This window comes from Paenibacillus taichungensis, from assembly GCF_003287275.1.
GTDB classification, from domain to species: domain Bacteria; phylum Bacillota; class Bacilli; order Paenibacillales; family Paenibacillaceae; genus Paenibacillus; species Paenibacillus taichungensis_A.
Genome location: NZ_QEVW01000025.1, coordinates 230685 through 318434, shown reverse-complemented (window position 1 = coordinate 318434; position 87750 = coordinate 230685). Strand labels below are relative to the sequence as shown.

Here is an 87750-nt window from a genome sequence, read left to right as displayed (position 1 = left end):
TTTCAGAGAATGATCTCTGAAGCATTATTCCCTGATAGCTCAGTTGGTAGAGCACTCGACTGTTAATCGAGTTGTCACAGGTTCGAGCCCTGTTCGGGGAGCCATATGGAGAGGTGTCCGAGTTGGCCGAAGGAGCACGATTGGAAATCGTGTAGGCGCCACAAGCGTCTCGAGGGTTCGAATCCCTCTCTCTCCGCCATAGCAAGGCCCGTTGGTCAAGGGGTTAAGACACCTCCCTTTCACGGAGGTAACAGGGGTTCGAATCCCCTACGGGTCATATCTAACTTCAAAAAAAGAAGTTGATTTACACAGCAGTTTTATGATAAGATCATAAATGTGTTGTTCGGAGGCTTAGCTCAGCTGGGAGAGCATCTGCCTTACAAGCAGAGGGTCGGGGGTTCGATCCCCTCAGCCTCCACCATATAACTTTTAAATTACGACGCGGGGTGGAGCAGCCCGGTAGCTCGTCGGGCTCATAACCCGAAGGCCGCAGGTTCAAATCCTGCCCCCGCAATTATACTTTCTATGAAGAAAGTGATCTGGAACCGTGGTGTAGTTGGCCTAACATGCCTGCCTGTCACGCAGGAGATCGCGGGTTCGAATCCCGTCGGTTCCGCCATTTTAATCTTTACATGAGGAAGCTGTTCACTAAATCTGCTATATGGCACCGAACGCCCTAGATAAAGTGCAACGTTTCAGAATTAACTTTATTGTGGCTCGGTAGCTCAGTCGGTAGAGCAGAGGACTGAAAATCCTCGTGTCGGCGGTTCGATTCCGTCCCGAGCCACCATTTATCACAACTTAAAACGCCGGTGTAGCTCAACTGGTAGAGCAACTGACTTGTAATCAGTAGGTTGGGGGTTCAAGTCCTCTCGCCGGCACCACTTATGGAGGATTAGCGAAGTGGCCAAACGCATCAGACTGTAAATCTGCTCCCGTACGGGTTCGGTGGTTCGAATCCATCATCCTCCACCAGTTTTTAGGGGCATAGTTTAAAGGTAGAACAACGGTCTCCAAAACCGTTGGTGTGGGTTCAATTCCTGCTGCCCCTGCCAATTAACTTTCAAGAACATATTGTATTATGGCGATCGTGGCGAAGTGGTTAACGCACCGGTTTGTGGATCCGGCATTCGGGGGTTCAATTCCCCTCGATCGCCCCTTTGTTTTTTTGGGGATTAGCCAAGCGGTAAGGCAACGGACTTTGACTCCGTCATGCATAGGTTCAAATCCTATATCCCCAGCCATTATGCGGAAGTGGCTCAGCGGTAGAGCATCGCCTTGCCAAGGCGAGGGTCGCGGGTTCGATTCCCGTCTTCCGCTCCAATATTTGGCGCCATAGCCAAGTGGTAAGGCACAGCTCTGCAAAAGCTTTATCCCCAGTTCGAATCTGGGTGGCGCCTCCAGTATATTTTTATAAAAACATCATATGCCGGCGTGGCGGAATGGCAGACGCGCTCGACTCAAAATCGAGTGGGAAACCGTGGAGGTTCGAGTCCTCTCGCCGGTATTCAAGCAAGTAAGAAAAAGCTCATTAGATGCAAAATCTAGTGAGCTTTTTTTATTTGGCGAATTGAAAGATGACGTGCGGCAATTAAGCAAAGAAGGGCTCCTGAATGGATTCTTGTAGGTCATAACAACACCATTTTTACAGGGGAATCCAGCATATGCTAGGGCAAATACACGATATTCTGGTATCTCTATATTATAAGAACGGCATTAGTTGTAAATTGGTGATCTATCCATTGCTGTATAATTATTTTTGTTTATGTATTGACGCATGACTTTAATAAGTATATTGTAGATGTGTAAAGTCTCTGATAATATTTTAGTTTAATTAAGGATATTAAAGCTCTTTTAAATTTATATAAAAGGTGTTTATTGAAACAAGATAATATCCTTTTTGCGAGTGAATTTTTATTTCATAAAAGAAATGGAGTGAAGCAACGTGTCTGGAGAAAAAAATGTATCCAAGCATTCTGAAATTTTATTTGATCGATCTGTGTGGGAAGAAGCGTGGAAGAATCAGTCCACAGTTTCAAAATACAATATGAAGAGCACGGCGTTTGACGCGACATCTGCATTTGAACGATGGGCTAGAGAATATCATCAACAATCGTTTACTGAAGAGGGGAAGAAGCGATCCGAACGCATCATAGGTTGGATTGAAAATCAGGGAGTGAGTTTTGACGGTTTATCGATATTAGATATTGGAGCAGCATCGGGCATCTTTACGATTCCTTTTGCAACTAAAGGAGCGAGCGTTACAGCTGTAGAGCCATCTGAACTGTTAGTTTCCTTAATGAAGGAGACAATTCCTGCTTCCCTTACATCCAGTATTGATATCGTTTCAGAGCGGTTCGAGGACATATCGATTCAGGAAAAGGGCTGGGAGAAGAAATATGATTTTGCATTTGCATCTATGTGCCCGGCGATGTCGAATTGGGAAACGATTGAACAGGCGATCAACACTGCCCGAAAGTATGTTTATATTAGCACGATGGCTGGATCGAGAGAGCACACACTAATAGATGAGCTTAAAGAGGTATTAGGAGCCTATCCATCATACAACGCTGGAGATATGGGATATATACAACAGCTGCTGTACCTGAAAGATTATTCGTACACCACCTTAATCACTAAAGAAACAAGTTATATTGAGATGCCTGTTGAGGAAGTCGTTGATAAGCTTAAGGAATGGCTTAGCACGCACGAACTGCCAACGGATGAAGGTTCTCTTGCCCTGGCTGAACAATATATCAGAGACACTTACAAAGATGGTGTGGTTACATTCTCACGCGGAGGGAAGTTTGGTAAAATTCTGATTCAATTGGAGCAACCGAATATGAAAGTGGTACGTACCAAGGAAAAGTAGACCTATTCCAGCAGTAATCATTTTAGATGAAGTTTTAAGGGAGCAGTTATAACTGCTCCCTTTTTTTGATGTTCGGATATAACACAATTTATTCTTCGCCTGAATAACAAACGTTCTTCTTCTATAAATAGAAATATTTATAACTCTCGTACTTCATCCCCGAAAGAGCCGTTTACTGCTTTATGGATAGATCAGGCTTCTGCTTACGTTCCCTATATTGTCCGGGCGTGATTCCTTCCCATTTTCGAAAAGAACGGATAAAGTTCTGTGGATTGTTATAACGAAGCCGTGCGGCGATATCCTTGACTGTTAGCTCGCTTTCGTCGAGCCACTTTTTAGCTATACTGAAGCGGTACTTCGTCAGATACTCACTGAATGCACAGCCTGTCTCTTTGCGGAACACACTACTCAGGTAGTTGGAATTGTAATGGAGTCTGGATGCGCATTCCTCCAACGTCAGATCCTTATCGTATTCTTGCTGGATGATGGCAATCATTTTCTCGGATATATGCTGATATTGGGCGTACTGTCTTTCTTTCAAAATGAGAATGATTGGTATGATGATATGATTGTTAAACCATTGCTCAACCTCAGCTGCATACTGGAGAGCATGAAGTTCATTGAAAATGGACCCATGGCCTTTGGAGATCTGTCCCAGTCGTATACCGGATTCCTGCATCATCTGCAAAATATGTGTTAACAACCGGGCGAGTGCTACCTGATATTCTTCCGGTGTGCATTCCATGCCAAAGAGTACTTCAAGCAACTGATGGAGATGAGAGGATGCTAGGGCTTCATCGGCATTTTGGATAGCCTGTATCAGCGTATACTCCAGTGATTCGGGATATCGCAGTGCCCAATGGGAGGTACGATTATCGATCGCCTCAAATTGAAAGATGATTCCTGCTCCCAGTTTCATTCGATGCTTGAGCGCTTCAAGGGCCTCCGTATAAGCCTGTGGTATCTGAAAGAGGGAGGCATGGGGCTGACTGAAGCCAATGCTTACCTGAAGATTAAGGATCTCACTGATCTGATGTTGGAGTTGCTCGGTTAACGTATACAGATGTTGTGAAAAACGAACACGATCTTGCTCAGAGGTGCCAATAATGGTAACGACAGCCTGTTCATATACCACGGGAAGTAACTGTTGTTCTGGATAAATACTCTCCTCCAGTATGTTCTGAACGGCAAACAGCAACAGATCACGATCCTTGGCATGATATTTGGTGTGATTCATAAGATCAGCTTGGACTGCAATGACGGCTATTTGTTGCCACTCTTGAAGCTGTGAACCATAACCATTCTCTCTGAGTGTGTCATGAAGAGTGGACGGTGCATTTTTACCCAGAAGCAGGTTGTTTAGAAAATGACTGCGTATCTGCAACTTATATTGATTTAGTTTGCTTTCAAGCTGGGATTGAGAAGCAGATAGCTGTGTAACGCCAGCTCTGATTTGTTCGAATTCGTCTATATGAAGTGTAGACTTGGTTTCAAGGCGATCTTTGGGTAAGCGTTTATCACCAAGTTGTGCAAGAAGCTTACGTATGGGAATATGCATTCGTCTCGAACCTATCCATGAGAGCAACAGTGAGAGTAGAAGCATAGCAACACTGATATACATGGTGTGCAGCCCAATCTGAACATACTCGTGAGTAAGAATATTTGTAGGCGAAATGAGAATATATATCCACCCTTTTAGAGAAGAATGCGTATAGGACAGCGAGTAACGTGTATCTGCAATCCGTACCTCACGTTGGCCTGAAGAGGCAGCGAAACCACGCTTAGATAACAATTCACTAAAGCTGGCCTTCGAATCGCTGTCCCTTATTCCTGCTGCAGCCAATGGCTGACCAATATATTCGGAATTGGGGTGGACCATGATACGCTGTTCACGATTCAAAATGATTAGTCCGGCTGTAGAGCTTTCAGGAGATTCCTCTTCCAGTGGTTTTTGCAGTGAACATGCCGGAATTCCCGCAATCAGGGCAGCTTCAGAAGAAACATTTACATCGGGTATCGATCTGGCAAGAGCAATATGGTAGATGCAGCCTGAATTCACCGGGCGCTCATTATTGTTAAACACGGATGATGGAGTAAGTTGCCAACCGGATGTGAGTGTGTTCGATAACAAGTCTTTCATGGGCAGAGCCATTGGAAAATCAGTATTCAGGTACAGGCCAGCATGATCGATAAGCCAATCCTGGGTCTGATTTACGAGCGTAATATCCATTAGAGGCTCCCACGATCTCATATTCTTAAATTCGGTCTGTAACTTCTCAGCATACAAAGGGCCGGTGCCCTGACTCGATGAGGATGACGTTAGAGAATGGAGCGTGTCGGGTGACCGAACGGCCTGATCGAGCATATAACTTACGGTTGCAAGTTTGTGCTCCACATTGGTTTGCATTTGGATTAACAGTTGTTTATTGGCTTGGGCACGATGCAGTTCTGATTGTTTCGAAGAATAGATAAAAGCGGCGATTCCCGTCAACAGAATGGGCAGGGTACTTAACAAGATTCCGAAGACTATCATCTTATGTAGATAGCTGAATGATCGCACAGGTCCACTCCTGACTTTTGAATTAGTAACACTTTCTATTTTAGTAAACGCTTACATATAGAACAATCTAAATTTTGTTTATTTGGATAAAAAAGTAATAAAAATCCAATTGGAAAAGAATATCATGTAATCGCTCAGATTAATAGTCGTTAGCTTTCCTAGAACATGTAATGGGAAACGTCAATCGGAGAGGAACGTAGATAAAAGGTATGGACGTCATATTCACACGGGGGATCGGCGTTGAAGAAGGGTAATAAGGGATATCTAAGGCTGTTATTCGGTACAGTGGTCAATGGTCTGATCCAGGGACAGTCAAAGGTCCAACCCCATCCCCGACCTGAGTCTAGGATGAAAAACCGTCCACGGTCTGTTTTGAAAAGTCGCAGTTTCCCCTAGAATAAGGACATAAGGTTAAACAAGAAACAAACGAACAAACAAACACACAAATCAAATTAATGAACCGAAAGGGCGGTGAACAATAATTATGAGATGGAATAAAGGAAATGGCTGGGCGATTGTACTGATTGCATTGGGTGCACTTCTCCTCTTCGGAAAGTTAACTCCCCTACTGGGACATTTAATGGGTTATCTGATTCCGATCCTGATGATTGCACTTGGATACTACGGAGTTAAACGAGGAAATGTACTGCTTGGATGGATTGTTCTCTTCATCGGTATCCTCTCACTGCTGGGTAAACTGGCCTGGCTGATCGGACCGATCATCGCGATTGGGTTAATTATCTTCGGATTCTCCATGTTGAGTAATAATCGCAGTCGTCGTGGCCGTTACTAAGCTTTCACGATTATGATAAGGAGGACAGACAAAATGAGTGTATTTCGTCGAATGCGGGATATTACCGTAGCTAATTTAAACGAACATCTGGAGCAAAGTCAGGATCCAGTTAAACTGATTGATCAGTTTCTGGTCTCGACCCGCCAAGACATCGGTGAAGCCGAGAAGCTTCGTCACCAATATGCAAGCCATACCAGACAAATGAAACAACAAGCGGATCAGGCAGCAGGTATGGTACACAAACGGGAAGAACAAGCTTCCATGGCTCTGAAAGCAGGCGAGGAGCATTTGGCTAAACTTGCTTTGCAGGAGAAAATCCTCCACGAGGAAAAAATGGAGCAATACAATGAATTGTACGCACAAAGCAATGCGGCTTTACAGGAACTGGATGAACAGATCGACCAACTGAAAGTGGAGTATCAGAATGTATACAGCAAACGTCAATATTACTATGCTCGTATGCAGACGATTCAATTGCAGCAGCGAATGAATCAGAGAGGTCACTACAACGGTCAGAATGTACCCCGTATGTTCAACCGGTTGGACGATCAGGTATCTGATCTTGAATATGAGGCACAAAGTCTCCGGGATTTGCGGCGGATGAGTCAGGATGGGGCAGGTACATCCGGCACCATGTCATCCTCTACGCTGGACAAAGAACTGGAACGGCTGAAACAAAAGCTAAACAATGACAGAAAGGAGTAGACACATGAATAAACTTTACCGCTCATCGCGTAATCGTATGATGACAGGTTTGATCGGCGGCATCTCTGAAAATCTTGGATTTAGTTCCACGCTGCTGCGTATCATTTTCTTCATCAGTATTTTCGCTACGGGGGGTACATCATTGCTGATCTACTTCATCGCTGCATTGGTAGTGCCAAAAGAACCCTATCACGCTGATCCATACACCTATGGTGCTGATCACGGAAGAGGATACAAGTAAACGAAAGGAGTAAGCATATGAGCAAATTATATCGCTCAACGCGTGACCGGATGCTGACAGGATTGTGTGGTGGTATATCCGAGTCGATCGGCATGGATTCAACCCTGCTGCGTATCATCTTTGTCATCAGTATCTTCGTAACTGGCGGCACGTCGTTGTTAATCTACTTCATCGCAGCACTGGTGGTGCCAAAAGAGCCATATCCACCTTATGATCCATACGGCTATGGTCCGGGCCCAGGTCCTGGCGCTGGTAGAGGATACAACAACTTTGATCACGAGCCACCAAGAGGTCCTTTCCAAAACAACCGTAATCAAGGTCCCGGAAACTTCGGTCCTGGCCCAGGATATAACAGCAGACCTCAGTCTGGTCCACGTTCTTACGACAATAACGCTTACGGAGCAGGGTCACAGCAAGAAAGTGAACTTGATTCCATGATGAAAGATATTGAGAAAAAAGCATTGAAAAAAGAAGTTGAAGAGCTTCGCCAAAAATTATCTCGTTACGAGAAGGGAGAAAAGTAAAATGGGAGTATTTAAACGGATTAAGGATATGACTAAAGCGTCGGTAAATGATATGTTGGATAAAGTGGAAGACCCGATTGTAATGTTGAACCAGTACTTGCGTGACATGGAGGCTGAAATTCATGAGGCAGAGGTAACCGTTGCCAAACAAATGGCGAATGAACGCCGCATGAAACAGCGTCTGGACGAAGCAGAACGTACATCGGTGCAACGTGAGTCTCAGGCAGAGGCTGCACTGGCTAATGGTCAGGAAGAAGTAGCCCGTAAATTGCTGGAAGAGAAAATCTACTTCGATCAAAAAATTACGGAATACAGAGAACTTCATGCTCAATCCGAAGCTCAAGCCAAAGATTTGCTGCAACAGCTGCATGACATGAAAGACGAGTTCTACAAAATGCGTAACAAACGTAATGAACTCGTATCCCGTGCACAAATGGCGAAAGCCAAAAAACAAATGTCCCAAATCAACAGCTTGCACTCCATCGAGAGTGGTGGCGCATCCCTTGGATTCCACCGCATGGAAGAGAAAATTATGCAAATGGAAGCAGAAGCCGATGTGATCCGCGCACCTTATCGTAATACACAATCTACGTACACTAATCCTGTAGATACTGAGAAGCAATTCAAAGTGGATCAACAACTGCAAGCTCTGAAAAACAAAATCGGCAATGGTGCCAAGAATGAAACGGGCGGTACTTCAAAAGAATAACTGTTCGCTCAGCAGACAATATGATATTCTATAAATCGTGAATAAAGAACGGTTTCTAGAACAAAGGTTAAGCCATACAGGTGTTCAAAGCCTGATATGGCTTTTCCGTCGAATTGGGAAGATCAACTTACAGAGGAGGTGCGGCAGAGATGAATAAGAAGGGTCAATGGCTTGCTGTTGTAATTATTGTCATCGGCATGCTGATGTTACTGAACCGAAGTATTAACCTGCTGACCGTCGCCGCACTGATTCTGTTAACGATAGGTATGGTTCAAGTTCGTAAGGGTGACACACACAAAGGCTATCGATACCTCGGTATCGGTGCTGCTCTGTTGTTGCTTGATAATCTAATGATTGTATTTTTAATTGTACTGGCTTCGCTCGCTTACTTTTATTCCAAAAACAAAAAGATTCATCTAGATGGACATGTCATGCGCAAGCAAAATTTCATGGCTCGTTACTATTGGGATCAGGCACCATGGACATTGCGCAGCATGAGCCTATGGCATGCCTTGGGTGAGGTTAACGCAGATCTGTCCCTCTCCATTCCGGAGGATAAACAAACAATTGTACTTCTGCAAGGCGTTATGGGAAATGTTCGTCTGACGCTGCCTGAAGATTATGGTGTTGAGATTGAGGCGACGGTACTCTTTGGACGGATAAGTGTTAATGGGGAACAGGACAGTGGCATGATGAACAAATTAGTATGGAGAACTCCTGGATATGAGTCCAGTGAACATAAAGCAAAATTTGTCATTTCTTATATTGTTGGCGACCTAAACATCAGTAATCCGTAATAAGTTAAATAGGTGAAGAAGGAGGAGACCCGGATGAAGACAAAACGACATACCGACATGGTAACCCGAAGTATGGGTGAAGGGATCCTCCTTGTTTTCATTGTGCTCATTGTAATCTTGTATGTATTGTATACATATGGTTATCTTGCTCCGTTTGCAGGGTGGAGGCATCTGATTCAATCGGGTCTGGCATTACTGCTGCTCTTGATCGGTATGGGTGCGGCCTTCGGCTTCTATCAGAGCTATCGGGTCAAACGAAGGCTTGAACTGTTGCGAGAGACATTGCTGCAATGGGAAAAGGGATCACTCTCACGTACAGTGCCAGACCTTGGTATTGATGATGTCGGGCGATTAAGCGAGCAGCTTGGACGTATCGGCAAAAAGTGGGAAGATCAGGTATCCTCACTGCAGAGGCTGTCTACGAATAACGCTCAACTGGCTGAACAGGCCAGAATAACGGCCATTGTGGAAGAGAGACAGCGCCTGGCACGAGAATTGCATGACGCGGTATCGCAGCAGCTATTCGCCATTTCCATGACCGCAACAGCGGTTGGACGAAGAATGGAAAAGGATTTTGCGCGTGCCCAGCGGCAGGTGGCCCTGATTGAAGAGATGGCGTCGGTAGCTCAGTCCGAGATGCGGGCGTTACTATTGCATTTGCGACCTGTCTATCTGGAGGGTAAACATCTCGAGCAAGGTTTGCGCGATCTTGTGATGGAGTTGAAAACAAAAGTACCCATGGACATCGTGCTCGAAATGGATGAAGATATTCATTTGATCAAAGGCATCGAGAATCATCTGTTCCGTATTATTCAGGAAGCGATGTCCAATACATTACGTCATGCGAAGGCAGAAAAGATGGAAATTCGGCTTCAGCGCCGGATGGATGCCATTCGGGTACTGATTCGTGATGATGGGCAGGGTTTTGATCTTGACGATCAGAAACAGGCCTCGTACGGTCTGGCCAATATGCGTGAACGTGTGACTGAAATTGGAGGAGCTATTCAATTTGTAACGGCGCCGGGCAAAGGAACACGAATTGAGATTACAATACCTTTGATGAACGATGAAAGCGAGGAAGAACATGTCAATGGAGACGGGAATAGAAACGGAGACGGAAGCGGAAACGTCGATCAAAGTATTGCTCGTGGATGATCATGAGATGGTACGCATTGGCCTCGCTGCGGTGCTGGATACTGAAGATGGCATTGAAGTGGTGGGGGAAGCAGGCAGCGGCGAGGAAGGCATTCGGTTGGCACAGGAGTATAAACCTGATGTTGTCCTGATGGATCTCGTCATGGAAGGAATGGACGGGATTGAAGCCACCCGGCAGCTGCTTAAAATGTATCCGGAATGTAAGGTCATTGTACTGACCAGTTATCTGGATGACGAAAAAATGTATCCGGTTATCGAGGCAGGAGCCTTCAGTTATCTGCTGAAAACATCCAGAGCCAATGAGGTGGCAGATGCAATCCGTGCTGCTGCTCGGGGGCAATCTGTTCTGGAGTCACAAGTGGCGTCCAAAATGATGAATCGTTTCCGACAGCCGCAGGCAGTGGCACCAGCTCATGATGAATTGACTGATCGTGAGATGGATGTACTTCGGTTAGTAGCTAAAGGCAAATCGAACCAGGACATCGCAGATGATCTCATTATCGGAATCAAGACGGTCAAATTCCATGTCACGAACATACTAGCAAAATTGGGCGTGGATGACCGTACACAGGCAGCCATCTATGCCTATAAAAATGGACTTGCGGAATAGAAAATGAAGCAGTGTGAGCGTTGAGGCACGAACTATTGGTTTGTTGAGTGCTCAAGTGAATTGAACTAATCAGGGGAGCACGATTCGAAAGTTTGTTCTGCCCATAAGATGATATAAGGTCCGATCAGCCATGAAGATGGTGGGTGGGGCTTTTTTTGTGTGCCAAAAAGAAGTTTAGCAAATGAGTAATGGGGGCATGCTGTTGATAGATTCATAGAATGTAAGAAAGAGCGGAGGATTGAAATGTTAAATCGATGGATGACAGTAGGCACACTCGCATTAGCAATCATTATACTTGTAGGCATGACTCATGTGTACGCTGAGAAGACGGAATCTGAAGCAGACAAGCTGGAACAATTGATAAAGACCGCAGATACAGCAATCGATCATGTGGAGCGTCTAGTCATCAAATGGCAAGGGGAAGGCCGTGGAGATGCAAAAGAGCAGGCAGAGCTGCTCGCTCATCGGCTGGGATTGCAACAGCCTGAACACGGTGTTCAGACGGGGCATGATGTGTATCGTAGTGAGATGGCTGCTGATGCTCAGCATGCAGGCATTCTGGTCAATGTTGTCGTGACGGGGGAAAAGGAATACTATGCGATCGTCCAGTTATCTGGCAATGAACATACGGACCAACGTTTATTGACCACATTACATGAACAAGTATCCAAGTTGCTCAACGATTCGGGTATGAAGCCAGCATGGAATTTCGCTGTGCAGGGCACCAGTGCAATGGAAAGTGGCGCGAGCAGTCAATTGCAGCAAATCGAGGAACAGCTGTCTGGAGATATACAAATGCAAGCGATAGAACGTTATACAGATAACAGCACTGCCAGCGTGTCATATGAGGCATCGGATCTGCCCATAGCGATTAAGAGCGGTAAGCATCACTTGAACATGCAGCTTGCTGTCCATCAGGATGACGAAAAGGGGACTAATCGAGTTACAGTAGGTTTCCCGGTGATCACGATCGAATATTAATGCAATATTCAAGCAGATTTATAAGTCCGATTATGAAATTTTATAGATGAATTTTCCATGAATTGTGGAAAAATATTGATAACATTTCTCAGGAAAATTAGTGCAACCCATGGGGCTTTATGCTAAAATGGCATCACATCCAAGAAGGAAATTTGCTGGTAATTGACGGTTGTATGTTGCGTATATAACACCATTACATAGCTCGGGGAGAGTGTGGAGATATCTTCCCGGAAAGAAAGAGGAGCCCATGGTCGAAAAACAAATGCAAGATGAAGTGCAGACACCAGGTGCAGTATTTTTCATTTTTGGAGCAACGGGTGATTTGGCCCGCCGGAAGCTGTTTCCGGCGATCTACAGTCTCTACCGCGAAGGCAAGTTAGCCGAAGACTTTGCGGTTATTGGTGTAGCGCGTCGTCCGAGGTCACCAGAAGAATTCCGGGAAGACATCTATGAATCCATTAAGGAGTTCTGCCGCTATCCGGCGGGGGAACCCGATGAGTGGAACGCTTTTGTCGAACATTTTGAGTATAAATCACTAGATATCAATAACGTGGACGGTTTCAAAGAATTACGTGAGCAGACAGAGAGTTTGGAAGCGAAGTTTAACATACCGGGTAACCGTCTGTTCTATCTGGCGCTGGCACCTGAGCTCTTCGGCAGCGTCTCATATAGTTTGCGTGATGGTGGAATGTTGGAGAGCCGCGGGTGGAATCGACTTGTGATTGAGAAACCATTCGGATATGATCTGCAATCTGCGGAGCATCTGAATGAGCAGATCCGTGAAGTGTTCCGTGAGGAAGAGATTTATCGGATTGACCATTATCTGGGCAAGGAAATGGTGCAGAATATCGAAGTGATTCGCTTTGGTAATGCCTTTTTCGAGCCGCTTTGGAACAATAAACATATTGCCAACGTTCAGATTACCCTTGGAGAGACGGTTGGTGTGGAAGAACGTGGCGGATACTACGATCATTCGGGAGCTTTGCGCGATATGGGCCAGAACCATATGCTGCAGATGCTAACGATGATTGCCATGGAGCCGCCAAGTCGTTTATTCCCGGAGGACATCCGCGATGAGAAGGTTAAGGTATTGCGTTCTCTGCGTGCGTTTACCTCTAATGAAGAAGTAAGCACTAACGTTGTGCGCGGGCAGTATGCCGAAGGGGAGTATCGTGGTAAGCAGCTTCCTGGTTATCGTCAGGAGGACAAGGTTGATCCGGAATCCAGTACGGAGACTTATTTTGCCGCACGTGTATTTGTGGATAATTTCCGCTGGGCGGGTGTGCCGTTCTATATTCGGACAGGCAAGCGCCTTCCGGTGAAAACGACCGAGATTGTAGTTGAATTCAAATCCATGCCGAGTAACGTCTATCTGGGGAAAAAGTATAAACTGGAGCCGAATTTACTCGTTATTCGGGTGAATCCGATGGAAGGCATTTATATTAAAATCAATGCCAAGAAACCGGGTTCAGACTCAGAGATTCAGCCGCTGGCGATGGATTTCTGTCAGAGCTGCATGATTGGAATCAACTCGCCGGAGGCGTATGAACGATTGCTGCATGATGCAGCAGAAGGAGACTCCACTTACTTTACCCGTTGGGATGAAGTGGCTACAGCATGGTCCTTCGTTGACCGGATTGCGGCGGCTTGGGCGGAAAATCACGGAGAGCTGCACACGTATCCAGCAGGTACGTGGGGGCCCGAAGCAACAGGCAAACTGCTGGAGCAGGATGGGTTCCACTGGTGGCCGGTTAATGGTCAGGACGAAGACAGTGTCATCTGGCAAGTAAATAATTAATCGCGGGAGTATCACTCATGAGTGGCAGGAGTTTTGATTAGAGCGAAGTCATTTTATTGGTGATAAGACTAACACTTTTAAAAATAGACTTGGGAAGAACGCAGAAATGCGATCTTTTCAGGTCTTTTTTGCGATAGAGAAGTGGGGGATGTAAAAATGTGCATATAATAAAATAAGTTATTGACAAAAAGTAAGTATATAACTTATACTCAACTCTAGAGATAAAGAGATTAAGCAAAGACGTACGAAAAACCGATGACGAATCGGAAACGTACATCATTCATGAGATAAAATGTGAACCAGGTGAAGGGGTTACGAAATACATTCATGAAGAAAAAAATTTAGCATAATATCTTTAATCTAAGAATACTATTTTGTATATATTGAATGGAGGAAAAGAAAATGTTGGATGTAGGATTGTTGTTGATTCGTTTGGTGATTGGATTGTCATTCATGGCGCACGGGGCTCAGAAACTGTTTGGATGGTTTGGAGGATACGGGATAAAGGGAACCGGCGGCTGGTTTGAGTCCATGGGGATGAAGCCGGGCGCTCTGGTTGCACTGCTCGCGGGATTGGCGGAATTCGGCGGGGGGTTGCTGCTGGCTCTGGGTCTGCTCACACCAGTAGGAGGCATTCTGATTGCTCTGACTATGGTTATTGCCATCGTGAAGGTTCATGGTGCGAACGGATACTGGTCCACGCAAAACGGATTTGAATATAACCTGGCCATCCTGGTCCTTGGTGTAGCGCTAGCTTTGACAGGTGGAGGACAATACGCTCTGGACACATTAATTTTCTAAGAGCGGTAAGCGAAATGAATTATGAGTACCTGGAAGCCATAATGATGGCGGAAGGGTGCTCTTTTTTTGCAATCGGAAAAGAGTAGAATCTGCTGTACGTAATCGGTTATTTTCGGTAAAGATTATGGTACAATAGGAAAGTTGGATATTAAATCAGGTCTACGGCATGAATGAAAACACAATGCTTAGGGAGGATGAACTCCGTTGTAAATGTGTAAAATTAACATAGGATGCTTAATTGCCTCATGTGCGAAATGCGAATGTACAATCAACCGGCATAGCCGGATTGCATAAAGATTGAATGGTAGACCGGCCTCGCCGGATTAACGTGAATGAACGGACGAAAGGGATAGAATCTATGAGCAAAGCTGCAGATAACATTCTTCAACAGGAAGTGGACAAACGCCGGACGTTTGCCATTATCTCTCACCCGGATGCGGGTAAAACAACATTAACCGAGAAACTGTTGCTGTTCGGGGGCGCGATTCGTCTTGCCGGTACAGTAAAAGCTCGGAAAGCAAGCAAACATGCAACAAGTGACTGGATGGAGATTGAAAAGCAGCGGGGGATCTCGGTAACTTCTTCCGTAATGCAGTTTGATTACCTGGGTCATCGCATCAATATCCTGGATACACCGGGTCACCAAGACTTCAGTGAAGATACGTATCGTACATTGACAGCTGCCGATAGCGCAGTAATGTTGATTGACGTGGCCAAAGGTGTCGAGGCACAGACCATTAAATTGTTCCAGGTTTGTGCGAAGCGTGGTATTCCGATCTTTACGTTCATCAATAAGCTGGACCGTGAAGGACAAAGCCCGTTTGATCTGATGGAAGAACTCGAAAACGTACTGGGGATTCGCTCCGTACCGATGAACTGGCCGATTGGTACAGGTCGTGAACTTTGTGGCGTGTACGATCGGATGAAAAATCAGGTGGAATTGTTCCAAGGGGACGATCACTCAACGATTAAAGTACAAAAAGTGGATGGATACGAAGATCCGATCATTCGTGAGATGGCAGGAGATTATCTGCATGATCAGCTGTGTCAGGACTTAGAGCTTCTGGATGTTGCAGGAGACCAGTTCGACATGGAGAAGGTACAACGTGGTGAACTGACACCTGTATTCTTCGGTAGTGCCATCAATAACTTCGGTGTGCAGACGTTCCTCGAGAACTTCTTGCAGCTCGCACCGAAGCCGGAACCACGTCGCAGTACAGCGGGTGAGATTGAACCAACGAATGAGAAGTTCAGCGGTTATGTCTTCAAAATCCAGGCGAACATGAACCCGGCACACCGGGATCGTATCGCATTCCTGCGGATTGTATCCGGTAAGTTCCAACGCGGTATGAGTGTGAAGCATAATCGTGTGGGCAAAGAAATCAAACTGTCGCAGCCTCAGCAATTCCTTGCACAGGATCGGGATATTGTAGAAGAGGCTTACGCAGGCGATATTATTGGTCTGTTCGATCCGGGTATCTTCCGGATTGGCGATTCATTGAGCCAAGGTAGCGAGGTTATTTTTGACGAACTGCCAACGTTCTCACCAGAGATTTTTGCCAAAGTAACAGTTAAAAATGCATTGAAACATAAACAGTACCAAAAAGGGATTGACCAGTTGACCGAGGAAGGTACGATCCAGGTGTTCAACACCGTTAGCTTCGACGAGACATTGCTCGGCGTAGTGGGTCAGCTGCAATTCGAGGTATTTGAATACCGGATGAAGGGCGAGTACGGGGTAGACGTGCAGCTACAGCGTATGCCTTATCAATTTGCTCGCTGGATCGTGGACGAGAATCTGGACCCAAGTAAATTCCGGATCAACTCTGCTCTGGTGAAAGATAAAAAAGGCAATCATGTAGTCCTGTTCGAAAATGAATACGCGATGAGAACCGCAATGGATAAAAATCCAACGGCGAAATTCCTGGAGACAGCTCCATAAGCCGTTTTTTTCAAAGTCAGTAAAGACATAAGACTGTAACGACATAAAGAAGCAAATGACCTGATACCCCTCTGATGAGAGAGGGGGTTAGGTCATTTTTGTCGTTCCGTGAACTCTCAGGAGACATAACATTCAGTCATCGTTCAGTCTGCTCTCAGGATAAATTCAGGTTGGCCGCCGATGAAATTGGAGTGTACGGTATGGCTACTCATTGATGTACACAGAGAGAGGAGATCTATTTTGTCATTATCCATTAACAGGCATTCAATCACGACGTCTTATGATCATTCAGTAAAGGCAAACGAAAACAAGTTAAATAGCCAGAACTACGAAACTGCACAAAGAAAGGCCGCTGATTCACTTGAATTAAGTAAAGAATTTGCGGAATATGCCGGAGGAGTACAGGCTTCACTTCCAACTGAAAACTACAGCAGAACGTACAATCGAAGCGAGGATGCGTTTATGCTGACTACGGATCAACAGAAATCGCTGTTATCTGATCTGCAAAGTTATCTGGCTTCTTCGGATGCTTCAGCAGTAACAGATGAGTTTGCTGGTAGCACGGTGAGCCCTTTGGCTTCATTATCTGAATTGTTAGCGGGTCAGGACCTTCCAGCAGCCTCGGACGAGGATATCTCCGATTTATTTGATCAGGTAGCTGAAATCATTCAAAGCCAACGCCCTGAACCTCCACCTGCAAACGATGTATCCCGTTCGGAGCGTAATGGAACACCTCCAATGATGCAAGCCATGGGTGGGATTATGCCGCCATTTGCATGGAATATTCAAGAAAACTCTAACGAACAGAACCAAGACAACACAATGAACAATGAGATTACTGTTGATGAAAAGAAATCTTTGCTAAGTGAGCTGCAAAATCTCATTTCCAGCTCGGGCTCTGGGGCAGCCTCTTCGGTTGAGGATGAAGAGAATGATTTGCTGGCTGCACTTCAGAATGCGTGGGGGAATACAGACGCATCCACTGCTGGAGATGAAGAAATATCGGCTTTGTTTGAAAAAATCGCCAAATTATTTAATTGATTATCTTCTCTTATACTTCAAACACATAAGTGGTAGTGGTCTGACGTTGTTATATGGTTGAATGAATCAGCTCAGTCGCTAAGTTGAATGCTCATTCGTGTTTTAGCAGTGACTGATTTGGTGAGTTTTTCAATATACACAAACAAGGTACAGTTATCTGAGTTTTTACTCAGCGACTGTACCCTGTTCTGTAGGGGAGCCTAATTAGTCTACAGGGATATAACTGCCTTGCTCTTGGAGCAAGCCATTATCCAGACCAATAAGCCAAAATCTTTTTTTGCAGACTGAACAACGTGATGATGGTTACCTTTCCCTCCAAGGCTTCAGTTATCTGATGGGTTGAACGGGAATGGTGTGCAGATGCTCCTGCGCGATTTGGATTAATTCTTCCTGCTTGGCAGGTTCCGTGTTCTTCCAGATCATTTCGAAAATGGCACCAAGTCCGGGTAATGCTGCTTCCGGTCCATCTACAGAACCTTCGATCATCTCCCGAAGCTGATCATCACTTTTATCATGAACCTTATGAACAATCGCTTCACGCAGGCTTAATGTAATTGGCATCGCAAGTCCCTCCTCGTATATTCGGCTGCTCTAATACTGTTCCCTGGGAAGCGTGAGCGCATTCAAGTTTATTGAGCTTTGTGGTATACTACGAAGGATATTTACATGTACCCTTTAATTGAAAAATGGACTACCAATAGATGCGTAATGCTGAAGTGCAGCGGGAGGTTAGACCCTAATGGCAAAAAAACAATATGCCGTCATTGGCATGGGACGGTTCGGATCAAGTGTAGCCAATGCGCTGAGCGGCATGGGATTCGACGTACTGGCCATTGATGCGGACGAGCAGCGGACCCAGGAAATGTCCAATGTGGTGACTCATGCCGTATCGGCAGATTCGACGGACGAAGAAGCGCTGCGTGCGCTGGGTATTCGGAATTTTGATGTCGTCGTTGTGGCGATTGGTGAAGACATTCAGTCGAGTATACTCACAACCCTTATTCTGAAGGATATGGGTGTACCTGTTTTGATTGTAAAAGCACAAAATGAGCTTCATGGTAAAGTATTGCAGAAGATCGGAGCAGACAAGGTCATTTATCCTGAGCGGGATATGGGACTGCGTGTAGCCCATCATCTGACATCTCCAAACATTCTCGATTACATCGAGTTATCTGAGGATTACAGTATTTTGGAAATGAGAGCGTCTGAGCAAATGATCGGTAAAAATCTGCTGGAGCTAAATATTCGTGCACGTTTCGGGTGTAACGTGATGGCGATTCGCAGTGGAAATTCGATGAACATCTCTCCGTATGCGGAGGATCGGATTGCGGACGGGGATGTGCTGATCATCGTTGGTCACAAGGACCATTTGACGAAAATGGAGCTTGCGTATCCAAAGTGACAAGTACGTTGATGGGATGATGGATGGAACAATCTTTGGTCGGATAATTTCAATTCGTCATGTAACATGTTGATAAAAAATCCCGCAGACGGGAAGGATGGAAAGATGGATATTGTATCACCGCAAAATACACGTGTGAAGGAATGGGCACAGCTGCTGGAGAAAAAGCACCGTACCCGTCAACATAAATATATTATTGAAGGCATTCATCTCGTACAGGAAGCGCTGCGCGCCGGGGCACATCTGGAATGCATCGTTTACGATGGGGAGCAGGGTGTACCCAAGGAACTGGCTGGACTGGAGGCTCCACTTCAGCATGTGGAATGGATCAGTGTATCCCCTGCGGTTATTGCCAAGTGTACGGATACAATGACACCCCAACCTGTTTTTGCCGTTGTACATAAAGGTCGTGAGCCGCTGCAAAGCTTGTTGTCTTCCTCCAAGGGACTGGTCGTTGTATTGGACAATGTTCAGGATCCCGGTAATGTGGGGACGATTATTCGCAGTGCGGATGCAGCGGGTGCGGCAGGTGTTGTGCTCGGTGCTGGTTGTGCTGATGTCTACAATCCGAAAACGATCCGTTCGACGATGGGGTCATTGTTTCATTTGCCAATTGTAGAAGGGCAATTGGAATCGTTGCTACCTGAAGCGAAGGCTGCGGGTGTGAAGTTGGTGAGTACGTCTTTGCAGGCGGAATATTCGTGTTACAGTTATGATTTTACCCAATCGGTATGGCTTGTGATCGGTAATGAGGGTAAGGGCATATCGGAGTCTACTGCACAACTGGTGGACGATGCGATTACGATTCCGATGCAGGGACAGGCAGAGTCACTTAATGCCGCGATGGCGGCAACGATCTTGTTGTTCGAGGCGATGAGGCAGCGTATGGTGTAACCCATAAATAATATACTTCATGTTTATATTAGGTAAGAAATATAAGCTTATTCCAACTCAAACGATGAGTGAGGAATGAGCTTTTTTTGCATGGTGGGTGAAATGTGAAATAAATAAATCGAACGATATGGAGCTGATATGCCAATATATAGCGTAAGGAGGAAGGAGATGGATGATGAGTGAGGCGGAAAAGTACATAAAACTTGTGGAATTAATCCGGGCTGGCGATTACGAAGCTTACGGAGAGTTATATGAGCTAACTGTGATGGATGTGTATCGTACTGTTCGTTTTCTGATTCGTGACTCATCCGACGCGGAAGATCTGGTACAGGAAATTTATATTCAGGCATACAGGTCATTAGAGCGTTACGATTCGGAGAGAGCGTTTCGTCCATGGTTAATGGGTGTGACGATGCGACAGGTCCGAAGTTACCGGCGGAGACGATTGACGCAATTTCGTTTTAGCAAACGGATGGAAAAGTCTGATACGGGGCTTGAGTATGATTTTTCCGGAGACTTAATCAACAAACTGGCAAATCGCCCTCTGCTTGAACAGGTGCACAGATTGCCGTACAAGCTGCAGCAGGCGATCACTCTTCACTATTTGAACGAGTACACGCAAGAGGAGATTTCTTGCATATTGGACATTCCGCTAGGAACGGTGAAATCTCGTATTCATGCGGCACTAACCAAGTTGAGGCAGAATCAGAAGTTGAACCTAGGTATTCGGGGAAAGGTGGAGGATTTACATGAATATCGATGAACAGCTGCGAACAGCCTACCAGGAAGAGACGGAAGACTGGATCATTGCTGAGAGAACCAAACATAAAATCATGAATGCTATACGAAGTGAATCACATCTCAAAAGACATCGAAAAAAATGGCTGGTTACGGTGCTGCTGGTCGCTGTGCTCATCATTCCTACTGGGGCTTATGCGGGATATACTTATTTGGCTAACGAAATGTATGGTTCACAGGAAAATATATCAGCGGTGGGTGGAACATCGGAGGATTACATGAGACTGGAAGAGAAGCTTCAGTCAGCCAAAGCACATTTAAGTGAAGAGGAATTTATTCAATTTATGGGTCTGATGAAGCAAATGGGACAAATGGCTTTGAAGTATGCGGATCAACAGGGAGAGATGCATCCCGAGCAATGGAGTGTCACAGAACAGACGGAGTTTAATCGTCTTACTGCAGAACTGGAACCATTTTTTAAAAAGCTGGAAGCAGCAAGTGTAGACTCTCCAAAAGAACCTATGGACCAGGAGCAATTTTGGAAGGAACAGCTAGCAATGGCAGAGATGAAGTTTTCTGAGGAGCAGTTTACCGAGTTCAAATCGTTGTATGAACAGATGAAGCAGTATGAAGCCATGGTGATGGATCAGGATGGGAACATGCATGAAGAACGATTGTCTGCGGAGCAGAAGGAAGAACTGAAGCAGGTACGTGAGCAGATTTTTCCCTTCTTGGAGAAGTTGGGACTGGATGTACGCAAACCGAGTGAGTAGCTTAGGTAGTGTTCAGGGGCTGAGGAGCGAAAGGATTTCATACCTTTGCTCCTTTTTATTTTGTAGAAATGATCTTGTAGATGATCTTCTTATCTGCCCTGCACTTTCATCCGATACTGATGCGGCGTAGTGCCTGTTGCTTTACGGAAAACTTTGCAAAAATAAGATGGGCTGGACATGCCTACACGGTGGCCTATTTCCGGAACTGTGTGTGTGGTACTCGTGAGTAACACACAAGCATGACGAATACGTGTAGCCTGGGCGTAAGCAACAATGGTCGTGCCGGTAGCTTTTTTAAATATATGGGACAAATGATATGGCGAGATATGCAGTGTATCTGCGATATCCTCCAGACGAAACGGTTCATTGTAGTGCTCTTCAATCCACTGCATGACAGCCTCAGCGTGAGGATGGAGGGCGGGAAGACTCGTTGGAAGCGTAGCAGAGCTGGGATACTCCCTATCCTTCCAAAGGTAGCGAAGCTGTGCGAGCAGTCCAAGTAAAAAGAGTCGTGTATCCTCTTCTGCTTCATGTGGAAGCAACGTAGGCAGAATATCGGCAAATTGCTCAATCATCTGGACCAGTGGGGATGAAGCAGAAAGACGGATCGGTTGAAGCGGAGATGTTTGCCCGAGAAGGTCCATTGTAAAACGATTGGATACGGCAAATAGCCGAGAGTGCGAGTTCAGCAGGTGCTGGTCATACATCAGGACACTGCGAATAAAGGGATTTGCTTTCGTGACTTGAATCTGGATCTGATGCAGCTGAAAAGGGCGGAATATCAACAGTGTACCTGGTTCAAGGGAGAATGCCTGACCCTCGGTTATTAGCTGTCCATATCCATCATGAATGTATGTTATCTCCATCTGTGAATGAGCGTGAAAAACCTCTCGGAACACAGTGGTGGAGGTTCGACGGCATGCCAGATTAAATTGATCCTCAGTGATGATGGGCATTAGGAATGCCTCCCCTTCAAGAGCGCAATATAGTTTCATTTTATCACAAGATGAACGCATAAAAGCGCTTTATTATTGTGTATTGTGAAGAGAATAAGGGAGGTATACATTCATGTTAAAAGTAGCCATTATTGGAGCAGGCGCGATCAGTGCAGCGCATATTACAGCGTATTTGGCATTTCCTGAACGATGCCAGATCGTAGCCGTGGTGGATATGTACACGGAAAAAGCACAGAAACGAATTAACGAATACGGATTGAAAGGAGCGCAAGCTGTCACCGATTACCATGAATTGCTGGATCAAAACATTGATTTGGTTTCCGTCTGTACCCCTCCATATACCCACGCACCGATCACATGTGATTTTCTGTATGCTGGTACACATGTGTTGGTCGAAAAACCAATGGCTTCTTCTTTGCAAGAGGCGGATATGATGCTGGAAGCGGCCCAAGTGAGTGGTAAGCTGCTATCAGTTGTGGCACAGAATCGTTTTACGACACCGATGATGAAACTGAAAGAAGTGCTGGATAGCAAACTGATGGGGCCCATTGTCCACGTTCAGGTCGATTCGTTCTGGTGGCGGGGCCATAATTATTATGATCTGTGGTGGCGTGGCACATGGGAAAAAGAAGGCGGAGGCTGTACTCTTAATCATGCGGTCCATCATATTGATGCCATGCTTTGGATGATGGGGCCTCCGGTGGAATTGCAAGCCATGATGGCGAATACGGCGCATGATAATGCTGAAGTAGAGGATATTTCCATGGCGATGCTTCGTTTCCAAGAAGGAGCACTTGGCATGATCACCAGCTCCGTGGTACATCACGGAGAAGAGCAGCAGTTGATTTTTCAGGGTAAAGAGGCCAGGGTATCTGCGCCTTGGAAAGTTGTTGCTTCTACGGCACGAACGAATGGATTCCCAGAACCCAATCTAGATCTGGAACAACAGATTCAGAAACTTGCTGACGAATTACCGGATGTTATTCATGTGGGGCATGCCGGGCAAGTGGAAAATGTACTAAATGCCATTGAGACAGGATCACCACTTCTCGTGGATGGAAAGAGTGGACGAGATACACTGGAACTCATTGTAGGTATCTATAAATCGTCCAGTACAGGGGAGAAGGTTACTTTTCCACTAGAGGCGGAGGATGCTTTCTATACAAGGGAAGGGATTATGCAACATGCGGTGCATTTTTATGAAAAAAAGACAGCAGTGGAGAATTTCGAGGATGTGGATATTACGCTTGGGAGTAAGTTGGAGTCTTAGTTATATAACAAAAAAAGAGGCCAGTCCCACTGATATTGTGGGATCTAGCTTCTTTTTATTGAGAGTCTATTTATAAATCAAAATCAATACACCCGATGTTTCCATCCATTCAACTTCGAGATAGCTTCCAGATAAAAATAATCTCCATAAATCAGGGAGACATCGATGAAGGAATTGCCGCTGCCTGTGGCGTGCAGCAGAATCGATTCATGCTCTGGCTGATCCCAGACTGCATAGTTCTCTGTTAAGGAACGCAGAATTCGTTCGGCTGCATCGGCATAGAGGCGTTTCTCACTTTCAGGAACGGCGGCGGCGAGTTCCAGGAGACCGGATGCGGCGATTGATGCGGCAGAGCTGTCCCGGGATTGACCATCCAGGGTAGAAAGTCTGAAATCCCAGTAAGGTACATGATCCTCTGGCAGCGCAGCAATAAAGTAATGGGCGATTCGTTTTGCTGTGTTCAGGTAACGCTCATCCCGGGTATAACGATACGTATTAGCGAATCCATATAACCCCCATGAGGTACCACGACTCCAGGAGGATTCAGGAGCATATCCCTGTCCACCAAAACATTCAATATAATGACCATCCTCCGGGTCAAAGGAAAGGATGTGTTTAGTTGATCCGTCTTCACGAACACCATACTGCATGGTCGTCTCGGCGTGGTTAATGGCAATATGTTTGTAGCGGGGATCTCCCGTCACTTCTGAGGCCCAGAACAACAAAGAGATATTAAGCATGGAATCAATGATGGCCCAGCCATATTTGTCTCCATTCCACGCACGAATGAATTTGCCTACGGGATTATAGCGTCCTGCAAGGAAATTAGCTGCTTCCAGACCACGCCTGAGAGCATCCTCATCACCTGTTATTTTATGTTTGATTACAGCAGTAGAGAGAAACTGAAAGCCGACATCGTGATGAAGCTCTCCTGTTGGTCTTATAAACCATTGCTCCAAAGTTTCATCCCACGACCATGCCGCATCCCGGTAGCTTTCCTCTCCTGTCATATCGTACATAATCCACAGCATACCCGGCCAGAAACCTGAAACCCACCAATCGGTGTTGATGTTATCATACTTCCCATCATCGCCGGCAAAATGAGGACTTTTATCCCCAATGTTTTTTTTCATCTCCGGCAATTTATTTTCCAGCTTCTGCATGACTTCTTGCCAATATGTCTTAGTTACAGCGGATTCTGCCTTGGCCATGAGATAACCTCCTTAGGTTTAACTAGAAAGTAAAGATAACGCTTTCCTATAAGAAGATTATATCTTTTTAAAAAACTTAAAAGTTATGTTAGGATATGAAGAAATGTTGCTCTGTTGTCATTGTGAAGAAGGGGGAACGAAAATGTTTGAGCGTGTGGACTTTCAGGGAAATACTTTGGTGTGGGATTATCAAATTAAGTCAGTGAACGATTTCAAAGGATACTATCATTGGCATCAATGTGGGGAAATCCTCTATGTCCATGAAGGGCAAGGCATTGTGGTTTTGAATAATCATACTTATCCCATTCGTAAAGGCATGCTCTTCTTTTTTCAGCCCTTTCAGTTGCATCACGTTTATGCCGAGGTTCCAGATACCCCGTATGAAAGGAATATTTTCTATGTAGAGCCCATCGTAATGGACCGATATTTGGAAGCGTTTCCGCATCGCCGTGCTTTTTTTTCGAGGTTGTGGAAGGGGAGAAATCAACAGCAGGTTTTTGATCTGAGTTTATCTATGAATCAGCTGGATTGGATATACGAAGGCTATGACCAGTCACGCAGTCGAGTTGGGGGAGAGTGGGAGGAATCGGTGCTGTTTTTGCTACAACTCTTGAATGTTTTGGATCAACATACTGATGGGGAACAAGAGAGGCAACCACACTTGGTCGAATTACGTCAATTAAGACATGCGGAGAGGATGATGCATTGGATTGAAGAGCACTATATAGATGAAATCAGACTGGATCATATGGCAGACGTTATCCACTTATCCAAGTCTTATGCTTCCCGTATCTTTCAGCAAGAAACAGGAAGCAGTATTACAGACTACGTCACAGCCCGAAGACTCAAGCAAGCTTATCTTTTGCTGGAGACGACAACTCTTTCCGTTGAAGAGGTGGGCAGACGGGCCGGATTCCCCAATGGATCTTATTTCATTCAATTATTTCGCAAGTCGGCGGGAACCACTCCGCTACAATATCGGCAGCATTTTGAACGCAGCAGCAGACATTAAATCACATGAGGATAACTGCTGGTGTTATTAAAAGTAGCATCAGTACATTATCGTGATGAAATTTAAAGTGTTATTTTAAAAACGCAATGTATCGAAAGTTAAGTGAAAATAAAGTTTTTCCTCAAAAATAGAATTACTTTCTATACTTTCCTCAAAAGTGCGTGCTACAGCCACTTATCGGCCCACCGTTCTACGGAGCTTAATGCGCGTCCCAGCTCTGTGCCTTTGCGGGATAACATATATTCTGTCCGAACAGGGCGTTCCGTAACCACATGACGCACGACAAGTCCCTCTTCCTCCAGTTCCTTCATTCGTTCATTAAGTACCCGTTTGCTTAGGTCCGGGATATAAGCGTGAATTTCACTGAATCGTTTGGGTTCTTCCATCAATGTATGAATAATGAGGGCTACCCATTTCCGGCCAATGATCTGATAAGACTGTTCCACCTTTTCGCATATTTGCTTGGCATTCTCATCATCGCTCATAATAGTACTCCTTTGATTTAGTTATGCTTATTATAGCATTAGTATACTAATTGTAACCTGAGTGTCCACAAGCCCTATGTGTAAAATGTCACATACCAATTGTTCTTAATGTTACCACATAAAGCGTTAACATTAAATAAAAACCCTATAAACACTGGTGTTCACAGGTTGGACACGATTGTTGACGAATTGTGACGACAGGTGTAAGATGGGTAACGTCAATTCAATTGGTTACAATTTATAACCTTGATTAAGGTTGTGGAGAGAAGGAATGTTCCATGTTTAATTCAGGTCAGATATACAAGCGGAGGTAAGGCGGGGAACTCCCCCACTAATTCCGTCTTTTGTCATGCTTGGATTTGAACATTTTGCATCATCATATACTATACTGCACAGATCACAGGAGGCACTCCAATGGACGCAATGACATTTGTCCTCTTCGGGGCAACAGGCGATTTAGCCAAACGTAAGATTTATCCTGCATTATATAATTTGTACATTGATTCAAAAATGCCGAAATCCTTCTCCGTTATCGGTCTTGGACGGCGTGAATTGTCGGATGCTGACTTCCAGGCGAATGTTGAAAAGTCACTGCATACCTTCTCCCGTCAAACACCGGAAGAAGAAGCTCAGGTTCGCGACTTCATTGGAGCTTTCCGTTATTGTTCTTTAAATAATACGAAGCTTGAAGATTACACCAAATTGCTGGAACTGGTTCAGAAACGTGAACAAGAGCTGAATATTCCTCAAAATCGCATGTTCTACATGTCGGTTGCACCGGAATTCTTTGAGCCAATCGCACTGAACATTCAAGAAAGCGGCTTGGGTAACACCAAAGGCTGGAAAAAACTTATCATTGAAAAACCATTCGGACACGATCTTCAATCTGCTCGTGAGCTGAATGAGAAACTCAGCAACACCTTTGCGGAAGAAGAAATTTATCGTATTGACCATTTCCTTGGTAAACCGATGGTTCAAAATATTGAAACTCTCACTTACGCGAATCCGGTTATTCAGGCTTTGTGGTCCAACCGTTACATTGCCAACGTACAGATTACGGCAAGTGAAACGGTTGGTGTTGAAGAACGTGCAGCGTATTATGACCAAAGCGGTGCCCTTCGTGACATGTTCCAAAACCATATGCTCCAGTTGCTGATGATGATTGGTTTGCATTTGCCAAAACGCTGCACACCGGAAGAAATTCAATTCAAAAAGCAGAAGATCGCTGAAGCTCTTCGTCCATTGACGAAAGAGAATATCGTTTCTGAAGTCGTTCGGGCCCAATATGGAGCAGGCGAACTGCAAGGTGCTTCTGTTGTTGGATATCTGGACGAGCCTGACATTCCAGCTGGTTCTCAGAATGAGACTTATGTTGCCGCGAGACTGTGGATCGATGACCCATTCTGGAGTGAAGTTCCATTTTACATTCGTACAGGTAAACGCCTGGCTGAAAAATCAACCAGAATTGTTATTGAATTCAAGGCCCCACTGAAAACAGGTCATGAATCCGAAAATACAACAGAGCCTAACCTGCTGACGATTGAAATTGGCCCGAAAGAAAGCATCTCGCTTCAATTGAATGCGAAAAATCCACTCAACCAAGGTGAAGTGGAACCGATGCACATGAACTTCAACTCAGGTGAACGCAACATTCCAGAAGCTTATGAAAACCTGATCTATGACGCGATGCGTGGAGATTCTACATTCTTTGCTCACTGGAACGAAGTTGAACTGGCTTGGCAATGGGTACAGCCGATCTTGGAAGCATTCCAAGAGGGAAGTGTGCCACTCGATACGTACAGCGCAGGTTCGCAAGGTCCTGAATCAGCAGATCGTCTGATTGCAGAGAACGGCTACCGTTGGTGGTAAAAGTAGTGTAAGAGTAGCATCAGAGAAGAGAACACTACAATTCGTTCTGCTCGATAATTTACATTTTTTTATGAATTACACCGTTCCAATTTTGCATAAGTCCTTCCGGTAATACCCGGAAGGACGCGAAAATTTTTGATATAGATTAGCGGTTCAATTCAAATCAGTTCATACAATTACGCGCGAGTAGTGAAGGGGACGAAATCGATTCTGAAGAAGCAGAGCGTTCACCTTTGTCTCCATACTTTAACCATTAACATTATTAATCAAGAAAATATGGAGACAACAGCGATCGAAGGAACGATTCGTAATCGGAACGGCTGCTGCGCCACTTGCTAAGTAATTCTTTTGAAATTGACCGTATAAAAAATTAGAAATGTTCATAACAGGAGGAACTAGCAATGAAACTTGGACTTATTGGATTAGGTAAAATGGGATTGAACCTGGGTAGAAACCTGATTGACCACAAACATGAAGTGGTTGCTTTTGACCTTAACGCTGAAGCTGTAAATGAAATGAAAGAATACGGTGCAACAGGCGTATCTTCTTATGCAGAAATGGTGGCTTCCCTTGAATCCCCACGTGTATTATGGATCATGGTTCCTCACAACGTGGTTGACGCTGTACTGGCTGAAGTAAGCCCACTGTTGTCCAAAGGCGACATCATCATCGAAGCGGGTAACTCGCACTACAAAGAGTCCATCCGTCGTTATGAAGAAATGAAACCTAAAGGCATTCACTATATGGATGCTGGTACATCCGGCGGTATGGAAGGCGCACGTAATGGCGCTTGTTACATGATCGGTGGCGATCCTGAAGCTTGGGCAATCGTTGAGCCTGCATTCAAGGATACTTCCGTTGAAAATGGTTACCTGTATGCTGGTAAAGCAGGTAGCGGTCACTTCCTGAAAATGGTTCACAACGGTATCGAGTACGGTATGATGGCTTCCATCGGTGAAGGTTTCGACGTATTGGAGAAAAGCGGCTTCGATTTCGACTTCGAGCAAGTTGCTCGTGTATGGAACAACGGTTCCGTTATCCGTTCTTGGTTGATGGAATTGACAGAGCGTGCATTCTCCAAAGATGCTAACTTGGATGAAATCAAAGGCGTTATGCATTCTTCCGGTGAAGGACGTTGGACAGTTGAAACAGCATTTGACCTGCAAACTGCTACGCCAGTTATTGCGTTGTCCCTGTTGATGCGTTACCGCTCCCTGGAAACAGACACGTTCACAGGTAAAGTTGTCGCAGCTTTGCGTAATGAATTTGGCGGTCACGCTGTAGAAAAAAATTAATTCATATATAACTGTTAACATATACGGATAATCGGGTAATGATGAGTATAGTTGTTTACAAAATTCATCAAGTGGAGGGAACATATCATGAAATTTTTCTTAGATACAGGTAATGTTGAAGAAATCAAACGGATCGAACGTCTTGGTCTGGTGGATGGAGTCACGACCAACCCGTCTTTGATTGCCAAAGAAGGTCGCGTATTTAAAGAAGTGATTCAGGAGATCTGTGGCGTTGTTAAAGGCCCGGTCAGTGCTGAAGTTATCGGACTCAAAGCCGAGGATATGTTGAAGGAAGCTTATGAAATTGCAGAGTGGGCACCGAATGTAGTGATTAAACTACCGATGACCGAAGATGGACTCTATGCTTGTCATGAACTGACGCAAAAAGGAATTAAAACAAATGTAACGCTGATCTTCTCTGCAGCACAGGGCCTGATGGCAGCGAAAGCTGGCGCAACGTACATCAGTCCATTTGTTGGTCGTCTGGATGATATTGCGGTGGATGGCATGAAGCTGATTCGCGATCTGCGTCTCATTCTGGATACGTATGATTTGCCTTCCGAAATTATTGCAGCAAGCATCCGTAATATCAAACATGTGGAGGATGCAGCCCTTTCCGGTGCGCATATCGCGACCATTCCGGGTTCGCTCTTGCCAACATTGTGGAAACACCCGCTGACAGACAGCGGCATTGAACGCTTCCTGAAAGATTGGGAGTCCGTTCCGAAATAATTAAATGTGGACAGGGATCTGATTTCTCAGAGCCATATTTCATTAATAAGCCTTTCGTCTAGCAGATAATCAAAATCTGCTGGCGGAAGGCTTTTTTAGTTGCAGAATGATGATATCCACGTACGAGCAGGTGCTGTCCTTCTTTTTCGGGACAACAGTGCATAAGGATAGTATATAGCCTATAGCTCATCCCGCAGGGGAGGGACGCCCGATGATGAGAAGACGATGGCGAAGCCGAAGACGCCGCAAGCCGCCAAGTGGCAGGCGCAAAATGTGGTTGATTATTTTATTGGTAACAGCATTTTGTTTGATGCAGGGTTTTGCCTATGTCGATAAGAAAATGAAACCACCCATCATGCATCTGGCCAAAATCAGAGTGAAGCAAATTGCAACGGAAGCGATCAACAAGGCGATAACAGCGCAGGTTTCTGAAGGGAAATCCACCGAAGGATTGATTGACTGGAAAACCGATACGGCTGGGAAAGTGTCCGGATTCATGCTGAACTATGACGAGCATATGCGGATCACCGCGAGTACGATGAACATCGTGCAATCCACTCTGCAGAACGTGCATATGTTAAAAGAAAAAATTCCGCTTGGGCAGGCGCTGGGCAGCCCGGTACTGGCATCCTTTGGTCCAAATATACCGGTTCGTATTGAGCCACAGGGAGCCGTCAAGGTGGATCTGAACACCCGTCAGCAGAACGCCGGTATAAACATGATTCTGGTTGAAGTGTACATTCACATCATTGCCGAAGTCGCGGTAGTGGTGCCCTTTGACATGGAACCTGAGACCGTTGATACGGAAATTCCGATATCTTACCTGTTGGTGGTCGGGGATGTGCCGATGTACTACTATGATAATCAGGGCAAGCCGGTGGGAAGCAACGGTAGCAATGCACCAGCCATTGCACTGCCATCGGGTCAGACGGGTGTTTCGAGTGGTCATGGAGGAGCACCGAATTCAAACTCTTCCAACCAGCAGCAGGCTCCGGCAAACGGTCTAAACGGAAATGGACTGGAGGTTGAGCCGGATTTGTCTGATCCGAATGGGGGATTGCAGCTTGACGTAGATGTAACCCACTAAATGAGTCGAAGCAAATATGGAATAAAAAAACGGGGCCTCTATGTGAGGTCCCGCTTTGCATTAATATTCATCTCAAACTCAATAGATATTTATCATCCATTGTTTCAACCTCATTTTGCTCATTTGCTTTTGGCTTTCTTCTGTTTACGTTCTTCCTGCTCCCAATGTTTCAGATTTGGGTAAGGGTCGAACGACCATTCATTCAGACCGCTATCCCGATAGATACCATAGTGCAGGTGAGGAGGAAACTTGCCTTGTGTACCTGGTTTTCCATACCCTGAACTGCCCACCCAGCCCAAAACCTGACCAGGGGTAACCACTTCGCCGATATGGGCGTTTTTGTCGAAACCGGATAGATGAGCGTAATAGTGGTAATGGTTGTTCAGATCACGAATACCGATACGCCAGCCGCCGAACGGATTCCAGCCTTTGATTTCCACGACACCGTAACAGGTGCTGCGCACAGGAAGGCCATGGGGTGCAAAAATATCCGTGCCTTCATGAATACGGTACCCGCCCCAGCTGCGTTTGGTCCCCCAGGTACTGCGGTACGAGTAGTTGGTTCCGAGAGGGACGGGAAAGGCGTGGCCAAAGAGATCAAGGCTGTCAAAATGCTCATATAATTTCGCGAATTGTTGAATGCGCTGTACCGCCCGGGAGTTATGATAATATTCCCACAGGGCGATGTTGAAGTCCTCCGGTTTGGTCCCATAATTCTGAATAATGGAAGCCATGCTGTAAAGTATATCCAGGTCATTATTGGCATCTGCAACACCATCACCAGAACCATCACGACCATATCCATTGAAAAAGACAATGGAACCCGGATGTTGATCCGTCTCATCCGGATTGAGCCAGCCTCTCCAGGCTGGGGAGGTCATGAATATACCGGTCAGCCGATCCGGATGTTTACGATCTTTCGGATGTGCACGCGAGATGGTTCGTTCGTATTGATCAATCGCTGCGAGCCTGTACCAGGGAATTTGGGTCATCTGACCAATGCTTTCATATAGATGTCGACGTGCAGCGAAAATGTCCGCTGGTTTTTGCTCTACAGCCTGAGGTTTGGAATCAGCGGCGGTGGGTTCACCGTAAACATCAACAGGCAAGAATGGGAGAAGCAGTGTGCCTGCAAGCAATGTTTTGATCCAAAAGGAATACGTTAACCGCGATGTAAAGCGATCTTGCACAGGGAAGCAGCCCCCTTTCCATTGAGATGATGCACATGGTACCCGGTGAACCAAGCTATAACCTAGCGTTCTTCAAAAGTCTTCATTTTATCCATGTAAGACATGAATGCACAAGATGTGACAAATGGGGGTTTTTCCAGCGCTTTCATGGTATAATATGTTCCGAGCAACAGCCTAACTTCAGTAGAAAGAAGGTTTATGCATTGGCTAAACGTGTTAAAGAACCGAAACCGGACTGGATTCGGATCAAATTGACAACCGGCGATAACTATCAGGAAATGAAAACGATGATGCGTTCCAAAACGCTGCATACAGTATGTGAGGAAGCACGGTGCCCAAATATTTACGAATGTTGGGCCAATCGGACGGCTACTTTTATGATTTTGGGCGACATTTGCACACGGGCATGCCGTTTTTGCGCGGTGAATACTGGCTTGCCAACGGAACTTGATTTGCAGGAACCAGAACGCGTGGCAGAAGCGGCAGAACAGATGAATCTGCAGCACTGCGTAATTACGAGCGTGGCGCGTGATGACCTGAAGGATGGAGGAGCGACAATCTTTGCAGAGACGGTGAAGGCCGTTCGTCGTCGTTTGCCTTTATGCAGCGTAGAAGTGCTGATTCCAGACTTTTTGGGTGACAGGGATTCCTTGCAGATTGTAATGGATGCCAAACCGGACATCTTGAATCATAACATTGAGACAGTAGAGCGGCTATCGGACAAAGTCCGTGCCAAGGCGAAATACAAGCGTTCACTCGAACTGCTTGCTCGTGCCAAGGAAATGCAGCCAAATATCCCAACGAAATCGAGTATCATGCTTGGTGTAGGTGAGGAATATCATGAAATTTTGCAAACGATGGATGATCTGCGCGCTGTGGATTGTGACATTATGACGATTGGTCAATACTTGCAGCCATCCGAGAAACATCTGTTTGTGGAGAAGTATTATCCGCCAGAGGAGTTCGCATCATTGAAGCAGGAAGGACTGAAGCGTGGATTCAGCCACGTGGAATCCGGACCTATGGTCCGCAGCTCCTACCATGCCCATGAACAAGTGAAATCTGCTGCGAAAAATAGTGAAAAGGCGGCATCTCACGCATGATGGAGGAGACAGGTTTGGAAGAAGAAAAAAGTTCAGAACAGATTCAGGAATCGGTTCAGGAGCCTGTGCAGGACAAACCTAAAGAACCGGTTATTGTACAAATCGGCGGAAAGAATTATGAAATTGTGCAGAACCACAAAGAAGGCTGGAATCCTGAAGTGTTCCGTGACCGTTACAGCGAAGTGCTGGAGCGGTACGATTACATTATTGGGGACTGGGGTTACAGCCAGTTGCGGTTGAAGGGTTTTTACCGGGACAACCATCCCAAAGCAACGAAGGATTCCACGATCTCTAGCATGGTGGACTACATCAATGAATATTGCAATTTTGGCTGTGCGTACTTTGTGCTTCAGAAGAGCAAAGATCAGCCTCAAGCCAAAGCAAAAAGCGGTTCCTGAGAAGGACCGCTTTTTTTTGTGCATGTATTTAGTCCAAAAAAGCTGTGCGAACCCTGTTCCAAAACGGATATGGCCGGAAACGGGCAAAGCTGACCTTGTGACGAGCCACTTGGCAGCGTACGGATATGAGATCTTCCACCATAACGTTTACGTGGTCAATGGTAAGCAACAACCGCTGATCCTTGCGTGAGAAGATATCACAGTGATGGTGCTTGGGCAAAATAACCGGTGAACCCAGCGTCCGATAGACACGGTTATTAATTGATGCAATCTCGGCGATCTGAATAGCCTCGATCGTTGGATGCACCATGGCGCCGCCAAGCGCCTTGTTGTATGCCGTACTGCCTGAAGGTGTCGATACACAGATACCGTCTCCCCGGAACATCTCAAACGTCACGTCATTAATGTCGACCTGAGCCACGACTGTTCCGTCTACACCTTTTAACGTAAATTCGTTCAGTGCGATATAAGAGGTATTGCCCGACTTTTTACGAATCTCCAGCTCCAGCAGCGGATACTCCACAATCCGGGGTTTGAGTCGTTCCGGGTCGCCTTTGCCGCTCATTAATCGAACCAGTTCCCGTAATTCTTCCTTCTTCCAATCGGCATAAAAGCCGAGATGGCCTGTATGAACCCCAACAAAAGCAATGTCCGGGATGCGGTCGATGAAATTGTGAAATGCTTGCAGCATCGTACCATCGCCTCCGATGGAGATGACAATCTCCGGCGATTCTGCATCCAGCTTAAACCCTTCCTCTTTGGCCAGCGCATGAAACTGCTGACTGAGATCAATCGATAACTGGTCTCCGCGGTCTTGAACATAGTATCTCAAGATGAAAGCTCCTTTGTGGTCATTATACTACCGATGATAATCAATTCCAGGGAAGAACACAACGTTGGATTGATATTCAGTTGAATATAAACGCGCAAGAAGGCTTATTTCTTCATACGTCGAGGTAAGAAGAAGGCACTCATCAGAGAAAGTATCAGCAGTAAAAGTAATACGCCTCCAAGTACACCAATTCCCGAAAACAGGATCTGTCCCCAATCTGGTGTATACAAAAATAATTCTGGTTTGGCACCGGTTTGGAACAAAACAGGCCATTCTGAACCACCCATCATTGGCAACCACAACAAAAGTACAAGTATGGGTGCGATGAGAGCGTGGATTGCTCTCGCAAACAGAAAGGGGCCATATCTCATGGGTGTGTTGCTCAGGACACTCATGATCTGGGCATGGACGGATAATCCTCCCCAGGAGAGGACAAATGCAACAGCAGCAGCTTTGTACACGAGCGGAATGGAAATGCCTGCCGCTCCTGCTTCTTTGGCCCCCAAAGTGACTTCGAATAAACCCCCTACGAGACTGTGAGATAAGGCAGGGGGGAATCCTGTATATAGAAGCAGTTGTTCCGTAATGGCGTATAACCCGCCTAGCCATCCAGTTTGAACGAGTAATTCCATCATAACGGAGAAGAATACAACTAACCCACCTACGATAATAATAAGGCGAAGGGATGAGGAAACTGCCTGACGCAGCAATTCACCAAATGCCCGTCCATCCGCCTTTCTTGCCTCGTGCATGGCATAAATGGCTCGGAGAAGTCTGTTTTTGTGCACCTCTTCAGAGGCGGAGGGAGAGTCGTTGATCAACTGTTTATCCTTTACGGGGACGTTGCCATGGAACCGCATAAGCAGGCCTACAAGAAATGCAGCACCATAATGTGATGTGACCAGTATGGGAGCAATAGCTACATTATGAAAAAAACCGACCGATACGGCTCCAATCATGAAGATGGGATCGGATGATGTGGTGAAAGCAACGAGGCGTTCGCCTTCTTCCCGAGTAACCAATTTTTGTTCCCATAATTGTGCGGTCAATTTGGCTCCAGTGGGATAACCGGAAGCGCAGCTGACGGCAAACACAAAGCCACCACTTCCGGGAACGCGAAATAGCGGACGCATCAATGGATTTAAGAGTGTACCCAAAAAATGAACAATGCCAAATCCGAGAAGCAGCTCGGAAAGCACCAGAAAGGGAAAAAGGGAGGGAAACAGCACGTCCCACCAAATGGATAGTCCGCGTACACCTGCATGCCAGGTTTCTGCAGGAAACAGCACCATCAACACACACAGGATCAGGAGAGCTAGTGGAATCAGGACATGGGTGATTCGTTGTGAAGCGGCCATGAATTCTTCTCCTTTATTTTTGGAATGGTCAGTGTGCAGCAGATCGCTGGTGCTTTTGCCATCAATATATGAGACAAAGCGGACAAACAGTACAAATTAATGTTTAGAAAGCGCTTGCAAAAGTGGCTGTGTTTTTAAAAGATGTATGCTAAAATGATAAAAACGCCTGGACGTCACCTATTTACCTAGAAGGTGGAATTAAATCGGATGGAGTGATGATTATGAGTCTTGTCACCGGAATCCTGGTTTGTGCTTTTGTTTATGTTATACGTGCCTCGCTCGTGCGCTCTGAAGAAGAGGATTGGCGAAGTTATTGATGAAATATCTGGTGCGCCAAACCTCTTGTTTGGCGCTTTTTTTGTGTCTTCAGTACGAGATAGACCTGGATGAGTCATGGCTATGTGGTACCATAAGCCTTTCATGTTATATAGGACTTTTGGGATTTTTTTGATAGAATGAAGATAAAGGTGTTCGTGGCCTTGTTCTTCAATCTCCTTTCATAATTAAGCATGGGAGTGTAATATACGTCAAAATTCGACATCTGAAAGGAGGGGAAGACGGAAATGAATCCTAGTTTGAGCATCTACGACAATCTTGGTGGAGAGGCAGGCGTTCGCGCGCTGGTTGAAGCTTTTTATCCGATTGTTCAGCAGAATGAGAAGCTGGCACCTCTTTTTCCAGAGGATATTCAGCCGGTAATCGACAAGCAATACATGTTTTTGTCCCAGTTCTTCGGTGGTCCTGCATTGTTTTCCGAGGCTTTTGGTCATCCGATGATGCGTGCACGTCATATGCACTTTGAAGTGACTGTTGAACGGGCAGAAGCCTGGCTGGCATGTATGGATCAGGCGTTGACACAAGTTGGTGTGGAAGAGCCGTTGCATTCTTTCGTCCTGCAGCGATTGTCGGGGCCAGCGCACCATTTTGTGAATACACCTTAGTTCCGATTACAAGCTTATGGGAGAGGGATGGAATGAGTGGAATTAGAGCCTCTGTATAAGGTAAAGGTGAAGTGTCATTATTGCGAGAACGAGTATGATACCTCACGTGTAAGACCAAGCTTAAAACGGCCATATCGGACGGATTCTGATTTTTGCGCTTACTACAAGCGGGAGAATCCGGATTTCTATGTTGTTCGCATCTGTCCCGAGTGTGGTTTCGCTTCGACGGAGAATTCGACGGAACAATTGAACGATAAACAACGAAAGGCTTTTAAGGAGCAGATCGGTAATCGGTTGGTGAAACGTGACTATAGCGGAGCTCGGACGCTGGAACAGGCGATGGATTCATACAAGCTTGGCTTGCTGTGTGCGCAGGTTATTCAGGAGAAGGATCGTGTCGTTGCCGGTTTGCTGCATCATATTGCCTGGCTGTATCGTTACATGGAGGATCATACCCAGGAAAACCGTTTTCTTGAATTTAGCCTTGAGGCTTATGTAAAGGTTTATGAACGGGAAGGTACTGGTGGGAATGAAGCCAAGCTTCTTTATCTGTTGGGAGAGTTGAACCGCAGGGTAGGTCGATTCCATGAGGCTGTAAAATGGTTCGGCAGAGTTATTCATGACAAGCGCATTACCGATGCAGCCATGATTCGTGCTTCGCGAGAACAGTGGGCATTACTGCGGGAACAGATGATTTCGAGCAAGGTGGAATTGCCAGATGAAATGATTGAAGCAGACAAAGAGGCTGCGAAACGCAGCCCCATTTGATAAGTGAGAGTTGTTCTCTAATTGCGGACAGGACGACTGGACAGCAAGTAATCACTATCGTTGTCGATTACAGTCATGCTGGCATTACAACAAGGAAAGACCAGTAATTTCTTTTTGCCTTCGCGAATGCGTACAAGCTCCTTTGGTTTGAGTGGCAGCAGTACATTGTTTGCATGGCAGTACGGACATTGCTGTACATAAATGTCCCCCATTACAATATCGTAAGGCCAGCTGTTCTCAAAGGGAATCATTCTTGCTCGCCTTCCGTAGTGGCAGGTTTAGCCGCTTCTTCTTTGGCCAATTCGGCGATTTTCTGCATCAGGATATGCTGCGGCATATGCATCAGATGTTCGAGGGGAACACCCAGAGATTCTGCTAATTTGACGGCTGTGTCAGCCGAGACTTGTAAAGGTTTCATACGATTACCTCCTGAAAATAGCTTAAACTATTTCTCTAGTATAGAGATATAGCGCTTATAAAACCAGTTCTAATTCAAGGTTAATTATCCATTCTACTGAGAGAGGTGCCTTATTTAAATGAAAACACCATTACAACCCGTCTGGGATCTGGAGTCCATTTTTAGTGGAGGTTCTGCCTCTGAGTCATTCGCTGCGTATCTAATTGAGCTGGAGCAGGATGTACGCAAGCTGCAAGCCCTTTTGAAAGATACACCTGCACCCAAGTCTCTGGAAGAAACGAATGCGTTTGATCCGATCCTTGAACTGCTGCAGAGCTGTTATATCCGAATTTCGGAAGGGTCGGCATTTGTGTCCTGTCTTTCTTCACAAAACCAAAATGATAAAAAAGCAGTCCAGCTTCAGGGAACTATTAGTTCTCTTGCCGCGATGCTGAATAGTGCCAAGTCCCAATTCGATAATACACTTAGCCAGATGACAGACTCTGTATGGGAAGCGTGGATTGCTCGGGAAGATGTTCAGCCGCTTGCCTTTGCACTGAACGAGAGCCGCACGTTAGCTCGTGAGAAACTGTCACCTGAACTTGAAGGTCTTGCGCTGGATCTCGGCGTAGATGGTTACCATGGGTGGGGCAAATTCTATAACACCATTGTAAGCAAGGTTAACATCCCATTTGAACAAAATGGTGAAACGGTGATGTTATCCGCAGGTCAGGCTGCGAATAAGCTGAGCGACAGTGACCGAAATGTGCGCGAGACTGTATTCGCTAACTGGGAACAGGCTTGGACGGATGTCGAAGACTTCTGCGCAGATACCTTAAACCATCTCGCCGGTTTCCGTCTCAAATTGTATGAGAAGCGCGGATGGGATGACATTCTAAAGGAACCTTTGGCGATCAACCGCATGTCGCGCCAGACGCTCGATACGATGTGGAATGTGATTAATGGAGCGAAACCTGCTTTGGTTCGATATTTGGAGCGCAAGGCGAAACTGCTTGGTGTAGAGAAACTCAGCTGGAGTGACGTAGATGCACCAGTAGGCAAGTCGGGTGGAAAAGTCACATATGACGAGGCAGCCATCAATATTGTTGATCAATTCGCCAAGTTCAGTCCCAAACTTTCCAAATTTGCAGAGATGGCGTTTGAGAAACGTTGGATCGAAGCAGAGGACCGTGCTGGCAAGCGTCCAGGGGGATTCTGTACGTCCTTACCACTCAGCAAAGCAACACGTATTTTCATGACCTTCTCTGGGACGCCGTCGAATGTGTCGACACTTGCTCATGAACTTGGTCACGGATATCATCAGCACATTATGGAAGAACTGCCAGCCTTGAATCAACGCTACGCCATGAATGTGGCGGAAACGGCATCTACCTTTGCTGAGCTGATTGTAGCCGATGCTCTGGTTCAAGCAGCAACGGATGAGCAAGAGAAGCTAGCTCTGCTCGAAGACAAGATTCAACGAAGCGTTGCGTTCTTCATGAATATTCACGCTCGTTTCCTGTTCGAAAATCGGTTCTATGAGCAACGCAAACAAGGTTTGGTGAATGCCGATGAGTTGTCCAAACTGATGGTGGAAGCACAGCAAGAAGCGTTCTGTGGTGCACTAGCATCCGATCATCCGCATTTCTGGGCATCCAAGCTGCATTTCTATCTGACAGGTGTACCTTTCTACAACTTCCCTTATACGTTCGGTTATATGTTCAGTGCAGGCATCTATGCCAGAGCGCAGGAGGAAGGTACAGCATTTGCCGATAAATACGATGATTTGCTACGAGATACGGGCCGAATGACGGTAGAAGAACTGGCACAGAAACATCTGGGTACAGATCTCACACAACCGGATTTCTGGCAAAATGCTGCGAACCTGGTCATTGCCGATATTGATCAATTTCTTGAGATGACAGAATCCGCAAAATAGTATTCCTATATATGTAATGGGGCTGCAATCCTGTGTAAATGTACACGGGATTGCAGCCTTTTTAAATGTTTTTTAAAGCTAAGCTCCTGCTAAATATTTTGTCGCAATTGAGAGAAATAACTCGCTAAAAGGACGCAAAATGGCAATTAATTGTGCAAATCATAGTCATAATTACCCAAGTTTGTTTGACTTTGTTGAATGACCACATTTGTTGTCATATAATGAGTCGTAAGTCCTTGTTTTGAAGGATGAAGTGCATAAAGGAGGAGCGTTATGGTAAAAATTGACCAGCTTTCATTAGCACGACAGTTGGATCTGGTGTTCAAAGAGCTTGATCATGAATTATCAGGGTTAGATTCAGGTGTGGTATTTGTGCAAATACGAAATAATGTAATTGGGAAGTTTGGAATTCGACATAATCCGATAACCGGACGTGACGGTCAAATGGAAGTGGAGGACGGTGGATTAAACGAAATCCAGCGCTCTTCTTTCCGCGCAATGGCACTGGAGACTTTGAAATTCAAGCGAAATTGGACTCATGGAGAAATTGCATATGATTTTACAGTAAGACAAGGCATGATTCTGGTTGATGCCACGATGGAGTCCAACTATAATATGGCGAACCTGATGATTCGTTATCCAAGAACCAATACATACATGGATTCAGGCATGGAGTCGTCTTCATAATTGTGATGAGCGAGCACACAGGAAAGCGGCACTTCAGAGGAAGGCCGCTTTTTGTTCTTGCATATAGGAGCACGAATTACGAGCTTACGAACGACCCGATAATTGCTGCTCAGCGATTTGGACCAGACGTTTAGTGATGTAACCACCCAGAGAACCTGTCTCACGGGAAGTGTAGTTACCGTAGTAACCGTCTTGGGGAATTGTTACACCCAGCTCTTGTGCAGCTTCAATTTTCAATTGTTGCAAAGCTGCAGTTGCTTGAGGAACAACCAGATTGTTTGAAGAGTTTCTGTTTCCTTGGTTTTGACCTCCGTACATGTGTGTCACCTCCTTATGGCTTGGTGATGTTAGTATGGTTAGAGAATGAGGAAATATGCATGATATGGCGTAAGGGAAAATTTGGATATAAAAGATGGGATATAACATGAAAAAAGCCGACCCAGTATGGATCGGCTACGCAGAAGAAAAGGAAAAAGTAGGAGCTATGTCCCATAGAAGTCGCCTGAGAGTACAAGATTCTACTCGGTTGGCGGTACAATCTCAATACGTGTAAAAAGTTCAACGGGCTGTTCTGGTTCCAGACGAATCAGTCCCGTTTGCTCGTCTGTTAAATTCAAATTGGGTGCATCAGGAAGCCAGGTATAAGGTTCAATGCATAGAAATTGGTCGGATTCGCCCTTTGTAAAGAGGACCCAATGTTTGAAATATGCTTCATCCGCTGAATAATTAAGCGTGTATCCATCCTGTCTGCGCAAGTGAGCTACTGCTGGCTGCCCTTCGGCAGCTTTTAAAATGGTATCCCAGTTTCGTCCTTGCATGTTCATGCCTTCGTTCAAAGAAGACCATTCTCCGAGAGATTCAATCTGGCCTGTAGGCAGTTGTTCTTCATTCTGAGCGTAAATTCCGGACACAGGAAGTTGAAGTGACCATTCGGCAGGTTTGCCGTCAAGTAGAAACCATGTATGATATCCCATTCCAAAAGGAGCAGGAGTAGAGCTCAGATTGGTCACACGCAGACGCTGGCTTAACACCGCGTTTTGAAGTCTGAACGTCATCTCAAGCTTCAAAGGAATTGGAAATTGAGCCATCCAATGCTCTTCATTTTCAGTTAATAATTCCGTTGTAATTGCACAGCCATCTTCATCTTCTTCGATGTCGCTGACACACCAGGACTGGCTGCGGTGGAGACCGTGAATATGGTTGTCATTGGCCGTATTCTGATCGAATTGGTAATGAACTCCCTCATATTCGAATTGTCCTCGATGAATGCGGCCTGGCGGAACAAGAAGCGGAACGCCGAAGTGATACGGCTTCTGCAAATAAAAGGCAAGTTCATCTTCTTCCGGACTGCGAACGACATCGCGGCCCTGCACCAAATCGCGAATCGAGATAATATTATTTCCAAGACGCGGCAGCAGGGTAATCTCCAATTCACGGCTATGTAGGATATACGTGTCGTAACCATTCCATTGGCCTTTGGTCACTTGTTTCATATCGATGCTCCTTTTCCCACTTGAAATCTGTCTGCAAACGGCCAGCTCTAACTGCCGTAGCAGGCGTGTCATTGTGTACATGCCACTTATCCCATTAGCATACCGAATGAATGCTGGATTAGGATAAGCAATTCCATCATAACAGATTTCAGTGAAGTGGGTAAAAAAAGCTATTCCCATTTTGACATTCTGGTCCGCGCGGATTAAGATGGTATTCTGAACGATGTGTTTTATCCAGTGAATGATAATAAAGCGATGACAGGGACAAGTAAGCCAAGAGAACTCTCTTCAGAAAGCCGGTGGGTGATGTGAACCGGTGTGAACTCTTTACCGAATGGACCCTTGAGTGCTGGCTTGAACAGGTGATGTCTGAAGTCTGGACTACCCTTAGTAGAATCGGACGTATACTCCACGTTACGGAGAAATGAAGGCATTTTTCTACAAGATCTAATCAGGTCTAAAGGTATGGAGAAATGCGAATAAGGGTGGCACCACGGTCTCACGTCCCTTGCGGATGTGGGGCCTTTTTGCGTTCGCGGAGAATAGGGACAAATAAATAGGGAGGCGTTATGTGAAATGAAAACAGTACTTTCGGGAATTCAACCGAGTGGCAAGCTCACATTAGGCAACTACATCGGAGCAATTAAAAACTTTGTGAAATTGCAGCATGACTACCAATGTCACTTCATGGTGGTTGATCTTCACGCTGTAACGGTAGCTCAAGAGCCAGCAGCGCTGCGTGAGCAATCTGAGGCGGTAGCTGCCTTGTTTATCGCAGCTGGAATCGATCCTACGAAATCCAATGTGTTTCTGCAATCTCATGTACCGCAGCACGCGGAATTGGGCTGGTTGATGACTACACTTACATCAATGGGCGAGCTTGAACGCATGACTCAGTTTAAGGACAAATCATCGGGTAAAGATTCCGTTGGCGCTGGGCTGTTTGTCTATCCTTCATTAATGGCTGCTGATATTTTGCTGTATAATGCTGATCTTGTGCCGGTAGGCGAAGACCAAAAGCAGCATTTGGAACTGACACGTGATCTGGCGGGACGCTTTAACCATCGTTATGGTGAGTATTTCACGATTCCAGACCCGTATATTCCACAGGTGGGTGCTCGTGTAATGTCACTGGATGATGCTTCTTCCAAAATGAGCAAAAGTAATCCCAATGCAGGCAGCTACATCGCCTTGCTTGATCCGCCAGATGTGATTCGTAAAAAAATTAGCCGTGCTACAACCGACTCCGGTCGTGAAGTTGTATATGATCCGGCAAACAAACCTGAAGTCAGCAACCTGATGAGTATCTATGCTGAATGCGCAGGTCTGTCATTGAAAGAAGTAGCGGAGCGCTATGAAGGTAAAATGTATGGTCCGTTCAAAAAAGAACTGGCTGAAGTGGTTGTATCCGTTATTGAACCTTTACAGGAACGGTATCGTGAAATTCGTGAATCTGGCGAATTGGCCGATATTTTGGAAACTTCAGCTCGCCGCGCAGAAGCGGTGGCTTCCCAGACACTTAATGCGGTTAAAGAACGTATGGGGTTTGTTCCTAGACGTACGTTGTAATAGGACGAGGCAAGTAAATTAAAGTAAAAGAATTGTTCACATAATAAAGAGGAGCCCTGATAGGGCTCCTCTTTATTATCGTTTCGTACTATCCTATGAAGTTTACCGGGGTTAAGAAGCTGTTTCTGAGGTAGTACGTGCTTCACGACGCTCTTTCTTTGCGCGAATAACGAATCCCCAACCGATGTTGGCAACAGACACGACAAACAGCAGCGTAGCCAACCAGCCGGAGTAAGAGATCATAATCGCCGTAACCGCTAACAACATAATCGAAGAGAATGCAAACCATAGCGATAAACCTTTGCTCATTGGGAAAAACCTCCATATAGATATTTGATGAAATTCCGTATAACCTGAAGCACACGAGCCATAATAATCTTGCAAGCTTGCAATTACATTACAGACACAGATTGAAGGGAGATTTTAAATATGGCTCAAGGATCTCGTTCTAACAACTTGGTGGTACCTCAAGCAAACTCAGCACTGCAACAATTGAAAATCGAAGCTGCACAAGAACTGGGTGTAACTATCCCACAAGACGGTTACTACGGTAACTACACTTCCCGTGAGACAGGATCTCTGGGCGGATACATCACCAAACGTCTGGTACAAATCGCTGAGCAGTCTCTGGCTGGGTCTGGCAAATAATTATTATAACCAAAAAGCAATAAGCAGAAGCCCGGAGCGGAAACGCTCCGGGCTTTCTCGCGCATTCGTTCCTATGTCTGATTGTGCCTTTCCATGCACCTTTCGTCAAGAGCGTGCGGATAAAAGTTTTTTATCCATTTTCTCGTCACTTAACCAGCCGACATAGGTATCAATCGTTTCGAAATTTCGATCCATAACGACTACAGCGACAAATGGATATTGTTTGCGGTGTCGATAACGCACATCAGCCCAGCGAACCTTGTATCCAGCTGGTAATTCTTCCACCTCTGCAACAGCATAGGAGGTGAAATACAGAAATGCAGTGACTTCAGGAGATTTGCGTGAAGCGGCGACAGCTGCGTGAGTGGACGATGAAGCATGGAGATTCCAGGTTAGGACGGAATGATCCATTTTGCCAATCTCATAACTGCCATCTTCATGTCTTTTCACCACATGCCATCGGTTCCAGGATATCGTTGGGATGACCATGTAATGAGCCTCTGAATTATTTTTGTCGAGCCGCTTCACCTGTCTCACAGCCATAGCACGTGCCATAGTTCTCCATACATAATACAGGCCAATCAAAATATACAGTGAAACAAAGAGTGGGGCAGGGGCGATCAGATCGAAAGCCCATAGCAATATGGCCAGCACATGTGAGGTGAACAGAAACGGATCAAAAATATGAATGATGTTCCAGGCAATCCAGCGTTCTGTAAAAGGCCGTGCTGCCTGAGTTCCATAGGTATTGAACAAATCGGTAAAAACGTGAACGCCTACGGCGACAGCAGTCCAGGCCGCGACGTGTCCAATAGCGACACCCGGAAAGATCAGTGTAATGACACCGGTGATGAGCAGAACCCATAACAGGAGAAATGGCAGTGAATGGGACATGCCCCGGTGATTCCGGATGTAGAGCGAGTTGCTTTTGAGACGTAACGCAGTATCGATGTCAGGAGCCTGCGAGCCTGCAATGGTGCCTACCATGACCGCAGCTGCGAGCATGGGACTCGTCGCGACAACAGGATCGACATAAGCCAGACCGGCCAAACCAATCCCCATGACAAAATGTGTAGAAGTATCCATAAACGTCTCCTTTGTGTGGTGTATCGTTAATGCGAGTTGCCTCTCTATCTAGGTGATACCCATATATAGTGTATATTATCCGCCTACCGGGAAGCAAAACACCCTAATTTCCAAAGATATGACAAGAACCTGCTCAATTGACAGTAATTGTACGAGCATTGTCAAACTCTTTTTCCTTTTCCTGTGATAAACTTTATATCGGAGGCAGAGAGAAAAACCTCCATGAGATCAAGAAGAAGGGGGATTCACAAGCGTGGACAATCCATTGAGATACCAGGCTTCTTCCGATTCGGCAACACGATCTGCGCCTCCGATGAAATCAGGGACGTGGAAAGATTTTATCCATATTACGAAACCGGGCATTCTTCGAACCAACCTTATTGCGGTTTTTGGTGGCTTTTGGCTTGCATCACAGTGGGACGTCAATTACAGCAAGATGCTGTTAACCCTACTTGGAACGGTACTGATTATGGCTTCTTCTTGTGTATTTAACAATTATTTTGACCGTGAACTTGATCTCAAAATGGAACGTACCCGCAACAGGTCCTTACCAACAGGACGTTTAACACCCAAAGTTGTTTTATCCTATGCCATTATTTTGGGTGTGATTGGATTATCCGTACTCTTTTCCTTCTCCGGGGTACTTGCCGGATTATGCGGCATTTTTGGCATGTTTGTCTATGTGATTATGTACACCCTTTGGTTAAAACGTTCGTCGACATGGAGCACCTCCATAGGTGGTCTGTCTGGTGCAATGCCGCCAGTCATCGGGTATGTCGCAGTAACCGGACGTATGGATCTTGGTGCATGGCTTCTTCTGGCTATGTTGTTTTTATGGCAGCCCCCACACTTCTGGGCGCTCGCGATCCGCAGGGTGGAAGATTATCGGGCTGGTGGATTTCCACTATTACCGGTAGTAAAGGGTATTGAACGGACCAAGATTCAGATGCTTCCTTATCTGGTTTTGCAAATCTTTGTCCCGGTCCTCATGTATGCTTACGGGTATGCAGGAATCTTCTATCTTACTGTCTCACTGATACTTTCTGTTCTGTGGCTGTACTACGCACTTAAAGGTTTTCGTGCACAAAATACAGATGCCTGGGCCAAAAAGGTCTTCCTTTACTCCATTAACTATCTATCTTTGAGTTTTATATTGATGATTCTGGATACAGTGCACAAATGAGCAGCATGAAATGCTTTAATAACATTAGATGGGCACGGGGCCGTGGATCCGTTACAATAACTAGGGGGACCTTTGTCGTTTAGGTTCTTCGTATACATATGCATCAAAGTGGTAAGGGAATGAGGAAATGCCATTGAAAATACGATCCAGAGTCCATAATTTATAGAGAACTGTTCAAAGTTTATGTATGCGTATTCATATGATCTGATATCGGAAGGGACGATAATGATGCTGAAAAAATATAAATGGACATGGATGCTGCTAGGGCTTGCGCTGATTATGGCGGTGTATTTAATGTGGGGCACCGTATTTGCCAGCAAGGAAAAGTTACCCGAAATTCGGGAGATTCAATCCTTCTCGATGGAAAATGTGGATGGAAGCACAGTGTCTCTGGATGATACCAAAGGCAAGGTGCGTTTGTTCTACTTTTATTTCACCAGTTGTCCGGATGTGTGCCCAATTACGACCTTTACGTTATCCCAAGTGCAGGATCTGTTGAAAGAGGACGATACCTTTGGGAAGGATGCTTCCTTTGTATCTATCTCGTTTGATCCGAAAGTGGATACAAAGGAGAAGATTAAAGAATTTGCAGATCGATTCCATGCGGATTATGAAGGTTGGTATTTCCTGCGGGGGGATATGGATCAAACGAAGCAGCTCGCCAAGGATTCATTCCAGATCCTCATTGAAGGTGAGAACAAGGACGATTTTGCCCATATGAACATGATTGGATTGGTGGATCGAAATAATCAATTGCGCAAGGTATATAACGCGTTTAATACAGAGGATGTTGAACCAGCTGTCATTGCGGAAGACATTCGCAATCTGATTAAGGAATAGAGATGTGTCATAATAACAAATCAATAAAGAGGCTGCTTCCTGGGTTGAATGAATACCCCGGCGAGCAGCCTCTTACGGTTTAAAACGATGGGAATTCAGGATATTGGATATACGATTCCAATCCGGCTTTTTCCAGCTGGGCGATGATATATTCGTCGGGAGTTCCCTCCACACCCGCATAACCACGTCGTGTATACATCTGTACTGCGTCCGGGAAGGCATCTCGCAGAACACCCCTGATTTTTTTACCTGAACTGTCATTATCCATAAATAAGTAGACCTCATCGTAACCAACCTGTTTGCGCAGCGACTCAAGCTTGAGGGAATTCAGTGTTCCAAATGTGCACAAAATGTTGATTTCAGGTCCTACGAGACGTTTTAGTTTACTGCGGTCATTTTTACCTTCCACAATGACATGAATAGGCATCATATTCACCTCTTAATCGAGAGCTTATGTCGACATTCCCCGGGAAATGTTGCAGCGAAAATCGACTGGATTATATAAACTGGACCTTCTAATTCTTACACGAGCGACTACGCTGACAGAAACATCTTTAATTTCTAACTTCTTTTCCACATTCTAAACTGAATGTCTAAGTGGCCGTTCCGTTTTGGATCGTCCATTCCTAATGAGGATAATGAAGAAGAAAAACTTAAAGATAAGAAGTCACTTCATTTGTGTGTAGAACATCAGTCCGTTTTATATAGTTTAGCTGTAAATGGGGGAATGATGCAAAGCCAAGAAAAATACAAGCCTTTCTGTTGTCAAAGGGTTTGAATATAGATTATCTAGATACGGTTAACCCAGTATGCTTTTGGGATCAGGCAAGGAAGCTTCACGTCTGGCAGTGAAATAAGGGAGCAGCATAATGCCGATCATCAATAATACAAAAGCAATGAAATACGGCGATAAACCGACACGAAGTTGTCCTGCTGTGATTGGACCGATGAAAGAACCGATGGAGGTAGCGATGGATTGTAATGAGAAGATACGCCCCAGCTTGTTTCCGCCGCTTAAATGAATAAAAAGTGTTGCCATGGCTGGGAAAATAATGCCCTTGGACATCCCCAGAACGAAAAGCACGGATGATAATGGAATTTGTGGTATGGCCGCCAGAGTAAAGAAACATAAAGACATCAGCAGTACACCTGCAATCAACCGCAGTTTTGGGGAATAACGATTGAGAAATAGCATACTCAGGGTAAATAGTGCTCCAATGCTGATAATGGAAAACAAAAGTCCGGTAGACATCATGGACGAATGGCCGCCTCCACGCAGGGGCAGTTCAAAAAAAAGAATTCCTTGAGCACAAGCAATGACAAGTGGCAGAGCAAAATATCGCCAAGATACGGGCAGGAATTTCCTTTTTTCTTCAACAAGGTTGATAGGCTTGGCGGGCTCGGTCACTTTCTCATGCTGAACTTCAGCGATGCCTTTGGGCATGGATAACCATGCGATAACACCTGACAGAATGAGCAGATAACCGAGACTCGCAAAGGTGGCGGAAAATCCTAAAGCTCCGACGATCAATGCGCCTGCGGCAGGCGATACCACGGATGCCAGCGTATGTACGACGCCATGGCCTGACATATACTTGCCTTGCTTGATTGGATCACTTGACAGTTGCGCAAGCAGTGCGAGACAGGCGGGAGACAGAAAAGCAAGTACAAACCCACTGATGGAGCGCAGGGCGAGCAGCTGCCATGGTGTATGGATTTGCGCCTGGATAAGCAAAATGATGCCTGCACCCAGCAAACTGAATACAATGTAACGACGACTGCCATGTTTGTCGATTTGAGTTCCCGCAATCAGATTGCCTGGGAGATGAGTCAAGGAGTAGATACCCATCATCCAGCCGATGAAGGTCGGGGCCGCCCCGAGCGAGATAGCGAAAGGGGTCAAGATTGGATACTGGGCGTGCAGATCAAAAACAGCAAGGAACAAAAATAGATATAGCCAGATGGCCGTTTTCACATAAGCCCCTCCTTGTTAAGCGATGCATGTTCAATAACTGGTCATGACGTGTTCCCCGTTCCTTGGACAGAACCTCATGGTACTACTTGTACGCCCGGCGGGACGAACTTAGACCGTTTATTTTTACATAGGAGGGCTTAGCTGACAGCAGCTTCGGAAATCATGTATAATATTCGGGAAGTGTTAATAATCAACTCTAATACGGAAGGTGTAGTCATGAACATAGAAGTAATCAAAGAGTTTGTGATGCAGAACTGGCTGGTGATTGTGGTTGCGTTGATCATTTTGTTCTTTGTTCTGAACGTGGTCAAAACCGTATTGAAATGGGCGATTGCCATCATCATTATTGCGGCTCTACTGATATACAGCGGCATCTCCATTGATCAGATCAAACAGACAGTTACTGACGTCCAATCGAGTACGATGGACACATTGAAGAAAGAAGCGACCAGTATGATGCTCAAGGAAGCTTCCAAAGCAACATACACCAAGGGACAGGATGGAGCATTTACCATCACAAGCCCCAATGTGGAGATTAAGGGTAGAACGAATTCGGATAAAGTCGATGTTACATTCCGGGGGATCTCAGTGGGTGAATGGAAGGTCGACAATGAAACGATACGAACTTTTGTCAAACAGGCACAGGAGAACGGAACAGCACCGGCTTCGTAGTAAAGGAGGAATGGATACGTGCTGCAAAGTTGGCTGGATAGTCTGAAAGAATTCAACGGCATAACGATTATGCTGCTGCTGATTGTGGCGGCTTCATTGCTTCAGGGGTGGTCCAGAGGTGCTTCACGTTCGGCAGGAAGACTCTTTGGATTCCTCATGGATGGCATTATGGCGGTCATTGGTATTCTGTTATCTATCGGTTTAACATTATGGCTTGCCCCATATGTTCAGCAATGGTTGTCTGTGCATGCGGCAGACATGCCAAACCGTGAATTGAACCGATGGGAGCAGATGTATTATACATTGATTACGGCCATTGCTGATTTTCCGCTGATGCGGTTTGCCGTGTTGTTTGTGATTAGTTATGGCTTCATCCGATTGGTTCTCGGATTGCTCTCTTCCCTTATTTTTAGCAGAAGATACAGTTCGGCAGAGCAAGAGAGCAGACCCAAAGGATTTTTCAGCCGTTTTACGGGTGCTGTGATTGGTACAGTTATTGGCTCCGTCCGCGGGATGATTGTGATTGCCGTGTTGTTCATGATTGTCAGTCTCTATCCGGGCAGCATGTTTAGTCGTTATGTAGAGGCTTCCCCCATTTATATGCAAGGGGCCAAATCTGTCATAGAGCCATTATCAGGTACTTTCATCAAAGACAAACTGCCTGTATTTACGCAAGCAGTGCAAAAGGAACTCGGCGCGATCCTGCAACGCAAATATGAAGTCATTGACCATAACATTCCGGCGGATATTGAATCTGCGGCAAAAGAAATTGTGAAAGGTCAAACGACAGATGAAGCCAAAGCTAGGGCATTATATGATTGGGTAGGTTCTCGCATTCAATATGACTATGGCAAAGTGGATGACTATGAGCAAAAAGGCATATGGCATGAGCAGACGCCACAAAATACATTTGATACACGTCAAGGTGTATGTATCGATTACGCTCGTCTATATGCAGTCATGGCTCGTTCACAGGGTTTGGAAGTCAAAGTGGTTACAGGGCTTGGTTATAACGGGCAGGGTGGATATGGTCCACATGCATGGAATGAAATATATTTAAGTGATTCGGAAAGCTGGATTCCGCTTGATCCTACTTGGGCGATTAGTGGTGATTGGTTCAATCCTCCTAATTTTGCCGATACCCATCTGAAAGATCAATCAGCTTAATATTACGCCGGACATGGGCCCGGGAGATGACGACGTTGCCAGGTTATCATGCCGGGGCTGTACAGCCTGGACGGTATGCATCAAGTCATGAAAGAGGTAGGATGAATGAAAAATCATTCAAAAGAGAAGGACGAACTTACGGACAAGCGGCGCTTTAGTTACCGAATGAACGTATTTTTCTTCGCTTCCTTTGTTATTTTTAGCGTTATTATTGTACGGCTGGCATTTTTGCAATTCGTGGAAGGGCCTGAACTCAGTCAGGAGGAAGCGAGCAACATTACCAAAGATGTACCGCTCGCTCCCGTGAGAGGAACCATCTATGATTCCACGGGTGAGGTAAAGCTGGCTTACTCCAAGCCAATTCAATCTTTGTATCTGACCTTATACAAAAATTATGGGGATGTGGATGGCAAGCCTAATCCGAATATAGCGGAAGTGGAGGACATCGCCACACGGCTGCATGATGTTTTTGAGCAGTATAAGAAAAAGGATTCCGAGGCCCTTACGGTCGATAACATCTTAGAAGCAATGGACCTCAATTCGCGTAAAGCAAACGGGTTCATGCCACGTCTGATTAAGAGTGATCTGTCCGATGAGGAAGTAGCCTATTTTCTGCAGCACAAGGATGAATTCAAGGGAATTCAGATTGTAGAGGAAAGTGTGCGTTACTATGATCCGGATACGGTAGCGGTTCAGACGATTGGTTATCTCAAAAAGTTCAAAAGCTCCAAAACATTGGATAAATACAAAGAGGTTGATGAGGCCAATAAAAAACAAACGGACCCAGGTCTTGTATATACCGAGAATGAGTTTGTTGGCTTCGATGGACTGGAACTGCAATATCAGGACGTTCTGCGGGGGAAAAGCGGTTATAACTCCGTTGATGTTGATTTGCGGAATTTGCCTGAAGGTGTAGCAGGCTCTACTCCACCCGAAAAAGGGTATGACCTAATTACAACCATTAACAAAAATGTTCAGGTGAAGACAGAACAGGCGATACTGGATCAACTAAGCTGGCTGCATACACATCCAGTTTCAGGTAAGCTGCACCCGAATGCCAAAACAGGTTTTGCGGTAGCTATGGAAGTGGATACAGGGAAGATTGTTTCGATTGCCAGTATGCCAGATTATGACACGAATATCTGGAGAACGGGTAGTATTAGCAACGATCAATATGATGACATCAAGTATGTATACCAAAATGGTACAATTCGCTCGTTCCCGCCCGATGATTCCAAAAAACGAGCGGAATCTATCGTATTACTTGGTTCAACGATTAAACCGCTTAGTGTATTGATCGGTTTGAAAGAAGGATTTTTCACGACTAATACGGTTTATTCAGACAGAGGTTCAACGACTTTCGGTGGAGATAACCGTAGAGTTCAGAACTCATCGGGACACGTGTATGGGTCGTTGACTCCCCATGATGCGATTCGACATTCCTCGAACGTGTTCATGATTGATGAGATCGGCAAGAAGCTTTACTCCCAATATGGTGCAGAGGGAATCAATGTTTGGGATAAATACATGAAGCAGTTCGGTTTGGGTGTGTCAACTGGGGTTGATCTGCCGAATGAATTCTTGGGGATTCGTGATTATATGAACACCAATGAAAGTTCACTAACACGACTTGTTTATGGCTCTTTTGGCCAACAAGGCAAATATACAACGATGCAGCTGGCACAGTATGCTACGATGCTAGCGAATAAAGGAAAACGTATGGAGCCACAATTAGTCAGTGAGTTCCGTGATTCGCAAGGCAATGTGGTTGAGAAAATGAAACCGAAAGTGCTCAGCACAGTCGATTTTAATGATGCTTACTGGAATGAAGTACAGCGAGGCATGGCAACGGAGGTATCTTCATTTAGCGGTTTCCCTTATGACTTTGCCAGAAAAACAGGAACATCCACACAGTTAGTCGGAGGGAAATTGGTGGATAACGGGGTGTTTATTGCTTACGCACCGCGTAACAATCCGAAGCTGGCTGTAGCTGTGGTTATCCCTGAAGGGGGCTTCGGTTCCAGTAGTGCAGCACCAGTTGCACGTGCGATCTTCGATGCGTATGACGAAGAGTTTGGTCTGGACGGTGTACCGAAAAAAGATAAAAATAAGGAATCAGATACACAGTAATATAAGTCGCTGATTACAAAAGAAGGGACCCTTTCGAGGGTCCTTTTTACGTTTGCCACGACTAAGAGGCCACTTTCCCACAAGCTGCTGCAAATCAGTATGTAACAAACATCGTCCATGATACGTTTATATAAGAGAATGAAAATTAATTCAGGAGTAAAAAGAGTAACGATATGTCTGTATTGACATCGTTTCGAAAGAATCGGCATATGTCTCTTCTGTTTACGAAAATGTAACCAAAATCTGGAGGACATGGCAGATGACCTTTGATAGACTTGTAGAAGGAAAGGTATGTTATTTGAACCGAATGATGCAATATGATGATGGATTAATCTACTTTTACATAAGAACGGAGAGGCTTATCCCATGTTTAACCGATTGAGGAAAAAGAAAATGTCCAATGAAGATACACCAGTCAACAACAAGCCGTCTAGTGTAAGAATGAATATGTTTTTTTTCGCTGCGTTTGTGATATTCAGTATCCTCATTTTTAGGTTGGCCTTTGTGCAATTTGTCGAGGGACCTGAACTGACCTATATGGAAACCAGCCGTAATACCAAAGATATTCCGCTTGCTCCTGTTCGGGGGCCAATCTATGATGCGACAGGGAAGGTCGCGCTGGCTTATTCGGAGCCTGTGCAGTCCCTCTATGTATTGTTGTATGAGGATTATAGAAATGATGACCGCAAGCAGGAGGCGCAGGAACTTGCTGATGAATTGGCGGCTGTGTTTAAACAGTTTAATCCGGGGGACAAAGAACAACCAGATGCAGAAGAAATCATGAAGCGACTGGATTTGGATTATCAGAAGACTTTTGGGTATGTACCAAGGTTGGTTAAATCCGATTTAACAACCAAAGAGATTGCCTATTTCATGGAGAAAAAAGCAGAGTTTCCAGGCGTTATGGTCCTGGAGGAAAATGTCCGAAGATACGACCCAGATGGTGTAGCCGTTCAAGTGATTGGATATACAAGAGAATTCAAACGAGCGCCGGATACACTTAAAAAGTATAAAGCCATTCGGGAATCAGCAAGTACCCAGCGTGACCCGGGTCTTGTTTATCACGAAGAAGAGAAGGTAGGCTTTGACGGCCTGGAGCTGCAATATCAAGAAGAACTTCGTGGACGAAGTGGCTACCAGTCCATTGATATTGATGCACGAAATTTGCCGGACGGGACGATGAATCTGACCCCACCTGAGAAGGGGTATAGTCTAATTACAACCATCAACAAGGAAATTCAGATGGTTGCACAACAAGCTATTACCGATGAATTGAGGAAGTTGCCAAAAGCAGTTACTGGATACGCTGTCGCTATGGAAGTGGATACAGGTAATGTGGTGGCAATGGCGAGTATGCCGGATTATGATCCGAATGACTGGGATTATGACAAGATCAAATACGTTTTTCGAAATGGAACGATGGCATCCTTCCCGCCGGATGATACAAAGAAACATACGGAATCCGTTGTTTTGCTAGGTTCCGTAATCAAGCCACTCAGTGTATTGATTGGATTAAAAGAAGGGTTATTCACGACGGGACAGACCTATCATGACCAGGGATATGCCATTTTGGGGAAAGACGGGAGACAAGTGAGGAACTCCCATTCTGCATATAATGGCAATATTACAGCGAGGCGGGCTATTGAGAAATCTTCCAATGCCTTTATGATTGATATGGTTGGCAAGAGACTTCTAAATAAGTATGGCTCGGATAAAGGGATTGATATTTGGCACGAGCACATGCAGGAATTTGGCTTGGGTGTATCAACTGGTGTTGACTTGCCTGGTGAATTCTTGGGTAGACTTGAGTATAAAAACAAAGATGAATCGGCTCTTACACGTCTCGCTTTTGCCTCATTTGGTCAGCAAGGTAAATATACAACGCTTCAACTTGCACAATATACGACAATGCTTGCCAACAAAGGCAAACGGATCGAACCTCATTTGGTGAAGGAAATCCGTGATGCAGATGGTAATGTGGTCAAGAAAATCAAACCAAAAGTGTTAAACGAGGTTGATTTTGCGGATGCATACTGGAATGAAGTGCATAAGGGTATGGTCACCAAAGTAAGTTCGTTTGAAGGTTTCCCCTACGATTATGCGAGAAAAACAGGAACCTCGGAGCAGGGAACAGGGCCGAACAAAAAGGAAAACGGAGTATTTATCGCATTTGCACCACGGGATAATCCGAAGCTGGCTATAGCGGTTGTTGTGCCCGAAGGTGGCTTTGGATCGGTCAGTGCGTCTCCAATTGCACGTAAAATTTTCGATGCTTACGATGAAGTGTATGGCCTTGATGGGACTCCAAAAGGGAAGAAAAAACAGGGGAAAGATACAGAGTAGTGATGAAGCAACTGAAAGAAAATAGGACAGAAGATAAGTCGAAAAGAAAACAGGTTAATTAAATCGCCAATATACTCATTTGGACAGGCAGGGGAAATTATCCCTTGCCTTTTTATTTTGCATCGGCTAAAATTTGCACAAGGGAAACATTATTAGTCTTGTATAAATTTTAATACCTTGTACAACAAAATTAGATGAGGACAATTATGTTAGGAGAGGGAAAGGGGCGGTTTGGATTGTTGATGGTGAAGATGAGGAGCATTCAGAGAGGGTTAATGACACTGACAGCTGTTGTTCTGGTTATCGTGCTAACAGCGTGCTCAAGTGCAGCGGAAACAGGAGGTAGTGAAGGGAAGGTACAGGTTACAGCAACAACAGGCATGATTGCGGATGTAGCGCGTGAAGTCGGCGGGGCATATGTTGATGTTACCGGGCTAATGGGCCCAGGGGTAGATCCTCACTTGTACAAGGCTTCGCAGGGAGATATTCGGAAGCTGGAGCAAGCGAAGGTCATTTTCTACAACGGGCTGCATCTTGAAGGAAAAATGACAGACATCTTGGAGAAAATGTCCAAGAGCAAAATAGTAACAGCTGTCACAGAAAACATTCCGGTGGATGAATTGCGATCAGGAAAAGATACAGGCGGAACGGAATACGATCCACACGTCTGGTTTGATGTTAGCCACTGGATGCATGCGGCAGAAGCTGTACGCGATACACTCGTGGAAGCAGATCCTGAACACGCAGAAGAATACAAGGTACAAGCGGAGCAGTATCTAACGAAACTGGAGGCATTGGATTCAGAGGTGCGGGAAAAAATCCAGGAGATACCGGAAGCTAGCCGGGTATTGGTTACGGCGCATGATGCCTTTGGATACTTCGGCCAAGCTTATGACATGAAAGTGATGGGGCTCCAAGGAATCAGTACAGCAGCAGAGTATGGTGCGAGGGATGTCAGTGAGTTGCGAGATTACCTTGTGGAAAATAATATCAAAGCGGTATTTGTAGAATCCAGCGTTCCAGCAAAAGCGATGGAAGCGATTATTGCTGGGGCGGCCGAAAAAGGACATACCGTTAGTATTGGTGGTGAACTGTTCTCGGATGCGATGGGTGCTGAGGGAACAGAAGAAGGAACGTATATCGGCATGATCCGTCACAACACTCAGACGATTGTAGAGGCATTAAAATGAGAAATGATATGAAGAGAGGAGTGGACAGTGAGTATGAGCGATACAATTTTATCCGAAAAATCTCAATCACAATTAAATGCTAACCATCTGAAGGGAACACAACCTACATCAGCTCCGCTTAGTGTTAGGGACCTGGCGGTGGCTTACCATAAAAAGCCGGTGCTCAGTGGGGTATCTTTTGACATCCCGGAAGGTCAGCTAATTGGTATTCTTGGTCCCAATGGGGCCGGGAAATCAACCTTGATTAAAGCCGTTCTGGGACTAGTGCCTAAAATGCACGGCGAAGTGAAAATTTTTGGTCAGTCCTACCGAGAACAGCGTCGCCGAATCGGCTACGTACCTCAGCGAGAATCTGTTGATTGGGATTTCCCAACCCACGCCCTCGATGTTGTCATGATGGGGCGTTATGGACATCTGGGCTGGTTCCGCCGTCCAGGCAAAAAAGAACGGGATCTGGCAGCTCACTGTCTGGAGCAAGTGGGCATGGGTGATTATATGTACCGCCAGATCAGTCAGCTGTCCGGAGGACAGCAGCAGCGTGTCTTTCTGGCACGGGCACTGGTACAGGATGCGGAATTGTATTTCATGGATGAGCCGTTTGCAGGTGTGGACGCCACAACGGAAAAAGCTATCATTTCACTGTTGGAACAGTTGAAAAAGCAAGGGAAGACCGTACTTGTTGTTCACCATGATTTGGCAACAGTAGAGGAATATTTCGACCATGTGCTGCTGCTTAATGGACGGCTGGTTGCAGGTGGACCCACGAATGAAGTATTTGTTCCGGATACTTTGCAAGAGACGTATGGAGGCCGGATAGCGATGATCGGAAGCCGGTCGGAGAAAGGCCAGGTGTAGTGCATGTGGAACTGGATAGTAGCCATTTTGTCCGATCCAAATACACGCTGGATATTGCTTGGCTGCTTGTTACTCGGATTCAGTAGTGGAATTATTGGTTCTTTTACATTTTTGCGTCGTCAGAGTCTCATGGGAGATACGCTGGCGCATGCAGCTCTGCCGGGAATTTGTATCGCGTTTATGTTGACTGAAACCAAATCCGTAGGATTATTCCTATTCGGTGCGCTTGTGGCTGGAATCATTGCAACCTTCGGCATATCGTGGATTACACGGTATTCCCGGATCAAGCAGGATGCGGCAATGGGGATTGTACTGACTGTATTTTTCGGTATAGGTGTAGTGATGCTTACTCGGATTCAGCACGGTGCAAGCGGCAGTCAGAGTGGACTTGATAAATATTTGTTTGGTCAGGCCGCATCCATGGTGATGACGGATGTGTATGTTATGGGCGGTGTCTGTCTTGTATTATTGATCGCTTGTCTGGCATGGTTCAAAGAATTCAAGCTGGTAAGCTTTGACCCGGGATTTGCACGAGGCATGGGACTGCCGGTTGGCATGCTGGAACAACTGATTCTGCTGTTGACCGTTATTGCGGTTGTTGCAGGGATTCAGGCGGTTGGTGTGGTGCTTGTCGCCGCTTTGCTGGTTACCCCGGCGGCAGCAGCTCGCTGCTGGACGGACTCGCTCTCGCTTATGGTACTGTTGGCCGGCGTATTTGGAGCACTGAGCGGTGCAACAGGTACAATCTTCAGCACCTTGGTGCCTAATCTGCCGACAGGGCCAGTAACGGTACTGGCAGCAACAGTGCTATTTGCGGGTTCCGCATTGCTTGCTCCAAGACGCGGACTGTTAGCACGGCGTTTGCGAAGTATGCAGGCGAAATCCGCTTACTTGAGAGAAGAGCATGCCACGCTACAGACACTCTCTGCACAGCGAGCGCAGCAGGAACGGGGTGAGTTGTAATGGCGACGTTTTGGATTATATTGACGGCCATCCTGGTATCTTCCGCCTGCGCCATTCTTGGCTGTTTTCTAATCTTAAGGCGGATGGCTCTGGTTGGAGATGCGATCAGTCATGCGGTTCTCCCGGGTATTGCGATTGCTTTCCTGTGGAGTGGTTCACGTGATTCGTTATGGATGCTGCTTGGGGCAACCGTATTTGGATTACTGACGGTGTTCTTCATTCAAAGCTTGCAGGCTGGTGGACTATCATCGGATGCTTCCATCGGAATAGTATTTACGGCACTCTTCGCAGTGGGTGTGATTTTGATCAGTTTGAATGCCGGGCATATTGATCTGGATCTCGATTGTGTCTTGTTCGGTGAGATCGCTTATGTCCAGTGGGATACCTTAACGCTTGGTGGGACGGATGTAGGCCCTAGGGCGGTCTGGATGCTGGGCATCACCTTGCTGGTCATTCTCCTTGTAATCGGCCTGTTCTACAAGCAGTTCAAGTTATGTGCTTTTGATCCGGCGCTGGCTGCGGCCTGCGGTATTCCGGTCGTGCTGTTCCACTATTTGCTTATGGGGCTCGTTTCCATGACATCTGTGGCTTCATTTGAAAGCGTAGGGTCTATTCTCGTGGTAGGCATGTTGATTGTACCTGCAGCGACGGCTTACTTGCTCACGGATCGATTGGGTAAAATGATTCTGTACAGCGTGCTCGTAGGAGCGGCTTCATCAATTGGAGGCTACATCATGGCATACGCGCTGGATGCTTCCATTGCAGGTTGCATGGTGGCGGTAGCAGGAATTCTGTTTGTGCTGGCCCTGCTGCTGTCTCCAAAGCATGGTATTGTCTTCCGGTATGCTCGTCGCAAATTCGCGGCACGTTAATGGATAAAAAGTAGCAGCCGCCTGCATTGCAGGCGGTTTTTTCATGGATACGGGTAAGTTTTATCTCATACCAGACTCTTACACGAATTGGAACAGACACCTGTTGCCATGTTGCAAAGGGTCACCCGTATCGCGGGTTACTTTGTTGCAGGTAGACGATCTGTGGTAAAATGTCGTTAGCTGTGACGTCCGGAGCATCCGCCTACGCGGATGCCGGGCGATCTTTTTGTGAGAGTATGTTGGATAGATATAAAGAGCATATAAGTTGAACTGGACATACATTGGGAAACGGAGAGGACAGAAAGGACCAAAAGAAGCGATTACTTTTTTTATAAATTTTCTTTCCAAATAGTTATATTGGGTTTTATAAACAACAGGCGTAGTGGAGGGAACGGAATCGATCTGAAGAAGCGAAGCGTTCGCCTTTGTATCCAAATTACAACTAATAGAAAGTTGGTTCAAGAAAATTTGGATACAACAGCGATCGGAAGACGATCCGTTCCCGTAACGGTCACCCTGCAGAACCTTAAGAAAACCAATGTTGTAGCTATAAAGAAAATATATAAAATTAAAGGTAACAGCGATCGATACGTTTTCTGCCCGCGTAGAGCCTATATGTATATCCATGAGTTTCAACTTGGAGAGAGAGACAACTGAGGAGGAAATACGGCATGAGTGAACTAAAATACAAATTGCTTGCATTGGATATGGATGGAACACTGCTTAACGATAATCATGAGATCACACAGGAAACCGCCAAATGGATTCAGATCGCCATTCGACGGGGAGTGCATGTGTGCCTTTCGACGGGGAGAGCTGTTTTCCATGCGATGCCTTATGCAGTGCAGCTTGGGCTTGAAACCCCGATGGTAACGGTCAATGGCAGTGAAGTCTGGAAAGCTCCGCATGATCTGCATATGCGCCATCTGATGGACCCGGTATTGATCCGCAAAATGCAGGAGATTGGCGAAAAATATAATAGCTGGTACTGGGCATACTCCGTGGAAGAGCTGTTCAACCGTGATCGCTGGACGGACAATATTGAAGGTCTGGAATGGCTGAAATTCGGATTCAATACCGAAGTGGACGAAGTCCGTCACCAGATTATGATGGAACTGCAGCAAATGGGCGGCTTGCAAATGACGAACTCCTCACCTGTTAATATTGAGATTAATCCTGGTGGAGTATCCAAAGCGAGCGGTGTAGCTGAAGTCTGCAAGCTGCTGGGCATCGAGATGTCCGAAGTGGTTGCTGTTGGAGACAGCTTGAATGATCTTGCTGTTATTGAAGCTGTGGGTCTTGGTGTTGCCATGGGCAACGCGCAGGAGCAAGTGAAGGAAGCGGCTGACCTGATCGTAGCGAGCAACAACGAAGATGGCATTGTCGAAGTCATCCGTGATCATATTTTGAAGGGGGAATAACCTTTGCTCGCAACCGTTGGCTGGATTTTAATTGTACTGCTGTTTGCGGTGGGGATGGCCGGAACGGTATATCCTATACTGCCTGGTGCTGTAGCGATTTTCTTCGCGTTTCTGGTCTATGGCTGGTTCTTCAGCTTTGTTCCGTTCGGTGTATGGTTCTGGATTATCCAGATTTTGATCGTAGTGGTGCTGTTTGTGGCTGATTATGTCGTCAGTGCCTGGGGTGTGAAGAAATTCGGCGGCTCCAAATTATCGACGACTCTCAGTACGATTGGTGTCATCATTGGCCCATTTGTCATTCCGGCATTCGGACTGGTACTGGGGCCATTTATCGGTGCTTTTATCGGGGAACTGATCGGAGGTTCTTCACCAGCCAAAGCTTCCAAAGTCGGATTTGGTTCCGTGGTGGGGCTGTTTACGAGTACCGTAATGAAAATTATTTTGCAAATCGTCATGATTGTTCTGTTTATTATCTGGGTGGTAAGATTCGCATAGACGTTCGGGAGCGACTTCATCTGGATGCACGTCGTTGTGGGGGAAAGAAGGGGAATTGGCTTGTCAAAGAAGGAAACATTCATTAGAGGTACGCTCATCTTGGCGGCAGCTGCGCTGATTGCGAGGGTACTCGGATTGGTTCAACGGGTGCCGCTGGAGCATATCCTCGGCGATATCGGTAACGCATCGTTTACCATCTCCAACACGGTATATTTAATGCTGTTAACCGTAGCTACAGCAGGCATACCGAGTACACTTAGTAAAATGGTCTCGGAACGTTATGCACTGGGACGCGCAGGTGAAGCACAACAAATCTACCGTGCAGCTCTGATCTTTGCGGCTGTAGCCGGGGTCGTAATGTCTGCTTTATTATGGTTCGCAGCACCGTATTATGCGACGTACGTATCCAAAGTACCGGAATCGGTGAGCGCCATTCGGGCCTTGGCTCCAGCGCTGCTTCTCTTCCCGGCCATCGCAATGATGCGTGGATATTTCCAGGGTCGTGGCAATATGACGGCAGGCGGCATTTCACAGATTGTGGAGCAGTTTGCACGTGTAGGTACAGCGATCATCGTGGCGTTTGTTATGCTGCAATGGAATTATGATGATCAAACCATTGCGGCAGGGGCTTCATTTGGGGGCGTATTCGGAAGTATTGGCGCTTTTGCTGTCATGCTGTACTTCACCTTGAAGCTTCGCAAAAATGACCGTGCGGCTCAATTGAATTACGAGCGTGCGGAGCAATTGCCCATGCGGGGTATTTACAGCGATATATTCAAACTTTCGATACCAATCGTTTTATCTTCACTCGCTGTTCCGGCGATTAACTTTATCGATTCATCGCTGGTAGTTCCACTGCTTAGCGGACGAGTCGGACTGGAAGAAGCGACAGGAGTTCTTGCCATCCTCGGTGCCAAGGCCCAAAGTATTGCAGGCATTCCTCCGATTTTGGCTATCGCACTGAGTCAATCACTTGTGCCAGTCATTTCGGCAGCTTTTGCACGCAAGGATGAAGTTCATCTGAAAAATCAGGTGACGCTTGCTTTGCGCATTTCAATTCTGACCGGGATGCCAATCGTTATCGCTCTATGTGCGGCAGCATATTCCGTTAACGGCTTGCTGTTTACTAGTCCAGACGGTACACCAATCATTACATTGCTGACATTCGGAACCATTTTCCAAATTACGATGATGACCACGAACTCCATTTTGCTTGGGGTAGGTAAACCACGGATTACAATGCTCAGTGTAGCTGCGGGTATCGTAGTCAAACTCATAGCGAGTTTAATCCTGGCTCCGATTTTTGGCATTTACGGAATCATTATTGCGACAGCACTGTGTTTCCTGGTTATTACGTACCTCAATCTGCGGGTGCTTCGCAAAATTGTTGATTTCTCGATCATGGGTGATCGTTGGAAAGGATTCATCATTACCGTGCTGCTTGCAGCAGGTGTTGGTTTTGCAGCGAACTGGGCCGGGAACTCCATCTTTGATTTATTCCTGCCAGCACGTGTATCATTCCTCGTTACCTGTCTGTTTGTGGGTGCGCTTGTGGTTGTCGTGTATCTGGTACTCATGGTTGTTCTACGTGTACTTCGTAAAGACGAACTGGGCAGTTACCCTCGTATTTTGCAAAAAATACTCCGTCCGCTCATGCGTCTACAACGTGGAGCCGGGCAACGTGGATAATCGATCAACACACTAATACACACTTCGTTATATTGTTTGAAATAAGTACAAGCTCTGTCTGCTTTCATAGCGGACAGGGCTTTTTTATTATACCCAATAAAGGTAGTCCATTATTTTCTTCTAGACGAATCCCTATACAGCTTCTGTCCTTAATGCGTCAAGGTTTTGGCATCATGGGCCAATGCAGTTTTCAACATGCCATACCGATGTTCATGACTCATCTCAAACAGCCAGGGGCGGCGCGGGGCAGTGAGATGACCAAGACAATCGCGATTTTGCAGCCAATCCTGCCTTGTTATAGGTTCGTACGGCGTATCACCCCATACAGCCAGCAATTCAGGACTATATAACCGCTGTCCTTCCACTAGCCATTCTTGATCCAGCAGCTCCTGGCTATAGAGCTCAGCTTCTCCGGCTTCATCTTCATGTGCGGTGAACAGACCGGGCCAGTATTCGGCACGTGAGCCACGGTGGGGAACCGCGCGCGCAAACTCCAATACTTGTGTGTACACTTGTTCCACGCCAAACAGCATCGCATATAAGCCTTTGCCAAACATAATCCGCTCATCCAGCTTGCCAAAATGTTCAATAACCCGGCCTGCAAGACCTTTTTCCCGTCCGAGTGGAAATACGATATGATTCAACCCAGCCAGATTATGCAAATGGAATGCGGGTTTGGACAGCACTTCTTTTTGAAAATAAGGATGCTGCACCACCCGGCTCTCGATATAGTTCTGCTCATTAATAATTAATGCCACACTAAGCAGCGAGCTGCATCGCTCCAGCCAAAATCGTTCCCAGAACGGTATCATGAACACCGATACATGAAAATGGGGCAACAAATGAAAACAGCTCCGTCCAATTCGGCGGCTGTTCATATACAACAGAAGCTGTGGATAGGCGTCCTGGAAAATGAGAGCATTGCATCGCTCCAGTAATCGATACATGTGCTCACGGTCTGTTTGATTTTGCAGATTGTGCATAAGATCGCTCTGAAGATCGGTCATGTGATATCCGCCGTTGCGGGATACCATATGGGCAAGCAGGGCCCAATGCAGCTCGGGATACTGTTCGTAACATTCCAGGTATGCTGCTGTACGAGTGATGTTACTTCGGTTGTTTTCCTGCGTTAATGTTTTGATTTCCTCCAGAATGATGCAGTCCTCTTCACAGACCAGTGCACTGAGCGTATTGCGGGCAAAAGCATTCTCGTTTCCAGGCAATAAGCGCTCCACCTCTGCTTGTAAGGTTGCAGCCATATCAGAGTCCCAAGCCATATCACGTAAGGGATGACGAAGCTGTGCAGAGGCTTGCCAAGCCGCTTGTTTTCCCCTCCACACTTCCCTAGCCGCACCTGGGATGGATCGGACCATCTGCAATATTGAGCCGTGATGGGCAGACTCGGAGGAATCTGTTTTAACGGAAGTCATGACATGACCTCCTTTCCTGATAATCTGATTACGGTTGTAGTTTAGGAAGCTGTTGATGTCAGTATGCGCCGAATATTTGACTTCCACTCCGCAATTTGCTTCACTAAGAGGATAAGACAAGGTATAGAAAGGAAGATGTTGTAATGGAAAAGATTACATCGAAACCGGAATTTGATGTGGCAATCCAATCTCCGCGTTTGACTGTAGCTGTATTTAAGGCAGATTGGTGTGGTGATTGCAAGTACATCGATCCGTTTATGCCTGAAGTTGAAGAGAAGTTTGCTCGTGAGCTGAAGTTGGTTGAGGTCGACGTAGATCAGGTGGGTACAGTGAGCGAAGAGCAAAATATCCTCGGCATCCCTAGCTTTGTAGCTTACACAGATGGCCGAGAACTTGTGCGTTATGTGAATAAACTGCGCAAGTCAAGAGAAGAGATTGAGCAATTCCTGCAGCGTGCAGTTGAGGTGTATAACACGATTCATAAATAAAGTATGACAGGTTAACCATGTTAAAGGTTATAATTAAAGGAACGCCATTTCTCTTGAAATAGGGAAGTGGCGTTTGTATTTTCCGAGTTTTCGGGAGAAACTAACGTTGTAATAATGTACATATTTGCCGATGACCTGTGGGTCAACTTTTCGACAGACGTTAACATTTTGTCACAAAGCGCGGCGTCAATGACACATTTATCCGGTATAATGAATTTAGTTGTGAAATAAGTGTCAAAGTACCGAATCAAGCGGAGAATGTAGTTCTTCGCCATCTTAAACCAACAGCGGGTGAGAAAAAATTGAAACACTTAACCTTGTTTAAATGGTTAACCGTATTAACCTGTCTTGTCATGTTTCTGGCTACATTTGGCGGAGGCGTCGTAACCCGAACGGAATCGGGGCTCGGTTGCGGAGCAGAATGGCCTTTATGTAACGGAAAACTTGTGCCTGCACATACTGTTGCCTCACTTATTGAATTTTCCCATCGCGCCGTCAGCGCACTGGCAGGACTATTGTCCATAGCCTCTTTTGTAGCATTTTTACGGTTTGGTAAATCACGCCGTGATTTGCAATTGTTTTCACTGTTAACGCTGATATTTGTTATTGTCCAGGGAATCATGGGGGCTTTTGCTGTCGTATTCTCCCAATCTTCCGCAGTCATGGCACTGCATTTCGGATTTGCCTTAATCGCTTTTGCCAGCTCCTTGATGATGGCGCTTGGTATTCGGCAGGAAGCACGCCATGGTGGATTGGAACGACTGAATCGATATCCGAGAGTCAGTAAAGGGTTCCGAAATCTGGTATGGTTTTCCACGATCTATACGTACCTCGTGGTATATACTGGAGCATTTGTGAGCCATACGGATTCTGCTGGAGGTTGTTCAGGATTTCCGCTCTGTAACGGGCAGATTATTCCTGAGCTCTCGGGAGGCGTAGCTGTTGCTTTTGCTCACCGGGTGGCGGCTGTTTCATTAGTAATCGTCATTGCAATTCTCGGCCATTTTGCGTATCGCAAACATCCGGATAACACGGAATTAAGAGCGCTTGGCGTCATTTCTGTGGTGCTGGTTTTGTTGCAAGTGGTCATTGGTTTTGGACTGATGCTCACGATGAACCGTCCGGAAGTGTATATGTTCGTGGCGCTGGCGCATATGCTTGATATTGCCATTTTGTTCGGGGTATTAACCTATATGAGTTTCTTGGTGTACAAGTTGCATCGGCCCGTTAACCGGTTCTAATATATCCGAATTATTGTAGTTCAGGGGATGAATCCAGTGAAGTTCACCATCCGATGATGTACATCATTGGACAGGTGAACTTTGTTTGATGTCAGGCGTGTCAGGGCACCCTATTGTAAGCAGCGGTCATACGTTTACTCTGATTCCGATTTTGTTTAATATGATAAATTATTATTAATTTGATGATCTGCAGAGTGGAAAGAGGAGGCTATATATGCTGCGAACGTTGCTGGGTGAAAAGACGCGTAAGAACGAAGGCATACTAAAGGACGCGATGGAAGCGATGGCGGACACGCTTGAGCTATTTCAGCGACAGATGCATGTGGATCATGATCCTACCCATGATTTTCGTAAACTGTATATATGGACCCAGGGATTGATCTCTTCGCTGGATGAATTGGAGCAAAGCTGTTTTGCAGCTTCCCATTTCCGTCAGAAAGTCAAAGCGGGCTCTACGGATGATATGACAATACCAGAAAAAGCAGAGTATGCCCGTTACGTCTATTTCTATAAGGATGGCTTCATCCGATGTTTTGCCATTCTGGATAAGTTAGGTACGGTATTGAATGAAATATTTGAGCTGAATACAACCAATGTTAAAACACATTATTCTTATTTCACCGTATTAAGACAGTTCGGATATGATAAGCTGCATTATGTTCTTGCCAATGAACTGATCCGGATCAAGGACTCATACCGTGAGCCGATGAGCAAATTGCGCAAACGACGAAACATGGAGATTCATTACATGAATTCCGAAATGCAGGATGATCTGTGGCAGCTGCACCAGACTTTGCAAGGGAAAGTAAAGCTGGAAGACCTGGATCAGCATCTTTTGGAACTCCGGCAGGGTGTGGATATGGTATGTGAGACGTTAAAAGCAGCCTATGGCTACATTAACGAGAAGTGGCATAAGCAGGTAATGCACCAATCGACGAACTAATTGGATAGTAATATTTGCCTTTGACAAATCGGAATACTTGGATTATACTGAGTTCCTGATCGACAGTTAGATGGAATTAACATTTATGACATTAACATTATAACTACTACTGAACTTATAAATTAAATATTTCTTATCGAGAGCGGCGGAGGGACAGGCCCGATGAAGCCCGGCAACCGATTTATAACTGCATGACAGCTGTGTCATACTTTATAGATGTTAGGTGCTAATTCCTACAAAATGGTGCAGAGCACGATTTTGGCAGATGAGAAGGTATAATCTTTCACGTGAAGAGCCCTTTTTGTTTCTGCAAAAGGGGCTCTTTTTTTGTACGATGAAGGGGAGTTTTCCTTTCATTCGGGTAAAGATACATGTAGGCAGTGGGAAGGAGCAGTAACTTTGATTGAATTAAAAGGTTTAACCAAGACGTACGGTAAAGGTTCAAAAAGTACGACGGCCTTATCCGATCTAAATTTGAATATCCGCAAGGGTGAAATATTTGGAGTTATCGGTCATTCCGGTGCAGGCAAGAGTACATTGATCCGTTGTATCAATTTGCTCGAACGCCCCACGGCAGGCGAGGTTTGGGTTGATGGAATCAACCTAACCGATCTCAATAAGTCTGATTTGCAGCAACAACGGCGTAAGATTGGCATGATTTTTCAACACTTTAATCTGTTATCCTCAGCTACGGTATATGACAATGTGGCTTTTCCTTTGAAGCTCGTTAATACGCCCAAGGCTGCAATGGATCGGAAAGTGAAGGAAATGCTCGCATTGGTTGGACTGGAGGACCACAGCAATAAATATCCGGCCCAACTGTCAGGCGGACAGAAGCAAAGGGTAGGTATTGCGAGAGCACTCGCGAGTGATCCGAACGTGCTGCTATGTGATGAGGCTACATCGGCACTGGATCCCCAGACAACCGATTCGATTCTGAAGTTATTGCTGGATATCAATGAAAAGTATAACCTCACGATTGTGCTAATCACCCATGAAATGCACGTGATCCAGAATATCTGTGATCAGGTGGCGGTTATCCATCAGGGGGGCATCGTGGAGCAAGGGCCGGTGACGGAAGTATTCCTCAAGCCGCAGCATGCCATTACGCGTGACTTTATGATGCGGGACCATGAGGTGGGAATTGCATTAGAAGAGACCGCTCTGGCGAGTGCAGATGTCTCATTACAGACGAACGGAGCTTCTAAGCTTGTGAAAATATCCTTCTTGGGCAATAAAACCTATGAGGCGATTTTGTCCAGAACAGTTCGTAAAACAGGAGTGGATTTCGCCATTTTGCAAGGCACCATTTCAACGATCAAACAAGTACCCTATGGACAGCTGACCGTTCGGTTTGAGGGGCAGTCAGATGAGATTAATCTCACCATTAAAGAGTTAGTGGATCAGGGACTTGATGTGGAGGTGCTCCGTTAAATGGATTTTTCAACGGTACGTTGGGAAGAAATAGGTAAGGCTTCTATTGAAACACTGCAAATCCTGGGAGCATCGGGCTTGTTCACGATCATCATTGGTTTGCCGCTAGGCGTATTGCTGTTTATGACGGCAAGGTCGGCTTCAATCCAGTCTCAAGTGGTGTACACGATACTATCGTTTATTGTAAACATTTTGCGCTCAGTGCCATTTATCATTCTGATTGTTGCACTCATTCCGTTTACGCGCACATTGGTCGGTACAGCGACAGGTGTGCTGGGTGTTATACCACCGCTCGTCATTGCCGCAGCTCCATACTTTGCCCGGTTGGTGGAAACTACACTGCGTGAAGTGGATCGTGGCGTCATTGAGGCAGCACAGGCGATGGGAGCTTCGACCGGACAGATTGTACGGCGTGTGCTTCTGCCAGAGGCATTACCGGGTCTTTTAGCTGGAATTACCATTACAATCGTAACCCTCGTTTCATACACGGCGATGGCGGGCATGGTTGGTGGTGGAGGTCTGGGAACATTGGCAATCAACTACGGATACTTCCGTTATCAGAATGAAATTATGATTATATCCGTAGTATTTATGATCATTCTGGTGCAAGTGCTTCAGATGGCTGGCGATCGTTTGGTTAAATGGTTCACCAGGAAATAACACATATATAGCATTTGTCCTGATTCGGTATCGGTTTGGGGCAAAATGCAAAAAAAATTTATTGGAGAAGGGGTTTTACACATGAAAAAATGGTCTTTTGCTCTACTTAGCATTATGCTGATTGCGGTTCTTGCGGCTTGCGGAAACAACAAGGATTCCGACAGCGGAGCTGACAATGCTGGAGGCGCACCGCGCACCGTAGAATTGAAAGTTGGAGCATCACCTACACCACATGCGGAAATTTTGGAAAGCATCAAGCCTGAACTCGAAGCTGAAGGTATTCGCTTGCAAATCGTGACTTTCAATGATTATGTTCAACCTAACCAACAGCTTGAAGATAAACAACTGGATGCGAACTTTTTCCAACACCAGCCTTACCTTGATACAGAGAACAAAGAACGTGGTTTCCACCTCGTTGCTGTAACACCTGTGCATGTTGAGCCATTTGCTGGCTATTCCAAAAAAATCAAATCATTGGATGAGTTGAAAGACGGCGCAAAAGTAGCCATCCCTAATGACCCATCCAACGGCGGTCGTGGACTGTTGTTGCTTGCAAAAGAAGGACTTATCACGCTGAAAGACAACACAAATATCACTTCTACGATTCAGGATATTACAGCCAATCCGAAAAACTTGAATATCATCGAGCTGGATGCAGCCATGATGCCTCGTCAACTGGATGAAGCAGACCTGGTATTCATCAACGCCAACTACGCGCTGGAAGCCAATCTGAACCCAGAGAAGGATGCGCTGCTGATTGAGGACCTGCAAGGTAACCCTTATGCAAACATCCTCGTATCCCGTGAAGATAACAAAGATGCAGATGCTATCCAAAAACTGGCTGCAGCTCTGCATTCCGAAGAGGTTAAAACATTCATCAAAGATCGTTATCAAGGTGCTGTAGAACCTGCGTTTTAAGCTGAACGATTAAGCTGAAATACAGTGTATACTCGGCTCACTTCTTAAGGAATTACTAAAGAAAGCCCTGCATTCTCTTTATGAGAATACAGGGCTTTTTATTTTGTACATCGATGTTAAAGAGTGTTTTGATGTAAGAGCACTTCGATGTAGGATTACGTTAATTCCTTTACTTATAAGCTTAACGTTTATTCGGATCAGTATCCGAATGTCCATCTGTTTGTTGGCTATCAGAGCCTGCTGACTCCTGACCAGCAGCATGCTGTTGGTAAGCTTCCTCTGCAGGAGATAGCGAATTCTGATCTCCAGGGTCAGCCTCCTTTTTGCGTCCAGTCAGCTTGCGACGAATCCATCCGAAAGCACCAACAATAGCGGCCACGATGACAAACCATCCTTTTTTGAGCAAAAGCAATAATCCGACTTTCTTAGCTACAGCTACACCAGCACCACCGAGAATCAGACTGGTCAGGCCAAGTTCTGATTTTTTGTCTACGGATGCATCAAACTCTTCATAGGTGTTTCCTTTGATCACGTTGAGCTGGTTAAGCACGGAGTTTTCAAACTGTTTGCGGTTTTCTTCAAAATTGGCACTATCCGTAACGAGGATAACACCGATGTATCCTTCACGGGTGAGTACATTCACATTGTAATTGACGAGTTTTTCCCGCTCTGCATCCTCAAGACCAAGAGAATAGATCAATTGATGTTTGCTGCTGTCATAGGCGGGCTCAATTTCCCATCCGGTGATAAACAGCTGGTTTTCGGGTGTCGTTTTCTCATTTTGTTCTTCTGTACCTCTTTTGTAGCTATCGAGCAGTTCATCGGCGTCCAGATCGTCTTTTTCACTGTCGTCGACATGACCGGTATCGTTATATTCAAAGATAACATACCAGTTGGAGTTTTCGCCGGCGCCATAGATGCTTCCGATTTCCGTTCCATTGGGGAAGGAGTCCGTGTCTTCTAGGAACCTTTGGGTGTTAGCTGCATCGAGATAGGAGAGATTTTCAGCTACGTTTAATGTTGCTTTGTTATCAAGTACTACGTTTGAAGGCCCATCAATCCATTGATAATCTTCGGTGGAGCTATTGCTTTCACTTTCTGCAGATGCTGTGGTCGAGAATGGAGCTTGAAATGAGGCGATAAGCAAAATTGCGAGTAGAGAGGCTAACCATCTTTTCATTTACGCTGTATTCCTTTCGAAGTTGTCATGCAATGTTGTCATTGACATGAACATATGTATTGTGTCGTTATATTCATAAGAAAATAAGGACTTATCGACATTAACATAGGCATCCAGACCAAACAAGGGAATTTTGGATATAAAGGGTTAATTTTCCTACAAAAGACCTAATTCATTTTATTTCTGTTGTTTGAAAGATAAGTATTTAGTCCTTGATTTACACTTTCTTGCAAATGGTACAGATTGGTGGGAAACGCGAGTTGTGGGGGGATGATAAATCTTTTATACTGGATGAGTGACTGCTCTTTGAAGAGGGGGATGAACGTGAAGGGAAAGATTGCCCTCATAACGGGAAGTGCCAAAGGTCTTGGTAAAATGACGGCCCTCAGTCTGGCGGATCAGGGTTGTCATATTGCTCTGAATTACGTACATAGCCGTACGGAAGCTGAGTCGTTACAGGCTCAGATTATTGCCAAGGGTGTGCGGTGTATTGCCATTCAGGCCGATATTTCCAAGAAAGAAGAGATCACCATGCTCGTTGCACAGGTTGAAGAGAAACTGGGCAGCATTGATATTCTTGTGAATAACGCGGGTCCTTTTGTCCGTGAACGTCGACTGTTTGCCGAGTATTCCGAAGATGAGGTTCAGATGCTTGTGCAAGGAAACCTGCTTGGACCGATGCTGCTGGATCAGCGTGTATTGCCGGAGATGCGGCGCAAGCAGTGGGGACGAATTATCCATTTTGGCTTCAGTCATGCGGGAGAAGCGAGGTCGTGGCCTCATCGGGCGGTTTATGCTGCTGCGAAGGTAGGTCTGGTTTCATTTACAAAGACACTTGCTGTGGAGGAAGCTCCCTACGGCATTACGGTTAATATGGTCTGTCCAGGTGATATTCGTGGTGCCAACAAAGAGAAAACGATTGATGAAATGGCAGGTATAACCGACGAGGAAACCCCGAGAGGACGTCCTGGGAGCGGTGAAGATATTGCGCGGGTGATCACTTATCTGTGTCTGGATCATTCCGATTTTATAACAGGTAACATTATGGATGTATCTGGAGGACTTGATCCGATTCGTCCTAACATACAGCGTGAGGATGCATAGCACAAAAAAAGAGCCCTCCACTTCATGCGAAGCGAAAGGCTCTTGAGGTTTATTTCGTGAAGGATTGATTAGAATACTTGTACGACTTCTTCGACACCCTCAACTTCTTCGAGAAGGGCGCGTTCAATCCCGGCTTTTAAGGTAATGGTGGAGCTTGGGCAGCTGCCGCAGGCACCGACCAGTTTCAGCTTAATAATGCCGTCCTCCACGTCGACCAGTTCCACGTCACCGCCATCGCGTTGCAGGAACGGACGAAGTTTGTCAAGCACTTCAGATACCTCATCATACATGGTGCTTTGTGCGTTTTCGCTCATTTTTTTCAACTCCTTTCCTCACTATAGTATATTACAATTGGCCACAAATTAAAATGGTCAAACAAAGCAGGTGAACCTACATGAGACCGATTATTGAATTTTGTGCCAATAATATGCATTTTGGCACAGATGAAGTCATGGATCAACTGGAAGAAAATCCAGACTATGATGTGATAGAATACGGCTGCCTCAGCAATTGCGGCCAATGTTACATGACTCCATTTGCATTGGTGAATGGCGAGTTAGTCATTACCGATAAAGTGGAAGATTTATATAACGCCATCTTGGCCAAAATTGCCGAAGCCGATGCCTGGGATGAGTTGGATCTCGATTAACCGAGATGACGCTTGGACATCCAGAGCACACCGCTTTTTAGAATACGTGGCACACGTCCCATCATGGACGTTTTGCCCATCAGCCCAAATCCAGCCTTCTTGCCGAGTGCACCGAGTGTGCCACGAAGCTTGAGTGGCTGCGGATTGGGCTTTTCGCCTTTCCAGAGGGCATGCTGAATATGGGCGATTTGTTCACCCTGTACTTCGGCAGCCTGACCGCTTGGTGCATAAGGCACGCTGGCGCAGTCACCTACTACATAGACATCGGTATATTCAGGAATTTGATAATATTCGTTCAGTACGACACGACCTTGTGGATCCTTGGTCACATCGAGATCCTGTACAACTTTTACGGGCTGAATTCCGGCAGTCCATACTACCGCATCCGTTAGAATTTCCTCATCCCGGTTGAAAATGGCATTTGGTTCAAGTCGGGAAATGGCAATATGTCCGCGTGTCTCGACCTGATGTTCACCGAACCATTCATGAACATAAGCCGACAAGCGCTGCGGAAAAGCGGATAATACACGTTCACCACGGTCCAGGATACTGATGTTCAGGTCCGGTCTGCTCTCACGAAGCTCTGCAGCCATCTCGACGCCGCTCAAGCCACCGCCGACGATATGCACATTACCATAAGCTTTAACTTCGTTAAGACGAAGGTAGGTTTCCCGTGTTTTGCTGAAGCTTTGAATCGTACAGCTATATTCCTCGGCTCCCGGCGTATTGTGGAATCGGTCTGTACATCCAAGTCCAATTACGAGCTTGTCATATTCCAACGGGTCCTGGCCTTCAAATTCAATCTGACGCTGTTCCAAGTCAATCGAAGTTACTTCTCCATAACGATAAGTGACTTTGTCGCTGACTGGGAATTGGATACGCAGGTCATAATCGGATACGGTCCCTGCTGCGAGTGCGTAATATTCAGTTTTCAATCCTTGGAAGGGGCTGCGGTCCACTAACACGATTTGTGTATCTGACGGGATCTTACCTTCCAGAAGTTCCTTGATAATCGTGAGGCCACCGTAGCCGCCTCCGAGAATGACGAAATTTTTCATGACTCGGCTTCCTTTCTGCATCAGTCCCGAGTGAACGGGGCTGTAACCTGTGGAGCAGCTATGCAATTACATAGCTGCTCCTGTTTTTTTAATCTGGATTTGAAATAATTGAAAATGGGCATTTAAAATTACAGATATGCTTCAGCAATCTGCACCACTCCATGCCAAACGCTCCCGGGTAGAATGAAAGTCGCTTATGGGAATGATGCTCATGCTAGATGCTATTCGTATACTTGAATTTCATTGTAGAACGTATCACGTTCAACCGGAATGCGTCCAGCACCCTTAATTAACCATATAAGCTCTTTGCGGGTAAGACCTTCAGGTGTTAGTGCGCCTGCAGCATGACTAATCCGTTCGCGAACAATCGTGCCGTGTGCATCCGAAGCGCCGAATCCAAGCGCGACTTGAGTCAGCTGTGGACCGATGTTAATAAAGTACGCTTTGATATGATCGATGTTATCCAGCATCAAACGGCTGATCGCAATCGTTTTGAGATCCTCGTATGCTGAGTTACGACGCATGATACTGGCGTTTTTGCTTTTCGGTTGCATGGAAAGCGGGATAAAGACCATAAATCCGTTGGTTTCATCTTGCAATTCACGAATCTGTACCATATGGTTCACACGATCTTCATAGGACTCAATGGATCCATAAAGCATCGTGGTATGGGTACGCATGCCCAGATTATGAGCAGTACGGTGCACTTCCAGATAACGGTCAACGTTCGCTTTGTTTACGCGCATTTTTTTGCGGTATTCATCGGACAGGATCTCAGCACCGCCGCCAGTCAGTGATTTCAGACCTGCTTTTTGCAATTCTTGCAGTACTTCCTTGATGCTCAGTCCGCTGATGCGAGTGAAGAAATCAATCTCGGCAGCCGTGTAGGCTTTCAGCGTAACGTCCGGATATTTCTCGTTTAAAGCACGCAAGGAATCGACATAATATTGAAAAGGAACATGGTTGTTATGTCCGCCTACAATATGGAACTCGCGTACACCTGGGTGAATATGCTGTTCTACGTAATCAATCATTTCCTGACCAGACAATGTGTAAGAGCCATCTTCGCCCTGATCTTTGCGGAAGTTACAGAAGGCACAGTGAGCTTCGCATACGTTGGTAAAATAAAGGCTCATGTTTTCAATAAAATAAACTTTCTTGCCATTCTTACGCAGGTTGGCCTCATTGGCCAGTTGGCCCAAAGTCAGCAGATCATCCGATTCATACAGATAAACGCCGTCTTCTACAGTCAGCCTTACGCCGTTCTGCACTTTCTCAACGATTTCAGCCATTCTTTTGTCTGTGAACGGTGTTACCAATGTAGACATTTTGTATCCTCCTATTCTTAACCGGAATCGAGTTGTGTGTAGGACTTACTTACAGAACTACATAGAAAAGATGCGGTCATCTGCCGCTTCTTATATGGACTAACTCTTATTTACCCGGTGCAGCCTGTGCTGCGTACGTAAAGCTAATTTTTTCATTAAAGTGAGTCTTGTGACTCTATATGCATTGGGGACTGCGTACAGTCTCGAAATGTGAAAAAAATTACAACTCTATATATGATCATCACTCGAATAAGTCATGACAAAATATCGACATTTCAAAGCGATCACCTACTCATTATAAACCTCGTGTCCCGGGGGTTCAATACACTGGGAAGAAAAAGGAGTTAAGGGGGAACGCGGAAACAGGCAAAGATGACTTGAGCCCCTTGACGGGGTGGAGTATAATTTAAAGAAGAGTTAACGAAAGGTTGTTCAAAAAGTACGCTTTTGATTACGAAGGGTGCCTAGCGGCATCTCAGCGTCGAATATGGGATTCAGCCGAAATGTCCGTTGCTCACGTAGTTTTGCCTACGCTCCGCTACTCCATTTCTATCTTCATTCCATCTTCTTGGTACTGAAAAGCGCCCTTTTTGAACATGATTTTATATGAAAAAGGAGAGTGACCTGGCATGATTAGCATCAGCGAAACGGCTGCAGACAGATTGAAAGAAATGCTTGCACAACAAGAGACCCCTGGTATGTTCTTGCGTCTTGGCGTAGCACCGGGCGGTTGTACCGGATTTTCGTACGCCATGGGCTTTGACGATAAAGAGTCCGATGAGGACCTCTATATGGATATTCAAGATATGAAGGTTGTTGTAGAGAAGGAAAACCTGAAATATTTGAATGGACTTGAAATTGATTTTGAAGAATCCGGCATGTCCGGCGGTTTCACCATTCACAACCCGAACGCAGTGGCAACATGCGGCTGTGGATCATCCTTCCGTACACGTGAAGAAGCGGGCGTACCGGATAAAGATTGTTAATATTTGTGACTTGTGACCTCTATAGCGGATTAGTCTTGTGCTAATCACGTTATGGAGGTCTTTTTTTGCGTGGTGGTTTGATATGTACTTTGCTTGTTCATATTAAGGGGGCACCTAGGACAATTTTTTTATTGAGAAGTGAGGAAGTGAAGTTGACAAGTTATGTTGTAACTAATATAGTTACATTATGAGATTTAGCAGAACCTAGCCAAAGGAGAGATTATGATGAAGATTGGAATTATTGGCGCGACAGGCAAAGCAGGGAATTTGATTTTGAAGGAAGCGTTGGATAGAGGGCATGAAGTGACTGCGATCGTTCGTAATGCATCCAAAGTGGAAGATAAAAGTCTGAATGTACTTGAAAAAGACGTGTTCGACCTCACGGCAGAGGATGCCAAATCATTCGACGTGATCGTCAATGCATTTGGTGCACCAGCCGGTAAAGAGAATCTGCATGTGGAAGCAGGACAAGCCCTGATTAACATTCTGAAAGAGGCGCCGAAAATGCGTCTGATCGTTGTTGGTGGTGCAGGCAGTCTGTTCACAGATGAAACTCAAACCCTGCGAGTTGTAGACTCCCCTGGATTCCCTGATGCATACAAAGCAACAGCAACCAACCAGGGTAAAAACTTGCAGGATCTGCAAGCTTCCTCAGGTATCCAATGGACGTTCCTGAGCCCGGCGGGATTCTTTAATCCAGAGGGTGTACGCACTGGCAAATACCAATCGGGTAAAGATCAGATTCTGGTGAACAGTGAAGGCAACAGCTACATCAGCTATGCTGACTATGCCATCGCTTTGGTCGATGAGATCGAAAACCCGCAGCATAAGAACGAACGCTTTACGGTTGTAGGCGAAGCGAAGTAATTGAATTGAGTGATGAAAAAATGGACGCCAATCATTATGATGATTAGCGTCCATTTTTTCTTGCGAAGTTGAAGCTCTAAAATCCTCGATATGCTACTGAGGTGTAACGTCTGTATTTGGATTTTCTATCAATTCTACGGACTCTGCCGACTCCATACTTTCCACACCATCTACAACCTCAACGAGTCCTACAGCCAATGTAGTGACTGCGGCAGCGGCAATTAGATTCTTTGCCCCGAGCTTTACTCTCTCCATGTCCTCGTCTTTCATGCCGACAACCACATCTTTGCCACCGTTATACACGTACTTAGCTGATACCACTACGCCTTTGGCTGTATTGGAAACAGCTCCTCCAATATCGGCAAGTCCCGCATCTAACGTTGTATTGTCTTTTCTGATCACACCACTCGCCATATCATATGTACCGCTGGCAAGTTGTCCGACTGTTTTCCCTGTGTTAATCGTAGCCTTTTCTACACCATTACCAATTTCTTTAATGAATGGACTCCCTGTAAGTTCTCCGGCCACTCGGACGGTGCCGCCCAGTACTTTTCCGGTAACTTCTCCAGCAAACTGGCCCAGTTCTTTTAAAAATCCCATATATTTTCCCACCTTTGAAATAAGGTTGCACATGTGCTGTCTGAATCTTTTATCTTAATTATACAAGTATATGAGCGATAAGACTATTTACGTTCAGATTCATCAAGCGTTCCTAATTAACATGAAACCAATCCAACAAATTCGATCTAACTGAATTGAAAACTAACCACCTAGCCTAGCTCAACTCATCCATCCCCATCAACTTACTACAATCCCCAACAAAAGGCGCTACTCCCCAATGGAAGTAGCGCCTTCTCTTTTTATACCCCAAATTCCTACTAAACACATTTTAGAAGTATCACATAAGCAGCGAGCGCAGTGGAGGGCACGGAATCGATTCTGAAGAAGCGGTAGCGTTCGCCTTTATCCCCGGATTTTGGCCTATGGAATAGGACATTCAAAAAAATCTGGGGATAACAGCGATCGAAAGAACGATCCGTAACTGTAACGGCCACCTGCTGCACCCCAACACACTTCTAACCTCCCCGTGTTTAGTCGATAAATCCTTCCAACATTACAGTCGGCAAGCCGTTAGACTGCCAGGCACCTTTGCTGTAACCGCCGTTGTAACCCGGCGTTGCTTCAGGCTCCCAATAGAATACACCTTTACCTTTGCTGCTCGGCAAGTTGCGGAATTGCGTTTTCATCGCTGCGACAAAACTTTTACCGGCAGCTGGTTGGGTATTATCCATCCCGATTTCCGAGACAATAATCTCCTTACCATACCGGTTGATCAGATCCTTGGCATTATTCACAGCATTGGTGACAGCCGTGTTCCAGCCGGAAGCGGAAGGATAGAGGGACATGGCAATCATGTCAAAGTTGGCACCGTTATCGATCAGACCACCGATATTCCATACATAGAGGGCGTTATCATCCCCACCTGCGAGGTGAACAATTGTTTTGGTGTTGGTGCTGATGGATTTTACGGCATTATGGCCCGTGTTCACCAGCCACGCATAATTTTTCATGTTGGTGGATGCTTTTCCATCTTCCCATAACATGCCGTTGCTTGTTTCGTTACCGATCTGTACCCAGTCCGGAGTGACACCTTTGCTCTGCATGGCCGTCATGACCTCACGTGTGTGATTCCATACAGCATCCATCAGCTGCTGGAACGTGTAGTTTTTCCAGGCCGCAGGTTTCGTCTGCTGACCCGGATCAGCCCAGGAATCACTGTAGTGCAGCGTCAGCATGACACTCATGCCTGCATTTTTGGCACGCAGAGCCAGAGCAGCAGCACGATCTTTGTTCATGTAACCGTTACCATAATTATTCGAAGGATTAACGAAGACACGAATACGGACGGAGTTGATCTGGTAATCATTTTTCAAAATATCAATAATGTCACGCTGCACGCCGTTTTTGTCTTTCCATTTGTAGCCTTGTGCTTCCATTCCGGGCACCCAACTAATGTCGGCTCCTTTGGCGAAGCTCGGTGCTGCACTGGCATGCTGGCCTGCTGGCAGCATAATGGAGGTGAATAACAAAACAAAGACCAGAGCAATGGATGTTTTGAAAACCCTTACATTTTTGAACATTACAATATGCCTCCTCGAATATAGGTTGAATTGCAACTTAATTATATCGAGCAACGTTTACTCAGCTACAGGGTCCATTTCCAATATTATGGTTGTTTTTTCAACCTCTCCCGAAAAAAGAAAAAACAAAAAGCCGTCCGAAGACGGCTTTTCTACCCGTGGCGCTTTTTGAAACCTTGATCCGTATCCCGCGCCTCCACCAGAATCAGTTATTTTGAGCTAGTGGATCGGGTAAGGGACACGTTCAACATGTGATTAGATATGTTGACGCACCTCCTTTCCTTGTGCCAAGAGTATACAACACTCTTTTCCGGAAAGCTAGTCTTTTTTTCATATATACGCAAAATTATTTTTCGGTTTGGAACATCGTGATATCCCGGTCATAATGGCTCTTTGTACCGTTATCGTTGCGGATTCTCACGCTATCTTCGCTGATCTGCTCTACGATGCCACGACCTACTTCACAATATACGCCAGCTGGATCTTCCTGCCATGCAGTTACTGTGCATTGGGATAGTGCAGCTGTGAAAAACTCTATATTTTTTTGTAACGTTCTAGGTTTGTTCGATTTCATTATATACTCCTTTAACAATAACAATTTTAGAATGTGGACAGCAACCGGACATTTTACACTGTAGATCACTTTACTCTGTCTCCTGCTCTTTGTAAAGGGATGGAAAAAGTTATCGTCATGAGGTATCATTTACATAAATTTTACATTGCGTTTACACTACGCTGACGCTTGTAGCCAATCACGAATAGTACAATTAGTTCAGAACATCTAACCAAGAATAGATATGTAACAAATTCGGAGGCCATACATGCATAGAGATGTCAAAACAGGTAACTACGTTAACCGTGATTTAAGTTGGGTAGAATTCAATCGTCGTGTGCTTCAGGAGGCGCAAGATCCAACAACACCTCTGCTGGAACGCATGAGGTTCCTTGGTATTGTCGCCAGTAATCTGGACGAGTTCGTAAGTGTAAGGGTAGCGGAGACGAAAGAGAAGATCAAGGCTGGATATACGCAAAAGGATTTTACGGGCTACACCCCTGCCGGTTTGTACCGTAGATTGATTAAACGAACGGGGACCATGGTCGCCGAGCAATATAAAACTTATCGAGAGCTGATTCGTCTTCTCGCCAAGAAAGGCGTGCATTTTCAGGAATATACAGATCTGAATATGACCCAACAGCGAGCAATGGACCAGTACTTTCACGAGATCATTTTTCCCGTTTTAACACCGATGGCTATTGATTCGAGTCGGCCATTCCCACTGGTACACAATAAGTCTGTATATCTGTCCGTGATGCTGCAGAAGGAAGAAGAGCAGGAGGGTGAGCCATTTTTGGCTATCGTTCAGGTTCCCTCTAATCTGCCGCGGGTCGTTCAGGTACCTCTGCGGGCGAATAGCAAAAAGAAAACGTTCATTCTGATTGAGGATCTCATCAAGCATCATATTCACACCTTATTCAGCGGATATGTGCCGCTGGCTGTTCAGGAATTCAGAGTGACCCGCAATGCGGATCTTTCCATTAATGAAGAAGAAGCTGAGGATTTACTTGAGGCGATCGAGAAGGAGCTGCGGCGCAGGCGCCGGGGAGCACCGGTACGGTTGGAAATTTGCAAGGATTTCCGCCCGGATGCGTTGCTTGAGTTGCAGGAAGAGTTCGATATTCAAGACCCTGTGTACGAGATTGATGGACCGCTGGATTTGAGCTTTCTGGCCGGGTTTGTAGATAGTTTGGATGGCTTCTCTCATCTGAAGTATAGTCCGGTGCAGCCTGTGTATCCTCTGGAGTTCCTTCCTCGGGAAAGTCACTTCGAACTGCTGCGCAAACGGGACGTGCTTGTGCATCATCCATACGAATCGTTTGAGCCGGTAACGGACTTCATTGTGGAAGCTTCGGAAGATCCGCGCGTGATGGCGATCAAAATGACGTTATATCGGGTGAATGGGGATTCCCGTCTCATCCCCGCACTGGCTCATGCAGCCGAGAGCGGAAAACAGGTGACGGTTGTTGTTGAATTAAAAGCCAGATTTGATGAAGAACGGAACATTGCATGGGCCCGCACGCTGGAGAAGGCAGGTTGTCATGTCGTATACGGATTGGTCGGATTAAAGACTCATGCCAAAATTATTCTCGTTGTACGCAGGGAACAGAGTGGTCTGAGAAGGTACGTACATGTTGGAACAGGTAACTATAATGAAAGTACAGCCAAAGTGTACACCGATGTAGGGCTGTTTACCTCCAATCCCATCATTGGCGAAGACGCATCGGAATTGTTTAATGAGATTACCGGATATTCAGGACCCAAAGCGCTGCAGGCATTCCGCGTTGCCCCTGACGGCATGAAGGATGAGCTGTTCGCGCTCATACGTCGGGAAAGGGAGCATGCCTTCAAGGGAAGACCGTCCAGAATTATTGCCAAAATCAATTCCTTATCCCATCAGGATATCATTGATGAATTGTATCTGGCATCTCAAGCTGGGGTACAGATTGATCTGATCGTGCGCGGTGTGTGCTGCTTGCGTCCAGGGGTAGAGGGGCTTAGCGAGAATATTCGGGTGATCAGCATCGTGGACCGGTTTCTGGAACACTCCAGACTGTTTTATTTTGAAAATAGCGGGAACCCGGATGTGTATCTGTCCAGCGCAGACTGGATGACCCGTAATTTGAAGCGGAGAATAGAACTGATGTGTCCCGTGTTTGATCCAGAGCTGAAGAAAATGTTGGTCGACATATTGAATCTGTCACTCATGGATAATGTGAAGGCAAGAGAGCTCATGCCTGGCGGCAATTATGTTTTTGTACAAAATGAAAAACCCCCGCTGAGAAGTCAGACGGAGGCGATGGGCATTATTCCTTGGAAGCCTGCTGAATGGAGTGCGTTAACGTAACTCCCCAAGCTTCCTGTAAATCTTTTACGGCCTCTTCAAGGCCGCTTAGTTCCAGTAACGGCTCGGCTGTACAGATGAATTGCATCTGCAGCGAGTCGTTTTCTTTTGTTGCTTTTATGGAAGTAATACTTTCAGATCGATTAATTGCTTCAGTCACGCGCAGCAGAGAGCCCAAGCGATGTGCATGCCGTTCGTCCGAATCCTTGAGAATGTCCTTGTGCTTATGCAGCAGCTGGGGCGTTCTTTTTTTTGGATGATAATCGGCTGCAATGGCACTCAGGATGGTCTCCCGGTGAGACAGTCCGTAAATGCTTGCATTCATGATCCAATAAGCCGAGTGCTGCGGATACCGGAAGTAGTTAATCTGTTTTCCAGCCATGTGAAGCATGGAGACCGTGTACAGAATTCGGGCATCCGCTGGATCGGGAGCACTACCTTTTAGGGCAGTATACAGGGTAAGCGCATCATGATGAATCCGATTCAGGCGTTTCTCCGGAATGGGTGGACCAAAATGAATGAAGTTGCGAATGCTGTCCCGCAGCGCATCTGGCACGACTGGCTTACCTCCAGCAAGGAGATCCCTCAGCAAACCATCCCGTAATCCCGCTCCGCTCACAACATAACGATCCCCCTGGATGATTCGGAAGACCGTCCGCAATATGAGTACACCTGGAACAATAATGTCGGCACGGTCCTTGGCAAGTCCGGGTACTTTCTTGCGTTGTGTCGAGGTTAGATGTGGCAAAGAACGAGCGATATTTTCCATCTCTTCTGCACCGATTTCATAATGATGCGTAACCGGTAATGAGTATTGTGTTCTCTTCTGCTCTACTTTGGCCAGTGTACGCATGGTGCCACCAAGTCCAATGAGAGGTAGTCCGGGATGCTGTGTAACCCAATCCTCATCGCTTAATGCCTGTATAACCTCATTACATAGCGCAGTCACATTTTCCTCGGTCCACTGATCTTCCCCACCATAACGGGCATGTGAGTTAACCGCACCAATAGGCAGAGAGATGCTGTGCAGTCTTTTTCGATCACGGAATACAGTGATCTCTGTACTGCCACCGCCAATATCCACGACATAACCATCTGCCAGATCAATCGATTGAGTGACACCTAGGAAACCGTAATAGGCTTCCTGATCACCGGATACACATTCGATGGTAAGTCCCGTCTCGGCTTCCAACCAACCTATAATTTCTGGGGAATTGCCTGCATTCCGAATGGCAGCCGTAGCTGCAGCGCGAATAAGCTTGGTTTGATATGCTTCGCAAGTAGCCCTGAATTGTCGCAAAATCGTAATGGCTTTGTCCAGTGAATGTCTCAGGATGGTTCCGTCTTGTTCAACCACGTTGCTTAGACGAGCGGCATATTTGTCTTCATGAATGATGCGATAGGCCCCATCCTGGTCGAGTTCATAAATAACCAGACGAATGGAATTGGAGCCGATATCGATGATTCCTAGAATTTCGTTATGTGTCATAAGCATCTCCTTCTACAGAGGTTAATCTACCCAACTTTCAACAAGGCAGCCATGGCTTCCGGTGAACCCGGAGGCGTCGAGGAGAAGGGTGTGGTCAGCATGACCACAATGATGAAGACGATAAAGCAGGCAAACAGAATACAACTTACAGCAAAACCGCGATTGCTTTTCTTCATAAACAGTCGAATACCTGTAACGAATAGAAGTACCGTAATAGCTACCAGAACGATAGAAATTGCAAAGTAGGCTACGCCGTACAGTGATTTAAAAAATGATTCCATGTCTTCTGAACGCTCCTTAGATCCTCATATTTAAGCCTCTCCAAACCATTCCTTAGTAGCATACGATAGATTGATGCGTTTGAAAAGCAAACCAGGCGCCTGTTCTGGCCTTGAACCAAGCTGATGGACTATATCCACGGAAAAGGGGCCCCAGCCTTGGACAGACATCCAAGAAAGCACGGCTTCTGTTGAGTATGTATAAGGAAGGACTATTGTTCACGAAAGGAGATCAACCCATGTCGAGACAGCTTGCAAGCAAATGGCTGAAGACAGCGGCGCTGTTAAAATATCCGGTAGCTGCTGTCCACATTCCACAGACGAAGGCGTTCAACTCGGGGAATCTGCTAAACATGCTTAGTCATTATGGAATGGTGTATATCAAACCTATTGTTGGTGGTGGCGGTTACGGTGTCATTAGAGTATCAGCAAGCGGCGGAGTCTACAGGTACACTCATATGAAAATAACCCGTTCTTTTACTCAGTTTAATCAGATGTACCGTTCCCTAATCCGTGTAAAAGCGAGACGCAGATACCTGATTCAGCAAGGCATTCATTTGGCGACCATTCAAGGCAGACCTGTCGATTACAGAGTCAAAGTCGTCAAGACGGAAAGAGGCTGGGTATTCCGTTCAATAGTGGGACGGCTCGCTCGTCCAGGACTGGTCGTGACCAATCTTAGCAAAGGAGGAACGATGCTGTCCGGTAGGAGAGCGCTCGGTCTGTCCCTACCTCATATTTCTGGAAAACATAAACGTCGCGAGATGCGTTCACTGACACTCACCTGTACGCATATTATGGAAAGACAGTTCCCGGGTGTGGGACAGCTCGGATTCGATTATGGACTTGATCATTCAGGCAAGATATGGATTTTGGAAGTGAACACCAGACCGCAATGAAAATGGTGACAAAAGCTAAAAAAATCCAAAGAAAATCCGATAGTAATATAGAAGGAAACTAGATGGAAAACGTTTGAAAATTAACAAATAAGGGTAATTTACTCGCATCAACTCTTGAAACTATGAATTTATTCTAAAAAAAATGCTCTTATAATCGTTCTGTTTGATAGGCTTCGATCCTGTGTATAAATACTGTCCACACAATCCACGTTGATCAATCAACATTTTTACCATTTATCAACAAACTATACACAGGATTTCCACATAACGTTGTGGATAACAAGAACGCTTGTTCTCTTTATAAATCTCTGATATGATAGTTTTGAGGAAAAAAAAGGAAAGGTTGTGGCGGGAAATGGCTATGTTATCCGATGAGATGTTGTTGGATTCCTACCATAAGGCGATTGAGTTGAATCTCGAACGAGATTTCATCGCACTGCTGTTGGCAGAAATCCATAAGCGCAAACTGGGTACCGACGTATCTGCCATTCTTCACTAGAGATCCTCATTGCAGGCAATGTTACAGGTTTCCGGACATGTCCCATAGATTGACAGGCCATAGTGTGCTTGTTTGACAATGGTGACAGTACATCATATGATTGCAAACGTTTTCGGCTTCGTCTGCCGTGTCAGAGGAAGTGAGAATGACGTAGGGGCTGTATGGTCCGGTGTAATCGTCCAATTTGCCGCATTCTGACAGTCCCTGAAGGCAGTGGGGACAAGCCTGCTCCGGTACAACCAGACCGTTACACAGCGGGCATATATAAGACAAGGGTATCCCTCCTGATTTTGAATTCATTCATTCAGGAGTAAGATACCCTTTTTTGTGTCTTTTATGTTCTATATCATTCCATTAGGAATTAGCGCTTCATGTTACTGCTGTGTCCCGGGGACAACTTCGCATCTGGGTCGAAGTAAACCTTGGCATTGTTAACTGCGGTTGGCGCTTCACCGAATCCGACAGCAATCAGCTTCAGCTTGCCTGGATAAGTTGTAATATCTCCGGCAGCATAGATACCCGGAATCGAAGTTTCCATGCGGGAATCAACCACGATGGAATTGCTATCAATTTCGATGCCCCATTCTGCGATAGGTCCCAGGGAAGAGACAAAGCCGAAATTGACGATTACATCATCGACTTCAATTTCCTGTGTTTCCTTCGTTTTAACGTGAGCCAAAGTAACCTTGGTAATGCTGTCTTCACCGTGAAGTTCCGTAATTTCGGTAGGGGTAACGATGTTTACTTTGGAATTCATAAGGTTTTCGACACTGTGCTCATGCGCGCGGAATTTGTCGCGGCGATGGATCAGAGTTACTTGCTCAGCGATCGGCTCGAGCATAAGCGCCCAGTCTACAGCGGAGTCACCTCCACCGCTGATCAGTACTTTTTTGCCGGCAAAGGCGTTCAGATCACTGATGAAGTAGTGCAGATTGGTTTTTTCGAATTTGGCCGCACCCTCGAGCTCCAGACGACGGGGCTCGAATGCACCCACACCTGCAGTGATAATTACGGCTTTGGCGTGATATTCATTCACATCGGTTTTTACGACGAAGTGACGTTCTTCTAATTTCTCTACCGATACAACCTTTTCCTCAAGACGGATGTTCGGGTTAAAATGGCTCATTTGTTCCACCAGATTATTCACCAGTTCCTGAGCGGTAACTTTCGGGAACCCGGCTACATCATAGATGAATTTTTCGGGATAGAGGGCGGCAAGTTGTCCACCAAGTTGTGGCATACTTTCAACCAGAGTAACAGATGCCTGACGCATCCCTCCGTAAAACGCGGCGAACAGACCCGCAGGGCCGCCACCAATAATAAGTAAATCGGTCATGTCATGACCGGCAGTTTGTGCAGTCAAGAATCAACAACACCTTTCTTATTTTAATAGGTAGTTAACAGAAATAATAAAGCTGGGTACGTATGGTAACCAGCGTTTGTTGCTGAACTGTCTTTTTCATTATAAACGGTGTAAACTGGGTTGCAAAGTTGGCAGTTTGATGAATCTGGGAACAATAGATGAAGATCAGGTGAGAATAGGATGAAATTGGAAATGAAAGGTTATGAAAAATAACAAAAAAAACCTTGATCTTTGCCAGAAATACAGATATCCTTGACCTGTACTATGTGTTTTTTTGTCTAATTTAGCCCCAATTTGTAATGTGAAGACAATACCCGCGTTTTGTTGAATCTTGTGTATAATTTCACAATTTTAATCGATAACTTGCATGCAAAAAGTTCAAATAAATTCGCGAAGTTAACATTTGTCGTCATAATGGATAAGACCTCATCAATATGG

General features: G+C 45.7%; 86 protein-coding genes, 15 tRNA genes, 1 riboswitch and 1 other annotated feature. Of the genes, 73 read left to right on the top strand and 28 right to left on the bottom strand.

All coding sequences use genetic code 11. The annotated features are described in order from the left end of the window. The first annotated feature begins 28 nt into the window (after positions 1-28). The 16 genes from DC345_RS28880 (at position 29) to DC345_RS28805 (ending at position 2872) form a co-directional block, all read left to right on the top strand. Positions 29-104, top strand: a tRNA-Asn gene (locus tag DC345_RS28880). A 3-nt stretch (positions 105-107) separates the two neighbouring features. After that, positions 108-199, top strand: a tRNA-Ser gene (locus tag DC345_RS28875). Between the two features lie 6 nt (positions 200-205). Next, a tRNA-Glu gene (locus DC345_RS28870) sits at positions 206-277 on the top strand. A 68-nt stretch (positions 278-345) separates the two neighbouring features. Continuing rightward, a tRNA-Val gene (locus tag DC345_RS28865) sits at positions 346-421 on the top strand. A gap of 19 nt (positions 422-440) precedes the next feature. Further along, a tRNA-Met gene (locus DC345_RS28860) sits at positions 441-514 on the top strand. A 27-nt stretch (positions 515-541) separates the two neighbouring features. Beyond that, positions 542-619: transfer RNA gene (locus tag DC345_RS28855), tRNA-Asp, on the top strand. Between the two features lie 95 nt (positions 620-714). Next, a tRNA-Phe gene (locus DC345_RS28850) sits at positions 715-790 on the top strand. Positions 791-808: 18 nt separating this feature from the next. Then, positions 809-884 (top strand) — tRNA-Thr (locus DC345_RS28845). 5 nt (positions 885-889) lie between these two features. Further along, positions 890-975: transfer RNA gene (locus DC345_RS28840), tRNA-Tyr, on the top strand. Between the two features lie 6 nt (positions 976-981). Next, positions 982-1055 (top strand) — tRNA-Trp (locus DC345_RS28835). A 29-nt stretch (positions 1056-1084) separates the two neighbouring features. Then, positions 1085-1157, top strand: a tRNA-His gene (locus DC345_RS28830). Positions 1158-1169: 12 nt separating this feature from the next. Then, positions 1170-1244, top strand: a tRNA-Gln gene (locus DC345_RS28825). A 4-nt stretch (positions 1245-1248) separates the two neighbouring features. Continuing rightward, positions 1249-1323: transfer RNA gene (locus DC345_RS28820), tRNA-Gly, on the top strand. A 6-nt stretch (positions 1324-1329) separates the two neighbouring features. After that, positions 1330-1403 (top strand) — tRNA-Cys (locus tag DC345_RS28815). A gap of 25 nt (positions 1404-1428) precedes the next feature. Then, positions 1429-1507: transfer RNA gene (locus DC345_RS28810), tRNA-Leu, on the top strand. A 438-nt stretch (positions 1508-1945) separates the two neighbouring features. Then, the gene (locus DC345_RS28805; protein ID WP_113056038.1) at positions 1946-2872 is read left to right on the top strand and encodes a class I SAM-dependent methyltransferase; all 927 of its coding nucleotides are present in this window, start codon (positions 1946-1948) and stop codon (positions 2870-2872) included. 172 nt (positions 2873-3044) lie between these two features. Here the strand turns inward: DC345_RS28805 and DC345_RS28800 are convergent, their stop codons facing one another. After that, complete coding sequence (locus DC345_RS28800) at positions 3045-5405, bottom strand: helix-turn-helix domain-containing protein (RefSeq protein WP_113056037.1); 2361 nt, start codon at positions 5403-5405, stop codon at positions 3045-3047. A gap of 511 nt (positions 5406-5916) precedes the next feature. Between DC345_RS28800 and DC345_RS28795 the strand changes: the two genes are divergently transcribed. From DC345_RS28795 to DC345_RS28735, 13 genes are all read left to right on the top strand, one after another. Beyond that, positions 5917-6225 carry a LiaF transmembrane domain-containing protein gene (locus DC345_RS28795; protein ID WP_024634156.1) on the top strand — a complete coding sequence of 103 codons (309 nt, stop codon included), beginning with the start codon at positions 5917-5919 and terminating at the stop codon, positions 6223-6225. Positions 6226-6258: 33 nt separating this feature from the next. Further along, on the top strand, positions 6259-6930 hold the full coding sequence (locus DC345_RS28790) for a PspA/IM30 family protein (protein ID WP_110002425.1): 672 nt from the start codon (positions 6259-6261) through the stop codon (positions 6928-6930). Between the two features lie 4 nt (positions 6931-6934). After that, a complete protein-coding gene (locus DC345_RS28785) occupies positions 6935-7171 on the top strand; it encodes a PspC domain-containing protein (protein WP_113056036.1) in 237 nt (78 codons plus the stop codon). Between the two features lie 17 nt (positions 7172-7188). After that, positions 7189-7695, top strand: a complete 507-nt coding sequence (locus tag DC345_RS28780) for a PspC domain-containing protein (protein ID WP_113056035.1) — start codon at positions 7189-7191, stop codon at positions 7693-7695. Between the two features lies 1 nt (position 7696). Beyond that, positions 7697-8404, top strand: coding sequence for a PspA/IM30 family protein (locus DC345_RS28775; RefSeq protein ID WP_024634152.1), 708 nt, complete (start codon positions 7697-7699; stop codon positions 8402-8404). Between the two features lie 149 nt (positions 8405-8553). Further along, the gene (liaF, locus tag DC345_RS28770; RefSeq protein WP_113056034.1) at positions 8554-9201 is read left to right on the top strand and encodes a cell wall-active antibiotics response protein LiaF; all 648 of its coding nucleotides are present in this window, start codon (positions 8554-8556) and stop codon (positions 9199-9201) included. A gap of 33 nt (positions 9202-9234) precedes the next feature. Then, complete coding sequence (locus tag DC345_RS28765; RefSeq protein WP_113056033.1) at positions 9235-10356, top strand: sensor histidine kinase; 1122 nt, start codon at positions 9235-9237, stop codon at positions 10354-10356. After that, on the top strand, positions 10292-10966 hold the full coding sequence (locus DC345_RS28760) for a response regulator transcription factor (protein WP_090904561.1): 675 nt from the start codon (positions 10292-10294) through the stop codon (positions 10964-10966). The genes DC345_RS28765 and DC345_RS28760 overlap by 65 nt, the downstream gene beginning before the upstream one ends. A 243-nt stretch (positions 10967-11209) precedes the next feature. Then, positions 11210-11947 carry a YwmB family TATA-box binding protein gene (locus tag DC345_RS28755; RefSeq protein WP_113056032.1) on the top strand — a complete coding sequence of 246 codons (738 nt, stop codon included), beginning with the start codon at positions 11210-11212 and terminating at the stop codon, positions 11945-11947. Positions 11948-12194: 247 nt separating this feature from the next. Next, positions 12195-13745, top strand: a complete 1551-nt coding sequence (zwf, locus tag DC345_RS28750; RefSeq protein WP_113056031.1) for a glucose-6-phosphate dehydrogenase — start codon at positions 12195-12197, stop codon at positions 13743-13745. A 402-nt stretch (positions 13746-14147) separates the two neighbouring features. Beyond that, positions 14148-14546 carry a DoxX family protein gene (locus DC345_RS28745; RefSeq protein ID WP_113056030.1) on the top strand — a complete coding sequence of 133 codons (399 nt, stop codon included), beginning with the start codon at positions 14148-14150 and terminating at the stop codon, positions 14544-14546. A gap of 358 nt (positions 14547-14904) precedes the next feature. Then, positions 14905-16488, top strand: coding sequence for a peptide chain release factor 3 (locus DC345_RS28740; protein WP_076290948.1), 1584 nt, complete (start codon positions 14905-14907; stop codon positions 16486-16488). Positions 16489-16728: 240 nt separating this feature from the next. Continuing rightward, a complete protein-coding gene (locus DC345_RS28735; RefSeq protein ID WP_113056029.1) occupies positions 16729-17529 on the top strand; it encodes a hypothetical protein in 801 nt (266 codons plus the stop codon). Positions 17530-17856: 327 nt separating this feature from the next. Here DC345_RS28735 and sspI read toward each other — a convergent pair whose 3' ends face one another. After that, the gene (sspI, locus tag DC345_RS28730) at positions 17857-18090 is read right to left on the bottom strand and encodes a small acid-soluble spore protein SspI (protein ID WP_062324046.1); all 234 of its coding nucleotides are present in this window, start codon (positions 18088-18090) and stop codon (positions 17857-17859) included. Between the two features lie 178 nt (positions 18091-18268). Here sspI and DC345_RS28725 point away from each other — a divergent pair, with 178 nt between their 5' ends. From DC345_RS28725 to DC345_RS28710, 4 genes are all read left to right on the top strand, one after another. Continuing rightward, entirely contained in the window at positions 18269-18931 is a 663-nt protein-coding gene (locus DC345_RS28725) for a potassium channel family protein (RefSeq protein ID WP_064635682.1), read from the top strand. 105 nt (positions 18932-19036) lie between these two features. Continuing rightward, positions 19037-19825: a TrmH family RNA methyltransferase gene (locus DC345_RS28720; RefSeq protein WP_113056028.1), complete on the top strand. Its 789-nt coding sequence runs from the start codon at positions 19037-19039 to the stop codon at positions 19823-19825. 172 nt (positions 19826-19997) lie between these two features. After that, positions 19998-20588: a sigma-70 family RNA polymerase sigma factor gene (locus DC345_RS28715; protein WP_181586766.1), complete on the top strand. Its 591-nt coding sequence runs from the start codon at positions 19998-20000 to the stop codon at positions 20586-20588. Beyond that, positions 20575-21336, top strand: coding sequence for a DUF3600 domain-containing protein (locus DC345_RS28710; protein WP_113056027.1), 762 nt, complete (start codon positions 20575-20577; stop codon positions 21334-21336). The genes DC345_RS28715 and DC345_RS28710 overlap by 14 nt, the downstream gene beginning before the upstream one ends. Before the next feature lie 89 nt (positions 21337-21425). Here the strand turns inward: DC345_RS28710 and DC345_RS28705 are convergent, their stop codons facing one another. Then, positions 21426-22292 carry an AraC family transcriptional regulator gene (locus DC345_RS28705; protein WP_181586765.1) on the bottom strand — a complete coding sequence of 289 codons (867 nt, stop codon included), beginning with the start codon at positions 22290-22292 and terminating at the stop codon, positions 21426-21428. Between the two features lie 112 nt (positions 22293-22404). Between DC345_RS28705 and DC345_RS28700 the strand changes: the two genes are divergently transcribed. After that, on the top strand, positions 22405-23562 hold the full coding sequence (locus DC345_RS28700; protein WP_113056025.1) for a Gfo/Idh/MocA family protein: 1158 nt from the start codon (positions 22405-22407) through the stop codon (positions 23560-23562). An 83-nt stretch (positions 23563-23645) separates the two neighbouring features. On the opposite strand, the gene DC345_RS28695 is transcribed toward DC345_RS28700, so the two are convergent. Beyond that, complete coding sequence (locus DC345_RS28695; protein ID WP_113056024.1) at positions 23646-24773, bottom strand: glycoside hydrolase family 88 protein; 1128 nt, start codon at positions 24771-24773, stop codon at positions 23646-23648. 142 nt (positions 24774-24915) lie between these two features. On the opposite strand from DC345_RS28695, the gene DC345_RS28690 reads away from it, so the two are divergent. Continuing rightward, positions 24916-25785 carry an AraC family transcriptional regulator gene (locus tag DC345_RS28690; protein WP_181586764.1) on the top strand — a complete coding sequence of 290 codons (870 nt, stop codon included), beginning with the start codon at positions 24916-24918 and terminating at the stop codon, positions 25783-25785. Between the two features lie 164 nt (positions 25786-25949). Here DC345_RS28690 and DC345_RS28685 read toward each other — a convergent pair whose 3' ends face one another. Then, positions 25950-26270: a winged helix-turn-helix transcriptional regulator gene (locus tag DC345_RS28685; RefSeq protein WP_063566151.1), complete on the bottom strand. Its 321-nt coding sequence runs from the start codon at positions 26268-26270 to the stop codon at positions 25950-25952. 414 nt (positions 26271-26684) lie between these two features. On the opposite strand from DC345_RS28685, the gene zwf (DC345_RS28680) reads away from it, so the two are divergent. The 4 genes from zwf (DC345_RS28680) (at position 26685) to yunB (ending at position 31253) form a co-directional block, all read left to right on the top strand. After that, on the top strand, positions 26685-28139 hold the full coding sequence (gene zwf / locus DC345_RS28680; RefSeq protein WP_113056022.1) for a glucose-6-phosphate dehydrogenase: 1455 nt from the start codon (positions 26685-26687) through the stop codon (positions 28137-28139). Positions 28140-28540: 401 nt separating this feature from the next. Further along, entirely contained in the window at positions 28541-29434 is an 894-nt protein-coding gene (gene gnd, locus DC345_RS28675; protein ID WP_113056021.1) for a phosphogluconate dehydrogenase (NAD(+)-dependent, decarboxylating), read from the top strand. An 87-nt stretch (positions 29435-29521) separates the two neighbouring features. Next, positions 29522-30166: a fructose-6-phosphate aldolase gene (fsa, locus tag DC345_RS28670; RefSeq protein WP_024632668.1), complete on the top strand. Its 645-nt coding sequence runs from the start codon at positions 29522-29524 to the stop codon at positions 30164-30166. Positions 30167-30377: 211 nt separating this feature from the next. Then, positions 30378-31253: a sporulation protein YunB gene (gene yunB, locus DC345_RS28665; RefSeq protein ID WP_113056020.1), complete on the top strand. Its 876-nt coding sequence runs from the start codon at positions 30378-30380 to the stop codon at positions 31251-31253. 119 nt (positions 31254-31372) lie between these two features. Here yunB and DC345_RS28660 read toward each other — a convergent pair whose 3' ends face one another. After that, complete coding sequence (locus DC345_RS28660; protein WP_113056019.1) at positions 31373-32443, bottom strand: M23 family metallopeptidase; 1071 nt, start codon at positions 32441-32443, stop codon at positions 31373-31375. A 203-nt stretch (positions 32444-32646) separates the two neighbouring features. Between DC345_RS28660 and lipA the strand changes: the two genes are divergently transcribed. Then, positions 32647-33546 (top strand): lipoyl synthase, encoded by a 900-nt coding sequence (gene lipA, locus DC345_RS28655; protein ID WP_076290937.1) that lies wholly within the window; start codon positions 32647-32649, stop codon positions 33544-33546. Beyond that, positions 33543-33944 carry a YutD family protein gene (locus DC345_RS28650; protein ID WP_240343221.1) on the top strand — a complete coding sequence of 134 codons (402 nt, stop codon included), beginning with the start codon at positions 33543-33545 and terminating at the stop codon, positions 33942-33944. The genes lipA and DC345_RS28650 overlap by 4 nt, the downstream gene beginning before the upstream one ends. 28 nt (positions 33945-33972) lie before the next feature. Here DC345_RS28650 and DC345_RS28645 read toward each other — a convergent pair whose 3' ends face one another. Together DC345_RS28645 and ylbJ are read right to left on the bottom strand one after the other, a co-directional pair. Beyond that, positions 33973-34776, bottom strand: a complete 804-nt coding sequence (locus tag DC345_RS28645; protein ID WP_024634403.1) for an NAD kinase — start codon at positions 34774-34776, stop codon at positions 33973-33975. A 104-nt stretch (positions 34777-34880) separates the two neighbouring features. After that, complete coding sequence (ylbJ, locus tag DC345_RS28640; RefSeq protein ID WP_113056018.1) at positions 34881-36134, bottom strand: sporulation integral membrane protein YlbJ; 1254 nt, start codon at positions 36132-36134, stop codon at positions 34881-34883. A 563-nt stretch (positions 36135-36697) separates the two neighbouring features. Here ylbJ and DC345_RS28635 point away from each other — a divergent pair. Together DC345_RS28635 and DC345_RS28630 are read left to right on the top strand one after the other, a co-directional pair. Continuing rightward, positions 36698-37075: a globin domain-containing protein gene (locus DC345_RS28635; protein ID WP_053783277.1), complete on the top strand. Its 378-nt coding sequence runs from the start codon at positions 36698-36700 to the stop codon at positions 37073-37075. A 36-nt stretch (positions 37076-37111) separates the two neighbouring features. Beyond that, positions 37112-37843, top strand: coding sequence for a DUF2225 domain-containing protein (locus DC345_RS28630; RefSeq protein WP_113056017.1), 732 nt, complete (start codon positions 37112-37114; stop codon positions 37841-37843). A 17-nt stretch (positions 37844-37860) separates the two neighbouring features. Here the strand turns inward: DC345_RS28630 and DC345_RS28625 are convergent, their stop codons facing one another. Then, positions 37861-38094 carry a hypothetical protein gene (locus tag DC345_RS28625; protein WP_063566143.1) on the bottom strand — a complete coding sequence of 78 codons (234 nt, stop codon included), beginning with the start codon at positions 38092-38094 and terminating at the stop codon, positions 37861-37863. Continuing rightward, positions 38091-38261: a YycC family protein gene (locus DC345_RS28620; RefSeq protein ID WP_113056016.1), complete on the bottom strand. Its 171-nt coding sequence runs from the start codon at positions 38259-38261 to the stop codon at positions 38091-38093. Before DC345_RS28620 ends, DC345_RS28625 begins: the two co-directional genes overlap by 4 nt. A 118-nt stretch (positions 38262-38379) precedes the next feature. On the opposite strand from DC345_RS28620, the gene DC345_RS28615 reads away from it, so the two are divergent. Beyond that, on the top strand, positions 38380-40179 hold the full coding sequence (locus DC345_RS28615) for a M3 family oligoendopeptidase (protein ID WP_113056015.1): 1800 nt from the start codon (positions 38380-38382) through the stop codon (positions 40177-40179). A 273-nt stretch (positions 40180-40452) separates the two neighbouring features. After that, positions 40453-40866, top strand: a complete 414-nt coding sequence (locus tag DC345_RS28610) for an O-methyltransferase (protein WP_113056014.1) — start codon at positions 40453-40455, stop codon at positions 40864-40866. A gap of 84 nt (positions 40867-40950) precedes the next feature. Here DC345_RS28610 and DC345_RS28605 read toward each other — a convergent pair whose 3' ends face one another. Then, positions 40951-41184: an alpha/beta-type small acid-soluble spore protein gene (locus DC345_RS28605; RefSeq protein ID WP_024634588.1), complete on the bottom strand. Its 234-nt coding sequence runs from the start codon at positions 41182-41184 to the stop codon at positions 40951-40953. Between the two features lie 200 nt (positions 41185-41384). Next, positions 41385-42359, bottom strand: a complete 975-nt coding sequence (locus DC345_RS28600; protein WP_113056013.1) for an aldose 1-epimerase — start codon at positions 42357-42359, stop codon at positions 41385-41387. 246 nt (positions 42360-42605) lie between these two features. Next, positions 42606-42871 (top strand) — a binding site (T-box leader). A 64-nt stretch (positions 42872-42935) separates the two neighbouring features. Here DC345_RS28600 and trpS point away from each other — a divergent pair. Continuing rightward, positions 42936-43928 (top strand): tryptophan--tRNA ligase, encoded by a 993-nt coding sequence (gene trpS / locus DC345_RS28595; protein ID WP_072735502.1) that lies wholly within the window; start codon positions 42936-42938, stop codon positions 43926-43928. A gap of 111 nt (positions 43929-44039) precedes the next feature. On the opposite strand, the gene DC345_RS28590 is transcribed toward trpS, so the two are convergent. Next, positions 44040-44237, bottom strand: a complete 198-nt coding sequence (locus tag DC345_RS28590; RefSeq protein WP_063566137.1) for a hypothetical protein — start codon at positions 44235-44237, stop codon at positions 44040-44042. A gap of 120 nt (positions 44238-44357) precedes the next feature. On the opposite strand from DC345_RS28590, the gene DC345_RS28585 reads away from it, so the two are divergent. After that, positions 44358-44576 carry an alpha/beta-type small acid-soluble spore protein gene (locus DC345_RS28585; protein WP_017692386.1) on the top strand — a complete coding sequence of 73 codons (219 nt, stop codon included), beginning with the start codon at positions 44358-44360 and terminating at the stop codon, positions 44574-44576. 105 nt (positions 44577-44681) lie between these two features. On the opposite strand, the gene DC345_RS28580 is transcribed toward DC345_RS28585, so the two are convergent. After that, positions 44682-45662 (bottom strand): metal-dependent hydrolase, encoded by a 981-nt coding sequence (locus tag DC345_RS28580; protein WP_113056012.1) that lies wholly within the window; start codon positions 45660-45662, stop codon positions 44682-44684. 253 nt (positions 45663-45915) lie between these two features. On the opposite strand from DC345_RS28580, the gene cyoE reads away from it, so the two are divergent. Together cyoE and DC345_RS28570 are read left to right on the top strand one after the other, a co-directional pair. Continuing rightward, positions 45916-46845: a heme o synthase gene (gene cyoE, locus DC345_RS28575; RefSeq protein WP_113056011.1), complete on the top strand. Its 930-nt coding sequence runs from the start codon at positions 45916-45918 to the stop codon at positions 46843-46845. 228 nt (positions 46846-47073) lie between these two features. Continuing rightward, the gene (locus DC345_RS28570; RefSeq protein ID WP_181586763.1) at positions 47074-47685 is read left to right on the top strand and encodes an SCO family protein; all 612 of its coding nucleotides are present in this window, start codon (positions 47074-47076) and stop codon (positions 47683-47685) included. A 79-nt stretch (positions 47686-47764) separates the two neighbouring features. On the opposite strand, the gene DC345_RS28565 is transcribed toward DC345_RS28570, so the two are convergent. Together DC345_RS28565 and DC345_RS28560 are read right to left on the bottom strand one after the other, a co-directional pair. Beyond that, positions 47765-48112, bottom strand: a complete 348-nt coding sequence (locus tag DC345_RS28565; protein WP_024631255.1) for a toprim domain-containing protein — start codon at positions 48110-48112, stop codon at positions 47765-47767. A gap of 372 nt (positions 48113-48484) precedes the next feature. Then, the gene (locus DC345_RS28560) at positions 48485-49660 is read right to left on the bottom strand and encodes an MFS transporter (protein ID WP_113056010.1); all 1176 of its coding nucleotides are present in this window, start codon (positions 49658-49660) and stop codon (positions 48485-48487) included. Between the two features lie 216 nt (positions 49661-49876). On the opposite strand from DC345_RS28560, the gene DC345_RS28555 reads away from it, so the two are divergent. From DC345_RS28555 to DC345_RS28505, 11 genes are all read left to right on the top strand, one after another. After that, entirely contained in the window at positions 49877-50332 is a 456-nt protein-coding gene (locus DC345_RS28555; RefSeq protein WP_076290926.1) for an ATPase, read from the top strand. Positions 50333-50401: 69 nt separating this feature from the next. Beyond that, a complete protein-coding gene (locus DC345_RS28550; protein ID WP_375137254.1) occupies positions 50402-51499 on the top strand; it encodes a transglutaminase domain-containing protein in 1098 nt (365 codons plus the stop codon). A 105-nt stretch (positions 51500-51604) separates the two neighbouring features. Then, the gene (locus DC345_RS28545; RefSeq protein WP_113056009.1) at positions 51605-53629 is read left to right on the top strand and encodes a peptidoglycan D,D-transpeptidase FtsI family protein; all 2025 of its coding nucleotides are present in this window, start codon (positions 51605-51607) and stop codon (positions 53627-53629) included. Between the two features lie 366 nt (positions 53630-53995). Further along, entirely contained in the window at positions 53996-55972 is a 1977-nt protein-coding gene (locus DC345_RS28540) for a peptidoglycan D,D-transpeptidase FtsI family protein (RefSeq protein ID WP_113056008.1), read from the top strand. A 275-nt stretch (positions 55973-56247) separates the two neighbouring features. Beyond that, a complete protein-coding gene (locus DC345_RS28535) occupies positions 56248-57162 on the top strand; it encodes a metal ABC transporter solute-binding protein, Zn/Mn family (RefSeq protein WP_258530903.1) in 915 nt (304 codons plus the stop codon). Between the two features lie 33 nt (positions 57163-57195). After that, the gene (locus DC345_RS28530) at positions 57196-58017 is read left to right on the top strand and encodes a metal ABC transporter ATP-binding protein (RefSeq protein ID WP_258530902.1); all 822 of its coding nucleotides are present in this window, start codon (positions 57196-57198) and stop codon (positions 58015-58017) included. Positions 58018-58020: 3 nt separating this feature from the next. Next, a complete protein-coding gene (locus DC345_RS28525) occupies positions 58021-58980 on the top strand; it encodes a metal ABC transporter permease (RefSeq protein ID WP_063566128.1) in 960 nt (319 codons plus the stop codon). Continuing rightward, on the top strand, positions 58980-59852 hold the full coding sequence (locus DC345_RS28520; protein WP_113056007.1) for a metal ABC transporter permease: 873 nt from the start codon (positions 58980-58982) through the stop codon (positions 59850-59852). The genes DC345_RS28525 and DC345_RS28520 overlap by 1 nt, the downstream gene beginning before the upstream one ends. A 671-nt stretch (positions 59853-60523) precedes the next feature. Beyond that, the gene (locus DC345_RS28515; protein WP_113056006.1) at positions 60524-61273 is read left to right on the top strand and encodes a Cof-type HAD-IIB family hydrolase; all 750 of its coding nucleotides are present in this window, start codon (positions 60524-60526) and stop codon (positions 61271-61273) included. A gap of 54 nt (positions 61274-61327) precedes the next feature. Next, positions 61328-61768 (top strand): DUF456 domain-containing protein, encoded by a 441-nt coding sequence (locus DC345_RS28510; protein ID WP_063566179.1) that lies wholly within the window; start codon positions 61328-61330, stop codon positions 61766-61768. Positions 61769-61828: 60 nt separating this feature from the next. After that, a complete protein-coding gene (locus tag DC345_RS28505; RefSeq protein ID WP_113056005.1) occupies positions 61829-63457 on the top strand; it encodes a putative polysaccharide biosynthesis protein in 1629 nt (542 codons plus the stop codon). A gap of 149 nt (positions 63458-63606) precedes the next feature. Here DC345_RS28505 and DC345_RS28500 read toward each other — a convergent pair whose 3' ends face one another. After that, positions 63607-64887, bottom strand: a complete 1281-nt coding sequence (locus tag DC345_RS28500) for a DUF2515 family protein (RefSeq protein WP_113056004.1) — start codon at positions 64885-64887, stop codon at positions 63607-63609. A gap of 143 nt (positions 64888-65030) precedes the next feature. Here DC345_RS28500 and DC345_RS28495 point away from each other — a divergent pair, with 143 nt between their 5' ends. The 6 genes from DC345_RS28495 (at position 65031) to DC345_RS28470 (ending at position 70571) form a co-directional block, all read left to right on the top strand. Further along, the gene (locus tag DC345_RS28495; RefSeq protein WP_063566123.1) at positions 65031-65375 is read left to right on the top strand and encodes a thioredoxin family protein; all 345 of its coding nucleotides are present in this window, start codon (positions 65031-65033) and stop codon (positions 65373-65375) included. A gap of 317 nt (positions 65376-65692) precedes the next feature. Next, positions 65693-66616: a COX15/CtaA family protein gene (locus tag DC345_RS28490; protein ID WP_256336683.1), complete on the top strand. Its 924-nt coding sequence runs from the start codon at positions 65693-65695 to the stop codon at positions 66614-66616. A 214-nt stretch (positions 66617-66830) separates the two neighbouring features. Next, the gene (locus DC345_RS28485) at positions 66831-67559 is read left to right on the top strand and encodes a Cthe_2314 family HEPN domain-containing protein (protein ID WP_113056003.1); all 729 of its coding nucleotides are present in this window, start codon (positions 66831-66833) and stop codon (positions 67557-67559) included. A gap of 130 nt (positions 67560-67689) precedes the next feature. Then, a riboswitch (SAM riboswitch) is annotated at positions 67690-67831 on the top strand. Positions 67832-67958: 127 nt separating this feature from the next. Next, a complete protein-coding gene (locus tag DC345_RS28480; RefSeq protein WP_113056002.1) occupies positions 67959-68993 on the top strand; it encodes a methionine ABC transporter ATP-binding protein in 1035 nt (344 codons plus the stop codon). Beyond that, complete coding sequence (locus tag DC345_RS28475; protein ID WP_113056001.1) at positions 68994-69653, top strand: methionine ABC transporter permease; 660 nt, start codon at positions 68994-68996, stop codon at positions 69651-69653. An 81-nt stretch (positions 69654-69734) separates the two neighbouring features. Then, the gene (locus DC345_RS28470; RefSeq protein ID WP_072735490.1) at positions 69735-70571 is read left to right on the top strand and encodes a MetQ/NlpA family ABC transporter substrate-binding protein; all 837 of its coding nucleotides are present in this window, start codon (positions 69735-69737) and stop codon (positions 70569-70571) included. Positions 70572-70752: 181 nt separating this feature from the next. On the opposite strand, the gene DC345_RS28465 is transcribed toward DC345_RS28470, so the two are convergent. Next, on the bottom strand, positions 70753-71751 hold the full coding sequence (locus DC345_RS28465) for a DUF2167 domain-containing protein (protein WP_113056000.1): 999 nt from the start codon (positions 71749-71751) through the stop codon (positions 70753-70755). Between the two features lie 324 nt (positions 71752-72075). On the opposite strand from DC345_RS28465, the gene DC345_RS28460 reads away from it, so the two are divergent. Then, a complete protein-coding gene (locus DC345_RS28460) occupies positions 72076-72855 on the top strand; it encodes an SDR family oxidoreductase (protein ID WP_113055999.1) in 780 nt (259 codons plus the stop codon). A gap of 68 nt (positions 72856-72923) precedes the next feature. Here the strand turns inward: DC345_RS28460 and DC345_RS28455 are convergent, their stop codons facing one another. Then, positions 72924-73169: a NifU family protein gene (locus DC345_RS28455; RefSeq protein ID WP_024632664.1), complete on the bottom strand. Its 246-nt coding sequence runs from the start codon at positions 73167-73169 to the stop codon at positions 72924-72926. 80 nt (positions 73170-73249) lie between these two features. Here DC345_RS28455 and DC345_RS28450 point away from each other — a divergent pair, with 80 nt between their 5' ends. Continuing rightward, positions 73250-73504, top strand: a complete 255-nt coding sequence (locus DC345_RS28450) for a YuzB family protein (protein ID WP_063566116.1) — start codon at positions 73250-73252, stop codon at positions 73502-73504. Here DC345_RS28450 and DC345_RS28445 read toward each other — a convergent pair. Both DC345_RS28445 and mqnE read right to left on the bottom strand, forming a co-directional pair. Continuing rightward, complete coding sequence (locus DC345_RS28445; protein WP_076290910.1) at positions 73501-74562, bottom strand: NAD(P)/FAD-dependent oxidoreductase; 1062 nt, start codon at positions 74560-74562, stop codon at positions 73501-73503. The two genes, DC345_RS28450 and DC345_RS28445, sit on opposite strands and share 4 nt — an antisense overlap. A gap of 221 nt (positions 74563-74783) precedes the next feature. After that, positions 74784-75890 (bottom strand): aminofutalosine synthase MqnE, encoded by a 1107-nt coding sequence (mqnE, locus tag DC345_RS28440; RefSeq protein ID WP_053783250.1) that lies wholly within the window; start codon positions 75888-75890, stop codon positions 74784-74786. Positions 75891-76519: 629 nt separating this feature from the next. On the opposite strand from mqnE, the gene DC345_RS28435 reads away from it, so the two are divergent. Both DC345_RS28435 and DC345_RS28430 read left to right on the top strand, forming a co-directional pair. Next, positions 76520-76876 carry a HesB/IscA family protein gene (locus DC345_RS28435; RefSeq protein ID WP_113055998.1) on the top strand — a complete coding sequence of 119 codons (357 nt, stop codon included), beginning with the start codon at positions 76520-76522 and terminating at the stop codon, positions 76874-76876. Between the two features lie 225 nt (positions 76877-77101). Next, positions 77102-77743, top strand: coding sequence for an NAD(P)-dependent oxidoreductase (locus DC345_RS28430; RefSeq protein WP_113055997.1), 642 nt, complete (start codon positions 77102-77104; stop codon positions 77741-77743). Positions 77744-77836: 93 nt separating this feature from the next. Here the strand turns inward: DC345_RS28430 and DC345_RS28425 are convergent, their stop codons facing one another. The 3 genes from DC345_RS28425 to DC345_RS28415 all read right to left on the bottom strand — a co-directional run bounded on the left by DC345_RS28425 (position 77837) and on the right by DC345_RS28415 (position 80458). Continuing rightward, on the bottom strand, positions 77837-78343 hold the full coding sequence (locus DC345_RS28425; RefSeq protein WP_113055996.1) for a hypothetical protein: 507 nt from the start codon (positions 78341-78343) through the stop codon (positions 77837-77839). Positions 78344-78834: 491 nt separating this feature from the next. Further along, positions 78835-79815 carry a glycoside hydrolase family 53 protein gene (locus tag DC345_RS28420; RefSeq protein ID WP_258530909.1) on the bottom strand — a complete coding sequence of 327 codons (981 nt, stop codon included), beginning with the start codon at positions 79813-79815 and terminating at the stop codon, positions 78835-78837. A 415-nt stretch (positions 79816-80230) separates the two neighbouring features. After that, the gene (locus DC345_RS28415) at positions 80231-80458 is read right to left on the bottom strand and encodes a hypothetical protein (RefSeq protein WP_072735535.1); all 228 of its coding nucleotides are present in this window, start codon (positions 80456-80458) and stop codon (positions 80231-80233) included. A 247-nt stretch (positions 80459-80705) separates the two neighbouring features. Here DC345_RS28415 and ppk1 point away from each other — a divergent pair, with 247 nt between their 5' ends. Then, positions 80706-82787, top strand: coding sequence for a polyphosphate kinase 1 (gene ppk1 / locus DC345_RS28410; RefSeq protein ID WP_113055994.1), 2082 nt, complete (start codon positions 80706-80708; stop codon positions 82785-82787). Here the strand turns inward: ppk1 and DC345_RS28405 are convergent. Further along, a complete protein-coding gene (locus tag DC345_RS28405; protein WP_113055993.1) occupies positions 82747-84273 on the bottom strand; it encodes a Ppx/GppA phosphatase family protein in 1527 nt (508 codons plus the stop codon). The two genes, ppk1 and DC345_RS28405, sit on opposite strands and share 41 nt — an antisense overlap. A 26-nt stretch (positions 84274-84299) precedes the next feature. Continuing rightward, positions 84300-84554, bottom strand: coding sequence for a hypothetical protein (locus DC345_RS28400; RefSeq protein WP_063566109.1), 255 nt, complete (start codon positions 84552-84554; stop codon positions 84300-84302). A gap of 236 nt (positions 84555-84790) precedes the next feature. Between DC345_RS28400 and DC345_RS28395 the strand changes: the two genes are divergently transcribed. Together DC345_RS28395 and sda are read left to right on the top strand one after the other, a co-directional pair. Beyond that, positions 84791-85450 carry a YheC/YheD family protein gene (locus DC345_RS28395; RefSeq protein ID WP_076290905.1) on the top strand — a complete coding sequence of 220 codons (660 nt, stop codon included), beginning with the start codon at positions 84791-84793 and terminating at the stop codon, positions 85448-85450. A 355-nt stretch (positions 85451-85805) separates the two neighbouring features. After that, on the top strand, positions 85806-85949 hold the full coding sequence (gene sda, locus DC345_RS28390) for a sporulation histidine kinase inhibitor Sda (protein WP_017692430.1): 144 nt from the start codon (positions 85806-85808) through the stop codon (positions 85947-85949). Between the two features lie 21 nt (positions 85950-85970). Here sda and DC345_RS31540 read toward each other — a convergent pair whose 3' ends face one another. Both DC345_RS31540 and DC345_RS28385 read right to left on the bottom strand, forming a co-directional pair. Beyond that, on the bottom strand, positions 85971-86222 hold the full coding sequence (locus DC345_RS31540; RefSeq protein ID WP_146752171.1) for a hypothetical protein: 252 nt from the start codon (positions 86220-86222) through the stop codon (positions 85971-85973). An 88-nt stretch (positions 86223-86310) separates the two neighbouring features. Next, positions 86311-87285, bottom strand: coding sequence for an NAD(P)/FAD-dependent oxidoreductase (locus tag DC345_RS28385; protein WP_211754064.1), 975 nt, complete (start codon positions 87283-87285; stop codon positions 86311-86313). Positions 87286-87750: the final 465 nt, after the last annotated feature.

What these genes read in the sequence shown, in the direction of transcription:
- DC345_RS28800 (WP_113056037.1), bottom strand. Translation starts at nt 5,405, where the DNA reads ATGATAGTCTTCGGAATCTTGTTAAGTACCCTGCCCATTCTGTTGACG.
- DC345_RS28795 (WP_024634156.1), top strand. Translation starts at nt 5,917, where the DNA reads ATGAGATGGAATAAAGGAAATGGCTGGGCGATTGTACTGATTGCATTG.
- DC345_RS28790 (WP_110002425.1), top strand. Translation starts at nt 6,259, where the DNA reads ATGAGTGTATTTCGTCGAATGCGGGATATTACCGTAGCTAATTTAAAC.
- DC345_RS28785 (WP_113056036.1), top strand. Translation starts at nt 6,935, where the DNA reads ATGAATAAACTTTACCGCTCATCGCGTAATCGTATGATGACAGGTTTG.
- DC345_RS28780 (WP_113056035.1), top strand. Translation starts at nt 7,189, where the DNA reads ATGAGCAAATTATATCGCTCAACGCGTGACCGGATGCTGACAGGATTG.
- DC345_RS28775 (WP_024634152.1), top strand. Translation starts at nt 7,697, where the DNA reads ATGGGAGTATTTAAACGGATTAAGGATATGACTAAAGCGTCGGTAAAT.
- liaF (WP_113056034.1), top strand. Translation starts at nt 8,554, where the DNA reads ATGAATAAGAAGGGTCAATGGCTTGCTGTTGTAATTATTGTCATCGGC.
- DC345_RS28765 (WP_113056033.1), top strand. Translation starts at nt 9,235, where the DNA reads ATGAAGACAAAACGACATACCGACATGGTAACCCGAAGTATGGGTGAA.
- DC345_RS28760 (WP_090904561.1), top strand. Translation starts at nt 10,292, where the DNA reads ATGGAGACGGGAATAGAAACGGAGACGGAAGCGGAAACGTCGATCAAA.
- DC345_RS28755 (WP_113056032.1), top strand. Translation starts at nt 11,210, where the DNA reads ATGTTAAATCGATGGATGACAGTAGGCACACTCGCATTAGCAATCATT.
- zwf (WP_113056031.1), top strand. Translation starts at nt 12,195, where the DNA reads ATGGTCGAAAAACAAATGCAAGATGAAGTGCAGACACCAGGTGCAGTA.
- DC345_RS28745 (WP_113056030.1), top strand. Translation starts at nt 14,148, where the DNA reads ATGTTGGATGTAGGATTGTTGTTGATTCGTTTGGTGATTGGATTGTCA.
- DC345_RS28740 (WP_076290948.1), top strand. Translation starts at nt 14,905, where the DNA reads ATGAGCAAAGCTGCAGATAACATTCTTCAACAGGAAGTGGACAAACGC.
- sspI (WP_062324046.1), bottom strand. Translation starts at nt 18,090, where the DNA reads ATGCCAATTACATTAAGCCTGCGTGAAGCGATTGTTCATAAGGTTCAT.
- DC345_RS28725 (WP_064635682.1), top strand. Translation starts at nt 18,269, where the DNA reads ATGGCAAAAAAACAATATGCCGTCATTGGCATGGGACGGTTCGGATCA.
- DC345_RS28720 (WP_113056028.1), top strand. Translation starts at nt 19,037, where the DNA reads ATGGATATTGTATCACCGCAAAATACACGTGTGAAGGAATGGGCACAG.
- DC345_RS28715 (WP_181586766.1), top strand. Translation starts at nt 19,998, where the DNA reads ATGATGAGTGAGGCGGAAAAGTACATAAAACTTGTGGAATTAATCCGG.
- DC345_RS28710 (WP_113056027.1), top strand. Translation starts at nt 20,575, where the DNA reads ATGAATATCGATGAACAGCTGCGAACAGCCTACCAGGAAGAGACGGAA.
- DC345_RS28705 (WP_181586765.1), bottom strand. Translation starts at nt 22,292, where the DNA reads ATGCCCATCATCACTGAGGATCAATTTAATCTGGCATGCCGTCGAACC.
- DC345_RS28700 (WP_113056025.1), top strand. Translation starts at nt 22,405, where the DNA reads ATGTTAAAAGTAGCCATTATTGGAGCAGGCGCGATCAGTGCAGCGCAT.
- DC345_RS28695 (WP_113056024.1), bottom strand. Translation starts at nt 24,773, where the DNA reads ATGGCCAAGGCAGAATCCGCTGTAACTAAGACATATTGGCAAGAAGTC.
- DC345_RS28690 (WP_181586764.1), top strand. Translation starts at nt 24,916, where the DNA reads ATGTTTGAGCGTGTGGACTTTCAGGGAAATACTTTGGTGTGGGATTAT.
- DC345_RS28685 (WP_063566151.1), bottom strand. Translation starts at nt 26,270, where the DNA reads ATGAGCGATGATGAGAATGCCAAGCAAATATGCGAAAAGGTGGAACAG.
- zwf (WP_113056022.1), top strand. Translation starts at nt 26,685, where the DNA reads ATGGACGCAATGACATTTGTCCTCTTCGGGGCAACAGGCGATTTAGCC.
- gnd (WP_113056021.1), top strand. Translation starts at nt 28,541, where the DNA reads ATGAAACTTGGACTTATTGGATTAGGTAAAATGGGATTGAACCTGGGT.
- fsa (WP_024632668.1), top strand. Translation starts at nt 29,522, where the DNA reads ATGAAATTTTTCTTAGATACAGGTAATGTTGAAGAAATCAAACGGATC.
- yunB (WP_113056020.1), top strand. Translation starts at nt 30,378, where the DNA reads ATGATGAGAAGACGATGGCGAAGCCGAAGACGCCGCAAGCCGCCAAGT.
- DC345_RS28650 (WP_240343221.1), top strand. Translation starts at nt 33,543, where the DNA reads ATGATGGAGGAGACAGGTTTGGAAGAAGAAAAAAGTTCAGAACAGATT.
- ylbJ (WP_113056018.1), bottom strand. Translation starts at nt 36,134, where the DNA reads ATGGCCGCTTCACAACGAATCACCCATGTCCTGATTCCACTAGCTCTC.
- DC345_RS28635 (WP_053783277.1), top strand. Translation starts at nt 36,698, where the DNA reads ATGAATCCTAGTTTGAGCATCTACGACAATCTTGGTGGAGAGGCAGGC.
- DC345_RS28625 (WP_063566143.1), bottom strand. Translation starts at nt 38,094, where the DNA reads ATGATTCCCTTTGAGAACAGCTGGCCTTACGATATTGTAATGGGGGAC.
- DC345_RS28620 (WP_113056016.1), bottom strand. Translation starts at nt 38,261, where the DNA reads ATGAAACCTTTACAAGTCTCGGCTGACACAGCCGTCAAATTAGCAGAA.
- DC345_RS28615 (WP_113056015.1), top strand. Translation starts at nt 38,380, where the DNA reads ATGAAAACACCATTACAACCCGTCTGGGATCTGGAGTCCATTTTTAGT.
- DC345_RS28610 (WP_113056014.1), top strand. Translation starts at nt 40,453, where the DNA reads ATGGTAAAAATTGACCAGCTTTCATTAGCACGACAGTTGGATCTGGTG.
- DC345_RS28605 (WP_024634588.1), bottom strand. Translation starts at nt 41,184, where the DNA reads ATGTACGGAGGTCAAAACCAAGGAAACAGAAACTCTTCAAACAATCTG.
- DC345_RS28600 (WP_113056013.1), bottom strand. Translation starts at nt 42,359, where the DNA reads ATGAAACAAGTGACCAAAGGCCAATGGAATGGTTACGACACGTATATC.
- trpS (WP_072735502.1), top strand. Translation starts at nt 42,936, where the DNA reads ATGAAAACAGTACTTTCGGGAATTCAACCGAGTGGCAAGCTCACATTA.
- DC345_RS28590 (WP_063566137.1), bottom strand. Translation starts at nt 44,237, where the DNA reads ATGAGCAAAGGTTTATCGCTATGGTTTGCATTCTCTTCGATTATGTTG.
- DC345_RS28585 (WP_017692386.1), top strand. Translation starts at nt 44,358, where the DNA reads ATGGCTCAAGGATCTCGTTCTAACAACTTGGTGGTACCTCAAGCAAAC.
- DC345_RS28580 (WP_113056012.1), bottom strand. Translation starts at nt 45,662, where the DNA reads ATGGATACTTCTACACATTTTGTCATGGGGATTGGTTTGGCCGGTCTG.
- DC345_RS28570 (WP_181586763.1), top strand. Translation starts at nt 47,074, where the DNA reads ATGCTGAAAAAATATAAATGGACATGGATGCTGCTAGGGCTTGCGCTG.
- DC345_RS28565 (WP_024631255.1), bottom strand. Translation starts at nt 48,112, where the DNA reads ATGCCTATTCATGTCATTGTGGAAGGTAAAAATGACCGCAGTAAACTA.
- DC345_RS28555 (WP_076290926.1), top strand. Translation starts at nt 49,877, where the DNA reads ATGAACATAGAAGTAATCAAAGAGTTTGTGATGCAGAACTGGCTGGTG.
- DC345_RS28550 (WP_375137254.1), top strand. Translation starts at nt 50,402, where the DNA reads ATGCTGCTGCTGATTGTGGCGGCTTCATTGCTTCAGGGGTGGTCCAGA.
- DC345_RS28545 (WP_113056009.1), top strand. Translation starts at nt 51,605, where the DNA reads ATGAAAAATCATTCAAAAGAGAAGGACGAACTTACGGACAAGCGGCGC.
- DC345_RS28540 (WP_113056008.1), top strand. Translation starts at nt 53,996, where the DNA reads ATGTTTAACCGATTGAGGAAAAAGAAAATGTCCAATGAAGATACACCA.
- DC345_RS28535 (WP_258530903.1), top strand. Translation starts at nt 56,248, where the DNA reads ATGACACTGACAGCTGTTGTTCTGGTTATCGTGCTAACAGCGTGCTCA.
- DC345_RS28530 (WP_258530902.1), top strand. Translation starts at nt 57,196, where the DNA reads ATGAGCGATACAATTTTATCCGAAAAATCTCAATCACAATTAAATGCT.
- DC345_RS28525 (WP_063566128.1), top strand. Translation starts at nt 58,021, where the DNA reads ATGTGGAACTGGATAGTAGCCATTTTGTCCGATCCAAATACACGCTGG.
- DC345_RS28520 (WP_113056007.1), top strand. Translation starts at nt 58,980, where the DNA reads ATGGCGACGTTTTGGATTATATTGACGGCCATCCTGGTATCTTCCGCC.
- DC345_RS28515 (WP_113056006.1), top strand. Translation starts at nt 60,524, where the DNA reads ATGAGTGAACTAAAATACAAATTGCTTGCATTGGATATGGATGGAACA.
- DC345_RS28510 (WP_063566179.1), top strand. Translation starts at nt 61,328, where the DNA reads ATGGCCGGAACGGTATATCCTATACTGCCTGGTGCTGTAGCGATTTTC.
- DC345_RS28500 (WP_113056004.1), bottom strand. Translation starts at nt 64,887, where the DNA reads ATGACTTCCGTTAAAACAGATTCCTCCGAGTCTGCCCATCACGGCTCA.
- DC345_RS28495 (WP_063566123.1), top strand. Translation starts at nt 65,031, where the DNA reads ATGGAAAAGATTACATCGAAACCGGAATTTGATGTGGCAATCCAATCT.
- DC345_RS28485 (WP_113056003.1), top strand. Translation starts at nt 66,831, where the DNA reads ATGCTGCGAACGTTGCTGGGTGAAAAGACGCGTAAGAACGAAGGCATA.
- DC345_RS28475 (WP_113056001.1), top strand. Translation starts at nt 68,994, where the DNA reads ATGGATTTTTCAACGGTACGTTGGGAAGAAATAGGTAAGGCTTCTATT.
- DC345_RS28470 (WP_072735490.1), top strand. Translation starts at nt 69,735, where the DNA reads ATGAAAAAATGGTCTTTTGCTCTACTTAGCATTATGCTGATTGCGGTT.
- DC345_RS28465 (WP_113056000.1), bottom strand. Translation starts at nt 71,751, where the DNA reads ATGAAAAGATGGTTAGCCTCTCTACTCGCAATTTTGCTTATCGCCTCA.
- DC345_RS28455 (WP_024632664.1), bottom strand. Translation starts at nt 73,169, where the DNA reads ATGAGCGAAAACGCACAAAGCACCATGTATGATGAGGTATCTGAAGTG.
- DC345_RS28450 (WP_063566116.1), top strand. Translation starts at nt 73,250, where the DNA reads ATGAGACCGATTATTGAATTTTGTGCCAATAATATGCATTTTGGCACA.
- DC345_RS28445 (WP_076290910.1), bottom strand. Translation starts at nt 74,562, where the DNA reads ATGAAAAATTTCGTCATTCTCGGAGGCGGCTACGGTGGCCTCACGATT.
- mqnE (WP_053783250.1), bottom strand. Translation starts at nt 75,890, where the DNA reads ATGTCTACATTGGTAACACCGTTCACAGACAAAAGAATGGCTGAAATC.
- DC345_RS28435 (WP_113055998.1), top strand. Translation starts at nt 76,520, where the DNA reads ATGATTAGCATCAGCGAAACGGCTGCAGACAGATTGAAAGAAATGCTT.
- DC345_RS28430 (WP_113055997.1), top strand. Translation starts at nt 77,102, where the DNA reads ATGAAGATTGGAATTATTGGCGCGACAGGCAAAGCAGGGAATTTGATT.
- DC345_RS28425 (WP_113055996.1), bottom strand. Translation starts at nt 78,343, where the DNA reads ATGGGATTTTTAAAAGAACTGGGCCAGTTTGCTGGAGAAGTTACCGGA.
- DC345_RS28420 (WP_258530909.1), bottom strand. Translation starts at nt 79,815, where the DNA reads ATGCTGCCAGCAGGCCAGCATGCCAGTGCAGCACCGAGCTTCGCCAAA.
- DC345_RS28415 (WP_072735535.1), bottom strand. Translation starts at nt 80,458, where the DNA reads ATGAAATCGAACAAACCTAGAACGTTACAAAAAAATATAGAGTTTTTC.
- ppk1 (WP_113055994.1), top strand. Translation starts at nt 80,706, where the DNA reads ATGCATAGAGATGTCAAAACAGGTAACTACGTTAACCGTGATTTAAGT.
- DC345_RS28405 (WP_113055993.1), bottom strand. Translation starts at nt 84,273, where the DNA reads ATGACACATAACGAAATTCTAGGAATCATCGATATCGGCTCCAATTCC.
- DC345_RS28400 (WP_063566109.1), bottom strand. Translation starts at nt 84,554, where the DNA reads ATGGAATCATTTTTTAAATCACTGTACGGCGTAGCCTACTTTGCAATT.
- DC345_RS28395 (WP_076290905.1), top strand. Translation starts at nt 84,791, where the DNA reads ATGTCGAGACAGCTTGCAAGCAAATGGCTGAAGACAGCGGCGCTGTTA.
- sda (WP_017692430.1), top strand. Translation starts at nt 85,806, where the DNA reads ATGGCTATGTTATCCGATGAGATGTTGTTGGATTCCTACCATAAGGCG.
- DC345_RS28385 (WP_211754064.1), bottom strand. Translation starts at nt 87,285, where the DNA reads ATGACCGATTTACTTATTATTGGTGGCGGCCCTGCGGGTCTGTTCGCC.